Source organism: Leptospira andrefontaineae, assembly GCF_004770105.1.
Classification (GTDB): domain Bacteria; phylum Spirochaetota; class Leptospiria; order Leptospirales; family Leptospiraceae; genus Leptospira_B; species Leptospira_B andrefontaineae.
On record NZ_RQEY01000001.1, the window covers coordinates 230687 to 325859 of the forward strand.

92 protein-coding genes and 2 tRNA genes (1 of these 94 only partly in view) are annotated in these 95173 nt (G+C 40.5%); 24 read left to right on the forward strand and 70 right to left on the reverse strand.

The window, feature by feature from the left end; all coding sequences use genetic code 11:
* The 3 genes from EHO65_RS01090 to dusA form a co-directional block, all read right to left on the reverse strand.
* Positions 1 to 343, reverse strand: the start of a protein-coding gene (locus tag EHO65_RS01090) for a 7TM-DISM domain-containing protein (protein ID WP_135772406.1). The gene continues 1367 nt to the left of window position 1, outside the view; only the first 343 of its 1710 coding nucleotides appear in the window; its start codon is at positions 341 to 343; the stop codon falls past the left edge of the window.
* 257 nt (positions 344 to 600) lie between these two features.
* Entirely contained in the window at positions 601 to 1542 is a 942-nt protein-coding gene (locus EHO65_RS01095) for an MBL fold metallo-hydrolase (protein ID WP_135772407.1), read from the reverse strand.
* Positions 1543 to 1589: 47 nt separating this feature from the next.
* Positions 1590 to 2639, reverse strand: a complete 1050-nt coding sequence (gene dusA / locus EHO65_RS01100; protein ID WP_135772408.1) for a tRNA dihydrouridine(20/20a) synthase DusA — start codon at positions 2637 to 2639, stop codon at positions 1590 to 1592.
* Between the two features lie 100 nt (positions 2640 to 2739).
* On the opposite strand from dusA, the gene EHO65_RS01110 reads away from it, so the two are divergent.
* The 4 genes from EHO65_RS01110 (at position 2740) to EHO65_RS01125 (ending at position 8399) form a co-directional block, all read left to right on the forward strand.
* On the forward strand, positions 2740 to 3729 hold the full coding sequence (locus EHO65_RS01110) for an LIC10647 family lipoprotein (protein WP_244243392.1): 990 nt from the start codon (positions 2740 to 2742) through the stop codon (positions 3727 to 3729).
* Positions 3726 to 5663: an FAD-dependent 5-carboxymethylaminomethyl-2-thiouridine(34) oxidoreductase MnmC1 gene (gene mnmC1, locus EHO65_RS01115; protein ID WP_135772410.1), complete on the forward strand. Its 1938-nt coding sequence runs from the start codon at positions 3726 to 3728 to the stop codon at positions 5661 to 5663. The genes EHO65_RS01110 and mnmC1 overlap by 4 nt, the downstream gene beginning before the upstream one ends.
* Positions 5664 to 5678: 15 nt before the next feature.
* The gene (locus tag EHO65_RS01120; protein ID WP_135772411.1) at positions 5679 to 7544 is read left to right on the forward strand and encodes a RecQ family ATP-dependent DNA helicase; all 1866 of its coding nucleotides are present in this window, start codon (positions 5679 to 5681) and stop codon (positions 7542 to 7544) included.
* Positions 7545 to 7649: 105 nt separating this feature from the next.
* A complete protein-coding gene (locus EHO65_RS01125; protein WP_135772412.1) occupies positions 7650 to 8399 on the forward strand; it encodes a hypothetical protein in 750 nt (249 codons plus the stop codon).
* Between the two features lies 1 nt (position 8400).
* Here the strand turns inward: EHO65_RS01125 and dinB are convergent, their stop codons facing one another.
* Both dinB and EHO65_RS01135 read right to left on the reverse strand, forming a co-directional pair.
* Positions 8401 to 9504, reverse strand: coding sequence for a DNA polymerase IV (dinB, locus tag EHO65_RS01130; protein WP_135772413.1), 1104 nt, complete (start codon positions 9502 to 9504; stop codon positions 8401 to 8403).
* 42 nt (positions 9505 to 9546) lie between these two features.
* Positions 9547 to 10323: a ComF family protein gene (locus tag EHO65_RS01135; protein WP_244243393.1), complete on the reverse strand. Its 777-nt coding sequence runs from the start codon at positions 10321 to 10323 to the stop codon at positions 9547 to 9549.
* A gap of 137 nt (positions 10324 to 10460) precedes the next feature.
* Here EHO65_RS01135 and EHO65_RS01140 point away from each other — a divergent pair, with 137 nt between their 5' ends.
* The 3 genes from EHO65_RS01140 to EHO65_RS01150 all read left to right on the forward strand — a co-directional run bounded on the left by EHO65_RS01140 (position 10461) and on the right by EHO65_RS01150 (position 13195).
* Positions 10461 to 11768, forward strand: a complete 1308-nt coding sequence (locus EHO65_RS01140; RefSeq protein WP_425269313.1) for an LA_0442/LA_0875 N-terminal domain-containing protein — start codon at positions 10461 to 10463, stop codon at positions 11766 to 11768.
* Between the two features lie 156 nt (positions 11769 to 11924).
* Positions 11925 to 12467 (forward strand): hypothetical protein, encoded by a 543-nt coding sequence (locus EHO65_RS01145; RefSeq protein ID WP_135772415.1) that lies wholly within the window; start codon positions 11925 to 11927, stop codon positions 12465 to 12467.
* A 14-nt stretch (positions 12468 to 12481) separates the two neighbouring features.
* Positions 12482 to 13195, forward strand: a complete 714-nt coding sequence (locus tag EHO65_RS01150; protein ID WP_135772416.1) for a hypothetical protein — start codon at positions 12482 to 12484, stop codon at positions 13193 to 13195.
* On the opposite strand, the gene EHO65_RS01155 is transcribed toward EHO65_RS01150, so the two are convergent.
* On the reverse strand, positions 13167 to 13829 hold the full coding sequence (locus EHO65_RS01155) for a TetR/AcrR family transcriptional regulator (RefSeq protein ID WP_135772477.1): 663 nt from the start codon (positions 13827 to 13829) through the stop codon (positions 13167 to 13169). The two genes, EHO65_RS01150 and EHO65_RS01155, sit on opposite strands and share 29 nt — an antisense overlap.
* Before the next feature lie 148 nt (positions 13830 to 13977).
* Between EHO65_RS01155 and EHO65_RS01160 the strand changes: the two genes are divergently transcribed.
* From EHO65_RS01160 to EHO65_RS01170, 3 genes are read left to right on the forward strand one after another with little or no spacing between them, the layout of a single operon-like run.
* Positions 13978 to 15444 (forward strand): aspartate aminotransferase family protein, encoded by a 1467-nt coding sequence (locus tag EHO65_RS01160; RefSeq protein WP_135772417.1) that lies wholly within the window; start codon positions 13978 to 13980, stop codon positions 15442 to 15444.
* A gap of 29 nt (positions 15445 to 15473) precedes the next feature.
* Positions 15474 to 16130 carry a class II aldolase/adducin family protein gene (locus EHO65_RS01165; RefSeq protein ID WP_135772418.1) on the forward strand — a complete coding sequence of 219 codons (657 nt, stop codon included), beginning with the start codon at positions 15474 to 15476 and terminating at the stop codon, positions 16128 to 16130.
* Complete coding sequence (locus EHO65_RS01170) at positions 16127 to 16783, forward strand: class II aldolase/adducin family protein (RefSeq protein WP_135772419.1); 657 nt, start codon at positions 16127 to 16129, stop codon at positions 16781 to 16783. Before EHO65_RS01165 ends, EHO65_RS01170 begins: the two co-directional genes overlap by 4 nt.
* 234 nt (positions 16784 to 17017) lie before the next feature.
* Here the strand turns inward: EHO65_RS01170 and EHO65_RS01175 are convergent, their stop codons facing one another.
* Entirely contained in the window at positions 17018 to 17518 is a 501-nt protein-coding gene (locus EHO65_RS01175) for an LIC10604 family protein (protein WP_135772420.1), read from the reverse strand.
* Positions 17519 to 17707: 189 nt separating this feature from the next.
* On the opposite strand from EHO65_RS01175, the gene EHO65_RS01180 reads away from it, so the two are divergent.
* Together EHO65_RS01180 and EHO65_RS01185 are read left to right on the forward strand one after the other, a co-directional pair.
* Complete coding sequence (locus EHO65_RS01180) at positions 17708 to 19780, forward strand: glycoside hydrolase family 5 protein (protein ID WP_135772421.1); 2073 nt, start codon at positions 17708 to 17710, stop codon at positions 19778 to 19780.
* Between the two features lie 197 nt (positions 19781 to 19977).
* Positions 19978 to 21963 (forward strand): PP2C family protein-serine/threonine phosphatase, encoded by a 1986-nt coding sequence (locus EHO65_RS01185; protein WP_135772422.1) that lies wholly within the window; start codon positions 19978 to 19980, stop codon positions 21961 to 21963.
* 62 nt (positions 21964 to 22025) lie between these two features.
* On the opposite strand, the gene EHO65_RS01190 is transcribed toward EHO65_RS01185, so the two are convergent.
* From EHO65_RS01190 to EHO65_RS01380, 39 genes are all read right to left on the reverse strand, one after another.
* Entirely contained in the window at positions 22026 to 25958 is a 3933-nt protein-coding gene (locus tag EHO65_RS01190) for a phage tail protein (RefSeq protein ID WP_135772423.1), read from the reverse strand.
* A gap of 39 nt (positions 25959 to 25997) precedes the next feature.
* Positions 25998 to 28367, reverse strand: a complete 2370-nt coding sequence (locus EHO65_RS01195) for a fibronectin type III domain-containing protein (RefSeq protein WP_135772424.1) — start codon at positions 28365 to 28367, stop codon at positions 25998 to 26000.
* Complete coding sequence (locus EHO65_RS01200; RefSeq protein ID WP_135772425.1) at positions 28367 to 32305, reverse strand: fibronectin type III domain-containing protein; 3939 nt, start codon at positions 32303 to 32305, stop codon at positions 28367 to 28369. The genes EHO65_RS01195 and EHO65_RS01200 overlap by 1 nt, the downstream gene beginning before the upstream one ends.
* A 187-nt stretch (positions 32306 to 32492) precedes the next feature.
* On the reverse strand, positions 32493 to 32954 hold the full coding sequence (locus EHO65_RS01205) for an AgmX/PglI C-terminal domain-containing protein (protein WP_135772426.1): 462 nt from the start codon (positions 32952 to 32954) through the stop codon (positions 32493 to 32495).
* A 14-nt stretch (positions 32955 to 32968) separates the two neighbouring features.
* The gene (locus EHO65_RS01210) at positions 32969 to 35044 is read right to left on the reverse strand and encodes a protein O-mannosyl-transferase family (RefSeq protein WP_135772427.1); all 2076 of its coding nucleotides are present in this window, start codon (positions 35042 to 35044) and stop codon (positions 32969 to 32971) included.
* 191 nt (positions 35045 to 35235) lie between these two features.
* Complete coding sequence (rplQ, locus tag EHO65_RS01215) at positions 35236 to 35820, reverse strand: 50S ribosomal protein L17 (protein WP_135772428.1); 585 nt, start codon at positions 35818 to 35820, stop codon at positions 35236 to 35238.
* 2 nt (positions 35821 to 35822) lie between these two features.
* Positions 35823 to 36800, reverse strand: a complete 978-nt coding sequence (locus tag EHO65_RS01220) for a DNA-directed RNA polymerase subunit alpha (RefSeq protein ID WP_008593478.1) — start codon at positions 36798 to 36800, stop codon at positions 35823 to 35825.
* Positions 36801 to 36822: 22 nt separating this feature from the next.
* Complete coding sequence (gene rpsD, locus EHO65_RS01225; protein WP_100724365.1) at positions 36823 to 37446, reverse strand: 30S ribosomal protein S4; 624 nt, start codon at positions 37444 to 37446, stop codon at positions 36823 to 36825.
* Positions 37447 to 37458: 12 nt separating this feature from the next.
* Entirely contained in the window at positions 37459 to 37866 is a 408-nt protein-coding gene (gene rpsK / locus EHO65_RS01230; protein ID WP_008595617.1) for a 30S ribosomal protein S11, read from the reverse strand.
* Between the two features lie 2 nt (positions 37867 to 37868).
* The gene (rpsM, locus tag EHO65_RS01235; protein WP_135772429.1) at positions 37869 to 38246 is read right to left on the reverse strand and encodes a 30S ribosomal protein S13; all 378 of its coding nucleotides are present in this window, start codon (positions 38244 to 38246) and stop codon (positions 37869 to 37871) included.
* A 2-nt stretch (positions 38247 to 38248) separates the two neighbouring features.
* Positions 38249 to 38362 carry a 50S ribosomal protein L36 gene (rpmJ, locus tag EHO65_RS01240; protein WP_008594142.1) on the reverse strand — a complete coding sequence of 38 codons (114 nt, stop codon included), beginning with the start codon at positions 38360 to 38362 and terminating at the stop codon, positions 38249 to 38251.
* A gap of 9 nt (positions 38363 to 38371) precedes the next feature.
* Complete coding sequence (gene infA, locus EHO65_RS01245) at positions 38372 to 38590, reverse strand: translation initiation factor IF-1 (RefSeq protein ID WP_008595303.1); 219 nt, start codon at positions 38588 to 38590, stop codon at positions 38372 to 38374.
* A 1-nt stretch (position 38591) separates the two neighbouring features.
* Positions 38592 to 39155, reverse strand: coding sequence for an adenylate kinase (locus EHO65_RS01250; RefSeq protein ID WP_086448212.1), 564 nt, complete (start codon positions 39153 to 39155; stop codon positions 38592 to 38594).
* A gap of 4 nt (positions 39156 to 39159) precedes the next feature.
* Positions 39160 to 40542, reverse strand: coding sequence for a preprotein translocase subunit SecY (gene secY, locus EHO65_RS01255; RefSeq protein WP_108928720.1), 1383 nt, complete (start codon positions 40540 to 40542; stop codon positions 39160 to 39162).
* Between the two features lie 130 nt (positions 40543 to 40672).
* On the reverse strand, positions 40673 to 41197 hold the full coding sequence (rplO, locus tag EHO65_RS01260; protein ID WP_135772430.1) for a 50S ribosomal protein L15: 525 nt from the start codon (positions 41195 to 41197) through the stop codon (positions 40673 to 40675).
* Between the two features lie 13 nt (positions 41198 to 41210).
* Positions 41211 to 41390, reverse strand: a complete 180-nt coding sequence (gene rpmD, locus EHO65_RS01265; RefSeq protein WP_135772431.1) for a 50S ribosomal protein L30 — start codon at positions 41388 to 41390, stop codon at positions 41211 to 41213.
* A 5-nt stretch (positions 41391 to 41395) separates the two neighbouring features.
* The gene (rpsE, locus tag EHO65_RS01270) at positions 41396 to 41911 is read right to left on the reverse strand and encodes a 30S ribosomal protein S5 (RefSeq protein ID WP_020770439.1); all 516 of its coding nucleotides are present in this window, start codon (positions 41909 to 41911) and stop codon (positions 41396 to 41398) included.
* 2 nt (positions 41912 to 41913) lie between these two features.
* Entirely contained in the window at positions 41914 to 42276 is a 363-nt protein-coding gene (rplR, locus tag EHO65_RS01275) for a 50S ribosomal protein L18 (RefSeq protein WP_135772432.1), read from the reverse strand.
* 4 nt (positions 42277 to 42280) lie between these two features.
* Positions 42281 to 42820, reverse strand: coding sequence for a 50S ribosomal protein L6 (rplF, locus tag EHO65_RS01280; protein ID WP_100705551.1), 540 nt, complete (start codon positions 42818 to 42820; stop codon positions 42281 to 42283).
* Between the two features lie 25 nt (positions 42821 to 42845).
* Positions 42846 to 43244 (reverse strand): 30S ribosomal protein S8, encoded by a 399-nt coding sequence (gene rpsH / locus EHO65_RS01285; RefSeq protein ID WP_008594088.1) that lies wholly within the window; start codon positions 43242 to 43244, stop codon positions 42846 to 42848.
* Positions 43245 to 43257: 13 nt separating this feature from the next.
* Entirely contained in the window at positions 43258 to 43443 is a 186-nt protein-coding gene (locus EHO65_RS01290) for a type Z 30S ribosomal protein S14 (protein ID WP_010513640.1), read from the reverse strand.
* Positions 43444 to 43456: 13 nt separating this feature from the next.
* Positions 43457 to 44008: a 50S ribosomal protein L5 gene (rplE, locus tag EHO65_RS01295; protein WP_086448207.1), complete on the reverse strand. Its 552-nt coding sequence runs from the start codon at positions 44006 to 44008 to the stop codon at positions 43457 to 43459.
* A gap of 3 nt (positions 44009 to 44011) precedes the next feature.
* Entirely contained in the window at positions 44012 to 44365 is a 354-nt protein-coding gene (gene rplX / locus EHO65_RS01300; protein WP_135772433.1) for a 50S ribosomal protein L24, read from the reverse strand.
* Complete coding sequence (rplN, locus tag EHO65_RS01305; protein ID WP_008596038.1) at positions 44365 to 44757, reverse strand: 50S ribosomal protein L14; 393 nt, start codon at positions 44755 to 44757, stop codon at positions 44365 to 44367. The genes rplX and rplN overlap by 1 nt, the downstream gene beginning before the upstream one ends.
* A gap of 1 nt (position 44758) precedes the next feature.
* Positions 44759 to 45028 (reverse strand): 30S ribosomal protein S17, encoded by a 270-nt coding sequence (rpsQ, locus tag EHO65_RS01310; protein ID WP_100710925.1) that lies wholly within the window; start codon positions 45026 to 45028, stop codon positions 44759 to 44761.
* Positions 45029 to 45030: 2 nt separating this feature from the next.
* The gene (gene rpmC, locus EHO65_RS01315; protein ID WP_135772434.1) at positions 45031 to 45333 is read right to left on the reverse strand and encodes a 50S ribosomal protein L29; all 303 of its coding nucleotides are present in this window, start codon (positions 45331 to 45333) and stop codon (positions 45031 to 45033) included.
* Entirely contained in the window at positions 45330 to 45743 is a 414-nt protein-coding gene (gene rplP, locus EHO65_RS01320) for a 50S ribosomal protein L16 (protein WP_008593851.1), read from the reverse strand. Before rplP ends, rpmC begins: the two co-directional genes overlap by 4 nt.
* Before the next feature lie 30 nt (positions 45744 to 45773).
* A complete protein-coding gene (gene rpsC, locus EHO65_RS01325) occupies positions 45774 to 46451 on the reverse strand; it encodes a 30S ribosomal protein S3 (RefSeq protein WP_086448204.1) in 678 nt (225 codons plus the stop codon).
* Positions 46452 to 46462: 11 nt separating this feature from the next.
* On the reverse strand, positions 46463 to 46795 hold the full coding sequence (gene rplV, locus EHO65_RS01330) for a 50S ribosomal protein L22 (protein WP_086448203.1): 333 nt from the start codon (positions 46793 to 46795) through the stop codon (positions 46463 to 46465).
* Complete coding sequence (gene rpsS / locus EHO65_RS01335) at positions 46795 to 47076, reverse strand: 30S ribosomal protein S19 (RefSeq protein ID WP_024863921.1); 282 nt, start codon at positions 47074 to 47076, stop codon at positions 46795 to 46797. The genes rplV and rpsS overlap by 1 nt, the downstream gene beginning before the upstream one ends.
* A 2-nt stretch (positions 47077 to 47078) precedes the next feature.
* Positions 47079 to 47918 (reverse strand): 50S ribosomal protein L2, encoded by an 840-nt coding sequence (gene rplB / locus EHO65_RS01340; protein ID WP_135772435.1) that lies wholly within the window; start codon positions 47916 to 47918, stop codon positions 47079 to 47081.
* Positions 47919 to 47921: 3 nt separating this feature from the next.
* Complete coding sequence (locus EHO65_RS01345) at positions 47922 to 48230, reverse strand: 50S ribosomal protein L23 (protein ID WP_086448201.1); 309 nt, start codon at positions 48228 to 48230, stop codon at positions 47922 to 47924.
* Positions 48227 to 48862: a 50S ribosomal protein L4 gene (gene rplD / locus EHO65_RS01350; RefSeq protein WP_135772436.1), complete on the reverse strand. Its 636-nt coding sequence runs from the start codon at positions 48860 to 48862 to the stop codon at positions 48227 to 48229. The genes EHO65_RS01345 and rplD overlap by 4 nt, the downstream gene beginning before the upstream one ends.
* 15 nt (positions 48863 to 48877) lie before the next feature.
* Entirely contained in the window at positions 48878 to 49498 is a 621-nt protein-coding gene (rplC, locus tag EHO65_RS01355; RefSeq protein ID WP_135772437.1) for a 50S ribosomal protein L3, read from the reverse strand.
* Positions 49499 to 49509: 11 nt separating this feature from the next.
* Positions 49510 to 49818 (reverse strand): 30S ribosomal protein S10, encoded by a 309-nt coding sequence (rpsJ, locus tag EHO65_RS01360; RefSeq protein ID WP_008593919.1) that lies wholly within the window; start codon positions 49816 to 49818, stop codon positions 49510 to 49512.
* 10 nt (positions 49819 to 49828) lie between these two features.
* Positions 49829 to 51034 carry an elongation factor Tu gene (gene tuf / locus EHO65_RS01365; RefSeq protein ID WP_100710919.1) on the reverse strand — a complete coding sequence of 402 codons (1206 nt, stop codon included), beginning with the start codon at positions 51032 to 51034 and terminating at the stop codon, positions 49829 to 49831.
* Positions 51035 to 51085: 51 nt separating this feature from the next.
* Positions 51086 to 52960 carry an elongation factor G-like protein gene (locus EHO65_RS01370; protein ID WP_135772438.1) on the reverse strand — a complete coding sequence of 625 codons (1875 nt, stop codon included), beginning with the start codon at positions 52958 to 52960 and terminating at the stop codon, positions 51086 to 51088.
* Between the two features lie 289 nt (positions 52961 to 53249).
* Positions 53250 to 54548 carry a glycoside hydrolase family 1 protein gene (locus EHO65_RS01375; RefSeq protein ID WP_135772439.1) on the reverse strand — a complete coding sequence of 433 codons (1299 nt, stop codon included), beginning with the start codon at positions 54546 to 54548 and terminating at the stop codon, positions 53250 to 53252.
* Between the two features lies 1 nt (position 54549).
* Entirely contained in the window at positions 54550 to 55215 is a 666-nt protein-coding gene (locus EHO65_RS01380) for a TetR/AcrR family transcriptional regulator (protein ID WP_135772440.1), read from the reverse strand.
* Between the two features lie 187 nt (positions 55216 to 55402).
* Between EHO65_RS01380 and EHO65_RS01385 the strand changes: the two genes are divergently transcribed.
* Positions 55403 to 56263 (forward strand): bifunctional helix-turn-helix domain-containing protein/methylated-DNA--[protein]-cysteine S-methyltransferase, encoded by an 861-nt coding sequence (locus EHO65_RS01385; protein WP_135772441.1) that lies wholly within the window; start codon positions 55403 to 55405, stop codon positions 56261 to 56263.
* 49 nt (positions 56264 to 56312) lie between these two features.
* On the forward strand, positions 56313 to 56912 hold the full coding sequence (locus EHO65_RS01390; RefSeq protein ID WP_135772442.1) for an alpha-ketoglutarate-dependent dioxygenase AlkB family protein: 600 nt from the start codon (positions 56313 to 56315) through the stop codon (positions 56910 to 56912).
* On the opposite strand, the gene EHO65_RS01395 is transcribed toward EHO65_RS01390, so the two are convergent.
* Positions 56909 to 57958, reverse strand: a complete 1050-nt coding sequence (locus EHO65_RS01395) for a questin oxidase family protein (RefSeq protein ID WP_135772443.1) — start codon at positions 57956 to 57958, stop codon at positions 56909 to 56911. The two genes, EHO65_RS01390 and EHO65_RS01395, sit on opposite strands and share 4 nt — an antisense overlap.
* 34 nt (positions 57959 to 57992) lie before the next feature.
* A complete protein-coding gene (locus tag EHO65_RS01400; protein ID WP_135772444.1) occupies positions 57993 to 59012 on the reverse strand; it encodes an MBL fold metallo-hydrolase in 1020 nt (339 codons plus the stop codon).
* Positions 59013 to 59080: 68 nt separating this feature from the next.
* On the opposite strand from EHO65_RS01400, the gene EHO65_RS01405 reads away from it, so the two are divergent.
* The 3 genes from EHO65_RS01405 to EHO65_RS01415 all read left to right on the forward strand — a co-directional run bounded on the left by EHO65_RS01405 (position 59081) and on the right by EHO65_RS01415 (position 62751).
* Positions 59081 to 59668, forward strand: coding sequence for a YdeI/OmpD-associated family protein (locus tag EHO65_RS01405; RefSeq protein WP_135772445.1), 588 nt, complete (start codon positions 59081 to 59083; stop codon positions 59666 to 59668).
* Between the two features lie 126 nt (positions 59669 to 59794).
* Positions 59795 to 61282, forward strand: coding sequence for an RCC1 domain-containing protein (locus tag EHO65_RS01410; RefSeq protein WP_135772446.1), 1488 nt, complete (start codon positions 59795 to 59797; stop codon positions 61280 to 61282).
* A 53-nt stretch (positions 61283 to 61335) separates the two neighbouring features.
* Positions 61336 to 62751 (forward strand): di-heme oxidoreductase family protein, encoded by a 1416-nt coding sequence (locus EHO65_RS01415; protein WP_425269315.1) that lies wholly within the window; start codon positions 61336 to 61338, stop codon positions 62749 to 62751.
* Here EHO65_RS01415 and EHO65_RS01420 read toward each other — a convergent pair.
* From EHO65_RS01420 to EHO65_RS01435, 4 genes are all read right to left on the reverse strand, one after another.
* Positions 62743 to 64797 carry a sensor histidine kinase gene (locus EHO65_RS01420; RefSeq protein ID WP_135772447.1) on the reverse strand — a complete coding sequence of 685 codons (2055 nt, stop codon included), beginning with the start codon at positions 64795 to 64797 and terminating at the stop codon, positions 62743 to 62745. The two genes, EHO65_RS01415 and EHO65_RS01420, sit on opposite strands and share 9 nt — an antisense overlap.
* Positions 64798 to 64908: 111 nt before the next feature.
* Positions 64909 to 65349: a DUF1761 domain-containing protein gene (locus EHO65_RS01425; RefSeq protein WP_135772448.1), complete on the reverse strand. Its 441-nt coding sequence runs from the start codon at positions 65347 to 65349 to the stop codon at positions 64909 to 64911.
* A 152-nt stretch (positions 65350 to 65501) separates the two neighbouring features.
* Positions 65502 to 67640 carry a 7TM diverse intracellular signaling domain-containing protein gene (locus tag EHO65_RS01430; RefSeq protein ID WP_135772449.1) on the reverse strand — a complete coding sequence of 713 codons (2139 nt, stop codon included), beginning with the start codon at positions 67638 to 67640 and terminating at the stop codon, positions 65502 to 65504.
* Between the two features lie 49 nt (positions 67641 to 67689).
* Positions 67690 to 69774, reverse strand: coding sequence for a 7TM diverse intracellular signaling domain-containing protein (locus EHO65_RS01435; protein ID WP_135772450.1), 2085 nt, complete (start codon positions 69772 to 69774; stop codon positions 67690 to 67692).
* 66 nt (positions 69775 to 69840) lie between these two features.
* Here EHO65_RS01435 and EHO65_RS01440 point away from each other — a divergent pair, with 66 nt between their 5' ends.
* A complete protein-coding gene (locus EHO65_RS01440) occupies positions 69841 to 70290 on the forward strand; it encodes an SRPBCC domain-containing protein (protein WP_135772451.1) in 450 nt (149 codons plus the stop codon).
* 8 nt (positions 70291 to 70298) lie between these two features.
* Here EHO65_RS01440 and EHO65_RS01445 read toward each other — a convergent pair whose 3' ends face one another.
* From EHO65_RS01445 to EHO65_RS01455, 3 genes are read right to left on the reverse strand one after another with little or no spacing between them, the layout of a single operon-like run.
* Positions 70299 to 71123: an SDR family NAD(P)-dependent oxidoreductase gene (locus tag EHO65_RS01445; protein ID WP_135772452.1), complete on the reverse strand. Its 825-nt coding sequence runs from the start codon at positions 71121 to 71123 to the stop codon at positions 70299 to 70301.
* 1 nt (position 71124) lies between these two features.
* Entirely contained in the window at positions 71125 to 72957 is a 1833-nt protein-coding gene (locus EHO65_RS01450; RefSeq protein WP_135772453.1) for an alpha/beta hydrolase, read from the reverse strand.
* Between the two features lie 9 nt (positions 72958 to 72966).
* Positions 72967 to 74694, reverse strand: a complete 1728-nt coding sequence (locus tag EHO65_RS01455) for a GMC oxidoreductase (RefSeq protein ID WP_135772454.1) — start codon at positions 74692 to 74694, stop codon at positions 72967 to 72969.
* A 104-nt stretch (positions 74695 to 74798) separates the two neighbouring features.
* On the opposite strand from EHO65_RS01455, the gene EHO65_RS01460 reads away from it, so the two are divergent.
* Positions 74799 to 76343 (forward strand): metallophosphoesterase, encoded by a 1545-nt coding sequence (locus EHO65_RS01460; protein ID WP_135772455.1) that lies wholly within the window; start codon positions 74799 to 74801, stop codon positions 76341 to 76343.
* A gap of 1 nt (position 76344) precedes the next feature.
* On the opposite strand, the gene EHO65_RS01465 is transcribed toward EHO65_RS01460, so the two are convergent.
* Positions 76345 to 77181, reverse strand: a complete 837-nt coding sequence (locus EHO65_RS01465; protein ID WP_135772456.1) for a sterol desaturase family protein — start codon at positions 77179 to 77181, stop codon at positions 76345 to 76347.
* A 98-nt stretch (positions 77182 to 77279) separates the two neighbouring features.
* On the opposite strand from EHO65_RS01465, the gene EHO65_RS01470 reads away from it, so the two are divergent.
* Entirely contained in the window at positions 77280 to 77900 is a 621-nt protein-coding gene (locus tag EHO65_RS01470) for an adenylate/guanylate cyclase domain-containing protein (protein ID WP_135772457.1), read from the forward strand.
* Between the two features lie 3 nt (positions 77901 to 77903).
* Here EHO65_RS01470 and EHO65_RS01475 read toward each other — a convergent pair whose 3' ends face one another.
* The 14 genes from EHO65_RS01475 to EHO65_RS01540 all read right to left on the reverse strand — a co-directional run bounded on the left by EHO65_RS01475 (position 77904) and on the right by EHO65_RS01540 (position 92078).
* Positions 77904 to 78659: a hypothetical protein gene (locus EHO65_RS01475; RefSeq protein ID WP_135772458.1), complete on the reverse strand. Its 756-nt coding sequence runs from the start codon at positions 78657 to 78659 to the stop codon at positions 77904 to 77906.
* A gap of 61 nt (positions 78660 to 78720) precedes the next feature.
* Positions 78721 to 79848 (reverse strand): catalase family protein, encoded by a 1128-nt coding sequence (locus EHO65_RS01480; RefSeq protein ID WP_135772459.1) that lies wholly within the window; start codon positions 79846 to 79848, stop codon positions 78721 to 78723.
* Positions 79849 to 79999: 151 nt separating this feature from the next.
* Positions 80000 to 80473: a 30S ribosomal protein S7 gene (gene rpsG / locus EHO65_RS01485; protein WP_008594381.1), complete on the reverse strand. Its 474-nt coding sequence runs from the start codon at positions 80471 to 80473 to the stop codon at positions 80000 to 80002.
* An 11-nt stretch (positions 80474 to 80484) separates the two neighbouring features.
* Positions 80485 to 80859: a 30S ribosomal protein S12 gene (gene rpsL, locus EHO65_RS01490; RefSeq protein ID WP_008596375.1), complete on the reverse strand. Its 375-nt coding sequence runs from the start codon at positions 80857 to 80859 to the stop codon at positions 80485 to 80487.
* A gap of 75 nt (positions 80860 to 80934) precedes the next feature.
* Positions 80935 to 85140, reverse strand: coding sequence for a DNA-directed RNA polymerase subunit beta' (gene rpoC, locus EHO65_RS01495; RefSeq protein WP_135772460.1), 4206 nt, complete (start codon positions 85138 to 85140; stop codon positions 80935 to 80937).
* Positions 85141 to 85152: 12 nt separating this feature from the next.
* Positions 85153 to 88833 (reverse strand): DNA-directed RNA polymerase subunit beta, encoded by a 3681-nt coding sequence (rpoB, locus tag EHO65_RS01500; RefSeq protein ID WP_135679883.1) that lies wholly within the window; start codon positions 88831 to 88833, stop codon positions 85153 to 85155.
* A 135-nt stretch (positions 88834 to 88968) separates the two neighbouring features.
* Positions 88969 to 89352, reverse strand: coding sequence for a 50S ribosomal protein L7/L12 (gene rplL / locus EHO65_RS01505; RefSeq protein WP_135628973.1), 384 nt, complete (start codon positions 89350 to 89352; stop codon positions 88969 to 88971).
* 49 nt (positions 89353 to 89401) lie between these two features.
* Positions 89402 to 89935 carry a 50S ribosomal protein L10 gene (gene rplJ / locus EHO65_RS01510; protein ID WP_135628972.1) on the reverse strand — a complete coding sequence of 178 codons (534 nt, stop codon included), beginning with the start codon at positions 89933 to 89935 and terminating at the stop codon, positions 89402 to 89404.
* A 26-nt stretch (positions 89936 to 89961) separates the two neighbouring features.
* Positions 89962 to 90654, reverse strand: coding sequence for a 50S ribosomal protein L1 (gene rplA / locus EHO65_RS01515; RefSeq protein WP_100709197.1), 693 nt, complete (start codon positions 90652 to 90654; stop codon positions 89962 to 89964).
* 3 nt (positions 90655 to 90657) lie between these two features.
* On the reverse strand, positions 90658 to 91086 hold the full coding sequence (gene rplK / locus EHO65_RS01520; protein WP_100709196.1) for a 50S ribosomal protein L11: 429 nt from the start codon (positions 91084 to 91086) through the stop codon (positions 90658 to 90660).
* A 41-nt stretch (positions 91087 to 91127) separates the two neighbouring features.
* Positions 91128 to 91673: a transcription termination/antitermination protein NusG gene (nusG, locus tag EHO65_RS01525; protein WP_020770487.1), complete on the reverse strand. Its 546-nt coding sequence runs from the start codon at positions 91671 to 91673 to the stop codon at positions 91128 to 91130.
* Between the two features lie 25 nt (positions 91674 to 91698).
* Positions 91699 to 91881: a preprotein translocase subunit SecE gene (secE, locus tag EHO65_RS01530; protein ID WP_008595351.1), complete on the reverse strand. Its 183-nt coding sequence runs from the start codon at positions 91879 to 91881 to the stop codon at positions 91699 to 91701.
* A gap of 44 nt (positions 91882 to 91925) precedes the next feature.
* Positions 91926 to 91996 (reverse strand) — tRNA-Trp (locus tag EHO65_RS01535).
* 10 nt (positions 91997 to 92006) lie between these two features.
* Positions 92007 to 92078, reverse strand: a tRNA-Thr gene (locus EHO65_RS01540).
* 323 nt (positions 92079 to 92401) lie between these two features.
* On the opposite strand from EHO65_RS01540, the gene EHO65_RS20140 reads away from it, so the two are divergent.
* From EHO65_RS20140 to EHO65_RS01560, 4 genes are all read left to right on the forward strand, one after another.
* Positions 92402 to 92605, forward strand: a complete 204-nt coding sequence (locus EHO65_RS20140) for a type II toxin-antitoxin system VapB family antitoxin (protein ID WP_100705593.1) — start codon at positions 92402 to 92404, stop codon at positions 92603 to 92605.
* On the forward strand, positions 92602 to 92973 hold the full coding sequence (locus EHO65_RS01550) for a type II toxin-antitoxin system VapC family toxin (protein WP_135772461.1): 372 nt from the start codon (positions 92602 to 92604) through the stop codon (positions 92971 to 92973). The genes EHO65_RS20140 and EHO65_RS01550 overlap by 4 nt, the downstream gene beginning before the upstream one ends.
* Positions 92970 to 94085 carry a helix-turn-helix domain-containing protein gene (locus EHO65_RS01555; protein ID WP_135772462.1) on the forward strand — a complete coding sequence of 372 codons (1116 nt, stop codon included), beginning with the start codon at positions 92970 to 92972 and terminating at the stop codon, positions 94083 to 94085. Before EHO65_RS01550 ends, EHO65_RS01555 begins: the two co-directional genes overlap by 4 nt.
* A 102-nt stretch (positions 94086 to 94187) precedes the next feature.
* Positions 94188 to 95027, forward strand: coding sequence for a sterol desaturase family protein (locus EHO65_RS01560; RefSeq protein WP_135772463.1), 840 nt, complete (start codon positions 94188 to 94190; stop codon positions 95025 to 95027).
* Positions 95028 to 95173 lie beyond the last annotated feature (146 nt).

Genomic DNA, 95173 nt, shown 5'->3' on the forward strand with positions numbered 1-95173 from the left:
TCTGCGCATTTGGATGTGCTAAGAACTCAGTATCAAGCCTACTAGTTCCATTGATCCCGTTTGCAAAGATCATCTTTTTTCCGAAATATACCGAATATACGCCAGGGATCCTTGGCACATAGATGGCTAGATTTTTTTGCTCGGGAGTTTTATGGATCTTTAATCTATAGGAACCATGTCCTTGCCAGGTAAACTCAGGAGAATAATCTCTCCAAATTCCCGGAACAGGAAAGTACTGTCCACTTTCCACATAACCCATATTAGGTGAGTATAAATTTCCCCAACTGAATTCCCAATCTCCTTTGAGGGGATAAATTTCTCCCCAATGACTGGTTGTACTCATGTCTATACTTCCTTTGTAAAGGAGCGGGGTTTTTTCGGAAGATTTTGTAGAACAAGAGATTAAAAGGAAGAAGGCACAAAGAAGGAATGCTAGTTTTTTTTTCTTTTCGGATCCTTTCGAGGTTATGTCCACATGTATATTCAAAAGATTCGAAACAGGGAAAGCAAATGAAAAACTTCGCCTAAGTATTACTAGACTATTTTGGATTCTCATCTTTGAGTTAGAAGGATTAAAATAGATACTTAAGGGATGGAAAATTATTTCCTACTCTTCCTAGATCTTTCTATCTTAAACGCAATCCCTTGGGCATTGATCTGAGAATCGAACCCTATAAATCTTTCCTCTTTTTCTCCAAAAGGAAGATCACGAATACGGATTTGGTCTTCCAAATAAGAACGAACCCTACCCTCACAGAAGGAAACCAAGGCTTCTCCTTCTAAACCTGTCTTTTCCGCAGAGATCAGAACGTTTTTCATAACGTTAAGACCTTCTTTCATTTGAGAAGCTCCAGAACGGATATCTTCCCAAACTCCGAAATGTGTTAGATAAGCCTTATCCGCACCCGTTGCAAGTATCTTGTCTACGGAAAGGATCGCTTCTTCCGGATCGAAATCAGTCGGGGTAGTAGAAGGGAATAAAAGAGAATCTTTTCCTTTTCTAAATAATGTATAACCGATCCCGAATGTATCTCCTGTAAAAATCCCGTTTGTCAAAGAATCATAAATACAAAAATGATGGTTCGCATGTCCTCTCGTATGCAAAAATTTGAATATTCTTTTCTGCCAGATTAACTCTTCCCCCTCGCTCATGGTCCTAACTCGATCACTTGGTACAGGAAGAATCTCACCGTACAACTTAAAATAATTCTCTTCTCCATATACTTGGATGGAACTTTTGATCAAACGAGTAGGATCTATTACGTGAGGCACAGCTTTTGGATGAGCAAGTACAGTCGCATTTGGACAAAGTGAGACGAGCTTTCCTGTTCCACCTGCATGATCCAAGTGAACATGAGTGATTATAATATAATCCACGGACTCAGGGCCGAGCCCTTCTTCTTTTAATGCTTCTAATAAAAGTGGAACCGCGTTATTCGTATTATTTTCAACGAATGTGGCCCTGTTACCATCCACGATCAGATAAGCGCAGGCAAGCCCTGCTTCCACATATCCGCAATCTATGGTCCGAATCTTATCCAAAAGTTTCTCCGCAAATAGTATGCAGTAGTTAGACGAGTATCCTCTAATTAAACCACCAGATGATCGGCATCTTTGGTTTCAATTTTCGAATTTCCTAATTTACGATCCAAGTATTCGTCAGGAATAGACTCCAAGGCTTCTAAAAGTAATTTAGGACTAGGGTTGGAATACATTTTTTCTGTGAGAATCCTGCGATAAGAGCGAGCACCTCTGACCTCATGAAATGCTCCAAGCAAATGTTTTAAGATCCGACTCGGTTTTTCACCCAATGCTGTTTGAGAGGAAACATATTCCTGCGTAGATTCGAAAATCTCTCTATAACTTAGATTTAAAGGTTTTGCCCCGAAAAATTCCGAATCTACATCTGAGAATAAAAATGGATTTTCGTAAGCTGCCCTTCCGATCATAACTCCGTCAACTTTATCCAAATGGGAATGTATATCTGAAATAGATCTGACTCCTCCGTTTAACTCTATCACAAGATCCGGAAAACTTTTTTTGATGGAATATACATCCTCATAACGTAATGGAGGAACAGTTCTATTCTGAGCAGGGCTTAAGCCTTCCAATATTGCAATTCTTGCATGTATTGTGATCCTTCTTGCGCCTGCTTCGCTTACAGATCTTACGAATTCATGCAAATCTTCTAATGTTTCTTTTCCGCGAACACCGATACGACATTTAACTGTAACAGGTATGGAAGTTTTGGAATCCATTTCAGAGATACAATCTGCGACCTTATTCGGATCCTTCATCAAACAAGCTCCGAAATTTCCTACTTGGACCTTGTCACTCGGACATCCCACATTTAGATTGATCTCCGAGTATCCATATTCTTCGCCAATCTTAGCACATTCTGCAAGTTGAGATGGATTGTCGCCGCCTAGCTGCAAAGAAAGTGGGGATTCTTCCGGAGAAAAACGTAAGAATCTATGTTTGTCTCCTCTTAAGATGGCGCCGGTAGTCACCATTTCAGTATAGAATAGTGAATGTTTAGTGATCAGTCTTAAGAAAAAACGAAAATGCCTGTCCGTCCAGTCCATCATTGGGGCTACGGATACCGGGTATAGGATCGGTTGTTTTTTTTCGAAAGACATATACTTCGACTAATACGATCCTCGGTTTTCGGTGTGAGCAGTCAAGCCCCATGAAATGGACTTGGTTTGATTTCCGGCCGTTTCAATTTGGTTATAGGCGATGGATTCAAAGAGACTAAATCCGGATTTTTTCTTAAAAACCATAATCTGCTGCCTATTTCTGATCCTCTCCTCTTGTAAAAGTATGAGCGGGATCTTGGACTCGATCATTATCAATGCGGGTGCGGAATATACCGCCTTGGATTTTTTTACTCATCCATCCAATGTCCAAGGGATACCTATTAGTAAGTTCAGCGTTCCTGGATCTGATGTAGATACAAGCATTGTCAGTAGAGATTCTACTACCACTCGCGCATTTTATTCCATCGGATCAGTTCCTAGTAGGATCCCCGGCACTCGAGATATCAAAGGATTTTTTTCTTTCTTAAGCGGACTCGCCTGGTCTTTCAATCTAACTTCTCCCAGAACATATAGAGGAAATTTGATCAATTATCCTGATGACGGAAGACGTTATCTTGCATTTGATGAATATGTTTCCAATCAACTCTTCCCTCTTCCTCCTCAATTAGGAAGAAATATGGAATACACATACGAAGATTATCAGATGTATTTCACACTTTATCTAGGCTATTATGAAGGGAAGAATGTAAACTTTGGTGTTGGGCCAATATATGGCCTCGCTGTCTATAGAATGGACATTATAGAAAGAGAACAAAGGATCTCGAGCGTCAAGAACCAACTCCAAGAATTAAAAGGACTTCGTTTATTATTTGAATATAATATAGGCCAATACTTTCCGGACACTATCCTTTATAATGCATATGTGTTTTTAGAGGTAACAAGCTTCGGGGATCTGGATGGGAAAGGTATGAATATCAGAAATCAAGTCACGACTGCAAACGGATTACCTGCTCCATCTCTTTATATGAACATGACTACCTACAGAATGGGAGTCAGAAAAGAATTGCAACTTTCGAAAGAACCTCATAAAAAAGAAGAAGGTCCGGCCTATCCTCCTTTAAAAAACCTTCCTTCCGCGGGCCTCCCTCCTAAAGAAGATACTAAAACCGAAACGGAAAATCCAGGATGATTGACTGGAAAGAAAACGGCACCCCCGTTTCCAGAGAATTCAACGACATATATTTTTCTCCAGAAAACGGATTGGAAGAAACCAGGCATGTTTTCCTAAAAGGAAACAGATTAGAAGAAAGATTAACTTCCTCCGAAGCGCATCATACTTTTTCCATTCTAGAATTAGGATTCGGGACCGGTTTAAACTTTTTTGCCGCCTGGCAACTTTGGAGAAATTGTAAAAACAGATCTAAACAAAAAGTTCTTCGATTTACGTCCTTCGAAAAATATCCATTAGAAAGAGATGATATTCGAAAAGCTATTTCCGCTTTTCCTGAACTTTCCGAACAACTCGAATTATTTTTAGAAAAATATAAGCTGCTCGTTCCTGGATGTAATACTTTCTTATTCGAAAAAGAAAGTCTGGTCTTGGATCTATGGATAGGAGATGCAATTCGACTTCTTCCGGAAACTTCCGGAAAATTCGATACATTCTTCTTAGATGGATTTGCTCCTTCTAAAAACCCGGAACTCTGGGGAGAAAATATTTCTCTTCAACTCAAAAGACTTTCTAATAAGAATGCAAGCCTTGCTACATTCACTGTAGCAAGATCCGTTAAAGATTGTTTGAGCGGTGCAGGTTTCACTCTTTCCAAAGTCCCAGGTTATGGAAGAAAAAGAGAAATGTTGGTAGGAGTATATGAGTCCGAACCAGTCGCTGATGTAAATCCAATTCCATTCTTAAGAAGAATATCCACTTCTAAAATTCCCGAGAAAGTATCCATCCTGGGAGCGGGACTTGCGGGAGCAAGTATTGCAAGAGCACTCGCATGGAGGGGAATTCAGATAGAAGTTTGGGACGATCATAATGCGTTACGCGCATCTTCTGTACCGATGGCAGTTTCTCATCCTCATATTACCAAAGGAGAAACTCCAACTAGTTTATGGACTCTACGTTGTCTCGGAAATTCCATCCGCCGTTATTCCGATCTTTTGTCCAAGGATTCTTACCAAATTTCCGGCACATTACAACTTGCTGGAGAAGACCTTCCTTGGGCAAGATTGGAAGAAGGTGTAAAGGTACATTCTTTATCCAGAGAATTAGCGGAGCTAAAACCGGAACTTGGAAAAAACTTTTCTGAAGATACAAAAGGTATCTATTATCCTTCCGGCTTTTGGACAGACACTCCGGTCTTAATAGAAAAACTTTTAGATCATCCGAATATTTTTCTCAAACAAGGAAAAGTCGGATCAATTCATTTTGAAAAAGAAGAATGGACATTATTTTCCGAAAACAAAGAAATTTTAAGTAAAACGGAAGTTTTGATCTTAGCAAATTCTTTCGGGATAGAAAGTCTATTGCAAGGTTTATGGAAAGAGTCCCCCTTCTCCCTTAGATCCGTTAGAGGGCAATTAGAAATATTAGAAGATCCGAATATAGATTCCGAAAAAGATCCGATCTATGTAGGAGAAAAATATCTAACTCCTTCTAAGAACAGAATTAGAGTAAACGGTTCCACTTTTGATGAATTCGATTTAGATCCGAAGATAAGGGCCAAAGATAGGGAAGAAATTTTAGAATACTCTCAAAATACATTCCAAGGCATTCACTGGAAGCAGATCAAGGTTCGTTCCGACTTTGTCGGGATACGATCCCAAACTCCGGATCGATTTCCAATCATCGGTCCGGTCCATTCTCCGGAACCTTTTCGAAAAATATACTCAGGTATGAGTCTTCCAAAAAACCGAAAGAAAGAATTCCCTTTTTTAGAACCGCAAAAAAACCTGTTTGTGTTCGGCGGTTTGGGATCCAGGGGAGTTTTGACTTCCCTATTGGGAGGGGAAATTTTGGCGGAGATTCTTTTAAACGAACCTTTATCTATCGAAAATAGCTTGTACTCTTCCCTGCATCCGTCAAGATTTCTATACCGCAAGATCCGAAATCAAGATTAAGGAAGAAGTTTCAACTTGTCAGCAAACACTGGAACAGTCTCCTCTTCGATAGAGGATTGGAAAAAGATCCTACATACCCATTTCGGGTTTTCTCAATTTAGGCAAGGCCAATGGGAAGCTGTCCAAGCGTTATTAGGAAGAAAGGATGTACTCGCAATTCTTCCTACAGGTGGCGGAAAATCTCTCATCTACCAATTACCTTCCTTCGCCGAGGCAAATTCTCTTACGATAGTAATCTCTCCATTGATTGCTCTAATGAAAGATCAAGTGGACGGGCTAAAAGCAAGAGGCATCCAGGCAGCTTATTGTAATTCTACTCAGGATGATCTGGAACAAGTCAGAGTTCTATCTTCTGCTGCAACGGGGAAGATTAGAATATTATATATTTCTCCTGAACGAGCAGTTTCTCGTTCATTTTTGAATCTACTTCCAAAACTTCCAGTGAGTTTAATGGCAGTAGACGAGGCACATTGTGTTTCTCAATGGGGACATGATTTCCGGCCTGAATACAGAAAACTTCATACTTTGCGTTCTTATTTACAAGAAGGAACTCCCTGGGTTGCTCTTACTGCAACCGCGACAGACCGAGTCAAAAAAGATATATCGGATAGTTTAGGATTAAAACTCCCTTTACATGTACAAGGAACCTATGCCAGAGAGAATTTGAAATTTTCGGTATTATATCCGGATTCAGAAAGAGAAAAAGAGAATCTACTCTTAGAAATATTAGAAAAAGGTAATTTTCAAAAGTCGGTTTCTGGAAAAGTAATCATCTACTGTTCTACTCGTGCAAAAGTCGATGAAATTTATGAACTTCTCCGCAAATCGGGATATAAAGCAGGAAAATACCACGCAGGAAGGACCGATTCCAGCAGGGAAAAAGCACAAGAAGGATATTCATCAGGAAAAACGAATATACTCGTAGCCACAAATGCATTTGGAATGGGATTAGATAGCCCTAATGTAAGATTAGTCCTTCATTATCAGGTACCTTCTTCTTTAGAAAGTTATTACCAAGAAGCGGGAAGAGCCGGTAGAGACGGTAAAAATTCCGATTGTGTATTATTCTTCTTACCTGGCGATCTAAGCGTCCAGAGTTTTCTTTTATCTAAGGAAGCAAACTATAAGGGGGGAGAAACCCTACTCTCTCATGTAAAATCTTACGTAAGCTCTCCCGACTGCAGACAAAAAATCTTATGCGATTATTTCGGAGAAGAAATCTCTAATTGTGGGTCTTGCGATACTTGCGCGGACTCTGCCTCTTCTCATTCTGCAAGGCTTGCTTATACCGAAAGGGAAAGATTAAAGGCCGAAAAGAAGAAGGAAAAAGAATCTCATATTTTTGATCCGGACGAGATCAAATCTGTGGAAGGATTGATATCTGAATATCCGGCAAAATTCGGCAAAAAGATCATTGCAGGCACATTAAGAGGTGCAAAATCGAAGGATATACTTCGCAGAAGATTGGATAAGTCGCAATATTATTCTTCTTTAAAACATATTCCAGAAGAATCTATTCTCAAACTTTTGGAAGATTGGCAGAAGGTCAAAAAACTTTCAGTCAAAGGGGATAAATATCCTAAAATTTATCTAACTGCATTCGGAAAACCTAAACCATCTTTTGACGATCCTGATAAACCTCGCAAAAAAATACCTCTTAGCGGGGACAAACTCATTCTGAACGAACTCAAAAATTTCAGAGATAGGATCGCAAGACGTAATAAATGGAAGAAATTTATGGTGCTTCAAAATCCGGTACTTGTCAGGATTGTTTCCCAAAAACCGGAAAGTCTGGAAGACCTAATGGCGATCAAAGGTATGGGAGAAGCCAAAGTTAGACAATATGGGAAAGAAATTTTAGCTATTTTAGAGAAGTTTTAACCTTTTCCGCTTTCCGAGCCCCGAAAATCGCCTTGCCTAGTTCTTAAAGATTTCCTAATCTGACCAGCCAATCCATTTGCGAATTTTATACATTAGGAAAACAATATGTTTCTGATCCGCCTTATCTTTCCTTATTTCAAGGTTTCTAAAACAAAAGCTTTAAATGAAGTGAATGTTTGGCTCCAAAGTAAGGAAACAAAGGATTCTCTACCCGCTACGGATTATATCCCTTTCATGGATAACTTAGCCTTCCAACAATACAAAGATAGGATTTCCAAAAAGATGGGAATCCCCGAATCAGAATTAGAACTATATAGATCCACGGAAAGGACCAAACTTTTATACAGACCATTCTTTATAATTTTCTTCATTGGAATGTTGTATTTGGGGATTAATTTATTCCTAGAGATCCAACCTTATTTAGGAAAATCTAGATTAGAAAAACCGTTTATAGAAAACCTTCTACCATCCGGAAAAAAAGAATTGGTAGAGATGGACGGATCTTTTTGTAGATATATGATCAATAATGCCTCAGAGATCGCAGAAGATTATTTTTATATAGGTTGGTATCTGTTCAGTATCGGATCCATATGTACGTTTTTAGGTTCTATAATGGATTCCAAACATCATGGGATCCTGAAGATAGCACTTCCGTTCGTAGGTTTATTCATTTTAAGTATAGCCTGGAAAATATTCGATAATTCTAAACTAGCGGGTATTGCAGCGGGAAGATCCATGTCACATTATAATGAAGAGAAAGATTCTGATAAAAAATGCAGACAAGAATGGGCAAATCTTAGACAGGGGATCGCAAATTTGGTACCTTCCGGGATAGACGGAGATACTTCTAAATAATTTAGAATAGAGAAGGAAACAAATCCTCTTCGTCTTCTGTCTTGATCTGCGAATTTTTAGACAAACTTTCTGGATGAGATAGGCTTAAACCTAAAAGACGGATCGGAAAAATAGATTTACCGGATTCTAATATGAATTCTTCCAAAAGTTTAGAGCCGATCCGATATAGCTCATTTTTGTCCAGAAAGGAATAATCTTCGGTAATACTTCTGGTCTTTTGGGTGAAGTCTGAAAATTTCACTTTAAGTGTGATTGTTTTTCCTGGAAAAGGTTTTTGTAAAAGTCTCCTTTCCAACTCTTCGGCAATATCCGCAAGTTCCCTGAATATCTCGGAACTATTTTCAAGGTCTTTGGCAAAAGTGGATTCTGCACCTAAAGATTTTCTTTCTCTGTAAGGTTCTACCGGCCTATCGTCCAAACCTCTACATACTGCATAGAACCAACGCCCTGATTTGCCGAAATTTTGACCTAACATCTCGAGGCTTTTTTCTTTTAGATCTTTTCCTTTTTTAATCCCAAGTGCATGCATTTTTTTTAATGTAACTTTTCCGATCCCCGGAAATACGGAAACATCTAGTGAGTCTATAAACTTTTCGATTTGTTCCGGTCGAACAATTGTCATTCCATTCGGCTTGTTTTGGTCAGTTGCAATTTTGGCTAAGAATTTATTGATGGAAACTCCTGCGGATGCAGTCAATTGAGTCTCTTCGAAAATTTTTTCTCTGATCTCTTTTGCAACCTCGCTTGCATAAGGGATATTTTTCTTATTTTGAGTAACGTCTAAAAATGCCTCATCCAAAGAAAGCATCTCCACGAGGTCTGTGTATTCTAAAAAGATCTGTCTGATCTTTGAAGATACTTTTCTGTATGCTTCGAATCGAGGAGTTACAAAAATCCCGGGGGGACAAAGTCTTGCCGCTTGAGAGCAAGGCATCGCAGATCGAACTCCGAATTTCCTTGCTTCATAACTTGCAGCGCATACCACTCCTCTGGAATCCGGAGGACCTCCGACAATGATTGGCTTGCCCCGATAACTCGGGTTATCTCTTTGTTCTACAGAAGCATAAAATGCATCCATATCCACATGTAGAATTTTTCGAATCATCTTCTTCTATCTATACTAAACGGATATATAGATTAGTCAAGTTTAATCCGAAACCCTGAGATAGGTTAAAACATAGACCGACTTTGTACCATTCTTCTTTAAAATCCGACAGGCCTCGTTCACACTTGCGCCGGTAGTAAAAACATCATCCAATAATAATATCTTAGAAGGACAACGATCCTTCCAGTTCGGTTTAATTTCCCAAGCAGAATACGCATGAAAAAATCTTTCAGAAAAACTTTTACCTGCCTGTCTTTCGGAGCTTGTCTTCATTAACGGATCTATTAAAGGAATTTTTAATATTCTTCTTGTTTCTTCATACAATCTGCTACTCGGAGAGAATGGCCTAAGATCCGAATTAAAAATCTTACCATTTGAATAACTGGGTAGAAGGATACAAGCATCCATGTTCAAAGTTTTTAGCTCTCTCAAGGTCCTTCTGATTCCCAAAGAAAGGAAAATCGAAACCGGATACTCATTATTTGATTTCAGCTTGTTTAATAATTCTCCTAACAGATCATTTCTGTCCCTGAGACTGAACACTCTCGTAAAGAATACATTTCTGGAATCGCAGAATCCGCAAACATCGGAGGAATTGGACAAAGGAGAAGAGCAGATATTACATCTATAAGCGGGCTCGAAAGTTCGAGTCGCATTCGCGCATCTTTTACAAAGACCAATTTTTAAGGAAAAAAAGTCTTCTCTTCCGCAAATTCCACAATGTAAAGGAAAGAAAAAATCCAAGAGTCGGAGAAAGAATAAAGATCTCATAAAATAAACAGGTGTTAAATGGAATTCACCACGCGTATTTTTTCCCAACGGGTAATCTTAAAGATCTAACCGGCTAATTGTAAAGCTTCCCCACTCAAAGGGATACCGAATTGGAACACCTTTTATTTATTCAGATTTAATAAGTTATTGCCTATCTAATAAACTTCGTTCTAATAGCCAACGTTATGGGAAGTTCCAACATAAGAATCTGCTTATTAAGTGTTTTATTATTTTTCCCGTTAGTCGAACTGTTTGCGGAACTTCAAACAATCTATATGAGGAATGGACAGATCTTACGGGGAGAAGTCATCCAACAGACTGCGACCACAATGCAGATCAAAATGGAAGACGGGAAGATCAAACAACTCAATAAAAAAGAGATCCAAAGAGTTAGCTATAAAGAACCTACCGTACAAGAAAAGAAAGAATCAGAAGAAAAATTAAAACAACAAACTACAGTTGTCGAAGAACCTCCTGCCCCAACCCCGGAACCGACTAAAAAATCCGAGCCGGAAATAGATAAAAACGCAAGCCCTTATGCGATCGACCAAACTAAAAGAAAAGATCTAGAGATCTATTTTGGAGCAGGTTTGGGAACTTATCGGCCTGCTACAGAAAATTATTTTGACCATGTAAGCGCAACGTTTGGCAACCTGCTCGGTGGAACTCCTATGCAGGTAGACGATCCTGCCTATAAGCGGGGCCTTGCTTATAGTATGGGAGCAATCTATTACTGGAAAAAATTCGCATTCGGATTATCTTCCATTCATTTTGGAGGAACAACTTCAGAGAGAATGGTGGTATATGCGGGAAATTCTGCCATTCAGGAATTTAAGGGAACGTTTCCTGAAAAGCAAAATTCTTTGAAGTTAGATGTCTCTTATTTGGCTTTTAGTAATCAAAGAGTGGATATAAGACCCAGTTTCGGATATTCACAATTCTGGAGTAAAACGGTAGATAATAACACTACAGCTAACGAATATTATGCGAACTCATTAGCATCGGCAATGAAACTTAATTATGATTTTTTGGAGATTTTAAAAGGACCTTCGGTTGGGATAAAAACGACAATTCGATTCGGAGAAAGATGGGAGAACCGGATCGAACTTCATTATTTATCTCTTACTGGGACGCAGTACGTTAGCGCAGTCAACACTACCGCCACTACAGATGGCACTTTCTTTGATTATTACCGATCCGATATAACTACAATATGGACAGCAAAAGGATTCAATTTTTCTAATAAACTATTCTATCGTTTAACTCCTACACTTTCCTTTTGGGTGGGGATACAATTGTTCGAATGGAAATATTCGATAAATTCTACAGAACAAAGATTCCAAGGATTAGGAGACGCAAAATTTCCACCCTCGATAGATACGATCGTTCTTAATAATTTTTTGGTCGATGCCGTTGCGAAATCCGTACCTGCGGCGAGTAGGTCCTCTTCTTTGGAATTTGGGGTGCTGAAACGATTTGAGTTCTCTCAATAATTCAAATTAATTTTACAAAATTAAATTATTGCCTCCATCCTTTTAAGATAAAGGATACCTCGAAGATGAAATTGTTTCTTCTTAGGTCCTTTCTTGCTTTCACCAACGAAACACTTAGATGAAAAGATTTGTGTTTTGTAATTCGATAGTGACATTATGAATAATTGTAAACGACTATTATTAACAGCATTCATACTATCTCCATTTCACTTTTCATACAGTGCAGAGAAAGCAATTTACCTTAAGAGAGGAGTTGTAGTTGTTGGAGAGGTTTTAGAAGAAACAGAAGAATATATAAAGATCCAGACTGCAAACGGCATTATTGGTAAATTAGAGAAAAAGTTCATAAAAAATATCCAGGATATACCAGTAACAAACGAAACTGTCGAAAGTCCTAAAAAACCTTCTGGATTAGAAAATGAAAAAACGAATTTACTAAAACATAAATTCGAGTTCAGCCTCGGAATCGGATACGGGACATATCAATCAACACGTGATCTTGTTGCGTTCAAACTTAGAGATATGGGAGAAGTGGGATTATACGGAGAAGAAAATAATATTTTTGTAAATGGAAATAGGAATAATAAACCCGGGCCAACTGCGTCTTACGAATTGAACTATTATTGGAAAAAATATCTTCTTCATTCTCCGGGTCTACATTTACAGGAGAAGCTCGCGATTTTAATCAATATATACTAAATGCAAATTTAAATTTGAATTCAGCGGCGAATCACCCTTTCACAAACAGCCAGACATTTATTAAAGGTGATATAAGTTACCTAACATATTCGGATAATTTATTCCAAATCCGACCTTCATTGGGATATTTACAAACTTGGACCAAAAGTCCTGAACATAGTTCTGTCATGAACCCTATCTATTCTTCTTCGTTTTATATAAACGGGTTACAGAGAAATAATATGTTCGAGTCCATGAAAGGACCGCTGATCGGATTAAAACTGTCTCTAAAAGTTAATCCCATGATCGAAAATCGACTCGAATTTTATTCTGCGATACTCACTGGGGAAAGACATCATAATGCAAGTTTATTCTATCAGGAAGGGCCAGGTCCACCTGAACAGCCTGTTAAAGCTTCTGCATTTTCTGAGAATACATTTTGGAAGGCTACCGCTAGATATATAAGCTACAAATTCATATTCCATTTAACGGATGTTTCTGCCTGGGTAGGCTTTCAGTCCCTGTTTTGGAAATATAATATAGAATCTATAAGTCTAGATAGAAGTTCGACTGAATCCATTGATCCAGTAAAATCGGCTACATCACAAATTTTTCTTAACATGTTAGCTCCTCCTTATGTTGGAAGTTCTAAATCTGAATCCATAGAAATCGGATTAATGAAATGTCTTGATATATCCGAAGGTAAAATTAATTGGAATCCTATTTCTTCTCCAGCGCCCTACGAATAAAAGACATCATCCCTTTTACAACTTTCTCATCGTTATCAAAGTCTTTTCCCAAATAGACTTTCATTCTTTCTCGATAATACTCGGTTGCATAAGAGAATTGAAGTATCATAAAAAGATTATCGATACAGAATGCGAAAATTTTCTCATCTACATCTTTACCGACGGATCCGGACTTCTTCGCTTCTGCCAAGAGAGAAGTGTATACTTTTGCGGAAACACTTTCCATATCAGAGGAAAGTCCTCTGATCAATTCCGAATTTCCTTCTGCAGTGATCTCATTGTATAAACGGATAATATCTCTATTTTCTCTCGAATGTTTTTGGATAATCCTTAGTATTCTTTCAATCTTACCGAACAGATCACTTTCTTCACTAAGAACTTCTTCTAACGTTTTTTCTAATTGATGGATCCCATAACCGACAGCAGTAAGAAAGAAATCTTCTTTTGTATCAAAGTATTTGTACAAGGACCCAACGCTGATCCCGGCCTTTTTCGCAATAATATTCGTGTTTGCATTATTGAAACCTCGGTTTGCAAATTCTGCAATCGCAACGGAAAGTATCCTGGTCCTTTTTTCTTCCGGGATCTTATCAAAAGTATCTCTATTGTATTTTGAAGAGGTAAATTCGGCCACAGTACTTCCTATATTTACTACCTGAGCGGTTCCTAAGCTCCGGAATACGGAAAATTTTCCCGGATGCATCTTTTCTGTATTTTCTAGTTGACAGTGAGTGAGTATTCACTCACTGTCAACTTATATTCCGCAAAAAAAGGAAAAAGATATGTCTACCGGCTTCGCAATTTCTCAATACCCAGACGTAAAAGGGGTTTATAAGCAACTTCACGACCTGATTCGCCAGCCAATTCGCTCCATTAAGAAGAATGAAATGGAGAAATACCTTCAGGAATATTTTGAAAAGAAATGCTCTAAATCCAAAACTATGATCGCGGAAGCTTCCGAATATATCCCGGGGGGAGTGCAGCATAACCTTGCATTCAATTATCCCTTCCCTCTTGTTTTCACAAAGGCTTCCGGAGCGCATTTATTTGATCTGGATGGGAACAAATACATAGATTTCCTGCAAGCTGGAGGTCCTACCGTTTTAGGAAGTAACCCTACTAATATTCGTAAACAGGTTGTTAAACTTCTGGAAACCACAGGACCAGTAACAGGTCTATTCCATGAATATGAGTTAAGACTTGCGGAGAAGATTGTGGAGCACATGCCTTCTGTGCAAATGTTCCGTATGTTAGGATCCGGAACGGAAGCATGTATGGCTTCTATCCGTGTCGCAAGACTTGCTACTAAAAAGAAAAATATTGTGAAGATGGGCGGAGCTTATCACGGTTGGAGTGATCAACTTGCGTATGGACTTCGCCTTCCAGGCACGAGACATTTTGAGTCTCACGGAATTCCTAAACATGTTTTCAAATACACTCAAGAATTCTATCCAAATGATCTAAACGCATTAGAAAGAACCTTAAAAAGAAATCGCTGGAGAGGCGGTACGGCTGCAGTTATCTTAGAACCGATCGGACCGGAAAGTGGAACTCGCCCTATAGATATGGACTTCAATAAAGGAGTCAGAGAACTTTGCGACAAGTATGGAGCATTACTGATTTTTGATGAAGTTGTTACTGCGTTCCGTATAGGCCTAAGCGGCGCTCAAGGGTATTATGGAGTCACTCCGGATCTAACCGTATTCGGTAAAGTAGTTGCCGGCGGTTATCCTTCCGCCGGTGGATTGGGTGGAAAGAAGGAATACATGAAGTATCTTTCTGCAGGACTTCAAACCGGTGTCAAAAAGGCACTGATAGGTGGAACCATGGCGGCAAACCCTCTTAGCTCTGCTGCAGGTTATTATACTCTTCTTGAGATCGAAAAACAAAAAGCCTGTGAAAAAGCGGGAAGAGCAGGAGATAGGATCACTGCAGGTTTACAAAAACTAATTAAGAAGTATAATCTACCTTTCGTAGCATTCAACCAGGGATCTATCTGCCATTTGGAAACTGTTGGAACCATGCTTTTAGAGATCGATATCAAAAAATTCTGGAAGATTAAATCCACGATCAAAGAGGCTCACACTCGCAAAAAAGCGATGGAAGAAATGGGTGCAGCATACATGGCAGAAGGTATTGTTACATTAGCAGGTAGCCGCTTATATACAAGTGCTGCGGACACAGATGCAGTGATCGACGACGCACTAAAAAGATTCGAGAGAGTTTTCCAGAAAGTCGAAGGTGTATAACCTTTAAGTCTGCTGAATAGGAGAAGAAGATGGAAATAGATAAGGCCAAAAAAATCGTTCGAGATACAGGGATCCGACTTTTGAAGTCCGGTTTGATCGCAAGAACTTGGGGAAATATCAGCCAACGTATCGATGAAAATTATTTTGCGATCACTCCTACCGGCAGAACTTACGAAGATCTTACTCCCGAAGAGATTGTACAAGTAAACATTGATGATCTTACTCATATCGGAAAGATTAAACCTTCTTATGAGAAAGGACTTCACTCTGCTGCTTATAAACTTCGTCCAAATATTGGTGCGGTAATTCATACTCACCAACTACAAGCTGCAGTAGTTGCAGCCGCAAGAAAAGATGTGCCTGTCCTAAATCCTCAGATGAAAAAGATCATTGGAGGACCTGTACTTTGTACCAACTATTCTCTCCCTGGAACTAAGAAACTGATCAAGATGGCAATCCAAGCATTGGATAAATCTGGAAGTAAAGCGGTTCTTTTAGCAAACCATGGAACTCTTTGTGTGGGAAAAGATATGGAAGACGCTTTTCAAGTTGCACTCGAACTAGAGAGAGTTTGCCAATTATTCATTGAAAAAGAATTCTTAAAAGTTTCCGGTTATAAGAAAGGAGATAGGGATTCCATTCGCTCTTGGTATCTCAAAAACTATGGACTGGTAAAAACAGCATGAAAGCTCCTGATAGCCCGATGGATCTTCAGAAATTTCTCCCTCAATTAGTGAAGGAAGGAATTTTAGCTAAGAATGGATGCGCCAGCGTTAAGATTGGAAAAAGTATTTGGATCACACCTAAAAAGGCAGACCTAAACACAATTGGTAAAAAAGCTAAGACCGCTCTATTAGAAATTCCTTTGGAAGAAAATCAGATCTTTCCGAAAGATATTCCTGACGAAGCGATCCAACATCTTACTCTATATTTAGCAAGACCTGAATTCAGCGTTATCATTCACTCTACTCAAGAAAATGTGACGACATGCTCTATGGCGGGAACAACTGTACGTCCCTTCCTTGATGATATGGCCCAGATTGTAGGCCCGAATGCAAAAGTAGTTCCGAATCAAAAAGATGAAAAGGGATTAAAGAAAATCGTCTCTGCCATTAGCAGAAGAAACGCAGTATATCTTCAAGATGTGGGAGCGTTATGTGCTCATAAAAGTTTAGATGATGTTCATGCGGTTTGCATGGTTTTAGAAAAAGCAAGCAAGGCATTCGTAGAATCTAAAATTCTGGGCGGCGGAAAACCAGTTCCATGGTTAGAAGCAGAAGCAATCAGATTTGTTTATCAGAGAAAATACTCTAAACAAGCGGAGAAGAACCGAGGATAAGATTCTTTTTGTGCTAAGTTGGATCCACTGTAGATCTGGATTTGGCTGATGGCGGCCCCGCCCTCTTTGGGTGGGGGCTGGAGCGTAGCGGTGGAGAAAAATTTCACATTCCGATCCCTATATCACAAAATCGGATCTTCAACAAGCGAAATTTAAATCCCAAAGCTTGTTGGAATTCCAACAGAATTCTCGCAGAAATTTCTATTTACAACTTTCTCTTGTTCTTGCCGCCAATCACTTCTCGGACGTTTCCAACTTCTTACTGAGATCTTCCAAATAAACTTTCATAGTTGCGTCATGCCCGAATACAAATTTAGAAAGAACTCTAAATAGTGGATTCGTTACAAAACCATTTTCAGTAATTTTCAATTTTGTATTCGGGCCATTCTGATGAATATCGAATTCCCAACCTCCGCCAAAAGGAAGATCTTCGCTTAATATTTTAGTATGTAAATAGTTAGGAAAACGTTCCTCTATAATTCCAAAACGAATATTATTCCCGTGAGAATCAGATTCTATCCAAATTTTATCGGATTCTATATTTACGGATTCTAACCCGCTTCTCCAATCCTTATATTCCCGGATATTCCGAATTATCTTAAAAATGTTTTCAGAAGAAGAAGAAAAATCTTTCTCCACACTTGCAATATGATCTTTCGGAAGTAAATATCCTGAAAGCACAAGTAAGACTATAAAACCTACCAAGCTAAACAAAATGATCCAAACAATCTTCATCTACCTTCTCCGTGTATTTTGATTAAGTGAAATATAAGTATTTATAGGCTTCACTAATTATAAACCAATTTCAAAAAACTTAATTTACACACAGTTATTTCTTGGATTAAGAAATATAGATAGTCTATTAATTTCCATTTTATCAAATAAAACTTGGATCTTTGGGCGAAATATCTATCTTGCTCGCCCATGAAGAGAATACAAAAATATATAATCGCCCTCGGTGTTATCTGCATTTTCGCCTGCAGTCCGGAAAAAAATATATCTCCGGAATTAATTGGCCTACTCGGAAACGATACAAATCCAAATTTTAGGTCCCAATATTCCAGTTTAGGATTTAATACGGAATCTACTACTTCGCATAGTCTGGACTATATAAACAATGAATTAGAACGCAAGATCTTAGTTGGGGATAAAACTTATAACGGAGTCATCGATAAAATTTTCTTGGATGGCTTAGGAAGGGAAGTATCCTTCCGCGGGTTCAATATCTCAGGGAATGTAAAACTTGTTCAACACGGTTTCAAACCTTTTGCAAATGATTCGGATGCGGAAACTGCGTTTAATAGATTAGGAAAGACCACCGGTTCCAATATGATCCGATTCACAATTGCCTGGGAAGGAACTCATCCTTCTGTGAACACGATCAATTATACATATTTGGATGCTATTATTTCTCAGATGAGAAAAGCGATCTCCAAGAAGATGTATATTCTACTCGATTACCACCAAGATCTTTATTCAAGACATCTATTTAATAAAAACTCCTGGCATACCGGAAATGGTGCTCCTTCTTGGATTATCTCAGGGAGTTCTTATCCTTCGGAATATTGCGGGATTATCTGTGCAACTTGGAGCCAAAACAATCTTACAAACGAAGCAGTTCGCAAAGGTTTCCGGAATTTTTGGAATAATACATCTATTTCTACTTCTTCAGGGACAAGATATGTTCAAACTGAATATCTTTGGCAGATCGGAAAGACAGTAGCCTATATTAAAGAAAAATTAAGTCCAGAAGAGTTCGATTATATAGTAGGATTGGATCCGTTTAACGAACCTGTGGACGGAGGAATGGAAGGTTTAAGTCCCGCACAATGGGATAACCAAAAATTATGGCCTTTTTATAGAAAGGTAAGAGAAACCCTAACACAAAATGGATGGCAGAATAAACTAGTATTTGCGGAACCATTGGTGTTCTGGAACACAAACGTAGGAGTTGTCGCCCCTGCAACCGGAGGAGGACATTTAACTACCCTTCCCGGAGAAGGATTCGCATTCAATTCTCACTTTTATGATGCAGGAAGAATGGGAACAGATCTAACAGGAATAGACAACGCCACCTATTTCAAATATTTAGATGAGATCCGGAAAGAAGCAAGATTCTTGAATATTCCATCTTTCTTAAGTGAATTCGGAATGTGGTTAAAAGGTGTTGGCGCAAAAGACACTCCTAGAATGATCAATGCAGTCTACCAAGCTATGGAAATCTCAGACAAGGCTCAGACTAGTAAAACAAGATTCGCGGACTTCTACAATCCGATCGTATCCGGTACCCAATGGCATTGGGATTATTATTATGATAAACATAACGAATATATGAACGGCAACAGTTCTAAACTTATCACTACCAAGGATGCTTGGAACAATGAAGACTTCTCAGTGATCGGGAATTATGGAACTACATTCAATATGGATTATCATGTGACCCAGAGGGCATATGTCAGAAGGATCCAAGGAAGAGCTATAAGTTCTCATTATAACGCAATTGGATATGATACATGGAATAATGTATTTGCATGGGCTGCGATTAAAACTCTTCAGAACGGAACAAAATACTTCGGTGATAAAAGATTCATCTTAGTAGTTTGGAAAGGAAGAAGTTCGGATGCTCCTACTGAAATTTATCTGCCTCCTCATTTTAATAGAAATGATACTGCTCTAATCACAGAGAAACGTATCTATAACAAACAAATCCCCGGAATAATACTGCAAGAATCGAACGAAGCAATCTTAACGGACGATAGGAATCGAGAAAGTGGCTCTGGAAACTTGGCATTAATCTGGGATGATCTTGATCCGGAAGAAGATCCGAACGAAGCCATACACTATGCACTCTTAGTAGATGGATTGGGCTCTACGTTTGATATCCAAGCATTACAGACTTTGCAAGCGGGGTTAAATATTAGAATATTAAACGAAAAGAAGAGCCCGATATACTTTACTGGCAAAATGACTTATGGAGGTTATCCGACCGAACAATAAAAGAAAGTTTTAAATTGCGAGATTGTTTTTAAAGGAGCCACTTACTTTTCTCTTATTTTTTCCGTCTTAAGTATTTGGAAGAGAGATTATATTTTTACATCTATCCTACATTCTGTAAAAAATTTGTAGATGATACGTTCAAAAATATATTCACTAATCCAAATACTAAGGCGATATCCAAAAGAGGCCGATTAGGGATGGAAGAAAAAAAGGAACTTATAACGGAGCGAATTATAGCCTCCGGTCCACTGACAATCAATCGGATCCGATTCGGTTTAGCAGGACTTTTTTTAGCCTCGCTTGCCGCATCGTGGACCCAAAGCTCCGCAGTTCAAAACGCAGCGTATCTAATAGGAACCAGCTCGATGCTGGGCTACGCGTTCTATAATTATTACTGTAATAAAAAATTCGGAATGATTCCTTCCATGGTCGGGAAGGTTTCCGTAATCGCAGATATCACGATCATTTGTGTGGTCATGTTCGTCGCCTCTTGGACCGATCGGAATATGGCCTCCGGAGTGATCCGCCAGATGGTATTATACGCGATCAATATGATCTTTATCGTCTATTCCGTTCTACTACTTTCTCCTACTGTCGCGAAACTTTCCGGGATCGTTAGCGTTGTAGGACAAGGCCTCGTAATCATTAATACGATTTTTAGAGGAGTCGAGTTCACAGAAGATGAACTCAAAGTAATTTCCCCGGGATACGCATCCATATCGGAACAATCCTTAAAGTTAGTATTTTTAGCAGTAGTATCCTATATTACCCGAAGTGTGATCCTGATTTTCCGTAGGATTGGCGCGGTAGAAGAAGAATACGCAAGTACTTTAGAGCAGAAGGTCGACGAAAGAACAATAGAAGTCACCAAAAGAATGGAAGAGATCCAGGCTCTGAAGGTCCAGCAAGATGGGGATTATTATCTCACTTCTCTTTTGAGTAAACCGCTCATGACAAACTGGAATACTTCCCAAGATGTGAGCACAATCTTCTATATAGAACAAAAGAAAAAATTCACATTCAAAAATAGAGAATCCGAGCTAGGCGGAGATATTTGTATTAGCGGAAATTTACTGTTCGGTTCCGAAAAGGAAAAATGGACCTTCTTCTTAAATGGAGATGCAATGGGAAAATCTCTCCAAGGTGCAGGAGGAGCAATTGTACTTGGAACCGCGGTAAACAATATCCTTTCTCGCTCCGCAAGCCATGGTAAGACAATCGATATCAATCCGGAAGCTTGGATGCTCCAAACTCATAGAGAACTGGACGAAATTTTTAGGACATTCGATGGAACCATGATGGCTTCTGCAATCTTTGGACTCATCCATGATAAAACCGGAAAGATATTCATACTGAACGCGGAACATCCTTGGCCGGTATTGTTTAGAGACGATAGATCTTCTTTCTTGTCTCCAGAACTTTCCTCATGGAAATTAGGTTCTCCATTCGGTGCGAATATTAAAATTCATGAATCTTATCTACAACCAGGAGATGTTCTGTTTTTAGGTTCGGACGGAAGAGATGATATTAATATCAGCTCTGACGGGATCAATTGGAAGATGAACGAGGACGAGAACTTATTCGTTCGTATCGTAGAAGATTCCAAAGGGGATCTGGACACAATCGCAGGAAAACTTCATGGAGTAGGTGCAATTGCCGACGATCTTTCCCTCATCCGAATCGGCTATAAAGAACTGATAGATCCGGAACATCCTAAGTATAACGATGCAGTAGCAAAGTACAACCAAGCGAAACAACATATAGCGAAAAAAGAAGTACCGATAGCTCTAGAGCTTCTAGAATTATCCTGGAACTTGGCTCCAAATTTTAAAGAATCTGCAAGATTGATCGGACAGATCTATTACGACAAAAAAGAATTCTCCAAAGCCTCAAAATGGTTAGAACGTTATTTGAACTTGGACCCTGAGTCCCATAATATCTGGTTTTTATTGTCCCTATGTTATAAACATATGAAGGAATTCCAACGTGCAGCAGACGCGGCAGAGAAGGTCCGGAATACCCAACCTCATCGTCTAGCGAACCTGATCAATCTTTCAGACAATTATAGACTTCTGAATAAATTCAAAGACGCAAGATCCATACTGGAAAAAGCAAAAGAATTAGATGGAGAAAGTGCGTTAGTAGGCAAACTGGACGAGTTTTTGAAATCGAAAGGTTTCTGAAACTTTATAAAAATTTCTTTTCCAACTCTTTCAGCAACTTTTCAAAAAACTTCTTATTAACATTAAGGCTGCAGCGTATATACGTATACGGAACCTCGACCGGGAGCAGATTGATCATTCCCAGCTCCTGCACCATTAATAATTCCTGTGTAACTACTTGGCTCTCCCGGAGCCCCCACATATAGTCGATTCGAATTAAAGAAAATTGATCTACCAAATAAGCCGATTGGAGCTGGATTTATCGGTTTTATATATGCTTCCTCTGCCCATCCAATTCCAGAATTAAATCGATATAATTGAACCGCTCCCGAAGTCGGAGAAGCTATTCCATTTCCGTAATTCTTTCCGTATTTAATTACATTATTATTTGAACTATCACCCTCAAAACCTACTGCCAATAAATTTCCTTGTAATGACAAGGAACTTGCAAAAGTAGTATCGACAATCTGTCTCGGGTGTCTAATAAAAGATTCGTAATTCCAAGTAGTTCCGCTTCTTACATATGTCACTACTGCTCCAGCAGAGTTAGAAAGCGAGTTCGGAATCACTGTTGTGCTATTTAAAATTCCATAATATAAATTATTAATATCATTCACTAAAGCAACAGCCACTCTATTTCCATCAAAATCAATTGGATTAATTCCTGAAATTGTAGTCGCCAGAGAAATAATTGCCTCTTGTGTCCAAACACCGGAGTCATTTCTATAAATATACAAATGATTTGCATTATCCGTAACAGCAAGTCGATTTCCAGCCGCTTTTACAAAGAAGCCAAGTCCAACCAGACTTGTTTTAAAATAGGTATCAAATCTCCACAAAGATCCATCTTTCACAAAAGAATAGACCGCGCCTTTATCAGTAGCGATAGTATCATTAGCGGCGTAAGTACCAGTACTAATCGTAGTCTGATTCCCACGTTCAAAAGGAGCCCCAACGAAAACAGAGCCATTTTCAATGTCAATAGTAGCCCCAAATCTATCCCCTCTACTCAAAGATTGAGTCGCGTTAGGTGCCTTAAGATACGCTTCTTGTTCCCAACCTGTTGATTTTCTGCGATAAAGATATACTGAACCTTCGCCGATTATAGAAAATTCTTTTGTTCTTGGAGGATCGGTAATACAGATTTCCCAGGGAATTCCGTTACCATCCATCCAAATACCACATCTTACTTGTCCCGGAACGGTTGTAGTATACGTTGTACTTTGGGCAGGAGCGTTTGTAGTTCCATTCGTAATTGTAGTTTGACGAGTAGTGTCCCATTCATTTCCTACCGCCAAAAGATCACCTTCTAAAGCAATAACTTGGCCGAATAATTGTCCGGCGATCGCATTAGAAGGTTTAATATATGCATCTTGGATCCAATTTCCGGAAGAAGTTTTACGATAGATGAATACTGCACCGGAGTCCGTAGAAGAAGTATTTGCATTTGAAAATGTTGCATTTGTAATCGTAGTCTGATTGGCGTCATCTCCAGGTGATCCTACTGCTAAGTAATCCCCATCCGCTGCAACTGCAGATCCAAACAAACCGTTATTTTCAAAAATATCCCGCTTAATGTATGCTTCTTGAAAGATATTTGTATGAACATTTACAGTCCAGGTCCTAGAAACTGTTTTGTTTGTTGGATAACAACTGCCTTGATGATCCGTAAAGGAGAAGTTAATCTGGTAAGTGCCTACTAAATCAGGTGTGAAACTCGCAATGGTTGTGTTACTATTTGAAATATTTGCGTTAGTAAGCGTTGAACCGCTTGGAACCGAAATAAAACTCCAACTATATATGTAACTCCCCGTGTTTGCGCCACAAAAAACGCCATCTGGATCAGCAACTGAAGATTCATCTAAGATGACAGGAATATTTTTGGGAACATCCAAGCTAGTAGAATTTGAACCAAAGACAGGACTTAAATTTGTTGGGAAAGTTGTGACAATAGCAGTATTGGAAATACTTTTATTACCTGATGGGTCTATAGCTTCTATACAAAAATAATACACCGTATTCCCAGATAGGAAACCGATATTAAATATAAGGGGAGTTCCTGGAGCTGAAAGATTATTAAGATTACCAAGAATAGGACGGGCGGAACAATTTGATTGTCCAGAATCAGATACAGAAGCGCGAAATACATATTGCGTCGTCACAGGCCCAAAACTTCCACTATTCACAACCGCAGGCCAACTTAGCTGTATCGAAGAATCAGATAAAGTTGTGGCCGTTAAATTAGAGATCGTAGATGGAGATACTACATCTACCCAAGAAAACGGAATAATCAAAGTTACAGGAGTAGTATTGTCCCAAATAGTTCGAGAAACACTTCTGGAATCAATTCTTACACATAATGAAATACTTGTATTAGGCGTAAGGCCTAATACACTGAACCTTACATCTCCGGCAATTTGACCACTCGGTGCATTCGAAAATGATTTAGATATAATTGGTAATGGTGTCGCAAGATCACATTCTCGATCATTAGTAATTGGCGTTACGGACGGTGAATATCTTAGATCAACATTAGGAATTATTCCATATTCCAATACACTAAGAGGCATTCTCCAAGTAAATGCAGCTTCACGATTACTGACCCTGGTAATTAAGAATGTACTAAAATCGGTAGAAGAATGTAAAATTTCAGAGCCATAAACTGTCGGAGTAAAACTTGCTTCTGTAAGTGAATAATTTTGTTTCCATTTATACGATTTCGTTCCAGCCAATTGAGCTGTGAAAATAGATAAATCATCTTGCAGCTGAACAACTGAAAGACTCGAATCACTATCAGGATTAACTTCAATACCATCCGTACTAGTATTCCCGAAAGGAATTACTATTTGCCCACCTTTTTTAACAAGAGGTCCCCCAACAAAAGTTTTCGTAGACCCCAAGATTGGTTTGGCAGGAACTGCTCTTTCTACAATCAGATCGGTTAGATTCCCTGGTATATAGTTATCATTGCCATCACCTATTCCATCTAAATCGGTATCTGGAATTGATATAGCAGGACTAGATGAACTATTCGGATTGTATCCATTATTCACCTCCCATAAATCTACCCAAGCATCACCATCTTGATTTGGGTTAAAAGATGATAACGAAATTGAAGGATCACTCGTTGGATATACAAACGGAAGAGAATTTGGAACAGATGCTGAATTTTTCCAAGAATCTTCTGCGACTACTTGGAATCTAGGAAGTGAATTTAAAGTTACTGGCCCCGCTGTATATAAATCCGGAGGAATAGTATAGGAATAGAAATCAGTTGTTCCTTCCCTATTCATAGGAACAGCGTACATTCTTGTATTTTGTCTTCCTATAAGAATAAAAACTTCAAAATTATCTCCTTCCGGATCTAAAACTTTTGCTCTAATTTGATTTGGAACATTCTGAAGACCTTTCTGGAAGTAATAAGTTACCCCTGAAATTATTGGAGCTAAATTTCCTGGAGGTGGAGTCCCGACTGCCAGGTAAGAAAAATTCTGTGAAGTAAGAACTACTCGATCATTTAGAACCTTACTATTTCCCGCAACCCACCCATTTATAATAGCAGATTCTTTCGAACTATTAGTGGAAATCGCAGAGAATCCGAGCGATTTATTTTTTGATAACCCGAGATTGGCAATCTTAGAAGAGTCCATTACTATGGAGATATTCACTGCCTTTTTAAAATTATAAGACGGCGTTATCTCATACACCTCCGAACTCGGAAAATAAGAATTCGGTAAAGCATCATCATTCAGATTGGTAAATTTATTTATCTGAAATTCTATAGTTTTATCCAATGCGTTTGCCGGAATAAATAACTGAAATTTTTTATCTGAAGAGATAATAGAACCACCGTTTGGACCTATCGTGCCTGATCCTACAAAAAAGGATTTCGGGACATCTTCTCCTGATTTATACAACCCGAGTAATAAGAGATTATCATTATATCTTTTCCCTTCTCCAAACCAACTGCAATTTACAAAACACAGGATCAGAAAAGCTAAATTGGGAATTTTCATAATGTTTCCGAATCTTCTCATAATAAAATTTCCCGAATCCTATAGAGCCTGTATAAAAAATGATCCGGAAGAAGTTTTACTTCCTTCAAAACAAGTTCCTGCATCATCTTTGAAATCGAACCGGAAAGCATAATTTCCAGAAACATCCGCTGTGAAACTCATATTCAAAGTACTCGCGCCTGTGATCCCCGACTGTAACAAAGATGAATTAGATGGTTTAGAAACTAACGTCCAGGTATATTGATAATTACCGGTATTTGCCGAACAAACTGCCGAATCTGGATCAGACGATGTTGCCGCAGAAAGAGAACTAGAATTTCCAACTGTAGCAACGGAACTTCCATTAATCGCGACAATCGGAGCCAAGTTTGCACGAAAAGTTGTAGCGGAAACAATGGAGGCCCACTGGGATCTATTTCCGGAAGGATCGTAGGCTCTAATGCAGAAGTAATATTGGCTATTAGATCCTAGTCCAGGAACAGTAAAGTTCAATGCAGTCCCGTTAGGTGTTGCGCCTATACTATTTTGTACTTCAAAAGCATTAGAGCAACTTATATCGTCTGTAATCGGATTTCCTGAGTAACGAATTTCGTAAGCTGCAGAAGATCCTGTATTCCCATCGTTTCCAACGGCGGTCCAATTTAAACGAATCTGAGATGCCGAAATAATAGTTGTACTAACCCCGGAAATATTTGCTGGTGGCGTTACATCCGGGCTTGGGTATGTTCTTGCAGAAATATTCGAACCAGTCCAAGAGTTCCTATTTCCTGCAGAATCAAATGCTCTTACGCAAAAATAATAGAGAGTGTTTGGAGAAAGGCCGCTAACATAATAATATTCTTGCAAACCGGCTAACTTTGGAGTGATACCTGGGGACACGGCAGCAGCAGAGTCACATAATGCATTACTACTAATATTTGACGCGGAAGTTCGTATTTCATAAACCGCAGCAGCCCCTACGTTTCCATTATTACCAGGAGACGTCCAATTTAATAAAATTTTTGTGTGTCCCACTGCAGTTGCAGCTAATGTAGAAATATTATTCGGAACCAAAGTATCCGCGATTTGAATATTAGCGTAATCGGAAAATCCTGGAAAAAATGAATAAACATTCGCTATTCCAGGATAAGTCGGGTTAAAAGTAGAGCCGGTCATTGTCCCAACATTCAAGCCATTGATTCCAACTCCAGTCTGTGAATAGGTAGCAGTTTCTATAAAAACTGGAAGACCAGAATTTTCTCCGCTGATCGAGAAACTTACAGGATCTCCAATTGAAGTTAAAACTTCCTTTGGATAAATCGCAAATGTATCAATCGAGGGTAGATCTCCCGGGTTAGGAGTTGTATCCGAACCATCCGGAATAAGATCTCCATCGGCATCAGCCAATAATCCAATTCCAGGACTTAAATTGTCCGATGGGTCGTAAGAATTAGCTTGTTCCCATAGATCATTATATCCATCCGCATCCTGATCCAATGTATAGCCAGAAATGATTGTGCTATCTCCAGTATCAGCCGGGAAAGAATAAGTGTTTGTGTTGGGAATTATACTAACGTTTCCAAAACTATCAGTGGCCAAAACCTGAAGCCTTAAGCCAGTAGGAGTATATGCTTCGATAGGGATCTCAGTACTGTAGAAGTCTGTAGCCCCTTCTTTAGTCATCAGATAAGAATTTAAACTTCCAGCAGGCTTACCTACGATTAATCTAACTTCTATTGAATCTAAATCCGGATCAGTAACTTCAACTCTAGCTTGGTAAGGAATGTAGCTAAGGCCAGGTTTAAAATTATATGATAACCCAGTTAAGATAGGTGCTAAATTTCCAGGTGGGGGAGATCCTGCTGCGAAAACGGAAAAAGTTCGAGATGTTATTTCAATAATCCCGTTCTGAATCGAGGATTTTACAGGAGTCCATCCTTTTGATAATCTCGCGCTAGATTCACTTTCCCTAGTTTTAGATGAGATAAATCCTTGGCTTTTATTCAAATTCAAATTCAAAGAATTAGCTAGAGCAGAATCAGTTTGGATACGAACTAATACATTCTTTTCAAATCTAAAGTCAGGCTCGAATTTATAAGCATCCGATACCGGGAGATATTTCCCGGGTAACGCAGAAGTATTTAACGAATATCGTGTAATTTTAAATTCGGTTTCATTCAATACTGCTCCATCTGGAACCAAAACCTTAATTTTTCCATCGGTAGAAGCTATCTCCCCGCCTGACGATCCAATCTTGGCACTACCGACAATTTCCCCTGGAGTGGAAAATGAAAGCGCAAGTGCCAAGGATTTATTCTTCTCCGAATCTTTATCTCCCGACAATAGAGAACATGAAAGAACAAGTGATGTGCAGATAAGAGCCATTAATTTCATAAAGCTGCTAACCCTTACCGTTTCCAGGAGAAACATTAATCTTCCCTCACGTAGATATAAACAGCACCCGAGTCAACAGTACTATTATCACCACTGCTGGTAGTACCATTTGTAATTGTAGTTTGATTGGAGTCTTCAAAAGGAGCACCAATTGCAATCGTGTTATTTGATACAGCCACACTAACACCAAAGCCATCCCCTGCATTGATATTACTAGGTTTGAAATATGCCTCTGGTTCCCATACGCCAGTTATAGGATTCCTTTTGAAAGAAAAGACCGCTCCCGCAGCGGGAAAGCTAGTATCCGTACCGACTTTCTTGTCGTAAAGAATTCGATTTTCAGCTGAAGCATCCCCCTTTGCTCCGACAAATGCTCTGTCCCCATTAATAACTACATGTGTTCCAAATTGCATTCCTGAAATAGGATAAGGCGATTTTAAATAGGTACTAGTCATAGAGCTTTGAGCCCAATAAGCGGTATTTTGATCGCGATCGAATATATATGCAGCTCCAACGTCTGTTCCGAAATTATCCGTCCAAACTCCTTGGATCGGATATAGTGAATCTTCAAACGGAGATCCAACTATAAGTCGATTATTATTAAGCGATACAGAAGTTCCAAAACTATCAGAAGTCCCTACATTCAAAACTTTAATGTATGCTTCATGGTACCATACTAACCCCGAATATCGATAAATATAAACAGCGCCAGAATCAGCCATTCCGGTATTGGTACTATCTGGTGGCGTTCCATTGGTAATTGTAGTAACATTATTCGATTCAGCGGCATCACCAATCGCAATAGTATCGCCGGAAACCTGTAACATTTTGCCGAAAGAGGTTCCTACCCTTGGATTGAAAGGTTTAATATATGCCTCTTGTTTCCATAATAAATCGGAACCTCTACGATATACAAAAATGGATCCACCCGGCGTTGCTAAACTAGTATTAGCTGAAGAAGTTGTTCCGTTTGTTATAGTATTCTGATTACTCAAATCGTCAGGAGCTCGGACCGCCAATAAATTACCATCCAATGAGAGCCTACGTCCAAAATCTCCGGAAGTATTACTCGATTTTATGTATGCTTCCTGAACCCATGTGCTTCCAGTTCTTCTGTAGAGAAAGACTGCCCCTCTATTAGTTCCCGTGTTATTTGTACTAGAAGTTGTACCATTTGTGATAGTCGTTTGATTACTATCGTCGCCCTCCGCACCTACTGCAATTAAATCGCCAGAAATATCAACAGCAGAACCAAAATGATCAGCCGAATTAATATTTCCTGGTTTTAGATAGGCTTCTTGTGCCCAGTTACTACCCGTACGCTTATAAACATAAACAGCGCCAGCATTACTCAAAGAATTATTGTCGGTTGGATTTATCGTACCATTTGTAATCGTTGCAATGGAACTGTCTTCGAGCTGAACCCCGACAACCAATGTATCTCCATCGATATCTATTGAATTGAAAAGCTGGGCTCCTTCATTTAAATAATTATATCCACCGAATTGATCATCTGCACCTGCATTCCATGGTTTTATGTATGCTTGTTGCACATAACGAGGGATCACCTTTACCGAAAAGGTAAATAGCTTTTGTTTTGCCCCGCCGAAACAGGATCCTGCGTCATCTATAAAAGAAAGACCGAAAGTATAATCCCCAGTAACATCTGGAGTAACGTTTGATTTTCTAGTACCGGCAGAAGAAAAAGATCCACTGGTTAAAGCGGAAGTAGGAGGCTTTTTCAATATAGACCATTGGTATTGATAATTGCTGGTATTGGCATTACAGAATGTTCCATCCGAATCAACAGAATCATTATAATCTAATCTGATCTGGTTATTCTTTGCGGCAATAAATGATCCCGCATCATAAATAAGTTTCCAATCTAATGGATTCTCAAAAGGAGAATAGATATTTGCTTTCAACGAAACCGTTGGAGCAATATTTTCAGGATATGTAGCAGCCGTTAAAATAGAACTTCCCCATGTGCTTCTATTATTCGAATCGTCGTAAGCTCGAACGCAGAAATAATAAACGGAACTATTTCCTAAATTTCGAACTATAAATGAAACAGGGGTTCCGTTAGTAAACGGCTGGACATCATTCAACACGTCTATGGCAGAAGTACATTGGCTATCTGAAGTAATAGGACTTCCGGAATATCTAATTTCGTAAGCAGATGCAGCGCCAGTATTTCCATCATCTCCTACCGCGTTCCAATTCAATTGAATCGAATCAGAGCCTACCGGAGAAGCCGATATAGTAAGAATGTTTGCAGGAGGAGTGCTATCGGGAGAAGAATAGGTTCGAGCAGAAATAGAAACTGCTGCGTTCCAATTCGCGCGGTTTCCCGCATAATCGTATGCTCTAATACAGAAATGATATGTTGTATTCGGAGATAATCCGTTAATATTCAAAATTTCTGTTATACCAGCAGGTTTTGGAGTTAAGCCGTGATAAACTGCAGTCGCAGCATCACAAGTGGTATTATTTGTAATTGCAGTAGTTGATCTACGAATCTCATAGGCGGCGGCAGAACCTACTGCCCCATTATCGCCAGGCGCTGTCCAAGTTAGCCTAACTTTAGTTGTTGAAATTGCATACGCTCCTAAATCGGAGATTGCATTCGGGCCAACAGTATCATAAACTGATAAGTTTGAAGCGACGTTCAAGGCGCCTGAAGTAACGGTAACAGTTGCAATACCTGGTCCCGTAGCTCCAAAAACTGAATTTGTTAGAGTTCCTGGAGAAGTCCCACTTGGTCCAAAACCAGATAAGTTATATGTAGCATTCTCAACAAATACCTGAGTTGGGGGAGCTCCGCTAATAAATCCTTGCACTCCAAATCCAACAGATTCACCAATAGAAAGACTAACAGCATCAGGATATAAATAAATACTATTTAAAGTAAGAGAAGAAGGGCCTGTTGGAGTAGAGTCTGCAATGTTAGGAAGTCCATCAGAATCGGAGTCTGTCAATGCTCCAATACCCGGACTCGCGTTGGAACTTGGATTATAAGCATTTGCTACTTCCCAAATATCCAAATATCCGTCATTATCTTGGTCCGCATCGTATCCCGCAACATAAGGAGCACCGGCATCCGTCGGATAGGTAAAGGTATTATTAGGAATACGTGAATTATTTCCGTAACTATCAATTGCTAAGATTTGAAATAAAATTCCATCAGTGCCAGAAAGAGAATACACTTGGAACGGAATATTAGCACTATAATAATCCGTTCCAGGTTCCTGGGTAAGATTATAGGCGTTAATTGTACCACCTGTCTTTCCAATCAAAAGTTTTGCAGCAAAGCTATCCCCTTCCGGATCAATAATTTTTGCCCGGATCTTATTCGGAACATAGCTTAAGTTAGGTGCAAAAAAATAAGTGGCGCCACTAATTATAGGAGCCAAGTTTCCTTGTGGCGGAGTCCCTGCGCCAAAGATAGAGAAGGTGCGAGAAGAGAATTCAATTCTTCCTCCTTTTAATTTAGAAGGAATAGGATTCCAACCAGAAAGTCTAGCTGAACCTTCTGCTTCAGAAGTATCCGATGAAATAAATGCGCTGCTTTTTTTCTTATTTAAATTTAATGACTCAACTTTTGATGAATCTAATAAAATGGAAATTGTAACATCCTTTTTAAATCGATAAGAGGGAGTAATTTCGTATGCGTCCGAGCTAGGAAGATAACTTCCAGGATATGAACTAGATATTACTGAAGATTTTCGAATTTCAAACTTTTCCTCGGAATCCATCGCCCCTTGAGGAATAAACACCTGAATCTTTTTATCTTCCGAAACAATATAAGAGCCCTCTGGCTTTCCGAAGCCAGTCGCCACAACAACACCTGGACTTAATCCAAGCTTTTTTAGTTTATCAACATCATTAGCATCGTTAAATAAATAATCGCAATTAAAATGAATCGCACCCAAGACAATCATCATTATCAAATAATATGATTTGCTAATTTTCATAACTTCTGAACCTCGCGCAAAATTGCACAAATATCGGGCATTTTATAGCGATTCCTGGACAATAATGGAATTTGGCGAGAAAAAAAGGAAGGTAATGTTTTTTTTATTTCATATGACACCCAACGCTTAAGAAAAATATCCCAAAATGGATAACGTTGGGTGACCCAAGTATAAATTAAAATTTGTTTTATTCGGTTTTCTTAAAGAAAAACTTATAAAATACGTAAGTCTTTCTTCCGGTTGGAGGTTCAGGAAAGTTCCAGGATTTAATTTCAGCAACAATACATTCACCGAAACTCTGATCGGCGAAATCCGACTGAACGACCTCTGGGCGGTAAGGATCTCCGTCTGGTTCAACTTGCCAGTCCACTACAACCTTTCCGTCCGTTATAATAGGCTTACTTTCCAAAAACTTATTGTAACAAGCCTGTATTTTACCTGTATTCTTAGAAATAGTGTTGTTTACCTCATTCTTGATATAGGGATCCGATTCTCCTTGGTTCCGAGAGTTCCGATAATATTCAACGGGCAAGTTTGGTTCAGTTCTTTGAATAAAAAGATATGCAATAATTCCTAAATTAAAAATGATCAGTGCAATAATTGCTGCAGATTTCAACTGCTCCTTAGATAAACTTTCTTTCAAATTCATTCAAATATCTCCTTTTACTTGCTACAGACTTTTTGGCGAGTTTCCGTTAGACTCTTACTCAACCCAAGGGAAAGCTGTCTATCTATTTCCTCCATTGTGTACAAAAGAGGATGATCACATTTTTTCATTCGAGAGGCGATTGGAATTGCGATCTGAATTCCTTCCTTCATTAAAATTTCCATTCTTCGATTGTCCATACCTGAATTAACCCAATGCACTCGATTAATCAAAAATTGCCTTACAATATCTGCTTGTTCTGAGACATACAAATCTTTCAAATACGGTATCACTTTTAAAAAATATTCATCAGATTCAGGAAACTTCTTCTCGTAAGCATTCAGAGACTGGGCCGCCATTAAGATACAAACAGGAATATATTCAAAGGCCGTATGATACATTCGAGCCTCGACTACAATTTTACAATATTCGCCTACAATCTGGTTTCGATAATAACTCCAAATTTTACGGTCTTTAAAAGTCAAAATCTCCCTATCCAATTCTGAAATAGCAAAACGATAAGTTTTCTCAGAGATACCATCCGGTTGAGGAGTATTCGAAATTTCATAAACAAGCCCTCTATAAGAATAAGATAATGGAAAAGGAGCTGTTTTATCATCAAAAGCTACGATTTTTTTCGTTGTGAACACCTTTATCCCTTTGTCCAATCTATGAGAAATATAGTTTAAAAGCGGAATTCTTCGTGACTCGTTTGTATTATTGAACCTTCTATCAAAAATTTTTCTCGGCAACATAGCTGCTAATTGAGAGTTAAGTTCTAAATCTGGTCTAAAATTTTCGCCATAATGAGCATATGCGATCTCTGGAGCATCCATATCGCTATGAACTAATAAAGATGATTTTGCAGGCAGCTCACTTAATACTTCCTTAGCATAAGAATAAGCGAATTTATCCGTGGACTGCTGGACTTTCCAAATAGTTTTATAAAAGAAAAATCCTAAAATGAAAATAAGTATAAGAATCGAAAACGAACGCTTATATAAGGAAGAAGAAATATATTTTAGAAAAAAGTCCCAGCCAATTGCAAAATAAATACATAGAGCCAGAAGAGGGGTTATATTATAGAATCGATATAAATCTTTAGTTAAAGCATTCCACTCTGCCCTCCATAGGAATAGCAGAAATACCGAATTCGAAAGTAAGGCTAAGAATAAAGAAACCGATCTAAGTCTTCCTATCAAAACAAAAGAAAGAATGAAGCCCACCAGAGAAATAAATAAGCCAAAATAAACAAGATCTTCCGCGGAGAATGAGATAAATCCGACTATAAATTCTACTGAATCCTTAAAAGTTGCAGTAGAAAATACATTAGAGTCTTCTCGATCCTTCCTAAGCAAAACATAAAAAAAATCGCCTAAACTGCGAATAGGCCCTAAAAATAAAAAATCAGTAAAATAATGAGCTACGAAAAAATACAAATACGGAGTTAACCCTAAGAGAAAACCGAAAATTAGAAAATATTTATATTCGAATACTTTCTTTCTCTCAGACCATAAAATTGGAAGAAATGAAAATGAGCTTAACACTGCTAAGGGCCAATGGCAGGACATACTCAGTCCCGAAAAAAGACCGAATAACAATATATGAGTTTTAATCTTCGATTCTTCAAATTTTATTAAGTAAAACCACGAAAGCAGAAAGAGAAATGAATTTAGAATATAGACTTCTGCCACTACCGATTGATAAACGACAGTAAAAGCGGAACCAAATAACACTGCAGCAAGCAAAGAAGAATCAAGACTATATTTCCATCTGCGTACAAATAAGTATAATAAAGTGGCTGTTCCAGCTCCCAGAAGACAATTCATGAAATGAACCTGAAAAGCAGGAGATCCCCAAAATATAAGTGATGATACAATCTTGCCTAATAATGAGTATAAAGGATATCCCGGCGGATGTGCAATTCCTGCGTTAAGAGCCACCAAGAGAAAAGATCCGGAATCTTCGAAGGTAACATGAGATGGCGCGATGTAAGAATAAGAAATTAAGAAAAAAAGAAATAACAGAATAGAAACGGACCTGTCTGTATTTTTCTCAAAAAGATAGCCAATCGAATCTACGGCAGATTTCATACTAGAATTGCGAAAACTTTGTCTATACAAGTCATTTGGCAATATATAATTATATTTTCGTAATCTCTAAATAAGACAATTATAGTGAGAATTCGGGTCTAATTTAACAGTATGCACAAAAATAAAAAACCCCGATGTCGTTTCCAACACCGGGGCCCACATATCTCCCATCTCTTCGGGGATTATATATATTATTTTTTCTTCTTAGGAGCAGCTTTCTTAACTGCTTTTTTCGGAGCTGCAGGCTTCTTAGCTGCTTTAGCTTTAGGAGCAGCTTCTTTTTTAGGAGCTTTTTCCTTTTTAGCCGGAGCAGGTGCTGCCGCTTTTTCTTTTTTAGAGTCGGAAATAGCCTCTCTCTTATCTTTAATTTCTTTGATAAGGGTCGGACGATCCTTTCTGTTAGTGAGTTCTAAAATTCCTACTTCGGAATTATCGGAAGCTCTGTTGATCTTTTTCAAGATCCTGGTGTATCCACCATTTACAGCCGCATAACGAACCGCGATATCTTCGAAAAGTTTCGTAACGATATTACGATCTTTTACTCTTTTTAGAACTTCACGTTTGTTGTGAAGTGCAACCGCAGGAGCAATATCAGTCGCGAGATTTCTTTTCGCTCTGGTAATAATCTTTTCAGCGTGAGAACGAACCACTTTCAATTTTGCTTGAGTGGATTCGATTCTCTCGTATTTGAAAAGGCTAGTGATCATGTTATTGATCAGAGCATCTCTATGAGCTTTTTCGCGGTTGAGATGTTTTACTTTATTTCTTTTGTTCATATTTAGAAATCTCTCATTCCGAACGAAAGTCCCAAACCAGCAAGTTTAGACTTAAGTTCTGCGAGACCTTGCTCGCTATAATGTTTGGATTTGGACATCTCTTCTTCAGATCTCTTAACAAGGTCTCCAACGAAGTCGATTTCCAAACTGCGAAGAACGTTTAGGGAACGTACAGAAAGTTCGAGTTCTTCCACGTGTTTGGAAAGGGAAGCTTTCAACTTCTCGTCCGCTTCGTCTAACTCGTCTTCTTCTTCCTCTAATTCTTCTTCGAAGTTGATGAATACTGTAAGGTGTTCTTTTAGGATTTTAGCCGCTTGAGCAACTGCATCCTCAGGTGAAATGGATCCGTCTGTCCAAACTTCCAGAGTCAGTTTTTCGTAATCGGATCTCTGAGCCACACGGGTCTCGGAAATTTCGAAAATTACTTTTTGAACTGGAGAGAAGATAGAGTCGATTGGGATAGTTCCAAGAACTTCTATATCCTTCTTCTTATCTTCTGCTGGAACGTATCCTCTTCCTCTTTGGATTTCCAGATCCAATACAAGGTTCGCGTCTTCATTCAAAGTTGCGATATGTAGATCCGGGTTCATGATCTCGATGGAAGAATCTACAGCCAGATCTCCGGCTCTGAAATATCCTGCACCTTTCAATTCCAAATGGATAACTTTGCTTTGGTCCTTGTCCTCAGGCTCATATTTAATACGAACTTGTTTGAGGTTTAGGATGATACGAGTAACGTCTTCAGCGACTCCTTCGATATAAGAGAACTCATGGTTCACACCTTCGATACGAAGAGCGGAAATTGCCGCTCCTTCAATAGAAGACATGAGAGTTCTACGAAGAGAGTTTCCGATCGTGGTCGCAAAACCGCGCTCGAAAGGCTCCGCTACGAATTTTCCGTAGTTCGGAGTATTCGCTTCCGTAGTAAATTCGATCTTTTTGGGACGTTTAAATCCTTTGAGTAAACTTTTTAGAGACACTTAGAAACCCTTCCCAATAAAATTACTTGGAGTACAACTCCACGATCACCTGCTCTTTTACTGGAATGTCGACATGATGACGTTCCGGCAAAGACAGAATTTCTCCTGAGAACTGAATGAAATCAGAAGACACCCAAGAAGGAATATTATTCAGAGACTGAGCCAGTTGGATATTCTGGGTAATAAAACCAGAAGTTCTGAATTTAGGTTTGATCTCGATCTTATCGCCTACTTTCAAACGGAAAGATGGAATATCAACTTTCTCGCCATTTACCAGAATATGGTTATGAGCGATGAAGTTTCTCGCCTGACGTCTAGTCACAGCGAAACCTAAACGATATACAACGTTATCTAATCTTCTTTCTAAAAGTTGGAGAAGAATTTCACCGGTTACACCGTGAGCGTGAGAAGCTTCTTCGTAAAGGCTACGGAATTGTTTTTCTAAAAGTCCGTAAGCTCTTTTCAACTTCTGCTTTTCACGAAGCTGAGAACCATATTCGGAAATTTTCGGTTTCCGTTTAGGTTGCATACCAGGAGGTCCCTTTTTATGGAACTTATCTCTATTGAAAGTAAAACTGGATTTGAGGTAAAGGTTAACACCTTCTCTCCTCATTAGTTTAACGACAGGTCCTCTATATCTTGCCATATTATTCCTACCTTAAACCCTTCTTCTTTTACGCGGACGACAGCCGTTATGAGGTAAAGGTGTAACGTCCTTGATCATTTTAATGGAAAGTCCTCTAGCAACTAAGGAACGGATCGCGGATTCGCGTCCGATACCTGGGCCAGAAACCAGAACATCCACTTCGGCTAAACCGGTAGAGTCGATTGCTTTCTCGGCAGCATTTCCCGCTGCGATTTGAGCCGCATACGGAGTAGATTTTTTGGATCCACGGAAACCCATAGCACCAGCGGTTGACCAAGACAGAGTATTTCCTGCCAAGTCAGTGATGGTGATAATGGTATTGTTAAAAGAAGCGGTGATATAGACCTTTCCGCGAGGAACGACCTTTTTCTCCTTCTTCTTAACCTTTTTCTCTTTTTTGCCTTTTTTATCTTCAGCCATGATTACTTAGTCACCTTCTTCTTATTGGCAACGGTCTTCTTAACACCCTTACGAGTACGGGCATTTGTTCTGGTTCTTTGACCGCGAACTGGAAGACCTCTTCTATGACGCAGGCCTCTGTAACATCCGATATCCATCAATCTTTTGATATTGAGTTGGTTTTCGGAGCGAAGATCTCCTTCTACCTTGATACTTTCTTCGATCGCTTTTCTGAGAGCAGCTTCTTGAGTGTCAGAAAGATCCTTCACTCTGATTGCCTCATCAACGCCCGCTTTAGCGAGAAGTTTGCGAGAAGTGGATCGGCCGATTCCGTAAATATACGTTAGACCAACAACGATTCTTTTTTCTCTTGGAAGATCGATACCTGCGATACGAGCCATGATTATGCTTGCCTTTGCTTGTGTTTAGGGTTGGTGCAGATCACTCTGATCACACCTTTTCTTCTGATAACTTTGCAGCTAGTGCAGATTTTTTTTACGGAAGTTCTTACTTTCATAACGTGTTCCTATTTTTTGCGGTAGGTAATTCTACCCTTGGTCAAATCGTAAGGAGAGAGTTCCACGGTGACTTTGTCGCCAGGGAGGATCCTGATATAATGCATTCTCATTTTACCGGAAATATGGGCTAAAACCTTATGACCATTTTCCAGCTCAACGCGGAACATTGCGTTTGGGAGAGGTTCCAAAACGGTACCGTCCACGGTGATTGCATCTTCTTTCGCCAAGTTAAGCTAACTCCTTCTCGATCAGTTTTGTGACTGTATCCAAGTTCCCTACTCCGTTTACACGGGAGAGATTTCCTTTTGCAGCATAGTAGTCCAATAATGGAAGAGTCTTCTTGTTATAAGTTTCCAAGCGGCTCTTGATCGTTGTTTCGTTGTCGTCGGAACGACCTTCGATTTCTGCACGTTTCAATAAACGTTCCAGAAGTTCTTGATCCGGAACTTCTAGATTGATCGCTCTTTTGATTTTCAAACCTTCTGTGCTTAGGATTTTATCCAATGCATCTGCTTGCTCTACGGTTCTTGGAAATCCATCCAATAAGAATCCGTTTTTGCAATCAGGCTCTACAAGACGATCTTTGATAATGCCAATAACAACTGAATCCGGAACTAAATCTCCGGCATCCATATATCTCTTTGCTTCTAATCCCATTTGGGTCCCGTTCTTAACGGCAGCTCTCAGAATATCTCCAGTAGAGATCTGAGGAATTCCCAAAGTATCGCAAAGTATCTTTGCCTGGGTGCCTTTACCAGCACCCGGAGGGCCCATGAAAATGATGGAATTCATTTTCTTAAGACCTTCCTTTGATCTTAGTTTTTTTCAAGAAACCATCATAGTTTCTCATAAGCAATTGGGACTCTAATTGTTTCAAAGTTTCCAAAGCCACCCCTACCATGATGAGTAGAGAAGTTCCACCGAAAGTGTAAACCAAGGATCCACCACCGGAGTTCGTTCCTAAATTTAGGAAACGAATAATGATATAAGGAGCTAACGCAAGTCCTGCTAAGAAAACCGCACCAGGAAGAGTGATCCTGTTTAGGACCTTCTCAATATATTCCTTAGTATGAGAACCTGGACGAATTCCAGGAATGAATCCATTATACTTACGAAGATTCTCCGCAAGTTCTCCCGGATTGAATTGGATCGCAGTATAAAAATACGCGAAGAACACGATCAATGCGATATATACGAAGAAGTAAAATGCAGCGTGATACCAAGTCTGAGAGAATGGATTCAAATAATCCAATAGAAGAACCCAGCCCGCCCAGTTAGGAAGCTCGGATATCTGTTGGATAATCGTTTGAGGAAAAAGTAATAAAGAAGAAGCGAATATGATCGGCATTACGCTCGCGCCATTCACTTTAAAAGGAATGCTTTGAGACTTAGCTTGGACCATCTTTCTTCCCACCATTTGTTTTCCGTACTGTAAAGGAACCTTACGGACACCTTGAGTAAGAAGAACAGTTAACGCGATGAGTAGAATGAATAAAAGAAGAAGGATGATGATATTCAGTCCGTCTACAAAGTTCTCACGGAACAATTGAGCTACGGAAACAGGAAGACGTCCTACGATACCTGCAAAGATCAAAAGAGAAATTCCGTTACCGATCCCTCTCTCAGTGATTTGCTCGCCGAGCCAGATCAAAAGTACTGTTCCAGTAGTAATAGACAATAACGCAATAAAGAAGAACCAAGATTCAACGGAAGAGTGGATCAAACCTGGGTGAAGAGCAGGTGCATTGTCCGCTCCATAAGACCAACGTTGAGCCAAACGGATCACTGCTAAAGACTGAACTCCACAAAGTAGGATAGTTCCGTATTTAGTATATTGGCTGATCTTCTTGCGACCTTCATCTCCTTCTTTTTGGAGTTTTTGTAAAGAAGGAACAAGAACCATCACTAACTGCATAATGATGGAAGAAGAAATATAAGGCATGATACCTAACGCGAAAATGGAGAAGTTCAGAAGAGCTCCTCCCGCGAACATATCGAACATTCCTACAAGGCCCTCGGCTGCATTTGCATCCAAAGCGATTGCGGAAACTACTTTAGGATCGATACCAGGAATAGTAATATGAGTCCCAAGACGGAAGAGTAAGAGCATGCCAAGAGTAAAGAACACCTTGTTTCTCAACTCTGGGATTTTGAAGATATTTGCGATCGAAGTCAGCATATTGCTTTGTTCTCTTTCCTTATTTCCTGGTCATTCCCCTTTCGGGCAAAAGGGACTCAAAGGTTTACCCCGAGTCCCTTCTTAAACATTAAAGATTCGTTTCAGACAAACAGTCGAAAAACGGCTCGGATTAAGCTTCTTTAGAAGCCAATTCTGAACGAAGTTTTACGGAACCGCCTGCTTTCTCTATCTTTGCCTTGGCAGAAGCGGAAAAACCATCCGCTACTATATGAACCGCTTTTGTGATCTCACCGGTTCCCAAAATCTTGAAAAGAGTGCCCTCATTATCAAGAATCTTCGATTCAACCATAATTTTGGCATCTATGTTGCCGGTCAACCCGCTTTTCTCTATGTCTCTCAAGTTGACTGGGAAGAAATCCTTATGAAATATGGAAGTGAATCCACGCTTAGGAAGTCTTCTGTGGATAGGCATCTGCCCACCTTCGAATCCTCTACGAACAGTATTACGAGCGTATTGTCCCTTAGAACCACGTCCTCCCGTTTTACCGGTTTTGGAACCGATACCACGACCTAAACGTTTTTTGTTCTTAGTAGAACCAGCTGGAACAGGAATGATATTTCCTGCCGGCTTATCTCCCTTTTCAGTACGTTCTTTTCCGAACGCTAGGGCAGCCTTAATTCTTTCTTTACTCATTTCCCTTACCTAATTACGCCTTTTCGACTCGGACCAGGTGTTGAACGTCATAGATCATTCCTTTCACCTGCGGAGTTAGAGTATGTTTTCTTTGTTGTCCGGTTCTACGGAGTCCCAAAGCAGCCAGAGTTAGCTTCTGGCCTTTTTTAATCCCGATATTACTTTTGATCTGAGTAACGATTACGGTTTCCATGTTTATTATCCTACGTCGTTTCCGAAAAGACGAGCCAGAGTGATCCCTCTTTTACGAGCTGCTAATACAGGAGTCTCCAATTGTTGAAGAGCGTCCAGGGTCGCCTTTACGATATTTACTGGATTCGAAGAACCCCAAGATTTGCTAAGAATATCTTGGATCCCAACTTTCTCCACTACAGAACGAACGGATCCACCAGCGATGATTCCAGTTCCCGCAGTAGACGGTTTCAGGATCACTCTTGCCGATTTGAATTTTCCGATCACTTCGTGAGGAATGGTATGTCCTCTGAATTGGATTTTCACCAAATTCTTCTTAGCGGACTCGATGGATTTACGGATCGCATCAGGAACTTCGTTCGCTTTACCGAATCCAATCCCTACTTTACCTTTTGCATCTCCAACTACTGTTAGAGCGTTAAAGGAGAAACGACGTCCACCTTTTACAACTTTAGCAACGCGATCGATCTTTACGACCTTCTCGTTAAACTCTTTCTGTTCTTGATCTTGTTCGTACGCCATTATTAGAACTCCAGTCCAGCTTCTCTAGCTGCGTCCGCGAAAGCCGCGATTCTTCCATGGTAGATCATTCCGGAACGATCCAGCATAACTACCTTCACACCTTTAGAAGCGGCCTTTTCCCCGATCGCTTTTCCCAAAGCCTTAGCAGCTTCTACATCTTTGCGACTTTTACCTGCAAAGGTTGCTTCTAAAGTAGAAGCAGCTACCAAAGTTGTTCCTTGGATATCATCCACGATCTGGCAGGAAAGATAACGATTGGATTTGTTGAAAACCAATCTAGGGCGAGAGCTGGATTGTCTCAGTTTGAATCTGGAACGCTCTGCTCTTCTGCGTTTGGCTGCGATTTTTTTCAGTTTATTAATCATGGCCTTACTTCTTACCGGTTTTTCCGGCCTTTCTCTTGATAAATTCGTCGTTGTACTTGATCCCTTTACCTTTATAAGGCTCAGGAGGTCTCTTAGAACGGATATCCGCTGCAACTTGTCCGACTAGTTGTTTGTCGATCCCGGAAATTTTGATCTTCACTTGTTCAATGACTTCGATCTTAATTCCTTTAGGAGCTTTATAAACAACCTCGTGGGAATATCCAAGGTTCATCACTAGATCTTCACCGCGCTTAGCTGCACGATAACCAACCCCTGTGATCTCCAGGTTTTTTTCCCAACCAGCGGTCACACCCTTTACGCTATTCATAAGAAGAGCGCGGGTCAATCCGTGAAGAGCTACAACGTTTTGCTCTTCGCTGGATCTTTCTAATTTTACAGTTCCGCCCTCGTTTTTCAGAGAGATCCCCGCAAAAATAGGAGTTTGTAACTCGCCTAGAGGACCTTTCACTTTAATTACGGTGCTGTCCTGTTTTACTTCCACTTTTTCCGGAAGTTTGATTTCTGCTTTTCCAATCCTGGACATAGGTCTTTATAAGTTTCCGTTACTCTTAAGAGAGTTTACAGATAACCTCTCCTCCTACGCGTAATTTCCGAGCTTTTTTGCCGGTCATAACTCCCTTGGAAGTGGAGAGAATCATAGTTCCCATATTGTTTTTATACGGGCGGATCTCTTCGCTTTTCATGTAAACTCTACGACCTGGTTTAGATACACGAACTAACTCGCGGATCACTGGTCTTTTGGTTACATCGTATTTCAAAGCAACTTTGAAATCTTCGAAACTTCCGTTAGTCACCGGCTCATAGCCGTTGATAAATCCTTCTTCTTTCAATAATTCCAGAATAGAACGTTTGATCTTACTTCCTGGAATCACACAACTTTCATGTTTCGCACGACCAGCATTACGAATGCGGGTCAGCATATCACCGATTGGATCAGATAAACTCATTATAATGTCCTCCTTACCAAGATGCCTTAACTACGCCCGGAATTTGAGCTTGGCTAGCAAGCTTCCGGAAGCAAATTCTGCACATGTCGAATCTTCTTAGGTAACCGCGAGGGCGTCCGCAAAGTGGGCAACGGTTGTGAACCCTTACTTTGAATTTCTTTTTTTTCTTATGTCTTTCGATTAAAGAGGTCTTAGCCATGATTGCGGGCTCCTTATCTCAGGTTCCGGAACGGCATACCGAAAGCAGCGAGAAGGCTATAAGCTTCTGCGTCTACCTTGGTGTTCGTTACGAAGGTCAGGTTCATTCCGTAGAGAGTGTTGATCTTATCCACTTTGATCTCTGGGAAAATGATTTGTTCTTTGATGCTGAAGTTGTAGTTTCCGCGTCCGTCGAAACCTTTCTCGGAAACTCCTTTAAAGTCACGCACCCTTGGAAGAGCCACGTTCACCAAACGATCTAGAAACTCATACATATAGTTTCCACGTAGGGTAACTGTGGTACCGAGGCTCATACCTTCGCGGAGTTTGAATCCCGCGATGGATTTTTTAGCCTTGGTCTTAACCGGGCGTTGTCCGGTGATCAATGCGAGTTCTTCTACTGCCGCTTCCAATGCTTTAGGGTTAGTATGAGCCTCACCCATTCCCACGTTCAGAACGATTTTTTCCAAACGAGGAACTTGCATTATGGACTTGAAGTTAAATTGTTTCTGAAGAGCGGGAACGATTTCCTTCCCGTATTTATCTCTTAATCTAGCTGCTGCCATGACTTAGATCTCTTTCCCTTCCGGCTTAGAAACGCGGACTTTTTTACCTTTATTCTCTTGGTAGCCCACACGAACTCCCTTCTTCTTTTTGGAATCGTAGAACATTACGTTGGAAATGTGCATTGGAGCTTCCACTTCTACGATACCACCTTGAGGGTTTTCTTGGGTAGGTCTTAAGAAACGTTTACGTTTGTTCAGTCCTTCTACTACTACACGATCCCTTTTCTTATCGATTACTAGGATCTTGCCTTTTTTTCCCTTCTCTTTTCCTGCGATAACGATTACTTCGTCATCTTTGTGAAGGCGAACGGATTTGAATTTTGTATATTCGGATCCCCGATACGTCAGCTTAGACATTATAAAACCTCCGGCGCTAGGGAGATGATCTTAGCGTATTTTTTATCGCGAAGTTCGCGAGCTACTGGCCCGAAAATACGGGTCCCTTTCGGGTTTCCTTTGTCGTCGATAATTGCGACTGCGTTATCATCGAAACGAATATAAGAACCATCTGGACGACGGATTTCTTTTTTAGTTCTAACAACAACTGCGCGTTGAACGGCCTTGTTATGGACCTTTTTCCCCGTGGAATCTTTTAACCCATAAGCAGGTTGTGCGTCTTTAACGGCGACGATGATCTCGTCTCCTACGGAGGCGTAACGTTTTTTAGAGCCTCCTAAGACTTTAATACACATAACTCTTTTTATTCCGGAGTTATCGGCGACTTGGAGGATGGTTTCCTGTTGGATCATCTTACTTTGCCTTTTCTACGATCTTAAATAGACGGTGACGCTTTTCACGGGATAGAGGTCTGGTTTCAATCGCCAGGATTCTATCACCTACTTGGCACTCATTTCTTTCGTCATGAACCTTCATTTTAACGGTTCTACGAACGATCTTCTTAAACTTAGGGTGAGTCTTACGAGCTTCTACTAACATCACTAAGGTTTTATCCATAGCGGTGCTCACGACTTTACCTTCGCTAAGAAGTGATTTTTTTATATGCTTCTTTGCAGTTTCCATAATCAGTTCGTTCCTTTAGCTACTTTCTTAGCAGAAGCGTTAGCTTTTGCCAAAGCCTGTACCTTACGAGTAGCTCTTGAATAACGTCTAGCTTTAGTAGTGCCAGACTTCGCAGCCAACTCTCTGTTCTTTTGGATGGTTAGAAGGCGCGCGATTTTTTTCTTCGCGTTAGTAATCACCTTCGGGTTTTCCAAAGAACGAGCAACTCCGTATTGGAAACGTGCTGTACGAATGATTTTGTAAGCATCTTCCAATTGTGCTAAAATTTCTGCGTCTTTCAACTCTGCGAGTTTGATCTTTTTCACAGCGTAGACCTCTTCACGAATTCAGTTTGAACAGGCAGTTTATAAGCAGCCAGATCCAAAGCTTTTTTAGCGGTCGCTTCATCGATTCCGCTCATTTCGAATAAAACTCTACCAGGTCTGATCTCTGCGATCCAGAACTCAGGATTACCTTTACCTTTACCCATACGAGTTTCCGCTGGTTTTTTAGTAATAGGTAGATGAGGGAAGATCCTAATCCAAAGTTTCCCGCCTCTTTTTACCTGACGGTTGATAGTGATCCTTGCCGCTTCGATCTGTCTTGCAGTCAAACGTCCGGAAGTAACGGCTTTAAGACCGAACTCTCCGAAGGACACTTTGGAACCACGCTCGTCGTTTCCTTTCAAGCGGCCCCTTTGTCTTTTTCTGAACTTAACTCTTTTAGGTGATAACATCGTTTTTTACCTTTGGATCATCAGAGACGATCAGTTGGTCCTTCTTTTAACGGCGTATTTATCTTCTTCGGACTCTTCTTTACTGTTGATGAAGTCTCCAGTGTAAGTCCAAACTTTCACTCCGATTTGTCCGAAAGTGGTGCTTGCCTCACGGAATCCTAGATCGATTTTCGCTCTAAGGGTATGAAGAGGAATTCTTCCTTCACGATAACCTTCGCGACGAGCCATGTCCGCTCCGTTCAAACGTCCGGAGATAAGGATCTTAATTCCTTCTACTCCACCTCTCATCGCACGACGAAGTTCTTGTTTCATCACGCGACGGAACGGTTGACGCTCTTGGATTTGGATCGCGATAGACTCAGCGATACATTGTGCGATAGTCTCAGGCTTCTTAACTTCGATAATGTTAAGATTAAGAGGTTTTTCGGTCATAGTCTTAAGGACTTTTTTAACGGCTTCGATATTCGCTCCGTTTTTACCGATTACCACACCCGGTTTAGCAGTGTGAAGGTTAACGTTGATCTTCTCAGGGAAACGCTCCACAACAACTTTTACAACGCCTGCTTCTTTAAAGCGGCCTTGGATAAATCTACGAATTCTAATATCTTCGTGCAGGTTCTTTTTGTAGTCGGCTTGCGAGAACCAAATAGAATCCCATCCGCGGGTAATTCCGATACGAAGTCCGATTGGGTTAACTTTCTGTCCCATGATTTCCCCTATTAATCCGAGATTACCACAGTAACGTGGCTGGTTCTCTTACGGATCCTTGCAGCTCTACCACGAGCGCGAGGACGGAAGCGTTTAAGAATCGGGCCTTCGTCCACCAGGATCTTTTTAATGAACATCTTGCCTGGATCAGCATTATCACTTTTCACAACTGCGTTTGCAGAAGCGGATTTGATAAGTTTGAAGATAGGCTCGATCGCTCTCTTATTAGTATATTTAAGAATATCCAGAGCTTCAGCAACTTCGTATCCACGGATCTCATCCGCAACAAGACGAAGTTTGCGAGGGGACATTCTAATAAATCTTGCGATTGCTACGGCTTCCATTATTTCTTAGCCGCCTTTTTATCGGTGTTTCCATGACCACGATAAGTACGAGTTGGAGCGAATTCTCCCAACTTGTGTCCTACCATGTTATCATTGATGAAAACAGGGATAAATTTGTTTCCGTTATGAACCATGATGGTGTGACCGATCATGTCCGGGAAAATCGTACTTCTACGAGACCAGGTCTTAAACGGTTTCTTTTGGTTTTCAGAGTTCAGCTTGATCACCTTGCTCATGAGGTGACTGTCGATGAACGGACCTTTTTTAGAAGATCTCATGATGATTACCTGCTCCTATTTCCCTTTCTCTTCTGGATAATGAACTTGTCAGAAGGTTTAGCCCTACGACGAGTTTTGTATCCTTTGGTTGGAATACCCCAAGGAGTCACTGGGTGACGTCCTCCGGAAGTACGTCCCTCACCACCACCATGTGGGTGATCAACCGGGTTCATTACAACCCCTCTAACCTTAGGACGTTTTCCCAACCATCTGTTTCTACCGGCTTTACCGATGGAAACAAGGTTATGATCTCTATTGCTGCAAATTCCAACAGTAGCGTAGCAGTTCTGGTGAACTTTACGAACTTCGGAGCTTGGAAGTTTCAGAAGAACGTATTCTCCGTCTCTACCTGCGATAGTAGCGAAGGATCCTGCAGTTCTTGCGATCTGCCCGCCTCTTCCGATTTTCAATTCCACGTTATGCACGTTAGTGCCTGGAGGAATTTTTCCGAGTGGAAGTGCGTTTCCAATTTTAATTTCTGCGCCTTCTCCGTTGGAAACTTTGTCTCCAACTTTCATGCCTTCAGCATTTAGGATATAAGCGTATTCTCCGTCAGAGTAACTAACGAGAGAAATAAACGCCGAACGATACGGATCATATTCTACAGTTTTAACTGTAGCGGTAATCCCTACTTTGCGACGTTTGAAGTCGATGATACGATATTTGCGTTTTACTCTTCCGCCTTTTCTACGAACCGCAATTTTACCACCTTCTCCACGACCTGCTTTATAATTTAAGCTGATCGTTAAAGGGCGATACGGTTCTGTTTCAGTAATTTCCTCGAAGGTTAATACTGATTTAAAACGGCTGGCGGCAGTAACGGGTTTAAACTTTTTAATTCCCATTTCTTATGCTTCCTTTCCGAAGTCGATGCTCGCTCCGTCTTGGAAAGTCACGATTGCTTTTTTCCAATGAGCTTTAGGAGCAGGTAGATGACGGAATCTTTTTATCTTTCCGCGATACACTTGGATGTTTACGGAAGAAGGTACTACGTTGTAAATTTTGCGGAAAGCTTCCTTCACTAGAGTTTTGTTTGCTCTAGGATGGATTTCCACAGTGTATTTTACGGTTCTTTTACCGGCTTTCTCACCGATAGTCTCAAGATCTTGGGACTTCTCAGTGATGATCGGAGATAAGATCACTTCGTTAAGATTCATTTTCCTTCTCCGTAATGTTTGAGAATTTCTCCCAAAGCACCTTCGGTGATTACAAGATTTCTATTATAAAGAATGTCACGAACCGCGATACGTTTGGAGTTGATGTATTTTACGGTAGGGATATTACGAACTGACTTTTTAAGGAAGTCGTTCTCTCCACCTACTAAGAATCCGATCACTCCGGTGTTCTTTAATCCGATATTGCTGAATAAAGTAGAGAATGCTTTAGTGCTGAATTCTTTCGGATCCAGATCTTCTACTACTTTAATGACCGCGTCTTGAGCTTTCTTATTCAAAACGGAAAGAACCGCTCTACGTTTTACTTTTGGAGAAACGTTATAAGAATAATCTCTCTTGCGAGGTCCGTGAACAGTACCACCGCCCACCCAGTGAGGAGCACGGATAGAACCTTGACGAGCTCTACCAGTTCCCTTTTGGGACCAAGGCTTTTTACCACCCCCGGAAACTTCCGAGCGGGTTTTGGTATGATGATTCCCGGAGCGAAGGTTAGCATTCTCCGCTTTGATGGCGTCGTAAATCGCGCCACTGCTATATTTGGATTCGAACAACGCTGCAGGAAGTTCGATTTCCGAGAGCAGTTTTCCTTCTTTTGAGTACTTCTGTGCTTTCATGACTAACCGCGGTCTTTATATCTTCTCAATAGTGATGATGGAGTTTGCAGGTCCCGGAACGGATCCGCTTACAAAAACCAAATTTTCTGCTTCGTGAATACGAACCACTTTCAGGTTCAATACAGTCTTTGTATCAAAACCCATACGGCCCGGTAATTTACGACCTTTGAATACTCTACCTGGAGTGGTGTTGGATCCCATGGATCCTGGATGTCTATGAAAACGAGAACCGTGAGCTCCTGGTCCACCATGGTGTCCGTATCTTTTGATAACACCTTGGAAACCTTTACCTTTGCTGGTTCCTGTAACTTTTACAATGTCCGCAACAGCAAACACATCTTGAGCTTTTAACTCAGCGCCTGCAGCCGGCTCTTCGCCGAAATTGCGGAATTCCTTCAACACTCTCTTAGGAGTTAGTCCAGCTTTTGCCAAATGCTTTATCTCGCTTTTGGTCAGGTGTTTTTCTTTATCATCCTGAAAAGCTAATTGTATCGCGTCGTAACCGTCCGTAGCTGCGGACTTGACTTGGGAAACTGCGCAGGGACCTACCTCTAAGACGGTTACAGGAATCATGTTTCCTTGCTCGTCGAAGATTTGGGACATCCCTATCTTTTTACCGATTAATCCCTTTGCCATTTCTTCTTCCCTTAGGATTTAATATCCACTGAAACACCTGCAGGGAGTTGTAGCTTCATTAAAGCCTCAACTGTGTCTTCATTGGTGTCCAGAATGTCTATGAGCCTTTTGTGAGTTTTCATCTCAAACTGCTCTCTTGATTTTTTATTTACGTGTGGAGAACGGAGGACTGTGTATATTTCCTTCTTCGTTGGAAGAGGAATCGGACCGGAGACAGTAGCTCCGGTCCTTTTGGCAGTCGCAACGATCTCGTAAGTTGATTGGTCGATCAACTTATGATCGAAAGCTTTAAGCTTTACTCTGATCTTTTGGCCAGCCATTTCCTTTCTCTTACTCGGTGATCTCAGCCACTACGCCAGAACCGATAGTCTTTCCACCTTCGCGAATCGCGAATTTAAGACCTTTGTCCATAGCGATCGGGTGGATCAACTCGATGCTCATCGTAACGTTGTCACCAGGCATTACCATTTCCATACCGTTAGGCAGGTTACAAACGCCAGTGATGTCAGTAGTTCTGAAATAGAACTGTGGACGGTAGTTATTGAAAAATGGAGTGTGACGTCCACCTTCGTCCTTAGTAAGAACGTAAACTTCCGCGTTGAATTTTTTGTGAGGAGTGATTGATCCTGGCTTAGCAAGAACCTGCCCTCTTTCGATGTCTTCTTTTTTAGTTCCACGAAGAAGAGCACCGATATTGTCTCCAGCTTCTGCGGAATCTAAAAGTTTACGGAACATCTCGATACCAGTAACAACTGTTTTGGTAGTAGGACGAACACCAACGATTTCAACTTCGTCGTTGATTTTCAAAGTTCCTTGCTCTACTCTTCCAGTTGCAACAGTTCCACGACCAGTGATAGAGAATACGTCCTCTACTGGCATTAGGAAAGGTTTATCAACAATACGTTTAGGGTTTGGAACGTAAGTGTCCAGAGCTTCCATTAATTTAACAACAGAAGGAGCTCCTAACTCAGACTCGTCGCCTTCAAGAGCCTTAAGAGCTGATCCGTAGATGATTGGGGTGTCATCACCAGGGAAGCTGTACTTGTTTAACAAGTCACGAACGTCCATCTCAACCATTTGGATCATCTCTTCGCGCTCATCAGCAGCAAGCATGTCAGCTTTGTTGATGAATACGATGATGTAAGGAACGCCTACCTGACGAGCGAGCAGGATATGCTCTTTCGTTTGAGGCATTGGTCCGTCAGTTGCAGATACAACTAGGATCGCAGCGTCCATCTGAGCAGCACCGGTGATCATGTTTTTAACATAGTCAGCGTGACCTGGGCAGTCTACGTGTGCATAGTGGCGGTTCGCAGTCTCATACTCTTGGTGAGAAGTAGCGATGGTGATACCACGAGCTTTTTCCTCAGGTGCGTTATCGATTTGGTCGTACGCTACGGCTTTGTTTTTTCCACCCAATACTTTTGCAAGCGTAGTGGTGATTGCTGCCGTTAGCGTGGTTTTTCCATGGTCAACGTGTCCGATTGTACCAACGTTTAAGTGTGGTTTGGACCTGTCGAATTTCTCCTTAGCCATAGCGTTTTTAACTCCTTACTTTATTAACAAATCTGAATACAGACTTGTTTGTTAAAACAATACAGAATGGTTATCAAAGTCGAAAAGGGTGTCCAAAGATAGGACGCCCCTTCCCTGTGCCATATTTCTAAGGACACCGCTAAAGCCAAGCAAGTTTTGCGTAGAAGCGCTTGCATGGATCAAATGACGCCCTTCGGTCAACTCAGTGACCTTACGAATCTTCGCGTCCCTCTTAGCCAAACTGGCCAATATATCTCCGAGATATTGATTCGGTGTAAGAATCTCTAACTCGGAAAGGGGACCAATGAAAACCGAATGATTCGGAATTATGTCCTTTAAACCTTTGATGACAGCTACTTTGATCAGGGAAGAAAGATCGAAAGACTTTGTCTCACTTGGAGACTCGTAACCCTCGACAATCATTTGTAGACCGAGAACTTCTTCTCCGTCTATTCCCCGGGCGGTGACTTCCGTAAACGCGGATGTTATCGCCTCTTTGATTGGATCAGCTAGCTGAACATTAAACCGCACTCCCTTAGAAAAGTTGTGAGAACTTTCCAAGGACGCGAGCACCTGACCGCTCGAGATCTTTTGATCGAACGCGGTATGCTGAAATGCGACCTTTTGAACCAAATTTTTCCATAGAGCAAATCTTGCAACCTTGATTCCACTTGTTTGAAAGCTTTTCGAAAAAGACTCTTTCAAACGTGAAAGAGAGATCTCTAAATGTAACTCTCCTGTGCCTGATAAACGAAATTGCCCTGTTTCGGAGAGAATATCTACACTTACGGCTTCATCCAACCAGGCCAGGTCTTGCAAACGATCCCAAAGTTCCTGTCGATCTTCTTCTTTTTCCGGTTCTATCAAGATCTGAAATTGTTTTCGGATTGGAGAGAGTAGAGTTTTGTTTTCTATATTATGTCTCGAAAGAATTTCTCCCGGAATCCAATCTAAGAGTGAAGTAGTTGCGAGAAGTTCTCCAACTTCTCCTACAGAAACTTCTTCATAGTCCCTTGCGGAAATTTGGTATAAGTTCTCTATCTTATGTTTTGTTTCTCCATGGAGGAAGAAGTCTCCGACCTTTAGTGGTGCCAGTGTTTGAAAATGAAGAAGTTTTCCAAGTTCAGGATGGATCTCTCTCTTAAACGCAACCCCTGCTTGCTCCTTGGGAGAAGACTGGGACGGCTTTCCTTGGGAGAGAATTTCCAAAATAGAGAGTAATTCCTTAACTCCAAGTCCTTGGAGAGCAGAACCTCCGAGCACTGGAAAAATTTTCCCCTCCCAAAATCCTTTCACCAAACCCTGGATCGCAAGCTTAGGAAGAAGGTCATGGTCCTTGAGATATTCTTCAGAGAGTCCGTGATCCCATTCAATTAATGGTAGGAACTCCGACTCCCCTCCTTCCCCCTTTAATACAGGAATGGTTCCATCTTCTTTAAATAGGAGGATTGGCTCTTTGCCAAGTGCAACTTCCAGATCCACCAATGGAGAAAGAATATCCGCACCGGGACGATCTAGTTTATTTAGAAAAAATAATATTGGTTTCCCGGCCTTTCTAAGTGCTTCCACATTCTGGAAGGTCTGGGATTTTAATCCTTCGAAAGAATCTATAAGAACCAGGCCGAAATCGGAAACTAACAAAGAAGCATTGGCCTGGGATTGAAAATCCAAATGACCAGGATTGTCCACGAATTGAAGAATGACCCGAGGCTTTTCCGGATTTGGATAAGGGATCCGAGCCACAGTGGACTGGATAGAAATTCCTCTTTCTATCTCTTCCGGAAGATAATCGGATTCTGTGGTACCTTCTTCAATTCTCCCCGGCGCAGAAATTTTGCCGGTCTCGAACAAGATCCTTTCTAATAGCGTGGTTTTGCCCGCATCAATATGTGCGAATATTCCTGGATTTAAGAATGGTACTGACATGAAAGAAGACCGCTTATGAAATCCATTCGCTCTTTTGCGAGACTCTAAGTCAATTCTCAAAGAGTTTGGGTTCGCACGGAGCTCACAAAGGGCACGGAGGGCTTTCTCACACAAAGCCGCAAAGTGGAAAAGAACTTTTAGCTAACTAATCCAAGATCTTCTTTTCTTAGCGCCTTCGTGTGAAAATTTAAAAATCTGCCAAAATCAAAAGATATAACTGCGTAAGAAGCAGGATCTAAAATTTATCTTTTCTAAATCTCCGTGCTTCTCAGTGTTCCCTGTGCGAAACTTATCCCCGAAACTGGATCTTCTTAGTGCGGCAGATCTCCGCGTAACGAAGTGCACTTAAGCGTGGTTTTCTTTTCATAGTAGCATAATCCACTTCTACTAAACCGAAACGAGGACCGTATCCATCGTTCCATTCTAAATTATCCAGAAAGGACCAATGATAATATCTTTCAACTTTGACACCTTCATCCAAAAGAAGTTTGATCTGATATAGATGGTCTATGATATATTTTTCTCTCTTCTCATCTTTCTCATCCGGAATTCCATTCTCCGTGATATAGATAGGAAGTTTGTATTTGTCCCAAGCTCGATGACAAACTTTGTGGATGCCTTCCGGATAAATTTCCCAACCTAGATCATTCTTCTCCGATTCAGAAATACTCGGATCCACCAAAGGAGTAGCGAATAGATTACCCGGATTATAGCTGGCCTTGAATAGGTGTCTGGAATAATAATTGATCCCTATAAAATCGCAAAAGATCCCCTTCCCTTCCGGATAGCCAAAGCCTACAGGAAAACAAAGTTTACCTTCTATAAAACCTTTCATATGAATCTCGTGAAATAGATAATCGCTTAAGAAACAACCAAGCTTAGCAAGAGGATGGGAATTGAAAGGTTCGAATATCGCAAGATGATGTGCAAAACCTACCTTTGTTTCTCCCTTGAAACCAAGCTCTTTGCGTATCTTATGAATGAGTTTATATGATTTGAGATGTACAAGTATCAGGTTTTTAGTAACCTTCATGTAAGCCGCAATATCACCGTGACTTCCCGGAGGATATTTTCCATCCATATAACTATCGTTTGCGAATACATTCGGCTCGTTGATCGTGCACCATTCTGAAACCAAATCTCCAAAACTTTTAACGGAGAAGTCCACGAATCGCATGAAATCCTCTACTGCGTCCTTGGAAAGCCAACCTCCTTTTTCCTGATACCATTGCGGGCAAGAAAAATGGTGAAGAGTTACAAGTGGTTTAATCCCCGCTTTGATAAGTCTTTGGAACTCGTCACGATAATGTTCTACTCCTACAGTAGACCATTCTCCTTGTTTAGGTTCTATACGACTCCATTCAATACTCATCCGATAACATTCTTGGTGAAGTTGAGAAAGAAGTTCTATATCTTCTACATATCTACGATAATGATCCGCTCCTGTGATGGAAGATTCTCCATTGCCAACTTTTCCTGCAAGAGACCATGCATACCAATTATTATTGGTATCCCCTCCTTCTATCTGAGTTGCTGCAGTTGCAGAGCCTAATAAAAATTCCTTTGGAAGTTCGAAACTATTCTTCATTTTAATTCTCCTCTTTTATTTCCGGTTCTTTTGTTGGTGTGAGCGCTAGTATGACAAGGTCTATCTGGTTTTGAATGATGGTCATGCCATCGATTCCGAATTCTATACGGATCAGATTTTCACGAAGTGCGACTCTTTGGCCGAGCGCCCAAAGTACGGTAGTAATTGTCGGAACTATGATAGAAGGCGGAGACGGAAGCCTAAGACTTCCATCTGCTTCTCCTCTTTCCAAAATCTGTAAAATAAGTTTTTCTGTTACTTGAAACTCAGCATACATCGTCCTTTCGGAAGAAAGATCCAACTGAAAAGAGCTACGATCTCGGAATAAAAAATCGAACTCTGCAGAAAACCTAATTAAGTCTTTATGGATTTCTAAATATCTAGTCAGGGTTTCCAGAAAAGAAGAAAGCTCTTGTTTGCCCGTTAAACCTGAACCTCTAAGTAAACGAAACGTTTCTTCCTGAAACGTATTCCAAGGCTCAATGAGTTTACGAAGTACGGCTACCGTTAGTGCTTCTTTGGTATCAAAGTATCGATATAAATTTCGTCTGGTGCAAGAGGCTTTGGCTGCGATATCTTCCATGGAAACTTCCAGGAGTCCTTTGGCCAAAAACAAGGATTCTGCGGCTTCTATGACAAGTTCTCTGGTTTGTTCCCTTGTTCCCATATCCCCTCTTTTTAAAATGTCACATATTGTGACATTTGTCTAAAAATGGATCGGAAATGCCGGATCGTCAAGCCTTGTTTTACTCAAATCAGTAAAGAAGAAGGTCTTTTTAAATAGTTGGAATTTCTGGCACAAATAGCAAGTATCGGGTTTCGAGTTAGCTCTTTCTTATCTATACTCCAAAAGCATGAAAGGACAACAAAATACAGACTTCGATAGGATTGCAGATGCGATCTTCTATCTTCGCAAAAATTTCAAAAGGCAGCCAAGCTTGGAAGATGTAGCAGGCAAATTAAAACTAAGCCCTCATCATTTCCAGAGAATGTTCACTGATTGGGCAGGAGTAAGTCCAAAGAAGTTTTTGCAATACACTACTTTGGAATATGCAAAAGGTTTATTAAAAGAGAATGGGTCTTCCTTGTTAGACACTGCCTTAGACTCGGGACTTTCCGGAACAGGTAGATTGCACGATCTATTTGTGAATATAGAAGGAATGACTCCAGGCGAATATAAAAACGGGGGAAAGGATCTATCGATTAACTATAGTTATGCGGAATGTCCTTTTGGCAAATTACTTGTGGCTTCCACTCCAAAAGGAATTTGTTATATTTCTTTTTTTGAAAATGAGAAGAAGGTATTCCAAGAACTAAAGTCAATCTTTCCGAACGCAACCTATAACCAAACAGTGGATATGATCCAGCAAAATGCTTTATTCATATTTACTCATGATTGGAGTAAACTCGGTAATATAAAATTGCACCTTAAAGGTACAGACTTCCAACTCAAGGTATGGGAAACTCTTTTAAGAATTCCTATGGGAAAACTTTCCACCTACGGACAGATCGGAGAACAAATGGGAAATCCTAAGGCGACTAGAGCCATAGGAACTGCAATCGGAAATAATCCGGTGGCATTTCTGATCCCTTGTCATAGAGTGATCCGCTCTTCCGGAGAATTCGGAGAATATCATTGGGGAGATTCCCGTAAAGTTGCAATGATCGGCTGGGAAGCCGCTAAAACGGACCTAGTCAATAGGAATGACCTGTGAGTCCGGCCATGTGGACATTGTTTAAAAGAAAAATATAAAGTTTGGAAACATGGAACTATTTGAATCGGAAAGGCAAAGAAATTTACTTCCTTATGACGGGACAGTTACTTACTACGGAACGATCCTTGCGAGTAATACTTCAGACAATCTACTAAAAATCCTACTCGAGGATATCCCATGGAAAAATGACGAGGCGATTATTTACGGGAAACATATCATTACTAAAAGAAAAGTGGCTTGGTTTGGAGATTCTAATTATGAATACACATATTCAAACACGACGAAGAAAGCATTACCTTGGACCAAAGAACTTTCTGAACTCAAAATTTTAACGGAAGAATTGATCGGATCCAAGTTTAATTCCTGCTTACTTAATTTATATAATAATGGAGAAGAAGGAATGGCCTGGCATAGCGATGATGAAAAAGCATTAGGAAAAAATTCCACCATTGCTTCTTTATCTTTTGGGGCAGAAAGAAAATTTTGTTTCAAACATAAATCCACAAAAGAACAGATTTCTTTAATATTGGAACATGGAAGTCTATTGGTCATGAAAGGAGCCCAAGAATCCTGGCAACATAGGCTCCCTACTACCAAATTGATTAAACGGCCGAGAGTAAATCTGACCTTTAGAACAATGCTTTACTAAGATAAAGGTTCCAAAAACTTTCTAGCCAAACGGGCCGCCGCATAATATGCCGGGGAAGGATTAAATTCAAATTCTTTCAAACAAACTTCCGTAAATTTGATCGCATGCTCGTCCCCATGTTCTATTGCTCTTGCTATCATTTCTTCTCTGGATTCATTTTCCAACCTTTCAGGAAGTTCCAGATTCATCTTCTTACCGAATGCGGAAAATAATGCCGCACCAGATTGCCAGGAATATCTGAGCAAAGACTTCTTTTCATACTCATTCAGAAAAGGTAATATACTCCTAAGAGCGGAAACACTTGTTACAGAATGAATAAAAACGATAGCGGACAAATTATCCTCTACATTATTAAGCACTACTCTCGAAAATCCTTCCGATAAACCTGAGATAACCTCTTCGGGTTGATTTGAAACGTTAAGATAACCGATCACTGGAGAAAAAAGATCATAGTCCCCCAATCCTTGCAGAGAAGAAACAATTGTGCCTTCAAAATTTTTGGATTCTTCCGGAACAAAATCCACTTTCTGAATGGCATCTTCCGGCTCCAGACCTAATAAAGAATCAAAGGAAGTGGGTAATTCCAAATAAGCCGAAGCCCAAACTGCTAATCCGGAAGCAAGCTCCCTCCTCCTGCGTCTTGATTCTTTCCGAGTCAAACTTCTCACCGCATGCCCAGTGCGGATCACTCCATGAGTTGCATCTGCGCATATCCCAGGAGCAAGTTTGACTGCCCATTCGGAAATAGTTTTCTGCCAAGGACCTTCTTCCAACTCAGCATTAAAAAAGTTTTCCCATTCGGGATATGTATCCGGTATTCCTAAGAAGTCTTTCCAGTCACCGCTATAAATTTTGTTTCTAGGTTTCTTTTTTTCTAAGAACTGATTTCCGTATCTTTCCAGCCATGGAAAAATACTTTCTCTTTTGCCCATTGCAATCAATGCTTCGCAAGCCATAGGAGCATGATTGCTTAATCCATTTTTGAGATCCGGGCCGTAAGGTTCCAAATATTCTAAAACTTTTTCCATCGTATCCTCTTCTTCCATAGAATAGTCACCTCGATCCTTAAGAACCAGTATATTAAAATAATAGAATACTCTCAAAACTTCTCAGGATCTTAAATTGGATCCCGTCCTGAGAAGTTTTTTGTATCATAAATTCCATTCCAGTTTTCACATCGTCCCCCAAACTTAAATTAGGCTCCAAAGGTTCAGTCAAAGGTTTAAAAAAATTATCCCAATGCACCGGAATTACCATCTTAGGCGAAGTTTTAGTCACAGTTTCTTCGTAATATTTGGCCTTGAATCCTTCTTCTTGTTTGCCGAGCATCGCAATTCCTAAGAATAGAACGTCCGCCTTTAAACCGTCCCAAGCATTCTCAATATAATTCGTACTACCTTTAATTAAAATGGAATTTTTCCCATGTTCTACTAAGAAGTCATAGGTTCCACCTTCGATATAATCTTCTGCCTTAGCAGGTTGAGACAATGTTTCGGTTAGATCAGGCCTATTCGGATCTGCAGCATTCGTTTTTCCTAAAATTTTAAAAGGAGGAGTATGTTTTGAATTTAGTACGGTGATCTTAAATTTACCGATCTGGATCTTTTTGCCAGGCTGGAACAATCCCAATTGTCCTTCTGGAACCCCTCCCCCTTTACCAACCTGGATCGTAGATATAGAACCGTATAATTTTGCTCCGGTCTCCTTCGCGATAAAAGGAGAATCCATAGAATGATCGTAATGAGAATGGCAGACGAAAATTCCTTTTAAACGTTTAATGCCTGCAAGAAGCATAACGTATTTTATTTCCTGCTCATCGGAGGCAATTTTCGAGAACATAGTTTTAAATAGAGAAGGCCTGGAAAAAAATCCGTCTGTTAAGATCTGAGTCTCCCCATCATCCAATAGAATGGAGCTTGTTCCTAAAAATACCGCTCTTACTTTCCCCTTTGGGATCTCGGAGGAAAGATCTCTAGGATCGTTTCCTATAAAATGTTCCTTATAGTCCTGGATATTTGCAGAAGAAGTCAGGCAGTTCTGCAATAATAAGACCGCGGTCAAAATACTAAAAAAACGGGACTTGGCACCTCTTATGTTCATACTACCTACCGAAAATAACTTTCATAAAGTTATATAGACTTTAAACTTCTGCCAAGTAGAAATTCCTAATGATACCAAAGTTCTTTAAGACCGGAAAGGAATTTCGTTCCTGGCTTTCCAAAAATTATAAAAAAGAAACAGAACTTCTTCTAGGCTTTTATAAAATAAAAGCCTCTAAAAAAGGAATTCTTTATGGAGAAGCGGTAGACCAAGCTTTATGTTTCGGTTGGATAGATGGGATCAGAAAGAATATAGACGAAGAAAGTTATTCTGCCCGTTTTACTCCGAGAAAAGTCGGAAGTATTTGGAGTAAGGTTAATATTAAACGTATCCAAGAGTTGATCCAGGAAGGTTTAGTCCAAGAATCCGGTTTGCAAGCCTTCCATTCTGAAAAAAAGAAAACCGCTCAATATTCATTCGAACAGAAGAAGATAAAACTACCTTCTACATATAAAAGACAATTCCAGGAAAATGCAAAGGCTTGGGAATTCTTTAGCAACCAGGCTCCTTATTACCAACGAACCGCCATTTGGTGGGTAATCAGTCCGAAAAAGGAAGAAACTAGAATAAAGAGGTTGGACATCCTCGTCTCGGACTCTCAATCCCAAAAGAGGATAGATGCAGTCACATGGAAGAAGAAGGAATCCAAAACCTAACCTTCTGCCCGTCTTCCTAATTTTCGTTAGAAAATTCCCGTTTTTAATCGATTGACCAAAAGGGGATTCTTTCGATTTTGGTATTTTTGATAATGAGACTTAGATTCATTATCTAGTTAGAATGCCATGAAACGCCTATTACCCTTACTTCTTTTATTTCTATGGACCTGTTCCAATCCTTCTTCCAAATCACCGATGGCGCTTTTAGGCGGAACTGCCTCCACGAGTAGCCCCAATTTTGAGATCAGTTCCCCTTCAGAAGGAGACGTTCTGTCCGTCTACCAATTCGACCTGGGAATCACAAGCGCAAGCTCAGGGACTTACGAAGTTTTCCTGAACGAAACTAAGGAAACACAATTAGAAAGCGAAACCGCTGAATTCCAAATTGCGAGCCTCAAACCAAAAAGAGGACAAAACACTCTCAAAGTTGTATTAACAAATGAAGAAGGTAACGTACTAGAAAAATCCGTTTCCTTCTACTTTGGAAACAAACTAACAGCGGGCGGATCACATTCAGGATTTATAATAGATGGATCCGTTTATACCTGTGGCAGAAATAATAAAGGCCAACTCGGAACGGGATTTTCAGAAGGAGATACAAGTAATCCGAATATAGTAAAACTTACTTCTATCTCCGGCATCGTAAGCATTTCATTTAACCAAAACAATTCATTAGCGATCAAAGATGATGGAAAAGTGTATACCTGGGGAGCAAACGCGCAAGGGCAACTAGGGCTCGGAAACACAACTGAACTTGCGGTGGGAACCGCAGGAAATCCTGCCGCGCAAACACCTCCCACTGAAGTGCCTGGTATCTCTGACGCAGTGATGGGAGCGTTCGGTTTCAATCATGCAGTCATTCTAAAGTCTGATGGAACAGTAGTTGCGTTTGGACAAAATAATGTGGGTCAATTAGGGAATGCGGATCCGGCTATTACATCCACAACAGTCTCTTCTAATCCTGTGCTCGTAGTTGGGCTTACGAATATTATCCAGGTAATTGCGGGCTCTCAACATTCTGCCGCTTTAGATTCGAACGGAGATGTATATGTTTGGGGAAGGAATCAGTACGGAAATTTAGGAAACGGAACTACGTCCACTTCGACAGCTATCTCCTCGACTCCGACAAAGGTTCCTGGGCTTACCGGTATAAAACATATCGCAAACGGAAGAGATCATATTCTTGCATTAAAAAGTGACGGAACAGTTTTCGCTTGGGGATTAAATGCAAGCGGTCAATTGGGGATCGGAAATCAAGACAGCCCTAAAAATTCTCCATTACAAGTAAATAATATAACAAATGCGATCCGAGTATTCGCGGGCGGAACCCAAAGTTTTGCCCTGCTCTCCGACGGAAGTATCCAAGGCTGGGGAGAAAATGGACAAGGCAATTTAGGAAACCCAGATGCTGCAACTAAAGTCACTGAACCCAACTTAAGCGTGGTCGGAATTGCAAAAGGATCCAGCTTAGGGATAGGTGCACTTCATGGTTTTGTGTTATTGCCGGATCACTCTGTTTATGGTTGGGGCTGGAACTTTAGAGGTTCTTTAGGAAGACCTGATCTACAAGATTCCTGGGCTGCCAAAACTCCTGTTGCTTTAACATTTCCGTAAGATAAGTGGAATTCCATATAAAAAGCGCCCTATTATTATTTTCTGTTTTTCTAATAGGATGTTCCGAATTCGGAAAACAAATTTTCGGAAATGAGAACTGTAATCCCCAAGATTTAGCCTGCGGATTCTCGGAGATATATCCATTGGTCTCCGTTTCTGGAGATCAAATAGGGTCCTGGGAATACGAAGAAGGAGAAGAATTATCCGGAGGTAAAGATATGACCTCTTACGATTTTACTTCGAGGGCTTATTTACAATTTGCACCAGGCCTTCCTTTGGATAAAATTTCAGATTTTACTGTAGGACAATCAGTCTTCGAAGTTCCTTGGGAAAATTCCAGCTCCGGCCAAATAGACAGGAGAGGGCTTGGGCCATTATTCAATGCAAATTCCTGTTTGGCATGCCATATAGGAAATGGGATCGGAAAAGTACCATCCGGACCGACTGAGACAATGTTCACTGCATTAGTAAGGCTCAGTAACGATCCAAATTATGGAGGCCAATTCCAACCATTTTCAATCGGCGGTGTCCCGGCGGAGGGGAAGGCATCCGTTTCTTATACCCAAGTCAATGGGGTTTTTCAAGATGGAACTTCTTATACATTAAGAAAGCCTAAAGTAGAATTTTCGGATCTGAATTACGGACCATTAGTTTCAGATGGAGAAATATATTCACTTAGAAATACTTCCAAGGTGATCGGAATGGGATTATTGGAAGCAATCCCAGACGAAACATTATTATCATTACAAGATGAGTATGATTCCAATTTGGACGGAATTTCAGGAAGAGTCAATTTGGTTCCGGACATTGCAACGGGAACAAACAAAATAGGAAGATTCGGCTGGAAAGCGAATGAACCCAACTTAAAACAACAAGGTTCTCGTGCATTTTTAGAAGATATTGGAGTGACAAGCCCGCTTTTTCCTTTCAAGAACTGCACTCCCGGGCAGAGTGCATGTGATTCTTCTCCTCACGGAACCTTACCAGAGTTGAATCCCACTAAAATAGATATGATGGTAAAATATATGAGGCTGATCGCTGTCCCAGCAAGAAGATCACCTTCTTCTTCCGAGATTATCGCAGGCAAACGTATTTTTTTCCAAGCAGGCTGTCATTCTTGCCATATTTCTAAATTAGTAACTGGTAATATTTCCGGTGCTCCTGAAATATCGGGACAAACTATCCGGCCTTATACTGATCTTTTATTGCATGATATGGGAGAAGGTCTTAAAGACGGAAGACCGGATCATTTAGCTTCCGGAAGAGAATGGAGAACTCCTCCTCTATGGGGAATCGGTTTGGTTTCTAAGGTAAACGAAACATTACAATTATTGCATGATGGAAGAGCGGAAAGTTTTATGGAAGCGGTTCTCTGGCATGGAGGAGAAGCAGAAAGAAGCAAACAGTACGTATTGGGACTTTCTTCTTCTCAAAGAGTCCAATTAGTCAAATTTTTAGAGTCACTTTAATTTAGGATCTTGCCCAGGCAAAGTAAAGAAGAAGGTTGCGCCCTCTCCTTCTTTGGATTCCGCCCAAACTTTTCCTCCATGTCGGGACGCGATCCTTTTTACTATAGCGAGACCTACTCCTGTTCCTTCAAATTCAGAATTGGAATGTAATCGTTGGAAAACCCCAAATAGTTTATGATAGTATTGCATATTGAAACCAGCACCATTATCTTTGATATAGAAAACGGTTCCTTCTTCGGATTCCTCCGAACCGATTTGAATGATAGGCGATTCTGATTTTTTAGTATATTTAATAGCATTCGAGATCAAATTCACCCAAAGTTGACGTACCGCAGGTTGGTCTGCTCTTACATTCGGAATGTCCTGTATTTCGAAACGGATCTCCCTACCTGGATCCAAGTTTATTAATTCTTTATATACCGTACTAGCCAATTCCTTCATTGAAATCTCTCTTTCGGCAAGTTCAGTTCTTCCTAATCTGGAAAATTCCAAAAGATCATCCACCAGATGTCCCATCTGCTTGGCATTTTCTATAATTTTGCCTATAATCCTTTTTCCTTCTGCGTCAAAATTCACCCCGTAATCTTCCATCAAGATTTGAGTAAAACCGCTGATCCCTCGGATAGGCGCCCTTAAATCGTGGGAGATTGAATAGGAAAAGGATTCCAATTCTTTGTTTGCAAAGACCAATTGTTCAGTGCGAACTCTTACTCTTTCTTCCAAATCATTATTCAATAGGCGAATCTCATTCTCGGCCTCTTTACTTGAGGTGATATCCTGGTGAACTACGATTACCTCTAAGATATTGCCTGCGGTGTTTTTAATGGGATAAAGCACCATCTGTAGCCAACGATTTCGTCCAGAACTTCCAATCAATTTAGGATCATATGGAAAAGGTTCAGAAATTGCAGGTTCTCCACCGAATGCTTTTTCTACATAAGGAAAAAACCCGGCTTCCTTGATCTGCGGGTCTTTTAATATATTATAATCGACTAATACGTCCCTTCTTGTAGTCCACATCTCTTCCCAAGCGAAATTTGTTCCGGTACAAACTCCTTGCGGGTCATAGGTCAATACAGGATAGGGGAATTGTTCCAGAATTGTCCTGAATCTATTCTCACTTTTAAATAAGTCCATCGTTTTGGAGCTGACTAACTTCTCCAATTCGTGATTCAATTCTGAAAGTTTTCTTTCCGCATCTGTTCTCGCTATATCCGATTTTTCTAATTGGGTAGCGACAAACCAAACTAGAATAAAAAAGGTCAGTATGATCCCTGTCATCAAGAACCCTACTCCCAATTCCAAACTAACAGGATTCAATCTATTCAGATAGATACGAAGATAACCGAACAAAACGGGGACGATGATCAGAAAGGGAATTAAAACCCGTGCTAATATCCCGCCGGAACTTTTGCTAGTGAACACCTTCATAAATCCGGCGTTCCCATTGATCAAAAGAAGAGCAAAAGAACAGAAAATAAAACTAATGGCAGTATGGATTGCCATAGGAATATAGGAAAGAATCCCGTAAAATTCCTGGACTTGATACACGTAACCGATCACGGAAAAAAGTCCGATCAAAAGTACCAAAATACATAAATAATTGGAGATAGAACTTAAAACTTCCTTTCGGAACGAGCTTAAGAAAACGGCAGAGCCAAGTACCACAAAATCAAATGCGGCATTTGGAGCCATTCTGTTCGGAATACCTTTTATAATGTCTTTTGCGATCTTATCCGAAAAAAGGAACTTATCCATTCCAAGGTCAAAACCGCTAATGATAGAATATAACTTAGTAAGGCCTATCAAAAGAACAAATAACGCGATCAGACGAACAACACTTCTTGATGTATTTGAATCCGACCGATTTAAGTTGAGATAAAGCGCGAATCCGATTAATACAAAAGAAAGTGCTGACATCGGATTCATTGCAACCATAGATTCCCTAGGTCGTTTTAAGATCTCAATACCCAATAGCCAGCCGAGTAGAACTAAAGCCCCAATCAATGAAGGAATAAAAATTAATACGTTATGCTTACTTTTCAAGAGAACTTCCGGATATCCTTCGGAAAGAAATTTCTGATTTTAGCTTAGGATATAAAAAGGGATTCCGATTTGGAATCCCTTTTTTGTAAATTAGGAATGCGGATCTTTTTACTAAGCAGGCCAAACAGCGAGGATGAGACCGATAGATGCCAAAGAAACCAATGTATACCCTGCATTGATAAAAAACAATCTCCACGATCTAGATTCCCAAGCTACGGAACCTAAAAGTTGGGGCAAATAGAAACCTAGCCAAGTATAAAATGCAGCATAAGCTCCATACATCCAAGCAGGTCCATCTCCGGGAAGATTCCAAGAAGAAGGTTTCCAAACAAATAAACTATGGGCTAAAACGTACGCTGTTAGAAAAGAACCGATGATCATGAGACCCATGGATCTCATCATAGCCTTAGTATCGGGTTCCATATTTTCGTAACCCATCTCTTTTGCCCAAACCTTACCGAAGATCGGACCGAACCAAAGAAATCCGATCACTACATTTACAAGAACTCCAACCAAAATTGCTAAATAATTTAACGGTATTACCGGTAACATAAAATCTCCTATTTCAGCCCGTGCTTTTTAACAGAATTTATGAGTCGGTCAAGTAATTTCGAAACCGATCTAAGAAAGAGACTATAGTTATGATTTTTCAGATTGGAAACGGATTCTTCTATAGCGTCCCTTACGAAAAATATAGGGAATGATTAACCTAAATATTCTAAGACAACCATAGCCATGTCGTCATGAGAACTTTGTTCTTCTTGAGTGAAATGTTGGATCTTCCCGATCACTGAGTTACAAAAAAGTTCAGGCTCTAATTCTGAAAAGTTTTTGAGAAGATCTAAAAATCTATCGTCACCGTAAAAGTCCCCTTCTCTGGATCTAGCTTCCGGAAGACCATCGGTGTACAGAATGAGTTTATCGCCCTTAGTCAATTCAGTCTTTAAGGTCTGGTAATTTGGAGTAGATAAGAACTCGTTGATCGCAATTCCTGAAGGACGATAAGTCTCATGTTTTCCATTAGATTTACGGATCAGTATTGCTTCCGGATGCCCTGCGTTTGCGATCAATATCCTTCCTGACTCAGGATAAAATGTAATCATGGTAGCAGTCACAAAATTCCCATTTAGTTTTCCCATAAGTTGGGCTCTCATTTTTGCAAGCATGTATCCAGGATCGCTTAAATAGTCGGACCAATCCGCAAGAGCCATCTTTACCATGGCAGCCACCATCGCGGCTCCTGTTCCATGTCCGGTAACATCACAAATAAATATTCCGAGCGCCCTGCCGGTACGATCAGAGATTAGATCTACGAAATCTCCCCCCACATGCAACATAGGAATACATCTGAATGCAATTCTTACATTATGCGCCTTCGGAAGAATGGAAGGAAGTAGAGAAAATTGGATCTTCCCCGCAATTGCAAGATCCTTTTCGATCAATTTTGCCTTTGCTTCTATATCAAGTTTTTGTTCTTCTATCGTTTTGGTTCTTTCGATCACCAAGGTTTCCAAAGAATCATTCAAAGTTTTCTGCATTTCCAGATTTTCTTTCTGTGCTTCAAAAATCTTACGCTGCGCATCTTCTTTTTCTTTTTTGAGAATATTGATCTTATCTGCCAACGCAAATGAGAATATCAATGCAGACATGGAAGAACCGATGTACAATCCATCATCTGCCCAATTGGAAACTCCTACAAGATTCGCAAATTTTAAAACTACAAACATTCCTGAAATACACAAGAAGCTGAATGCCAATAAGAAGTATCTAGCAGGTCTGTAATTTTTAAAAAAACAAATGGAAGCTGCGATCAAAACTAAAGAAGGAGCAAGAATACTAAGAGCTAGACTTACTTTTACCGTAAATTCAGGAGGTAAAAACAAAGGAAAAAATATTAGAAGAGCATGGACTACCCAAGTGAAATGGAGGGAATAATTCAGATAACGATTTATATTCTCTTCCGTATTCAAAAACTTTTGCGCGAATAACACCAAGGAAGACATACATACTCCGGTAAAGACTACGTACAAATTCCTCTGCAGATCCGGATGTTCAGACCAAAGATATTGGAATCCATGTCCGGTTAGTACCAACTGTATCCCGAAAAATCCAAAAATATTGGTAACAAAGAACAAGTAACTGATATCTCGAGTAGATAAGAATATCAATAAATGATAAAGGATCATCACACACATGATCCCGTAATACAATCCAAGGCCTAAATTAATATCCGCATTATGATGATAGAATGTCTCAGGACTCCATACGATCAGAGGAAAAACCAAACCCCCGCTTGTGTTTAGTTTCAGATAAAAAGTACGGGTTTGTTCCGGTTGGAAATCTAATGTATAGATAAAATTTCTATGATTTACTTTCCGAACTGGATACGGAAAGGCCATCCCACTCGAATTGACTAACTCCTGTTTGCCGGAACTATCCTCCGCAAAGAAGTCTACTCGATCTATATTCGTATAATCTATTTCTAAAATTTTTCGGATCTGTGTCTTTTCTGAGTTTTTAAGGGTAATCCTGATCCAATAATCGAAGTTAGTCTGTCCGAAGTTCAACGGATCCATATCCGATTTTTTGAATTTTCCTGAATATTCTCTCGAAGAGACCTTCTCTATTCCTAGACCCTTATTAGAATCTTCTAAAAAGTAGACCTCAGTACTAATTCTTTTACGTTCTATTTGAGCAGATAAAGGAATGGCCTCCTCTGAAAACAAAGACGAGGCCCAAAAACATAAAATTAGAACTAAAACCCTGAATAGGTACATTGGAATACGTTTGTAGGAATATTTTACTCCTCCCTTCTTTAGGAAAGAATAAAATAGCCTTTTCATGATCCCAATGGCGGATGATTTATCATAACCGGATGCCGTTCGGCAGCGGCTATTCTTCCACTTCTTCTAATTTACGTTCATGAGTTACAGGGTACAAACGTTTTAAGTAAAGTTGAGTGGCCTTATCATCCGGGAATATGGAGATAACATTCTCAAACTGATGTTTGGCTTCCTCGAATGAGTTGGAGTAAAATGCCTTCACACCTTTTTCGTAGGGTTCTTTGGTTTTGAGTTTCAGATCCTGATATTGAGGTTCGTCTCCATCAAACACTTCATAAACGGAAACAGGCTTTTGTTTACCTTTCACTTTTACTCTGTCTAAAAAGCGGAAATGGAATTTGCCGTCTTTTTTAACCTCTTCGATTGTACTTTCACTGACTGCAATCCTGGAACCATATACTTTAGTGAGACTTTCTATCCTAGAAGCAAGGTTGACTGTATCTGAAATCACCGTACCTTCTAATCTTTCCTCCGCTCCGATCGTTCCGAGCATCAAAGAACCTGAATGTATTCCTACTCCAATCTGAATAGGAATATAACCTTGGCGATTTCTATGTTCATTATATTCTTTCAAATATCTCTGCATTTCTACGCCGGCGGAAACTGCATCTATTACGTTTCTTTGAAATAACGCCATAATAGCATCTCCGATAAATTTATCGATAAATCCATTATGTCTTTGGATAATAGGGCTCATCCTGCTTAAATAAGAATTAATGAAGTTGAAATTTTCAGCAGGAGTCATCTGTTCCGATAATGTAGTGAAAGAACGAATATCGCTGAATAGCACAGCCATTTCTTTTTGGATCTGATCTCCAAGTCTCACATCCAGAATGGAGTCCTTCCCTAAATTAGCCAAAAAGTCTTTCGGAACAAATCTAGCATACGATTCCGTGAGGATCTTTTGCATCTCCAATGTTTTTGCCTGAGCTTCTTCTTTTTCCTTCTTCATAATATTGATACGATCCGCCAAAGCGATGGAGAGAAGAATTACCTCCATAGTAGAACCCAAATATAATCCGTATTCAGTTAAGAAGGTAGAACCCAATACATTAATAAAACGAAGTACCACAACTGTGCCGGAAACAGTGAGAACTGTGAATGCCAAAAGAAAATAACGCGCAGGACGGAACTTCTTCATAAAGCTGATCACTGTAGCGGTAGGAATAAAAATCAAAACCGGGAGAGTCAGAACCAAAGCTAATTTTACTGTAATCTCAGGAGGTAAAACCAAAGGAGTCAACATGATGAAACCATGGGCAACAACCAGCACCTTCATGGATTTATCCAGCCATCTAGGAACATTCTCCCTTGTATTCAAAAACCTTTTTGTGAATAAAAGAACCGAGGCCATACAAATTCCGGTGAACACTACATAAAAATTTCTTTGTAAAAAAGGAAATGCAGGCCATAAATATTGGAATCCATGGCCGGTAAGGACCAACTGAATTCCTAAAAATCCAAGAATATAACATACATAGTAAAAATAACTCACGTCTCTTACTGAGAAGAAGATGAAAATATTATAGAGGATCATTACGATCATAACCCCATAATATAAACCTAAACCGTGTTGAACGTCCGCGTTGTATTGGGAGAATGTTTCCTTGTCCCAAAGTGTGAGCGGAATATTCAAACCACCGCTAGTCCATGTCATTAGATAATAAGTCTTTTGTTGTCCCGGGTCTAACTCGATCTGATAAACGAAGTTCCTATTCTTAAAACTTCTGGCAGAGAAAGGAAAAAGCATCCCGCTCTCTTCCTTAGAATAAGTGCCGTCCGAATTCGGTTTATAAAATTGTGCAATATCTATATTACTATAATTGATCTCCACAAGTTTAGAAACGGATTCGGGAGTATCATTTTCGAATGTTAATCGAAACCAATAATTATAATTTAATTGTCCAAAATCTAATGAATCTTTATCAGATTTAATGAATTTAGATCTTGTTTCAGGACTGGAAATGTCCTCGAACGTTAATTTTTTTTCAGGATCTTCAAGATAGTAAACGGACTTACCCAGAGGTAATCGTTCAATATCTTTACTAACGTGGATCTTATCTTCTGCAGATAAAGATGAGCCTGCGAATAACGCTGCGAAAATGATATAGAGAATAAAACTTTTACAATTCATAAATTACCAAATTTTAAACATTTATTAGATGGACATTTTTCAGATAGAACATCAGATATGTGACGAATGAATCCTCAAACAATCGTCACCTCGATAGAAATCCAGGCATCCCCTGAAAAAATTTGGGGCATTTTCACCGACTTCTCCAAGTTTCCTTCTTGGAATCCTTTTTTAAAAAGGATTCTCGGCAAACCGGTGCAAGACGGGACGATTATTGTTTTCGATTATTATTTTACGGGAGTGTATCTACCCACCAAGGCGTTGATATACGAACTCACCAATTCTAAATCCATATCTTGGAAAGGTGCCTTTCCGCTCTTTTTCAAATACATGTTTGCCGGAGATCATCGTTTCACTTTTGAAAAGATCACACCAGGTCGTACCAAATTCAGTCATACTGCGATCTTAACGGGGATTATGCCTAATGTATTTAGTTCACATATCCAAACTGCAGTACGTAATTCACATATAAAAATGAATCAAAAATTAAAAGAGTTAAGCGAAGATAATTTCTAATCTTGCTATCAGTCAAAAACTCCTTTTCTTTTCCATGATTCGAAATTTCGAATTCCTTTTTTAGCCATGATCGGATAGATCAAAGATAATAAAGAAGGGAATAATAACGCAACTCTCGCCAACAGACCTTGAGAATACGGCACATAGATCTCTGCCTTATCCGTTTGGATCGCTTTCCAAATTGCTTTTGCAACATCAGAAGGTGGTAAAGGTGGATTGATATAGGCCATAGGAGAACTATCTCTAGATGCCATATACTTTGTCATAGGTGATTGAATGGTTCCAGGAAGAATGGAGCTAACGCGTATTCCAATCTCTTTCCACTCTAAATACAAACTTAAAGCAAAACCTCTAAGCGCAAATTTAGTCGCACTATAGATAGAATGATGAGGAGCTGGAACAATCCCTGCCAGAGAAGATAAGATCACTAATTTGCCTTTCGATTTTTTAAGAGAAGGCATTCCTAATTTAGTCAATCGAATGGTTCCGATCACATTGATCCCAATTTGTTCATCTATCTCTTCCTGAGAAAGATTTTCAAATTTAGAAGGTCTCATGATCCCTGCATTATTCACAAGAACATCGATCTTTCCGAATTGTTTAATACATTCTGTGATCGCTTTTTCCGAATCTGAGGCCTTAGAAATATCACAAGGAAAAACAATATGATCTTTTCCTAATGTTTCAGCGAATTTTTTCAGATCCGAAGATTGCTTTTGCAAATCGGTCAAAAAGAGAAGATATCCCTTTTCGGAGAGAAGGGTCGCAGTTTCTCTGCCGATCCCTCCTGCTGCTCCTGTTAGAAAAACGACTGGTCGGTTTTCCTTAGACATTTTATCCTTTTTTCACTCCGTTGGAATTCTTACGTAGGAACTCCACTATCCTAGGGAACACGTCCTTATCGCTCTTTTTCCCCATCAGAGTGTCCTGATGGCCATAACCCTCGGCGATGAACAGTTCGTTTTTATTTCCCGGATTCAAACGATTTAACGTTTCGTAAGCAATAATATTAGAATCTTTGAATACCTTATTCTGATCACCGGTCATAAACAGTACCGGAGTTTTGATATCAGAAGCCTTATCTAGATAATTGTTTGGCAAGGAATTATAACGAGCATCCGTAGGAGTATACTTGATCATAGCCTTGCGACCAACAGCTTTCCTGATATGTCTATAATAGTTCATAGAAGTTGCCCCGAACAGGTCGCCAACCCTTCTATGGGTTATATCCGGAAGATTCGCATGCTCATAACAAGCCGGCCATCCGGTCCCCCACATTAAACTCAGCATATGACAAGCAGGCTCATCACATTCATGATGGAATAAACTTACAAATCTGGACAATAGTTTTCCAGAAGCTAAACCCGGAAGATAATACCAACGTGGATTCACATTCGGAAATCTGAAAACGGACTCCATCAAAAAAGGAGAGAACGCTAATTTGATCTTAGACCAAGTAGGCACATTAGGAGTGAGAGATACACTATTGGAGACAACGCTAGTCACTCCATCAATCTTTCCTCCGAATAAGCTCATGAAGAAGGAGATAGATCCGACACAATGTACAACAAAGTGGATCCTTTTTCCGGAACCTACTGCGTCTCTTACCACCTTTAAAGCGGCAGGTACATCATAAAGAGCGATATCATCTAAAGTATATCGATGAGGAAAAAGATTATAATTAAAACGTAAACTTCCTCTCCAATCAAAACTCCAAACATCAGTAAACCCATTCTCATGCAGGTAGGTCACAAGATTTTTATGCTCCGGCATAACGAACATATCCGTAGAAGTAGTAAGTCCATGCATGAGAACTACGACGTCCTTGCTCTCCTTCTTCTGAAAACGTACTAGATTAAGTGAAATTTTGTCTTCTGTCGTAAAAGGATGAAAAGTGACTTTAGAATTTTTAACTCCATCCAATGTGAATACAGGGATATCTCTTTCTCTCCATAATTCAGGCTCTGCTTTCCTGAATTGGGCTCCGTAGATTTCCCAAAGGTTTCCCATGAACAATTCACCGAATCTAAATAGCGCATCTTTCCTTTCAGAAAAAGTGCGACCATTCGACTTGAAAGTCGTCATTTGTTTAATAAAATCTTTTTCTAATATATGCAGGATACCTTTAGCGAGAACTTTCGCCTTAGGTTCCGCTTTTTCATCCACGAATCCTTCATATACGGTTGTATAAAGTGTAGAAGTGTCTCTCCAGATATTTAAAATGCCGTCGTCTACTACCTTCTTGAATCCGTTTAAAGTGATCTTCTTTCCTGCTTTGTTCTTTAAAAACAAACGGTATTTCATATGTTTTTCGTTGGCGGAAGGTTTTCCATAATCCACAAAACAGTTAAAGACACCTTTTTCTACTTCGAATCTTCCACCCAATGGCTGACATTCTACCCAACCGATCGCTTCTCCAGTTTCATCCGGATCATACACAAAAAACTGGGTATCAGGAACTCGGATCGTTAGGTGAAACATCAGATAGTTTCCTGCCTTCTTCCCCGCAGCATAATCTTCTTGGTAATTAAAAGATCCAGGCATGGAAACGAAACCTTTCATTTCCTCTGTGAATTCCAAACTTACCGGATGAGAATTGACTCCTGTTTTGCCTAACTTAGATTTGCCGGCATTTTTTTTTGATTTATTTTTCGTCGCTGTAGCCAATCGAATATCCTACCTTAAACTTGCATTCGGCTTCTTGCCTGTAATACCTTCCGCAACCATTTCCGAAAGAGCAGAAATAGTCATTGAAGGGTTCGCCCCCACTGCGGTAGGCAATAAGCTACCATCCGCAACATATAAACCTTCGTAACCGAAAACCTTACCGAAAGTTTTAGGATCAGAAGAACAAACTCCCGAATTTGCAGAAGGTCCCAAAACACAACCGCCCAGAGGGTGGACAGTAACGTTATTACGGACCGGCCAAGAATAAGTCGGCATCGGGAATCGGGTTTTTGCGTCGGTGAATTTCGCGAACCTTTTGTTCACATCCATTATGGTATTATAAAGTGTTAAATTCTCTTTTTGGGGCCATTGGATCTGAAGGTTTCCTTTTTTATCCAGATACATCTTCCCGTCGGAACTATCTATCCCCATACACAGAAGAACTGCGGAAGTGTAAGAAAGATCTCCTTTCAGAGCTTCGCTTAGAAGAAATCCAACTCTACCGAAAATTTTACCGCTTATGATACTCTTGAATAGCTCTCCGATAAAATGGAAGACATACTTCAATTTAAAGATAATAGGGATAGCGCCCGAAACAAAATAAGAAGCAAATACCGGATAACTTGCGTCTTCCAATAAGAATGCCTTTTTAGAATCGAAACTGGAGAATAAATTATAATCCGTATACTGAGTGATGACTGGACCATAATTCGGATCCGCTGGCTTCTTCCCCTTAGCTGCAAAAGAAAGAAAATCGCCATTTCCTGAAAATTGAGTCCCCAGTTTATCCGAGATCTTAGACAGAGTCTTAAACTTTGTTTTACATTTGAGTAGAAGTTCCGTAGATCCCAAAGTCCCGGCAGAAACCACGATCCGCTTCGTATCTGCAAAAGATTCGGAGGGATTTCCATTTTGTAAGTTCAGATAATGGACCCTAAAGCCGTGTTCTCCTGATTGAGAAGGATCTTCCTCTCCTTTCTTATTCAAAGGAACAATCTTAGTAGCAAGATGTTCCGTTTTGATCTCTGCCTTATTTGAATGCCTTGCTACAAAAAGATAATTCAGGTCCAGAGTGTTCTTAGAATGGGTATTACATCCTACATCACATTCTGCACAATAAGTACAAGAAGTTTGGACTGCTCCGAAGCGGTTCTTTTCTTGAACTCCTATAGGAGTAGGTTTTCTAAAATCGTTCCCAAAGAACACATTGATGTCTGCCCTTTTGGAAACCCTGGATTCATGTTTAGCAAAATGTTCGTATAATTCCGTACGAACTACTTTACGTCTATCTTCTCCGGTATCGGGAATCGGTCTTGAACCTAAGATATCTTTTACTATTTTATAATAAGGTTTTAAATGTTTCTTTTTAATAGTTTCCGGCCAGCGATGATCGAAAATATGATCAGGTGGCTCCAAAAACACGTTTGCATAGATCAAAGAACCTCCGCCTAAACCGGCGGAAAGAACTACATCAAGTTTCGGATAATTACGAATATCGAATAATCCAGTTTGTCTGCCTGCTCTTTTGAACTTAGAAGATCTAGGAATAGGACCTTCTTCAGGAATATTCCAGAAGTTTTTGGACATTCCTTCCGGAGATCTAGGAAAAGATCCTTTAGGATATTCTTTCCCTCGTTCGAGTACTAAAACTTTGCCTGGCCATTTCTTAGATAAACGACAGGCATTGATCGAACCGCCGAATCCGGTTCCGATTATTATAGCCTCGTAAAGTTTCAAGCAGCCCTCCTAACGTCGAAAAATCTACTTATTTGCCGTATTTACCTAAAAATAGCAATAATTAATTGATTTTATTAACGTTTTTTGAATGATTCACATCCTAAATGCCAAAGAGTAAAATTAAATATATCGTTATCTCCGACATTCATCTAGGAGCATATAACAGTTTACTTACATACATCGAAGAGTTCCCTGATCCCGTAAAAGATTCGGATAGATTCAAAGTAAATCCTCAGAAAACTTCTCCTGCGCTTGCTGAACTTCTAAACTGTTTAAAACATATCGTTCACTCGGTTAATGGTTCTTCGAAACCTCCTCAATTCATATTATTAGGAGACGTGCTTGAATTAGCATTAGGCGATATTAATGAAGCGTCCATGACCTTCGAAAGATTTTTAGAGATCGCATATAAAGAAACGAAACATCTTTTTTCAGAGAGTATTCTTTATATCCCGGGAAATCACGATCATCATCTTTGGGAAACTGCTAGAGAAAAGCAGTATATGGAATACATCGCAAACTTAAAGCCGAGCCAATACATCAACCAAACGTGGCATACCACAAAGATGGTAAATCCTGACTTTATACAATCCGATCTACTAACCGGGATTTTAAGAAGAAATAAAAAATTAAAAAGGGCTGAAGCAGTGATTGCTTATCCGAATTTGGAAATTTCTTCTAAAAACGGAAAACGTTCCGTATTTTTAACTCACGGACATTTTTTAGAAAACATTTATTCTTTGATGAGTACAATGCAAAGGATCTTACTTCCAGATATTGATGAAGATCCGGACGGACCTAAACGTAATCGTTCTGTTTGGAGCAAAATGAATGATTATAACCCGTTTAAAAGGGCAAAAGAAATCACCACTCCAAAATCCATTTATGTTCTTGAGCGGGAGAATTTTGCATGGATAGACTTCTTCTGGTCTACACTTGGAAGATCCGGAAAAGTAGGAACAGGCATAGGACTTATTTATGATATGCTTCAGGATACTAAAGCAGTCGGAAAATTAGCACAAAACGTCTCCGCTTATTTATTAAGAAATTTGAATCTTCCATTCTTGCTCCGTATATTAGGGATCAAATGGCTTCTATATAAAGGATTCTCCTACATTCTCACTAAGGTCGTGGTAAAAGTAGGACAGGCGGAAAGAGGAATGTCCAATTCCGTATTAAGCGAGGAAGTAGTTCACAATATGGATTCTTACTTAGCGGAAACTCTTCCTGTACAGTGGAAAGCGGAGACACAAAGAACTAAAAGAGAGTTCCCGAATGATTATACTCTTATCTTCGGCCATACTCATAAACCATTTGCAGTCCAGACCCAAGACTTAGGTTTAAAAATTTCAGGCAAAGAAGTATTCAACACAGGTGGCTGGGTAGTAGATACGGTCCAACCGATGTCCTCCCATGGAGGAGCAGTGTTATTCATAGACGAAGATGCAAACGTCGCCTCTTTTAAGGTTTATACGGAAGGAGAAATAAAACCTAATTTCTTGGTTCCCGATGGAAAAACAAATCCGATGTATGAGGCATTAGTGGAGAATGTAGATCTTCAAAACAAAAAGTTCGGAGCATTATCCAAATCTTTAGAAGAAGAAATACGGATCAGAAGAAGATATCTAAAAGTCAGGATCAAAGAATAAATTAAGATTTTTGCAAGTATCTGGAGGGAATAACGGAGATCTCCTCCTTCTTCTCTCCTACACTATTCTCGAAAACTTCGGAATATTCCTTAAAGTTCGTCCCCATTACCCTATCCCAAAAATTGAAATAAAGACTATAATTCCCATGGAATTTCTGGTGATGAAGATTATGATGAGTAGAAGTATTGATCCATTTTAATACCGGATGAGTGGTCCAACCTTTTGGAAAAAACTCATACCCGAGATGCCACCAGATATTCATGATCATCGCATAAAACGTGTGGATCAGAAAAACATAGAAGTGAAGCGGAAGTATACAAAGAGCAGGAACCACATACACTCCTTCTAAAAAAGCTTCTACCCAATGAAAATTATAAGCTGCCATGGGAGAAGGATTTACTGATCTATGATGAACAGAGTGAATATAGGGGTAAATTTTCCGATGATGCATGATCCGATGAGCCCAATAAAACCAAGTCTCATGCCAGATCGTAAGTAATATAAAACTGAATATCGCGTAACCCAGCCCGTATTCTACAAAATCTTTATAAGTCTTTAGATGGAGTATTTTTAATTTTCCAAGAATATAAACGGTAACAGCAATCGTGCTGAACATAATTAAGGTAATAGCGGATTGTTTTAACTCAAAGATGGTCCTTTCTTTTTTAGGAAAATCTTTTTGGATCCGAAACTTTTGAAAGAGATCCTTTTTCCAAACCCAGAAAATCAGAAATGCAAGGCCTGCAATCGGATAATAACGCAGAAAATTCATTTTCAATTGATAAAGAGCAAAACCGGAAACACAATATTCCCAACTTAATTCACAAACGAATCTCATTCCAACCTTCCGAGTTTAGAATAACCGATTTTTAAGATTTAGTCTTTCAAAAAATGGGTCGACGGATTCACAGAAAAGCGATCCACTAATCGATTCTTATGGCATTCAAAAGAAGTATATTCGCAAGCGCATCCGAAGATAGATTGGAAAACCTAGTTTTAGAAAGATTAAAGCCGGGAGCCGACAAGGAAAAAATAGACGCCCGTATCTGGGACCTATTCGGAGAAGTTTGGTGTATTATGTTCACCGACCTATCCGGGTTTTCTCGAGGAGTAGAAAAATTCGGGATCATTCATTTTCTACAAACAATACATGAATCCGAAAGAGTATTAGTACCTATCATAGAAGATCATGATGGAATACTTCTCAAATCGGAAGGAGATAGCTTTTTAGTGATTTTTCGCAATGTAGGCAAAGGACTACAAGCGGCAATCAGAATGCAGAAAGAATTATTAGAATATAATAAGGACAAAATCCCGGAAGAAAAGATACTTCTCTGCGTGGGACTAGGCTACGGAAAAGTTTTGAAAATAGGCGACTCAGACGTTTTCGGTTCGGAAGTAAACACAGCAAGCAAGTTGGGAGAAGATACTGCCGAGGCCGGCGAGATCCTAATCACACAAACTGTTTTTGATAATGCACAAGATACAGGTTTAAAGTTTGAGCCGATAAAAGATGTTCCGGCAGGAACGAATGGCGCGTTTAGGGTTTTATATTAGACACTATTCATACGACTCCATCTTCGAATCACTCATATCAACAAGAACCGAACCAGGAAACCAAGCGCTCGTATAACCTTTTCCTTTATAAAAACAACCCCCTCCCCAATCTAAAGGAATATCCGCATAATACCAAGTTTCGGATTTTCCTTTAGGATCTTTATTTCCTTGGGTCTTGCCAAGAAGTACCACTTTGGATTTTTCCGGGAATTTATCCGTTTGGATCCGTTTTCCATCCTCGTTCGTATTACAAATGATAGAGGGGAAATCATATCCAGGACCAGTACGTCCAGGGGTTGATCTAGATAAGTATTTTGTTTTTCCAGGAATGGTTTTAACTGGAATACCTTCAATCTTTCTATCTGTTGATTCGGGAAGAGGAAATCCTCCGAAATAGTCTGCATCGTTGGAACAATATAATTTTGCAGAATATCGAATGGAATACTTTGTAGGAACGATTGAACAAGTTCGACTAACTTGGAAATTATATGGCTTACAAGATTCTTCTTCGGAAGCCTTCATGATGATCTTGTCCGATTCTATTTTATAAGTTCCTGAATATCCTCCGCATCCGTCTCCGTCATAATTTTCAAAAAATGTAAAGTCTTCTCTGAATTCTAAATACCAACCGAAAGTCCGATTCTCCGGTCCCCAATAAATTCCTAATATAGATTCTTGTTTTATTTCGGCTTTGTGATCCGATGCCAGGGTTAAATGAATTCCGGCAAAAATCAGAGATACAAGTAAAAGTTTTTTCATTATGAATACATAAATTAGGCCCGGTTTGATACCGAGCCTAACCGTTATTAAACATTTGTTCTTAAGGAATTAATTTAGTAGGAATGTCCTTTTTATCAATTTCCTTTCTTTGAGTCTTATTCTGTCCATGTCTATAATCCGAAATGGCTTGATAAACGGATTTTCTAACTCGATTAATTCCACCTAGAGGCTTATGTTCTTGGAGAGAATGCCAAGGAGTATAGGATACGTTTTCACAAAGAGAATCCATTTTCTCATTCGTAAATTCCTGCTTAGGGATCAGAATTTCAGCAACAGGATAGAATGGAGAAACTTCTTCATCCCAAACAACTGCAGGATCTTCTACAGGCATTAGTTTAGGATCTTTTTGGACTTGGACCATAAAAGTAAAACAAGCGGAAGATTCTTTCAGTTGTTTACTCATCACTTCTCTTAGATAATTTTCAGCAGGACTATCCGGTATTTCCGATTTAGTATCTGCACATGGTTTTACGGAGTATTTCACCGCTTTCCCTTCTCCAAATGCGTACGGTGTTGTAGACCAATAACGAATTTCTAATGGACTTGTGATTTTTTTACCACGGATAGCTCTTACTTTTGAAAGACCGCCTAGTTTCCAACTAAATGGATTCCAACCGAAAAAGTAAGAACCTGGTTTGCCTGCAAATGCTGCTTCGAATAAAGCAAGGTATTCATCCGGTGCACCCACAGGAAGAACTGGATGATTGATCAACAGAAAATCATGGGTCTTTTCTTGTGCTTCTTCAGCTAAGATCTTTTTTCCGGGAACATCGAAAAGTTTAATACCGATCCCACGAATATCTCCTTCCAAGTCTGCTTTCGGTTTTTGAGATCCGTTAGAAAAGCGAACCAAACCTTGATACGATTTTCCAGGTTGGAAAACTCCCAATTTATATTGCGGATCTAGATCTTTTTTTACGGTAAAGTTAACAGCCATACATCCATGATGTTTTGGATGTGCATCTCTTCTTACAACAGCTCCGTCCTTATAGGATTCTTTAAGCGAAGTTAAAGTGAGTTCTAAAGTCCGTTTAGCTATAGATTCTTCTTCAGGAAAAGGGTATTCTTTTCCCAGTTCGACGGAATCCGGGATTTTTACGTATGGTCCCCCACAGGAAAAAGAGAATATTAGAAAGGATAGATATAAGATAGAAAGTTTTTGTCCCATGGCCTGATTCTGACCCGAGAAATTCTTTTGTCCATATAAAAGATGCAGCGAATCTAGTAGGGTTTGGAGAAATAAAAAAGGGACTCTATGTCGAGTCCCTTCATTAAACTTGCCCGCGGTCTCATGCAACCGCGAACTATTTAAAAGATTCTTACCAGCGATAGTGGCTGAATGCTTTGTTAGCATCTGCCATTTTACGGATATCTTCTTTCTTCTTGATTGCAGCTCCGGTGCCTTTTTGAGCCTCGATAAATTCTGCAGCAAGCTTGTTCGCCATTCCTTTTTCGTTTCTGTCCCTGGAATAACGGATCAACCATCTGATTCCAAGAGCTAAACGTCTTTCAGGGCGAACTTCGATAGGAACTTGGTAAGTCACACCACCTACTCGGCGGGATTTTACTTCCACTTGTGGTTTAACGTTTTCTAATGCTTCTTTAAAAGTAACGTAAGGATCATTTCCTGTCTTTTTTTGGATCAGATCCAGAGCGTCATAAAACAAAGATTCCGCTACGGATTTTTTTCCGTCCAACATCAAGCAGTTGATAAACTTCGCGATGTTTGCATCTCCATAAACCGAATCCGGTTGGATCTTGCGTGGTTCTACTTTTCCTCTTCTTCTAGACATTCCTAACTCCCTTACGCCTTAGGTTTTTTCGTTCCATACTTAGAACGACTCTTACGACGTTTATCGATACCGAGAGTATCCAAGGTACCACGGATAATATGATAACGAACCCCTGGAAGGTCTTTTACCCTTCCCCCGCGGATAAGAACAACGTTGTGCTCTTGCAGGTTATGTCCCTCTCCGGGAATATAAGCGGTCACTTCAATACCGGTTGTTAAACGAACCCTTGCAACTTTTCTCAAAGCTGAGTTCGGTTTTTTCGGTGTGAAGGTAGTCACCTTCGTGCACACTCCCCGACGCTGCGGGCTACTTTTTAATGCAGGAGATTTAGATTTGTTAACCTGTTTCTTCCTGCCGTGACGTATAAGTTGGCTAATTGTAGGCATGAGTTTCTTCTTTTTAGCAGGCCGGTGACCTATTTTACCAGTTCTACCGACCCTGCTCTATTGTAAAGCTTTCCTTTAATTCTCGTTGTCTTCCGGTATGGCCATCGGAATTTCTTCCTCTTCCACTTCCAGAGGACGATCTAGATCCCCGTAAGTTTCTTTGAACACCGCGACGTCGCGATATTTTCTCATTCCGGTTCCCGCAGGGATCATGTGACCGATAATAACGTTCTCTTTAAGTCCCGCTAAGTTATCAGTTTTTCCTTTGATTGCAGCGTCAGTTAACACCTTAGTTGTTTCCTGGAAGGAAGCAGCAGAGAAGAACGACTCGGTATTCAAAGATGCTTTCGTTAAACCTAATAAGATCGGAACACACTGAGCAGGAGATCCTCCTTCAGCTATCACTCTCTTGTTTTCTTCCAAGAAAGCGAAACGATCTACTTGTTGTTGGTTCACGAAAGATGTGTCTCCGGAATCGGTAATTAAAACCTTACGCATCATCTGGCGAACAACTACTTCGATGTGCTTATCGTTGATATGCACCCCTTGTAGTCTATAAACCTCTTGAACCTCTTGCACAAGATATACTTGAAGTGCAGTAACACCTTTTACTCTCAAGATATCGTGTGGATCCAAGTTTCCATCGTCCATTTGATCTCCGCGTTTTACGAAGTCTCCGTGACGAACACGTAATTGTTTTCCGATCGGAATGGTTACTTTTACTTTATCCAGCTCTTCGTTATCAGGAACGATATAGAGAACTCGTTTTTCTTTTACGATCTCTCCGTTATCTTCTATCCTTCCATCAGTTTCTGCAAGAGTGGTTGCGTCTTTAGGACGACGAGCTTCGAAAAGTTCATCTACCCTTGGAAGACCACCGGTAATATCCCGGGTTTTTTCCGCAACGGTTGGGATCTTGAAGAGAATATCTCCCGCTTTCACTTTGTCTCCGTTTTGAACGGAGATGATCGCATCCACAGGGACCAGATATTCTTCCTTGCTTCCGCCGGAAGTTACCACGATCCTTGGGATCAATTTTTCCCTACGTTGCTCGATTACTTTATAATTAACGTTAGATGTCTTAACGTCCTCGTCCCTACGAACGTTCTTACCAACTTCCAGATCCACCCAAGAGGCAGTTCCTTCAATCTCGGTAACACCGATCTCGTTGAATGGGTCGAATTCTCCAAGAGCTTGGTTCGGTTCAGTGATCTGTGCAACTTTTACATGCAGAGTAGTAGAAGTTTTTACAGGAACAACCGCTTCTTCTCCCAGAATTCTGAAAAGACCATCAGCGATCTTAACTGTTCCTGGAGCTTCGGAAGTTACGTTCTCTCCGGAAGCAAGAGTTGCAACCAACTCCCCTTTATCCACCTTCTGTCCGTTTTCAACTCTTAGGTTGGTAAGTTCGGAAGAATTGAACTGTTGGATCAATCTTTGAACTACGATGGATCCACGACGAGAGAAGATCAAACCTCTATCAGAAGTTTGTAATATTCTACCGTTAATCGAATTTACGATTGCGCGGTATCCTACTTTGTGTTCCTTCTCTTGAACTTTTGCAGATGCGGCACCACCGATGTGGAATGTTCTCATTGTAAGCTGAGTTCCAGGCTGACCGATAGATTGTGCTGCGATAGTTCCAACAGCCTCTCCGATCTCAGCAGGAGTCAGACGAGCCATGTCCATACCGTAACATTTAATACAGATTCCCCAACGAGCTTCGCAAGTTAGAGGAGAACGAACTTTGATCTTTTCGTAACCAAGGTTCTCCAGTTTTTGCCCTACTTCTCTTGTGATCAAAGATCCTTTAGGATAAACCACACTTTCAGTAACTGGGTCAACGATGTCCTCAGAAGTATAACGTCCGAATACACGGTCGCTTAGAGAAACGATAACGTTCTCTCCTTCTTTTACGGTTCCAAGAGTAATACATTCTTCGGTTCCGCAATCGTCTTCAGCAACGATCACGTCTTGAGAAATATCCACCAAACGACGAGTCAGGTAACCTGCGTCCGCAGTTTTTAACGCTGTATCCGCAAGACCTTTACGAGCACCGTGAGTAGAGATGAAGAACTCAAGAACGCTCAATCCCTCGCGGAAGTTGGAACGAATCGCAAGCTCGATGATCTCACCGGAAGGTTTCGCCATCAGACCGCGCATACCAGCCAACTGACGGATCTGTTGTTTAGATCCACGAGCACCGGAAGCCGCCATGATGAAGACAGGATTATAACCACCCTTATCTTTTTCCAATTCCTTGAACATAGAGTCTGTGATGAGGTCGTTGGTCTTAGTCCAGATCTCGATTACTTTCTTCTTACGTTCTTCGTTTGTGATAATACCTTTACGATATTCTCCGTCGGCTTTTTCTACTTCTTTGTTAGCATCACCAACAAGAGTAACTTTACCTGGAGACACTCTGATATCTTCGATAGAGATGGTCGGGCTGAAGATAGTTGCATAACGATATCCTAATTTCTTAATATCGTCCAGCATCAGAACGGTTTGAGCCGGTCCGTATTTCTCATAAACTTCCGCAATGATCCTGTTCGTCTCTTTATCGGAAAGAGCACGGTTCACATAAGGATATCCTTCTGGAAGAACTGTGTTGAAGATCAAACGACCCGCAGTAGTCTCCAAGATCTTTCCTTGGTGAAGAACGGAAATTTTAGTTCTATATTCTATCACTCCTCTATCGATCGCGTAAGTAACCTCATCCAGGTTCGCAAAAGATTTAAGAGGAACTCCCGCTTCAGAAGGAACTTCTGAAGTAAGATAATAAATTCCAAGAACGATATCTTGAGTAGGTCCGCAGATCGGGTGACCGTTTGCAGGATTCAAGATATTGTGAGGAGAAAGCATGAGCATCCATACTTCCAACTGAGCTTTTGGAGTCAGCGGGACGTGGATCGCCATCTGGTCCCCGTCGAAGTCAGCGTTGAATGCATGACATACAAGAGGGTGAAGTTTGATCGCTTTTCCTTCGACTAGCACAGGAAGGAATGCTTGGATCCCTAAACGGTGAAGAGTAGGAGCACGGTTTAACATGACCGGGTGTTCTTTCACTACTGTTTCCAGAACGTCGAAAACTTCTTTTTCTTCTGCTTCTACTTTCTTCTTAGCAGATTTGATGTTAGGAGCTAAGTCCAGATCCACCAAACGTTTCATGATGAAAGGTTTGAATAGCTCGAGAGCCATCTTCTTAGGAAGACCCATCTCGTGGTATTTCAACTCAGGACCTACTACGATCACGGAACGACCGGAGTAATCCACACGCTTACCAAGTAAGTTTTGGCGGAAACGACCCTGTTTTCCTTTCAACATGTCTGAAATAGATTTAAGAGGTCTGTTACCTTTACCTTTTACGGTACGTTTGCGGCGGCTATTATCGAATAACGCGTCAACCGCTTCTTGGAGCATACGTTTTTCGTTACGAACGATGATCTCAGGAGCTTTTAACGCGAGAAGGCGTTTTAGACGGTTGTTTCTATTGATAACACGACGATATAGATCGTTCAAGTCAGAAGTAGCAAAACGTCCACCTTCTAACTGAACCATTGGACGAAGTTCAGGTGGAATGACCGGAACCACATCAAGAACCATCCACTCAGGACGGTTTCCTGAATCGCGGAAAGCTTCTAATACTTCCAAACGTTTCAGGATTCTTTTATCGGAGATCTTTTCTTTTTCTTGGATCTTTTGGCGAATGATGCGAGCTTCTGCATCAACATCGATACGAGAAAGAAGTTCTTTGATCGCGTCCGCACCGATACCTGCAACAAACTTGTCGCCGTATTCGTCTAGGTAAGCGTGATATTCTTCTTCGTCGATGAGCTCACCGCGATTTCTTCCGGTATCAGCCGGATCGATGATCACATATTTTTCGAAATAAAGAACGCTCTTGAGCTGATTGATGGTCATGTCCAAGAGAAGTCCCATTCTGGAAGGAACGGAACGGTAGTACCAGATATGAGAAACTGGAGCTGCGAGTTCGATATGACCCATACGCTCACGACGAACTTTAGAGTGAGTTACCTCAACGCCACATTTGTCGCAAACCACACCTTTGTAACGGATGGACTTGAATTTTCCGCAGTAACATTCCCAGTCCTTAGTAGTTCCGAAAATTTTCTCGCAGAAAAGACCGTCTCTCTCTGGTTTTAAAGTACGGTAATTGATTGTCTCAGGCTTTTTGACTTCTCCGTAAGACCATTCTTTGATCCTTTCCGGAGATGCTAATCTGATTGTTATTGATTCAAAATCGTTATTGGATCTCATGCTACCTTACCCTTAGGCGTTCTCGATCGTTTCGAACTTAATCTTCTTCTTGCTCTTGGAATATTCGTCTTCGTAGTCGGAGATATCAACGCTGTTACCTTCCGAGTCAGTGATAACGATATCCAATGCAAGACCCCTGAGTTCCTGCACCAATACGTTGAAGGATTCCGGAATTCCAGGTTTAATGGAATGGATCCCTTTAACGATAGCTTCGTAGATTCTTGCTCTTCCGAGCATATCGTCCGACTTGATGGTAAGAAGTTCCTGAAGAGTATGAGATGCGCCATAAGCTTCGAGAGCCCAAACCTCCATCTCTCCCAAACGCTGACCACCGAACTGAGCCTTTCCTCCGAGTGGTTGTTGAGTAACCAAAGAGTAAGGTCCGGTAGAACGAGCGTGGATCTTGTCGTCCACCAAGTGAGCGAGTTTCAACATGTAGATGTAACCACAGAATACCTCGTTCATGAAAGGTAATCCGGTACGTCCGTCGTATAATTTGAATTTAGAGCTGAGAGGAAGATTTGCTTCTTTGCAATACTTCTCTACATCCGCTTCTGTAGCTCCGTCGAAAACTGGAGTTTCGAAATTGATTCCCAGTTTGCTTGCAGCAAGTCCGAGTTGAGTTTCGAAAATCTGTCCGAGGTTCATACGAGAAGGAACACCTAACGGGTTCAGAACGATATCCATTGGAGTACCGTCTTCCATGTAAGGCATGTCTTCTTCTGCCATGATACGTGCAACGACACCCTTGTTACCGTGGCGTCCTGCCATTTTATCTCCGACCAGAAGTTTACGTTTACGAGCTACGAAAACTTTCACCATTTCTTCTACGCCGGCAGGAAGTTCATCTCCCTTCTCGCGTGAGAAACGTTTGATATCGATTACAGTTCCTTCGAAACCGTTCGGCATACGAAGAGAAGAATCTCTTACTTCCTTCGCTTTTTCTCCGAAGATAGAGTGAAGAAGTTTGTATTCAGGAGTTAGATCAGTTTCTCCTTTAGGAGTCACCATACCTACCAGGATATCTCCCGGTTTTACTTCTGCACCAACACGGATCACACCGGTTTCATCTAGATCACGGAAAGCTTTGTCCGAAAGATTCGGAATATCTCTTGTGATTTGTTCTTGTCCAAGTTTGGTTTCTCTTGCTTGGATCTCGAACTCTTCGATGTGGATAGAAGAGAAAATATCGTCTTTTACAACTTTCTCGGAAATTAGGATCGCATCCTCGAAGTTGTAACCTTCCCAAGGCATGAATGCCACAAGAACGTTACGTCCAAGTGCGAGAGTTCCATTGTCTACCGCAGGACCGTCAGCAAGAACAGTTCCCTTTTGTAGAATGTTACCGTTCTCATCCATTCTTTCGCCGGAAACGATTTGTCCTGCGATAGTAGTTCCTCTGCGAACTTCTTCGCCGTTAGAAACGATTGGTTGGTATTGTTTATTGCCGGAGATCAGATTGTATTCGCGAACGTTTCCGTTATCCGCAGTCACTTCGATTTTCTCTTTGCTGACTTTAGTAACTTTACCGTCGATCTCAGAGTGAACCACTCCAACAACCGGAGTCTGGTTGAAACAAGTACCTTGGTTGGTCTTCTTGAATTTAGTAAGATCGTAAGTGTCGGACTCTTTTCCGCCCTTGCGCTCGATTACCACCTTCTCCGCATCTACGTATGTAACCACACCTTCATGTCTGGAGATGATACAAATACGAGAATCGTATGCTGCACGAGTTTCCATTCCGGTTCCAACGAAAGGAGCCTCTTGGCGAAGAAGAGGAACCGCCTGACGTTGCATGTTAGAACCCATGAGCGCACGGTTCGCGTCATCATGCTCTAAGAATGGGATCAGCGCAGTAGAAACGGATACCACCTGCATCGGAGCTAAATCCATGTATTGGATCTCGTTCGGGTTGCGGAAAGGGTAATCCGATCTATGACGAGTAGAGATAAGTTTATTTTTAAACTCTCCCTTCTCATCTACAGGAGAAGAAGATACCGCGATAGAATGATATTCTTCCTTATCTGCGGTTAAGTATTCTATGTTATTGGATACTTTGCTGTTTTTTACTACTCTGTAAGGAGTTTCTAAGAATCCATAATCGTTCACTCTCGCATATGAAGACATAGAGAGAATGAGTCCAATGTTTGGACCTTCAGGAGTTTCAATCGGACACATACGGCCATAGTGGCTATAGTGAACGTCACGCACTTCGAATCCTGCTCTATCTCTGGAAAGACCACCAGGTCCTAAAGCGTTCAAACGACGTTTGTGAGTGAGCTCTGCCAGAGGGTTTGTCTGGTCCATAAACTGGGACAATTGGCTGGATCCGAAGAACTCATTGATAACTGCAGTGATCGGTTTAATGGAGATCAGAAGTTGTGGTGTTTGAGTTCCAACTTCTTGAACAGTCATTCTTTCTTTGATCACTCTTTCTACACGAGTGAAACCAACTTTCAATTGGTTAGCGATCAACTCACCAACAGAACGAATACGACGGTTACCTAAGTGGTCAATATCGTCCGGATAGTAGTTCTCAGTTTCAGAGATCAAGTTGAGAAGGTAACGTACAGTCTCGATGATATCTGCAGGACGAAGAACTCTTTCTATTGCGCTCGTGAATTCTTTAGGGTTATTGAATTCGAATTTGCTATTGATCTTATAACGACCAACATCACCCAAATCAAAAGATTTAGGAGAGAAGAATAGACGATTCAATTCCGCTTCTGCGTTCTCGATCGTAGAAGGTTCACCCTGTCTCATGATACCGTGGAATTTAAGAACTGCGTCTTCGTAATCGTTGACTCCGTCTTTTTCCAAACAGTTAACTAAAACAGGATTATCCTTATCTTTTGGATATTCTACGAGTTCAACTTCCTTCACCTTCATCTCTTTTAAGATGGAGATATTATCTTCGTTGATCTTGGAACCGGCATCAAGCATTACCTCTCCGGTTTCCATATTGATCACATCCGCGATCACTCTACGTCCGATCAGACGTTTGAGTTCCTTCGTAGAAGCTCCTCCGATTTTTGCTTTGGAGGATTTATAAAATAAACGTAATATCTCTTCGTTTGTTCCGTGCCCTAAAGACTTAACAAGAAGAGTTGCAGGGAATTTTTTCTTACGGTCAATTTTAGCGACCAAGATCCCCTTATTGTCCATTTCGAATTCCAACCAGGATCCGCGATAAGGGATCACTCTGGCGGAGTAAGTATCTCTTTCTTCGTCATAAGAGAAGAAGATACCTGGTGAACGGTGAAGCTGAGAAACTACAACACGCTCAGCTCCATTGATAATAAAAGTTCCCTGCTCGGTCATTACAGGAAGATCGCCCATATAGACGACCTGCTCACGGATCTCTCCGGTTTCTTTGATAATGAGTCGAATAACCGCTTTTAAAGGAAGAGCGAAAGTAGCATCTGTGTCCTTACATTCTTGAGGAGATTTTTTAGCGTCTCCTAAAACATAGTGACTGTATTCCATCACCATGTCGTTGTTCGGACTTTCAATAGGGAAGGTTTCTCTAAAAACCGCTTCTAGTCCCTGATTTTTTCTTTTAGTGGGATCCTTAACTTCGGATTGAAGAAACCAATCGAATGACTTCTTCTGAATCTGAATCAAGTTAGGAAGGTAATCCAAATTGGTGATCTTACCGAAGTTTACCCGTTTTCTTTCTACTTGACCGTACATTCGTGTGCTCCCTGGGATGATGGAAAATTATAACTGCGCGAAAAAATGCAATAAGGCAAGGAAGTACGCTGGCCTCCTTGCCTGAGTGAAAGGATTGTAATCAGATATCGAGGAGACAAAGCCTCGGCTCCCTGATTAGACAGCCTTAAGTTCGATTTGAGCTCCGACAGCTTCTAATTTCTTTTTAATGTCGTCAGCTTCTGCTTTCGCAACGCCGTCTTTAACAGACTTTCCGCCAGCTTCTACTAGATCTTTTGCTTCTTTCAAGCCAAGACCAGTGATCTCGCGAACAACCTTGATAACTTCGATTTTTTTATCGCCGAAACCTTTCAATACAACGTTGAAGGAAGCAGGCTCATCTGCTGCCGCTGCTGCTCCACCTGCTGGTGCTGCTGCAGCTACTGCTACTGGAGCCGCTGCGGAAATTCCGAACTTCTCCTCCATTTTTTTAACTAGGTCGGCTGCTTCCACAAGGGTAAGTTTGCCAAGTTGCTCTAATAACGCTTCAGTGGTAGACATAGGGTGCTCCTTTGATTCCGTTTGGTCCTTTTAACTACTAAATTAGTTCTTACTGATTGTTCTTCTCTGCCGCTGCTTGGATAGCACGTGCGAGTCCTGCGATAATTTGGTTCAGACCAGAAGCGATACTTCTTGCCGGACCATTGATACCGCCCGCGATTTGAGCCAATAGTTGCTCTCTCGAAGGAAGACCTGCGATTGCTTCCACGCCCTCTCCGTCTAGAACGGATCCGTCCAAGTATCCCGCTTTCAGAATAAGATTCTTATTCGTCTTTGCGAATTCTTTTAGGACCTTCGCTGCATTCGGAAGGTTTGCATCAGAGAAAATCGCCGCTAGAGGTCCTTGATATTCGGATCCAAAGGCGATGTTCTTATCCTTATGCTTCTCGGATTCTTTAAGTGCGAGTAGAAAGAGATTGTTCTTGATCACTTTCATCTCGGATCCTTCTTTACGAAGTTTCGCGCGAAGATTTGTGATCTCTTCTACTGTGAGTCCGCTGTAGCTGGCTAGGATAAAGTCGCTACGTTTTTCTAATCTGCCTTTTAATTCGGCAACTGCTTCAATTTTTTCCTGGCTGGGCATTGTTCCTACTCCCGTCTACTACATCCTTAAATGGATGTGTTGACCAGTTCCTTAACGTCTACTTTCACACCGGCACCCATCGTTGGGGAAACGGAGAAAGTTTTCAGATAATCACCCTTTGCATCCGAAGGTTTATCTCGGAGAAGAGTTTGAACTACTGTACGAATGTTTTCTACTAATTTGGTATGATCAAAACTGACTTTACCAACACCTAGGTGAACGACTCCGCCTTTGTCCGGACGATATTCGATACGTCCTGATTTTAGTTCGCCAACTGCTTTCGCTACATCGTTAGTAACTGTTCCAGCCTTAGGCTTAGGCATTAAACCTTTACGTCCTAAGATCGGTCCCAGTTTACCTACTTCCTTCATCATATCAGGAGTAGCAACGCAAGCGTCGAAGTCGGTCCAACCGCCGGCAACTTTCTCGATCAGGTCCATATCGCCCACGAATTCCGCACCTGCGTTTTTCGCGTCGTTTTGTTTGTCTCCTTTGCAGAAAACAAGAACCCGAACCAGTTTACCGGTTCCGTGAGGAAGAGAAATAGTTCCCCTCACGTTTTGGAGAGATTTATAATTTACTTTCGTAGAGATTTCTATCGTTCCGTCGAACTTAGAGTAAGAAGTAGCTTGAGCTAATTCTACAGCTTTATCGATCGGATAAACTTTAGTTGCGTCGACTTTCTCTTTAGCCGCGCGATATTTTTTTCCGCGTTTCATGAATTAACCCTCTACCGTAACGCCCATAGAACGACAAGTTCCAGCGATAATTTGAACAGCTGCGTCCAGATCGTTCGCGTTTAAGTCTTCCATTTTGGTTTTAGCAATTTCTTCTAATTGCTTACGAGAAATCTTCCCAACCTTAGTGGTATGAGGAGTTGCGGAACCAGACTCTAATCCGATCGCTTTCTTAACAAGAAGAGCTGCCGGAGGAGACTTGGTAATGAATGTAAAACTCCTGTCGGAGAATACTGTGATTACAACAGGAAGTTTGTACCCGATTTGGGACTTACTTCTTTCGTTGAACTGCTTGCAGAACTCCATGATGTTCAATCCTGCCTGACCGAGAGCCGGTCCGACTGGAGGAGCAGGGTTGGCCTTACCGGCTTCAACCTGGAGCTTAATCTGCTTTACTACTTTTTTTGCTGCCATTGGCGAAACACCTTATTTGTTTCTCCCGGTTCTCCCACCGGTCAAGGTTCGGTTTTGACCTGTAGATAATCTAATTCCACAGGGGTAGAGCGTCCGAAAATCTCTACCTTCACTCTGAGTCTTCCTTTGTCCGGGAAGATCTCGTCTACGACTCCAGTAAAATTCGCGAAAGGGCCATCGATAATCTTCAGGCTATCTCCCACTTTAAACAACAATCTAGGAGTAACTGGCTCCTCAGATTGGAACTCTCCGGTTTCCGCGAAAAGATTTTTCACTTCATCTACGGAAAGAGGTTCAGGTCCTCCGTCTTTTGATCCTACAAAAGTAGAAACAGAAGGAAGACTTTGGATCATGAAGCGAAGGTCTTCGTCCATATCCATTTCAACAAGAACATAGCCCGGCATAAGTTTCTTCTTAGTGACCTTCTTTTTGCCGTTCTTCATCTCGGCGACTTCCATGGTAGGAATACGCACTTGAGAAATCTTCTCCTCCAGCTTACGCTGTTGGATCAGCTTTTCCAGATTTTTCTGGACCTTATTCTCGTGACCGGAATAAGTCTGTAACGCATACCATTTCAAATCAGCCATCATAATCACACTTTATCCTAAGTTCTTACAGATTCCAGAATCCGGTAAGAAGCTTCACAAACGCAGTATCCGAAAAGAATAGGAAAGCAGAGAAAAATAACACTGTGACTAGAACTACGATGGTGGACTGCATCACCTCTTGTCTATTCGGCCACTGAACTTTTTTTAGTTCTTCTCTACATTCTTGTATAAATGCGCCAAACTTCACTAATTAATCCTTCCTAAATCTCAAAGAACCTGCGGAAAAAACTCCAGGTCTGGAGAGAATCGAACTCCCACCAAGGACTTTGGAGATCCTTGTTCTACCATTAAACTACAGACCTATTCGAACTTAGCCCTCTACCAGGCTTGAACTGGTGACCCCTTCCTTACCATGGAAGTGCTCTACCACTGAGCTAAGAGGGCATGTCTATCTACCCGCTCCCAGAAGAGGAGCTAGAAATACACAGTATTTTTACCCAGGGTCCCTGGTCAAGGTTTTAGCCGAGATTCCCAGCCTGATGGCATTATTTATGCAAGGAAGAGAAATTTTTGCCAAGCATCGCTCTGCTTCGGTGTGATGTCCATGTTTTTATGTGACATAATAGAACAAGTCATAAGGTGAGAAGGGTTCGTACTTTCTAAATTTCTACTCCAGGTCGCAAGGTGGAATAACATTTACGCTCCAGAATCAATTTTCCGTCCCTACTCACTTGACATATGGCATATTACGCCATATATTACCATATATGATAGCTGTCAAAACCACCTTATATATCCCAGACGAGCTGATCTCTAGTGCACAGGACTATACAGGGATCCTAGAAAAGACACGTCTCGTGCAAGAGGGATTGCGCGCACTTATTCGGGAAAAATCAGCAGAAAGAATGGCTCTACTAGGGGGAAGTGATCCAAAAGCAGAAGGACCTACCCGTAAAAAAATCTCTAAATGAGTGCAGTGCTCGTAGATACTTCCGTTTGGATCAATCATCTACGTAGATCGGATCCCAAACTGGTAGAACTTCTTCACCAAGGCTTAGTTCGACGTCATCCTATGGTAGAAGGAGAACTCAGTTTGGGAAATTTTAAGAACAAGAACTCTTTTCTAACTGAATATGCCCAATTAAAAGAAGTTCCGATCGCAAACCATAAAGAGACTATGATCTTTTCAGAAAGAAATTCACTGGCTGGGCTCGGAATCGGCTGGATAGATGCACATTTGCTTGCAAGCTGTGTATTAGGAAGTGCAAAATTATATTCTGCAGACCTATCTTTAGTAAAGGCTGCGGAGAAGGTTGGCATCGCGGAAATTACAGCATGAATGAGTTCGGAACCCAATCTTATACTTCCCTATTTTTAGTTTTTTCGATCGGACTAGCATTTTTATTTTCTCTGGGAGAAATATTTTCTTCTCCCAAGGGAGAAAAACAAAACCTACTCGCCTTTATTTTCCTATTAGTGGGGCTCTTTCTTATACATGCATTTTTAATTACATGCAAAATGATCGTACGTTTTCCCGGCTTGTATCTAACCCATCTTCCTATATCTGCGCTTATGGGTCCTTTTATAGAACGTTATCTTCTCCTTGCCATGGGAAACACTCCTGAATCAAAAAAAATTTTCTATCTGAAGATGCTTCCCGCTATTGCAATATTTCTATGGATGTCTAATTTCTATTTTTCAGGCGGTATAGAAAAGATCGAATTACTCAAAGATCTACAGACCACCGGCCTTCCTTTATTTTTAAAAATCCCAGTATTAAGCACACTTGGACTCATGTTCGTATTCTTACTTTCTACATTCTATCGTTTGTTTTCTGGTTTTAGATTCTCAGTTATATACAAGGACCCAAGAATGCTTACGATCTTCGGAGTAAGCGTTTGTATTTTGATCATTCTATTATACGGAGCTATTTCGGTATCGTTAGGATCTATCAGAGGTTTAGAAGGAGTTGGTTCTTTAGTAGGGATCTTTTTATGTTCTTTGTACATTCTACGCCAAGGATACCCCGAATTTTTCTTAGAAGTGCAAAGAGTAGTAGAAGAAGAGAAAAAGTATAGAGCCTCGCAACTAAACGGACTAGACCTAGAGAATATCAAACAAAATCTAGAAGATCTCTTCCAAAGGGAGAAGGTATTCTTAAAGGAGGATCTGACCCTAGGATTTTTGGCAGGTAAATTAGAGATCAGCACTCACCAACTTTCGGAATATCTGAACAACGAAATTGGAAAAAATTTCTTTCAATTATTGAATGAATACAGGGTGCAAGAAGCCAAAAAGAAAATAGAATCGGATCCTGCGGAAGTTTTATTATCCATAGCCTACTCCTCAGGATTTGGCTCCAAATCCGCTTTTAATGAGGTTTTCCGAAAGGAGACCGGATTCACACCTTCCGAATACAGAAATAAAATCCGCAAAAATAAGTCCAAATAGTCCGTTTCGATCGGTCTGGACGTATATTTTATTCCGCTCCGATCGGGGAGGACGATTTCTTTCTCCTTCTGTCGTAAACTGAATACAGAGATCGGAGGAAAAATGGCAATCAACGCTTGTGATTTCGGTTGGGAATGTGTTCGGAATTTCGGACTATTCCAACTTTCAATGAACTTTATCAGATACTATCCTTTAGCAGGACTTGCATTCTTCATATTCTGGGTTTGGAAAAAAGGATACTTTGAGAAGTATCGTATCCAGAAAAATTTCCCAAAATGGGAGAAGGTAGTATACGAGATCAAACAATCTGCGGTTACAATGGTAATGTTCAGCTTGGTTGCAGTTGTTTCTTTCAGCCTTCAAAAATTAGGTTATCTACCTAGAGCACTCTATTTCGATATCTCGGAAAGAGGTTGGGCTTACGCGATCTTAAGTTATATCTTGATCACTGTTTGGCATGAGACTTGGTTTTATTGGGCTCATAGGTTAATGCATCATAAAAAAGTTTATAGTTTCGTGCATGCAATCCATCATAAATCCGTAAACCCTTCTCCTTTAGCAGCATATAATTTTCATTGGGCAGAAGCTTTTCTAGAAGCGATTTATGTTGTGCCATTCATCAGCCTGGTTCCGATCCATTTCGGAGTATTTATATTCCATACATTCTACGCGATGGTCATGAATATTTGGTGGCATCTCGGATATGAATTTTTCCCAAAAGGTTGGGCAAGTCATCCGATCACAAAATGGATCAACACTTCTACCCATCATAATCTTCATCACCAAAAGTTTCATGGGAACTATAGCCTCTATTTCAATTTTTGGGATAGGATCATGGGGACAAATTTCCCGAATTACGAAACCTATTTTGATGAGGTAGCAGAGAAGAAGGAAGATTATTCAAAAACCCCTGTAACATCCGAGATAGGATTTGCGAAATAGATTTCCTCAATTAAATTTTCATTAGCTCAAACTGGAAACCGAGTCTCCTCGGTTTCCTTTTTTTGTATCTAAGACTTAGAATATAATTCCGCTTCCTCCATGACCACCTCCGCCGTGGCCGCCGCCCCCTCCTCCACCGCCTGAAC

Bases quoted from the DNA above. Each gene is read 5' to 3' on its own strand.
- dusA (WP_135772408.1), bottom strand. From the start codon at position 2,639: ATGTCTTTCGAAAAAAAACAACCGATCCTATACCCGGTATCCGTAGCC.
- EHO65_RS01110 (WP_244243392.1), top strand. From the start codon at position 2,740: ATGGATTCAAAGAGACTAAATCCGGATTTTTTCTTAAAAACCATAATC.
- mnmC1 (WP_135772410.1), top strand. From the start codon at position 3,726: ATGATTGACTGGAAAGAAAACGGCACCCCCGTTTCCAGAGAATTCAAC.
- EHO65_RS01125 (WP_135772412.1), top strand. From the start codon at position 7,650: ATGTTTCTGATCCGCCTTATCTTTCCTTATTTCAAGGTTTCTAAAACA.
- dinB (WP_135772413.1), bottom strand. From the start codon at position 9,504: ATGATTCGAAAAATTCTACATGTGGATATGGATGCATTTTATGCTTCT.
- EHO65_RS01140 (WP_425269313.1), top strand. From the start codon at position 10,461: ATGGGAAGTTCCAACATAAGAATCTGCTTATTAAGTGTTTTATTATTT.
- EHO65_RS01145 (WP_135772415.1), top strand. From the start codon at position 11,925: ATGAATAATTGTAAACGACTATTATTAACAGCATTCATACTATCTCCA.
- EHO65_RS01160 (WP_135772417.1), top strand. From the start codon at position 13,978: ATGTCTACCGGCTTCGCAATTTCTCAATACCCAGACGTAAAAGGGGTT.
- EHO65_RS01165 (WP_135772418.1), top strand. From the start codon at position 15,474: ATGGAAATAGATAAGGCCAAAAAAATCGTTCGAGATACAGGGATCCGA.
- EHO65_RS01170 (WP_135772419.1), top strand. From the start codon at position 16,127: ATGAAAGCTCCTGATAGCCCGATGGATCTTCAGAAATTTCTCCCTCAA.
- EHO65_RS01175 (WP_135772420.1), bottom strand. From the start codon at position 17,518: ATGAAGATTGTTTGGATCATTTTGTTTAGCTTGGTAGGTTTTATAGTC.
- EHO65_RS01180 (WP_135772421.1), top strand. From the start codon at position 17,708: ATGAAGAGAATACAAAAATATATAATCGCCCTCGGTGTTATCTGCATT.
- EHO65_RS01185 (WP_135772422.1), top strand. From the start codon at position 19,978: ATGGAAGAAAAAAAGGAACTTATAACGGAGCGAATTATAGCCTCCGGT.
- EHO65_RS01190 (WP_135772423.1), bottom strand. From the start codon at position 25,958: ATGAAAATTCCCAATTTAGCTTTTCTGATCCTGTGTTTTGTAAATTGC.
- EHO65_RS01195 (WP_135772424.1), bottom strand. From the start codon at position 28,367: ATGTTTCTCCTGGAAACGGTAAGGGTTAGCAGCTTTATGAAATTAATG.
- EHO65_RS01200 (WP_135772425.1), bottom strand. From the start codon at position 32,305: ATGAAAATTAGCAAATCATATTATTTGATAATGATGATTGTCTTGGGT.
- EHO65_RS01205 (WP_135772426.1), bottom strand. From the start codon at position 32,954: ATGAATTTGAAAGAAAGTTTATCTAAGGAGCAGTTGAAATCTGCAGCA.
- EHO65_RS01210 (WP_135772427.1), bottom strand. From the start codon at position 35,044: ATGAAATCTGCCGTAGATTCGATTGGCTATCTTTTTGAGAAAAATACA.
- rplQ (WP_135772428.1), bottom strand. From the start codon at position 35,820: ATGAACAAAAGAAATAAAGTAAAACATCTCAACCGCGAAAAAGCTCAT.
- rpsD (WP_100724365.1), bottom strand. From the start codon at position 37,446: ATGGCAAGATATAGAGGACCTGTCGTTAAACTAATGAGGAGAGAAGGT.
- rpsK (WP_008595617.1), bottom strand. From the start codon at position 37,866: ATGGCTGAAGATAAAAAAGGCAAAAAAGAGAAAAAGGTTAAGAAGAAG.
- rpsM (WP_135772429.1), bottom strand. From the start codon at position 38,246: ATGGCTCGTATCGCAGGTATCGATCTTCCAAGAGAAAAAAGAATCGTT.
- rpmJ (WP_008594142.1), bottom strand. From the start codon at position 38,362: ATGAAAGTAAGAACTTCCGTAAAAAAAATCTGCACTAGCTGCAAAGTT.
- EHO65_RS01250 (WP_086448212.1), bottom strand. From the start codon at position 39,155: ATGAATTCCATCATTTTCATGGGCCCTCCGGGTGCTGGTAAAGGCACC.
- secY (WP_108928720.1), bottom strand. From the start codon at position 40,542: ATGCTGACTTCGATCGCAAATATCTTCAAAATCCCAGAGTTGAGAAAC.
- rplO (WP_135772430.1), bottom strand. From the start codon at position 41,197: ATGAGTAAAGAAAGAATTAAGGCTGCCCTAGCGTTCGGAAAAGAACGT.
- rpmD (WP_135772431.1), bottom strand. From the start codon at position 41,390: ATGGAAACCGTAATCGTTACTCAGATCAAAAGTAATATCGGGATTAAA.
- rpsE (WP_020770439.1), bottom strand. From the start codon at position 41,911: ATGGCGTACGAACAAGATCAAGAACAGAAAGAGTTTAACGAGAAGGTC.
- rplR (WP_135772432.1), bottom strand. From the start codon at position 42,276: ATGATTAATAAACTGAAAAAAATCGCAGCCAAACGCAGAAGAGCAGAG.
- rplF (WP_100705551.1), bottom strand. From the start codon at position 42,820: ATGTCCAGGATTGGAAAAGCAGAAATCAAACTTCCGGAAAAAGTGGAA.
- rpsH (WP_008594088.1), bottom strand. From the start codon at position 43,244: ATGAGTTTATCTGATCCAATCGGTGATATGCTGACCCGCATTCGTAAT.
- EHO65_RS01290 (WP_010513640.1), bottom strand. From the start codon at position 43,443: ATGGCTAAGACCTCTTTAATCGAAAGACATAAGAAAAAAAAGAAATTC.
- rplE (WP_086448207.1), bottom strand. From the start codon at position 44,008: ATGGCAGCAGCTAGATTAAGAGATAAATACGGGAAGGAAATCGTTCCC.
- rplX (WP_135772433.1), bottom strand. From the start codon at position 44,365: ATGTCTAAGCTGACGTATCGGGGATCCGAATATACAAAATTCAAATCC.
- rplN (WP_008596038.1), bottom strand. From the start codon at position 44,757: ATGATCCAACAGGAAACCATCCTCCAAGTCGCCGATAACTCCGGAATA.
- rpsQ (WP_100710925.1), bottom strand. From the start codon at position 45,028: ATGGAAACTGCAAAGAAGCATATAAAAAAATCACTTCTTAGCGAAGGT.
- rplP (WP_008593851.1), bottom strand. From the start codon at position 45,743: ATGTTATCACCTAAAAGAGTTAAGTTCAGAAAAAGACAAAGGGGCCGC.
- rpsC (WP_086448204.1), bottom strand. From the start codon at position 46,451: ATGGGACAGAAAGTTAACCCAATCGGACTTCGTATCGGAATTACCCGC.
- rplV (WP_086448203.1), bottom strand. From the start codon at position 46,795: ATGGAAGCCGTAGCAATCGCAAGATTTATTAGAATGTCCCCTCGCAAA.
- rplB (WP_135772435.1), bottom strand. From the start codon at position 47,918: ATGGGAATTAAAAAGTTTAAACCCGTTACTGCCGCCAGCCGTTTTAAA.
- EHO65_RS01345 (WP_086448201.1), bottom strand. From the start codon at position 48,230: ATGAATCTTAACGAAGTGATCTTATCTCCGATCATCACTGAGAAGTCC.
- rplD (WP_135772436.1), bottom strand. From the start codon at position 48,862: ATGAAAGCACAGAAGTACTCAAAAGAAGGAAAACTGCTCTCGGAAATC.
- rplC (WP_135772437.1), bottom strand. From the start codon at position 49,498: ATGGCAAAGGGATTAATCGGTAAAAAGATAGGGATGTCCCAAATCTTC.
- rpsJ (WP_008593919.1), bottom strand. From the start codon at position 49,818: ATGGCTGGCCAAAAGATCAGAGTAAAGCTTAAAGCTTTCGATCATAAG.
- tuf (WP_100710919.1), bottom strand. From the start codon at position 51,034: ATGGCTAAGGAGAAATTCGACAGGTCCAAACCACACTTAAACGTTGGT.
- EHO65_RS01370 (WP_135772438.1), bottom strand. From the start codon at position 52,960: ATGTCAGTACCATTCTTAAATCCAGGAATATTCGCACATATTGATGCG.
- EHO65_RS01375 (WP_135772439.1), bottom strand. From the start codon at position 54,548: ATGAAGAATAGTTTCGAACTTCCAAAGGAATTTTTATTAGGCTCTGCA.
- EHO65_RS01380 (WP_135772440.1), bottom strand. From the start codon at position 55,215: ATGGGAACAAGGGAACAAACCAGAGAACTTGTCATAGAAGCCGCAGAA.
- EHO65_RS01385 (WP_135772441.1), top strand. From the start codon at position 55,403: ATGAAAGGACAACAAAATACAGACTTCGATAGGATTGCAGATGCGATC.
- EHO65_RS01390 (WP_135772442.1), top strand. From the start codon at position 56,313: ATGGAACTATTTGAATCGGAAAGGCAAAGAAATTTACTTCCTTATGAC.
- EHO65_RS01395 (WP_135772443.1), bottom strand. From the start codon at position 57,958: ATGGAAGAAGAGGATACGATGGAAAAAGTTTTAGAATATTTGGAACCT.
- EHO65_RS01400 (WP_135772444.1), bottom strand. From the start codon at position 59,012: ATGAACATAAGAGGTGCCAAGTCCCGTTTTTTTAGTATTTTGACCGCG.
- EHO65_RS01405 (WP_135772445.1), top strand. From the start codon at position 59,081: ATGATACCAAAGTTCTTTAAGACCGGAAAGGAATTTCGTTCCTGGCTT.
- EHO65_RS01410 (WP_135772446.1), top strand. From the start codon at position 59,795: ATGAAACGCCTATTACCCTTACTTCTTTTATTTCTATGGACCTGTTCC.
- EHO65_RS01425 (WP_135772448.1), bottom strand. From the start codon at position 65,349: ATGTTACCGGTAATACCGTTAAATTATTTAGCAATTTTGGTTGGAGTT.
- EHO65_RS01430 (WP_135772449.1), bottom strand. From the start codon at position 67,640: ATGAAAAGGCTATTTTATTCTTTCCTAAAGAAGGGAGGAGTAAAATAT.
- EHO65_RS01435 (WP_135772450.1), bottom strand. From the start codon at position 69,774: ATGAATTGTAAAAGTTTTATTCTCTATATCATTTTCGCAGCGTTATTC.
- EHO65_RS01440 (WP_135772451.1), top strand. From the start codon at position 69,841: ATGAATCCTCAAACAATCGTCACCTCGATAGAAATCCAGGCATCCCCT.
- EHO65_RS01445 (WP_135772452.1), bottom strand. From the start codon at position 71,123: ATGTCTAAGGAAAACCGACCAGTCGTTTTTCTAACAGGAGCAGCAGGA.
- EHO65_RS01460 (WP_135772455.1), top strand. From the start codon at position 74,799: ATGCCAAAGAGTAAAATTAAATATATCGTTATCTCCGACATTCATCTA.
- EHO65_RS01465 (WP_135772456.1), bottom strand. From the start codon at position 77,181: ATGAGATTCGTTTGTGAATTAAGTTGGGAATATTGTGTTTCCGGTTTT.
- EHO65_RS01470 (WP_135772457.1), top strand. From the start codon at position 77,280: ATGGCATTCAAAAGAAGTATATTCGCAAGCGCATCCGAAGATAGATTG.
- EHO65_RS01475 (WP_135772458.1), bottom strand. From the start codon at position 78,659: ATGAAAAAACTTTTACTTGTATCTCTGATTTTTGCCGGAATTCATTTA.
- EHO65_RS01480 (WP_135772459.1), bottom strand. From the start codon at position 79,848: ATGGGACAAAAACTTTCTATCTTATATCTATCCTTTCTAATATTCTCT.
- rpsG (WP_008594381.1), bottom strand. From the start codon at position 80,473: ATGTCTAGAAGAAGAGGAAAAGTAGAACCACGCAAGATCCAACCGGAT.
- rpsL (WP_008596375.1), bottom strand. From the start codon at position 80,859: ATGCCTACAATTAGCCAACTTATACGTCACGGCAGGAAGAAACAGGTT.
- rpoC (WP_135772460.1), bottom strand. From the start codon at position 85,140: ATGAGATCCAATAACGATTTTGAATCAATAACAATCAGATTAGCATCT.
- rpoB (WP_135679883.1), bottom strand. From the start codon at position 88,833: ATGTACGGTCAAGTAGAAAGAAAACGGGTAAACTTCGGTAAGATCACC.
- rplL (WP_135628973.1), bottom strand. From the start codon at position 89,352: ATGTCTACCACTGAAGCGTTATTAGAGCAACTTGGCAAACTTACCCTT.
- rplJ (WP_135628972.1), bottom strand. From the start codon at position 89,935: ATGCCCAGCCAGGAAAAAATTGAAGCAGTTGCCGAATTAAAAGGCAGA.
- rplA (WP_100709197.1), bottom strand. From the start codon at position 90,654: ATGAAACGCGGAAAAAAATATCGCGCGGCTAAAGAGAAAGTCGACGCA.
- rplK (WP_100709196.1), bottom strand. From the start codon at position 91,086: ATGGCAGCAAAAAAAGTAGTAAAGCAGATTAAGCTCCAGGTTGAAGCC.
- nusG (WP_020770487.1), bottom strand. From the start codon at position 91,673: ATGGCTGATTTGAAATGGTATGCGTTACAGACTTATTCCGGTCACGAG.
- EHO65_RS20140 (WP_100705593.1), top strand. From the start codon at position 92,402: ATGATAGCTGTCAAAACCACCTTATATATCCCAGACGAGCTGATCTCT.
- EHO65_RS01550 (WP_135772461.1), top strand. From the start codon at position 92,602: ATGAGTGCAGTGCTCGTAGATACTTCCGTTTGGATCAATCATCTACGT.
- EHO65_RS01555 (WP_135772462.1), top strand. From the start codon at position 92,970: ATGAATGAGTTCGGAACCCAATCTTATACTTCCCTATTTTTAGTTTTT.
- EHO65_RS01560 (WP_135772463.1), top strand. From the start codon at position 94,188: ATGGCAATCAACGCTTGTGATTTCGGTTGGGAATGTGTTCGGAATTTC.